This window comes from Pelagimonas sp. KU-00592-HH, from assembly GCF_040369695.1.
In the GTDB taxonomy this organism is placed as follows: Bacteria; Pseudomonadota; Alphaproteobacteria; order Rhodobacterales; family Rhodobacteraceae; genus Shimia.
In genome coordinates this window covers 610,966-723,484 of the sequence record NZ_BAABWM010000001.1, presented here as the reverse complement: position 1 = coordinate 723,484, position 112,519 = coordinate 610,966, and the positions used below count along the sequence as shown (strand labels likewise).

The 112,519-nt window shown below is 60.7% G+C and carries 105 protein-coding genes, 1 tRNA gene and 1 pseudogene (2 of these 107 running past the window's edge); 65 read left to right on the top strand and 42 right to left on the bottom strand.

All coding sequences use genetic code 11. The features are described 5' to 3' along the window. The 13 genes from ABWV42_RS03650 to ribD all read left to right on the top strand — a co-directional run. Positions 1-820, top strand: the 3' portion of a protein-coding gene (locus ABWV42_RS03650) for a Glu/Leu/Phe/Val family dehydrogenase (protein WP_255104779.1). The gene continues 611 nt to the left of window position 1, outside the view; only the last 820 of its 1,431 coding nucleotides appear in the window; its start codon lies beyond the left edge, outside the window; its stop codon occupies positions 818-820. 3 nt (positions 821-823) lie between these two features. Continuing rightward, on the top strand, positions 824-1,426 hold the full coding sequence (locus ABWV42_RS03645; protein WP_353338927.1) for a DUF6151 family protein: 603 nt from the start codon (positions 824-826) through the stop codon (positions 1,424-1,426). 123 nt (positions 1,427-1,549) lie between these two features. Next, complete coding sequence (locus ABWV42_RS03640; protein WP_353338926.1) at positions 1,550-2,806, top strand: sarcosine oxidase subunit beta family protein; 1,257 nt, start codon at positions 1,550-1,552, stop codon at positions 2,804-2,806. Between the two features lie 13 nt (positions 2,807-2,819). Continuing rightward, on the top strand, positions 2,820-3,092 hold the full coding sequence (locus tag ABWV42_RS03635) for a sarcosine oxidase subunit delta (RefSeq protein WP_353338925.1): 273 nt from the start codon (positions 2,820-2,822) through the stop codon (positions 3,090-3,092). Then, positions 3,089-6,022, top strand: coding sequence for a sarcosine oxidase subunit alpha family protein (locus ABWV42_RS03630; RefSeq protein WP_353338924.1), 2,934 nt, complete (start codon positions 3,089-3,091; stop codon positions 6,020-6,022). Before ABWV42_RS03635 ends, ABWV42_RS03630 begins: the two co-directional genes overlap by 4 nt. Then, positions 6,015-6,566 carry a sarcosine oxidase subunit gamma gene (locus ABWV42_RS03625; protein ID WP_353338923.1) on the top strand — a complete coding sequence of 184 codons (552 nt, stop codon included), beginning with the start codon at positions 6,015-6,017 and terminating at the stop codon, positions 6,564-6,566. Before ABWV42_RS03630 ends, ABWV42_RS03625 begins: the two co-directional genes overlap by 8 nt. A 44-nt stretch (positions 6,567-6,610) precedes the next feature. After that, positions 6,611-6,913: a hypothetical protein gene (locus ABWV42_RS03620; RefSeq protein WP_353338922.1), complete on the top strand. Its 303-nt coding sequence runs from the start codon at positions 6,611-6,613 to the stop codon at positions 6,911-6,913. 45 nt (positions 6,914-6,958) lie between these two features. Continuing rightward, positions 6,959-8,905, top strand: coding sequence for a DNA primase (gene dnaG / locus ABWV42_RS03615; protein ID WP_353338921.1), 1,947 nt, complete (start codon positions 6,959-6,961; stop codon positions 8,903-8,905). Between the two features lie 116 nt (positions 8,906-9,021). Then, on the top strand, positions 9,022-11,004 hold the full coding sequence (gene rpoD, locus ABWV42_RS03610) for an RNA polymerase sigma factor RpoD (protein ID WP_353338920.1): 1,983 nt from the start codon (positions 9,022-9,024) through the stop codon (positions 11,002-11,004). A 127-nt stretch (positions 11,005-11,131) separates the two neighbouring features. Beyond that, positions 11,132-11,554 (top strand): hypothetical protein, encoded by a 423-nt coding sequence (locus ABWV42_RS03605; protein WP_353338919.1) that lies wholly within the window; start codon positions 11,132-11,134, stop codon positions 11,552-11,554. Positions 11,555-11,596: 42 nt separating this feature from the next. Next, the gene (locus ABWV42_RS03600) at positions 11,597-12,016 is read left to right on the top strand and encodes a secondary thiamine-phosphate synthase enzyme YjbQ (RefSeq protein WP_353338918.1); all 420 of its coding nucleotides are present in this window, start codon (positions 11,597-11,599) and stop codon (positions 12,014-12,016) included. Between the two features lie 212 nt (positions 12,017-12,228). Beyond that, positions 12,229-12,699: a transcriptional regulator NrdR gene (gene nrdR / locus ABWV42_RS03595; RefSeq protein ID WP_255104797.1), complete on the top strand. Its 471-nt coding sequence runs from the start codon at positions 12,229-12,231 to the stop codon at positions 12,697-12,699. A 20-nt stretch (positions 12,700-12,719) separates the two neighbouring features. Then, entirely contained in the window at positions 12,720-13,790 is a 1,071-nt protein-coding gene (ribD, locus tag ABWV42_RS03590) for a bifunctional diaminohydroxyphosphoribosylaminopyrimidine deaminase/5-amino-6-(5-phosphoribosylamino)uracil reductase RibD (RefSeq protein WP_353338917.1), read from the top strand. Between the two features lie 3 nt (positions 13,791-13,793). Here ribD and ABWV42_RS03585 read toward each other — a convergent pair whose 3' ends face one another. The 3 genes from ABWV42_RS03585 to ABWV42_RS03575 form a co-directional block, all read right to left on the bottom strand. Continuing rightward, positions 13,794-15,794: a capsule polysaccharide biogenesis protein gene (locus tag ABWV42_RS03585; protein ID WP_353338916.1), complete on the bottom strand. Its 2,001-nt coding sequence runs from the start codon at positions 15,792-15,794 to the stop codon at positions 13,794-13,796. Continuing rightward, positions 15,794-16,924, bottom strand: a complete 1,131-nt coding sequence (locus ABWV42_RS03580; protein WP_255105591.1) for a polysaccharide biosynthesis/export family protein — start codon at positions 16,922-16,924, stop codon at positions 15,794-15,796. Before ABWV42_RS03580 ends, ABWV42_RS03585 begins: the two co-directional genes overlap by 1 nt. Before the next feature lie 104 nt (positions 16,925-17,028). Continuing rightward, positions 17,029-18,321: a capsule polysaccharide biogenesis protein gene (locus ABWV42_RS03575; protein ID WP_353338915.1), complete on the bottom strand. Its 1,293-nt coding sequence runs from the start codon at positions 18,319-18,321 to the stop codon at positions 17,029-17,031. A gap of 128 nt (positions 18,322-18,449) precedes the next feature. On the opposite strand from ABWV42_RS03575, the gene ABWV42_RS03570 reads away from it, so the two are divergent. From ABWV42_RS03570 to nusB, 7 genes are all read left to right on the top strand, one after another. Next, positions 18,450-19,037, top strand: coding sequence for a riboflavin synthase (locus tag ABWV42_RS03570; RefSeq protein WP_353338914.1), 588 nt, complete (start codon positions 18,450-18,452; stop codon positions 19,035-19,037). A gap of 140 nt (positions 19,038-19,177) precedes the next feature. Further along, positions 19,178-19,531 carry a hypothetical protein gene (locus ABWV42_RS03565; protein WP_353338913.1) on the top strand — a complete coding sequence of 118 codons (354 nt, stop codon included), beginning with the start codon at positions 19,178-19,180 and terminating at the stop codon, positions 19,529-19,531. Positions 19,532-19,588: 57 nt separating this feature from the next. Next, positions 19,589-20,317: a HupE/UreJ family protein gene (locus ABWV42_RS03560; RefSeq protein ID WP_353338912.1), complete on the top strand. Its 729-nt coding sequence runs from the start codon at positions 19,589-19,591 to the stop codon at positions 20,315-20,317. 16 nt (positions 20,318-20,333) lie between these two features. Continuing rightward, positions 20,334-20,921, top strand: coding sequence for a transmembrane anchor protein (locus tag ABWV42_RS03555; RefSeq protein WP_353338911.1), 588 nt, complete (start codon positions 20,334-20,336; stop codon positions 20,919-20,921). A 147-nt stretch (positions 20,922-21,068) separates the two neighbouring features. Continuing rightward, on the top strand, positions 21,069-22,190 hold the full coding sequence (ribB, locus tag ABWV42_RS03550; protein ID WP_353338910.1) for a 3,4-dihydroxy-2-butanone-4-phosphate synthase: 1,122 nt from the start codon (positions 21,069-21,071) through the stop codon (positions 22,188-22,190). A gap of 3 nt (positions 22,191-22,193) precedes the next feature. Next, positions 22,194-22,745, top strand: coding sequence for a 6,7-dimethyl-8-ribityllumazine synthase (locus ABWV42_RS03545; protein ID WP_353338909.1), 552 nt, complete (start codon positions 22,194-22,196; stop codon positions 22,743-22,745). After that, the gene (nusB, locus tag ABWV42_RS03540; protein ID WP_353338908.1) at positions 22,742-23,209 is read left to right on the top strand and encodes a transcription antitermination factor NusB; all 468 of its coding nucleotides are present in this window, start codon (positions 22,742-22,744) and stop codon (positions 23,207-23,209) included. The genes ABWV42_RS03545 and nusB overlap by 4 nt, the downstream gene beginning before the upstream one ends. A gap of 59 nt (positions 23,210-23,268) precedes the next feature. On the opposite strand, the gene ABWV42_RS03535 is transcribed toward nusB, so the two are convergent. After that, positions 23,269-24,840, bottom strand: a complete 1,572-nt coding sequence (locus ABWV42_RS03535; protein WP_353338907.1) for a zinc-binding metallopeptidase family protein — start codon at positions 24,838-24,840, stop codon at positions 23,269-23,271. Between the two features lie 136 nt (positions 24,841-24,976). Between ABWV42_RS03535 and ABWV42_RS03530 the strand changes: the two genes are divergently transcribed. Next, positions 24,977-25,285 carry a hypothetical protein gene (locus ABWV42_RS03530; protein ID WP_353338906.1) on the top strand — a complete coding sequence of 103 codons (309 nt, stop codon included), beginning with the start codon at positions 24,977-24,979 and terminating at the stop codon, positions 25,283-25,285. Positions 25,286-25,304: 19 nt separating this feature from the next. Here ABWV42_RS03530 and ABWV42_RS03525 read toward each other — a convergent pair whose 3' ends face one another. After that, on the bottom strand, positions 25,305-25,517 hold the full coding sequence (locus ABWV42_RS03525) for a DUF1059 domain-containing protein (RefSeq protein ID WP_353338905.1): 213 nt from the start codon (positions 25,515-25,517) through the stop codon (positions 25,305-25,307). Positions 25,518-25,567: 50 nt separating this feature from the next. Then, positions 25,568-26,260: a nitroreductase family protein gene (locus ABWV42_RS03520; protein WP_353338904.1), complete on the bottom strand. Its 693-nt coding sequence runs from the start codon at positions 26,258-26,260 to the stop codon at positions 25,568-25,570. Positions 26,261-26,594: 334 nt separating this feature from the next. On the opposite strand from ABWV42_RS03520, the gene ABWV42_RS03515 reads away from it, so the two are divergent. Continuing rightward, positions 26,595-27,047 carry an MmcB family DNA repair protein gene (locus tag ABWV42_RS03515; RefSeq protein ID WP_353338903.1) on the top strand — a complete coding sequence of 151 codons (453 nt, stop codon included), beginning with the start codon at positions 26,595-26,597 and terminating at the stop codon, positions 27,045-27,047. 61 nt (positions 27,048-27,108) lie between these two features. On the opposite strand, the gene ABWV42_RS03510 is transcribed toward ABWV42_RS03515, so the two are convergent. Together ABWV42_RS03510 and ABWV42_RS03505 are read right to left on the bottom strand one after the other, a co-directional pair. Beyond that, positions 27,109-27,300, bottom strand: a complete 192-nt coding sequence (locus ABWV42_RS03510) for a DUF6324 family protein (RefSeq protein ID WP_255104829.1) — start codon at positions 27,298-27,300, stop codon at positions 27,109-27,111. Position 27,301: 1 nt separating this feature from the next. After that, complete coding sequence (locus ABWV42_RS03505) at positions 27,302-28,066, bottom strand: hypothetical protein (protein ID WP_353338902.1); 765 nt, start codon at positions 28,064-28,066, stop codon at positions 27,302-27,304. A 167-nt stretch (positions 28,067-28,233) separates the two neighbouring features. Here ABWV42_RS03505 and ABWV42_RS03500 point away from each other — a divergent pair. The 4 genes from ABWV42_RS03500 (at position 28,234) to ABWV42_RS03485 (ending at position 37,470) form a co-directional block, all read left to right on the top strand. Continuing rightward, positions 28,234-28,310, top strand: a tRNA-His gene (locus ABWV42_RS03500). 308 nt (positions 28,311-28,618) lie between these two features. Then, positions 28,619-30,874 carry a FecR domain-containing protein gene (locus ABWV42_RS03495; protein WP_353338900.1) on the top strand — a complete coding sequence of 752 codons (2,256 nt, stop codon included), beginning with the start codon at positions 28,619-28,621 and terminating at the stop codon, positions 30,872-30,874. Next, the gene (locus ABWV42_RS03490; protein ID WP_353338899.1) at positions 30,874-35,739 is read left to right on the top strand and encodes a PKD domain-containing protein; all 4,866 of its coding nucleotides are present in this window, start codon (positions 30,874-30,876) and stop codon (positions 35,737-35,739) included. Before ABWV42_RS03495 ends, ABWV42_RS03490 begins: the two co-directional genes overlap by 1 nt. A 6-nt stretch (positions 35,740-35,745) precedes the next feature. After that, a complete protein-coding gene (locus ABWV42_RS03485; protein ID WP_353338898.1) occupies positions 35,746-37,470 on the top strand; it encodes an adenylate/guanylate cyclase domain-containing protein in 1,725 nt (574 codons plus the stop codon). Here the strand turns inward: ABWV42_RS03485 and ABWV42_RS03480 are convergent. Further along, positions 37,463-37,756 carry a DUF6476 family protein gene (locus tag ABWV42_RS03480; RefSeq protein WP_353338897.1) on the bottom strand — a complete coding sequence of 98 codons (294 nt, stop codon included), beginning with the start codon at positions 37,754-37,756 and terminating at the stop codon, positions 37,463-37,465. The two genes, ABWV42_RS03485 and ABWV42_RS03480, sit on opposite strands and share 8 nt — an antisense overlap. On the opposite strand from ABWV42_RS03480, the gene ABWV42_RS03475 reads away from it, so the two are divergent. The 4 genes from ABWV42_RS03475 to ABWV42_RS03460 all read left to right on the top strand — a co-directional run bounded on the left by ABWV42_RS03475 (position 37,755) and on the right by ABWV42_RS03460 (position 40,821). Further along, the gene (locus ABWV42_RS03475) at positions 37,755-38,786 is read left to right on the top strand and encodes an RluA family pseudouridine synthase (protein ID WP_353338896.1); all 1,032 of its coding nucleotides are present in this window, start codon (positions 37,755-37,757) and stop codon (positions 38,784-38,786) included. The genes ABWV42_RS03480 and ABWV42_RS03475 overlap by 2 nt on opposite strands. Before the next feature lie 157 nt (positions 38,787-38,943). Beyond that, positions 38,944-39,840, top strand: a complete 897-nt coding sequence (rpoH, locus tag ABWV42_RS03470) for an RNA polymerase sigma factor RpoH (protein WP_255104848.1) — start codon at positions 38,944-38,946, stop codon at positions 39,838-39,840. Between the two features lie 119 nt (positions 39,841-39,959). Beyond that, complete coding sequence (locus ABWV42_RS03465; RefSeq protein WP_255104851.1) at positions 39,960-40,229, top strand: DksA/TraR family C4-type zinc finger protein; 270 nt, start codon at positions 39,960-39,962, stop codon at positions 40,227-40,229. A gap of 40 nt (positions 40,230-40,269) precedes the next feature. Then, positions 40,270-40,821: a hypothetical protein gene (locus ABWV42_RS03460; RefSeq protein ID WP_353338895.1), complete on the top strand. Its 552-nt coding sequence runs from the start codon at positions 40,270-40,272 to the stop codon at positions 40,819-40,821. A 210-nt stretch (positions 40,822-41,031) separates the two neighbouring features. On the opposite strand, the gene ABWV42_RS03455 is transcribed toward ABWV42_RS03460, so the two are convergent. Further along, positions 41,032-42,852 (bottom strand): M3 family oligoendopeptidase, encoded by a 1,821-nt coding sequence (locus ABWV42_RS03455; protein ID WP_353339509.1) that lies wholly within the window; start codon positions 42,850-42,852, stop codon positions 41,032-41,034. A gap of 140 nt (positions 42,853-42,992) precedes the next feature. On the opposite strand from ABWV42_RS03455, the gene ABWV42_RS03450 reads away from it, so the two are divergent. Next, the gene (locus tag ABWV42_RS03450) at positions 42,993-43,823 is read left to right on the top strand and encodes a fumarylacetoacetate hydrolase family protein (protein ID WP_353338894.1); all 831 of its coding nucleotides are present in this window, start codon (positions 42,993-42,995) and stop codon (positions 43,821-43,823) included. Positions 43,824-43,841: 18 nt separating this feature from the next. Here ABWV42_RS03450 and ABWV42_RS03445 read toward each other — a convergent pair whose 3' ends face one another. Together ABWV42_RS03445 and ABWV42_RS03440 are read right to left on the bottom strand one after the other, a co-directional pair. After that, positions 43,842-44,813 (bottom strand): alpha/beta fold hydrolase, encoded by a 972-nt coding sequence (locus ABWV42_RS03445; RefSeq protein WP_353338893.1) that lies wholly within the window; start codon positions 44,811-44,813, stop codon positions 43,842-43,844. Beyond that, positions 44,813-45,103: an SCP2 sterol-binding domain-containing protein gene (locus ABWV42_RS03440; RefSeq protein ID WP_255104858.1), complete on the bottom strand. Its 291-nt coding sequence runs from the start codon at positions 45,101-45,103 to the stop codon at positions 44,813-44,815. Before ABWV42_RS03440 ends, ABWV42_RS03445 begins: the two co-directional genes overlap by 1 nt. Positions 45,104-45,240: 137 nt before the next feature. Between ABWV42_RS03440 and ABWV42_RS03435 the strand changes: the two genes are divergently transcribed. The 5 genes from ABWV42_RS03435 to ABWV42_RS03415 all read left to right on the top strand — a co-directional run bounded on the left by ABWV42_RS03435 (position 45,241) and on the right by ABWV42_RS03415 (position 50,154). Further along, entirely contained in the window at positions 45,241-45,729 is a 489-nt protein-coding gene (locus ABWV42_RS03435; RefSeq protein ID WP_353338892.1) for a tetratricopeptide repeat protein, read from the top strand. Between the two features lie 15 nt (positions 45,730-45,744). Next, positions 45,745-48,525, top strand: coding sequence for a helicase-related protein (locus tag ABWV42_RS03430; protein WP_353338891.1), 2,781 nt, complete (start codon positions 45,745-45,747; stop codon positions 48,523-48,525). A 70-nt stretch (positions 48,526-48,595) separates the two neighbouring features. Continuing rightward, on the top strand, positions 48,596-48,970 hold the full coding sequence (locus ABWV42_RS03425) for an RNA-binding S4 domain-containing protein (protein ID WP_255104861.1): 375 nt from the start codon (positions 48,596-48,598) through the stop codon (positions 48,968-48,970). A 54-nt stretch (positions 48,971-49,024) separates the two neighbouring features. Next, a complete protein-coding gene (gene fdxA, locus ABWV42_RS03420; protein ID WP_093318948.1) occupies positions 49,025-49,363 on the top strand; it encodes a ferredoxin FdxA in 339 nt (112 codons plus the stop codon). Between the two features lie 278 nt (positions 49,364-49,641). Further along, a complete protein-coding gene (locus tag ABWV42_RS03415) occupies positions 49,642-50,154 on the top strand; it encodes a CarD family transcriptional regulator (RefSeq protein ID WP_255104863.1) in 513 nt (170 codons plus the stop codon). A 56-nt stretch (positions 50,155-50,210) separates the two neighbouring features. Here ABWV42_RS03415 and cobS read toward each other — a convergent pair whose 3' ends face one another. Further along, entirely contained in the window at positions 50,211-50,960 is a 750-nt protein-coding gene (gene cobS, locus ABWV42_RS03410; RefSeq protein WP_353338890.1) for an adenosylcobinamide-GDP ribazoletransferase, read from the bottom strand. Between the two features lie 81 nt (positions 50,961-51,041). On the opposite strand from cobS, the gene cobT reads away from it, so the two are divergent. Further along, positions 51,042-52,052: a nicotinate-nucleotide--dimethylbenzimidazole phosphoribosyltransferase gene (gene cobT, locus ABWV42_RS03405; RefSeq protein WP_353338889.1), complete on the top strand. Its 1,011-nt coding sequence runs from the start codon at positions 51,042-51,044 to the stop codon at positions 52,050-52,052. Positions 52,053-52,100: 48 nt separating this feature from the next. Here the strand turns inward: cobT and ABWV42_RS03400 are convergent, their stop codons facing one another. Both ABWV42_RS03400 and ABWV42_RS03395 read right to left on the bottom strand, forming a co-directional pair. Further along, positions 52,101-53,975, bottom strand: a complete 1,875-nt coding sequence (locus tag ABWV42_RS03400) for a monovalent cation:proton antiporter-2 (CPA2) family protein (RefSeq protein WP_353338888.1) — start codon at positions 53,973-53,975, stop codon at positions 52,101-52,103. Positions 53,976-53,986: 11 nt separating this feature from the next. Continuing rightward, on the bottom strand, positions 53,987-54,442 hold the full coding sequence (locus ABWV42_RS03395; protein ID WP_353338887.1) for an Lrp/AsnC family transcriptional regulator: 456 nt from the start codon (positions 54,440-54,442) through the stop codon (positions 53,987-53,989). A 152-nt stretch (positions 54,443-54,594) separates the two neighbouring features. Here ABWV42_RS03395 and hppD point away from each other — a divergent pair, with 152 nt between their 5' ends. The 3 genes from hppD to ABWV42_RS03380 all read left to right on the top strand — a co-directional run bounded on the left by hppD (position 54,595) and on the right by ABWV42_RS03380 (position 58,431). Then, positions 54,595-55,692 (top strand): 4-hydroxyphenylpyruvate dioxygenase, encoded by a 1,098-nt coding sequence (gene hppD, locus ABWV42_RS03390; RefSeq protein WP_353338886.1) that lies wholly within the window; start codon positions 54,595-54,597, stop codon positions 55,690-55,692. 196 nt (positions 55,693-55,888) lie between these two features. Then, positions 55,889-56,764 (top strand): haloalkane dehalogenase, encoded by an 876-nt coding sequence (locus tag ABWV42_RS03385; protein ID WP_353338885.1) that lies wholly within the window; start codon positions 55,889-55,891, stop codon positions 56,762-56,764. Between the two features lie 59 nt (positions 56,765-56,823). Beyond that, positions 56,824-58,431, top strand: a complete 1,608-nt coding sequence (locus ABWV42_RS03380) for an arylsulfatase (protein WP_353338884.1) — start codon at positions 56,824-56,826, stop codon at positions 58,429-58,431. A gap of 1 nt (position 58,432) precedes the next feature. Here the strand turns inward: ABWV42_RS03380 and ABWV42_RS03375 are convergent, their stop codons facing one another. Further along, on the bottom strand, positions 58,433-60,778 hold the full coding sequence (locus tag ABWV42_RS03375; protein WP_353338883.1) for a hypothetical protein: 2,346 nt from the start codon (positions 60,776-60,778) through the stop codon (positions 58,433-58,435). A gap of 159 nt (positions 60,779-60,937) precedes the next feature. On the opposite strand from ABWV42_RS03375, the gene ABWV42_RS03370 reads away from it, so the two are divergent. Continuing rightward, a complete protein-coding gene (locus ABWV42_RS03370) occupies positions 60,938-61,636 on the top strand; it encodes an SIMPL domain-containing protein (protein ID WP_353338881.1) in 699 nt (232 codons plus the stop codon). Between the two features lie 66 nt (positions 61,637-61,702). On the opposite strand, the gene ABWV42_RS03365 is transcribed toward ABWV42_RS03370, so the two are convergent. After that, a complete protein-coding gene (locus ABWV42_RS03365) occupies positions 61,703-62,995 on the bottom strand; it encodes an O-acetylhomoserine aminocarboxypropyltransferase/cysteine synthase family protein (RefSeq protein WP_255104885.1) in 1,293 nt (430 codons plus the stop codon). A gap of 144 nt (positions 62,996-63,139) precedes the next feature. Next, the gene (locus tag ABWV42_RS03360; protein ID WP_353338880.1) at positions 63,140-64,144 is read right to left on the bottom strand and encodes a GT-B fold glycosyltransferase domain-containing protein; all 1,005 of its coding nucleotides are present in this window, start codon (positions 64,142-64,144) and stop codon (positions 63,140-63,142) included. Between the two features lie 119 nt (positions 64,145-64,263). Between ABWV42_RS03360 and ABWV42_RS03355 the strand changes: the two genes are divergently transcribed. Further along, on the top strand, positions 64,264-64,710 hold the full coding sequence (locus ABWV42_RS03355) for a hypothetical protein (protein ID WP_255104890.1): 447 nt from the start codon (positions 64,264-64,266) through the stop codon (positions 64,708-64,710). Positions 64,711-64,728: 18 nt separating this feature from the next. On the opposite strand, the gene ABWV42_RS03350 is transcribed toward ABWV42_RS03355, so the two are convergent. After that, complete coding sequence (locus ABWV42_RS03350; RefSeq protein ID WP_353338879.1) at positions 64,729-66,351, bottom strand: M10 family metallopeptidase C-terminal domain-containing protein; 1,623 nt, start codon at positions 66,349-66,351, stop codon at positions 64,729-64,731. A 290-nt stretch (positions 66,352-66,641) separates the two neighbouring features. Between ABWV42_RS03350 and ABWV42_RS03345 the strand changes: the two genes are divergently transcribed. Continuing rightward, complete coding sequence (locus tag ABWV42_RS03345) at positions 66,642-67,412, top strand: helix-turn-helix transcriptional regulator (protein ID WP_353338878.1); 771 nt, start codon at positions 66,642-66,644, stop codon at positions 67,410-67,412. A 3-nt stretch (positions 67,413-67,415) separates the two neighbouring features. On the opposite strand, the gene ubiV is transcribed toward ABWV42_RS03345, so the two are convergent. The 3 genes from ubiV to ubiT are packed head-to-tail and all read right to left on the bottom strand — an operon-like array spanning position 67,416 to position 69,776. Then, positions 67,416-68,315: a ubiquinone anaerobic biosynthesis protein UbiV gene (gene ubiV / locus ABWV42_RS03340; RefSeq protein ID WP_353338877.1), complete on the bottom strand. Its 900-nt coding sequence runs from the start codon at positions 68,313-68,315 to the stop codon at positions 67,416-67,418. A gap of 4 nt (positions 68,316-68,319) precedes the next feature. Then, positions 68,320-69,297 carry a ubiquinone anaerobic biosynthesis protein UbiU gene (gene ubiU / locus ABWV42_RS03335; protein WP_353339508.1) on the bottom strand — a complete coding sequence of 326 codons (978 nt, stop codon included), beginning with the start codon at positions 69,295-69,297 and terminating at the stop codon, positions 68,320-68,322. Continuing rightward, positions 69,297-69,776, bottom strand: coding sequence for a ubiquinone anaerobic biosynthesis accessory factor UbiT (gene ubiT / locus ABWV42_RS03330; protein WP_502930934.1), 480 nt, complete (start codon positions 69,774-69,776; stop codon positions 69,297-69,299). Before ubiT ends, ubiU begins: the two co-directional genes overlap by 1 nt. A 210-nt stretch (positions 69,777-69,986) precedes the next feature. Here ubiT and ABWV42_RS03325 point away from each other — a divergent pair, with 210 nt between their 5' ends. The 10 genes from ABWV42_RS03325 to ABWV42_RS03280 all read left to right on the top strand — a co-directional run bounded on the left by ABWV42_RS03325 (position 69,987) and on the right by ABWV42_RS03280 (position 81,186). After that, a complete protein-coding gene (locus ABWV42_RS03325; protein ID WP_353338875.1) occupies positions 69,987-71,495 on the top strand; it encodes a UbiD family decarboxylase in 1,509 nt (502 codons plus the stop codon). Next, a complete protein-coding gene (locus tag ABWV42_RS03320) occupies positions 71,492-72,058 on the top strand; it encodes a UbiX family flavin prenyltransferase (protein ID WP_353338874.1) in 567 nt (188 codons plus the stop codon). Before ABWV42_RS03325 ends, ABWV42_RS03320 begins: the two co-directional genes overlap by 4 nt. A gap of 201 nt (positions 72,059-72,259) precedes the next feature. Further along, the gene (locus ABWV42_RS03315) at positions 72,260-72,727 is read left to right on the top strand and encodes a DUF2946 family protein (protein ID WP_353338873.1); all 468 of its coding nucleotides are present in this window, start codon (positions 72,260-72,262) and stop codon (positions 72,725-72,727) included. Positions 72,728-72,777: 50 nt separating this feature from the next. Continuing rightward, positions 72,778-74,901 (top strand): 4Fe-4S binding protein, encoded by a 2,124-nt coding sequence (locus ABWV42_RS03310; RefSeq protein ID WP_502930946.1) that lies wholly within the window; start codon positions 72,778-72,780, stop codon positions 74,899-74,901. 20 nt (positions 74,902-74,921) lie between these two features. Beyond that, positions 74,922-76,832, top strand: a complete 1,911-nt coding sequence (gene nosZ / locus ABWV42_RS03305; RefSeq protein WP_255104910.1) for a TAT-dependent nitrous-oxide reductase — start codon at positions 74,922-74,924, stop codon at positions 76,830-76,832. 3 nt (positions 76,833-76,835) lie between these two features. Next, on the top strand, positions 76,836-78,092 hold the full coding sequence (locus ABWV42_RS03300; protein WP_353338871.1) for a nitrous oxide reductase family maturation protein NosD: 1,257 nt from the start codon (positions 76,836-76,838) through the stop codon (positions 78,090-78,092). Next, positions 78,082-78,975 (top strand): ABC transporter ATP-binding protein, encoded by an 894-nt coding sequence (locus ABWV42_RS03295; protein ID WP_255104915.1) that lies wholly within the window; start codon positions 78,082-78,084, stop codon positions 78,973-78,975. The genes ABWV42_RS03300 and ABWV42_RS03295 overlap by 11 nt, the downstream gene beginning before the upstream one ends. After that, positions 78,972-79,793 carry an ABC transporter permease gene (locus ABWV42_RS03290; RefSeq protein WP_353338870.1) on the top strand — a complete coding sequence of 274 codons (822 nt, stop codon included), beginning with the start codon at positions 78,972-78,974 and terminating at the stop codon, positions 79,791-79,793. Before ABWV42_RS03295 ends, ABWV42_RS03290 begins: the two co-directional genes overlap by 4 nt. Next, a complete protein-coding gene (locus ABWV42_RS03285) occupies positions 79,790-80,314 on the top strand; it encodes a nitrous oxide reductase accessory protein NosL (RefSeq protein WP_353338869.1) in 525 nt (174 codons plus the stop codon). The genes ABWV42_RS03290 and ABWV42_RS03285 overlap by 4 nt, the downstream gene beginning before the upstream one ends. Further along, positions 80,311-81,186 (top strand): FAD:protein FMN transferase, encoded by an 876-nt coding sequence (locus ABWV42_RS03280; protein WP_353338868.1) that lies wholly within the window; start codon positions 80,311-80,313, stop codon positions 81,184-81,186. The genes ABWV42_RS03285 and ABWV42_RS03280 overlap by 4 nt, the downstream gene beginning before the upstream one ends. A gap of 78 nt (positions 81,187-81,264) precedes the next feature. On the opposite strand, the gene ABWV42_RS03275 is transcribed toward ABWV42_RS03280, so the two are convergent. From ABWV42_RS03275 to ABWV42_RS03215, 13 genes are all read right to left on the bottom strand, one after another. After that, positions 81,265-81,522, bottom strand: a complete 258-nt coding sequence (locus ABWV42_RS03275; RefSeq protein ID WP_255104924.1) for a hypothetical protein — start codon at positions 81,520-81,522, stop codon at positions 81,265-81,267. Further along, entirely contained in the window at positions 81,519-82,262 is a 744-nt protein-coding gene (locus tag ABWV42_RS03270) for a sirohydrochlorin chelatase (protein ID WP_353338867.1), read from the bottom strand. The genes ABWV42_RS03275 and ABWV42_RS03270 overlap by 4 nt, the downstream gene beginning before the upstream one ends. Beyond that, entirely contained in the window at positions 82,219-83,727 is a 1,509-nt protein-coding gene (locus ABWV42_RS03265; protein WP_353339507.1) for a cytochrome D1 domain-containing protein, read from the bottom strand. The genes ABWV42_RS03270 and ABWV42_RS03265 overlap by 44 nt, the downstream gene beginning before the upstream one ends. Before the next feature lie 133 nt (positions 83,728-83,860). Next, positions 83,861-85,078 carry a heme d1 biosynthesis radical SAM protein NirJ gene (gene nirJ, locus ABWV42_RS03260; protein ID WP_353338866.1) on the bottom strand — a complete coding sequence of 406 codons (1,218 nt, stop codon included), beginning with the start codon at positions 85,076-85,078 and terminating at the stop codon, positions 83,861-83,863. 4 nt (positions 85,079-85,082) lie between these two features. Then, positions 85,083-85,568 (bottom strand): siroheme decarboxylase subunit beta, encoded by a 486-nt coding sequence (ahbB, locus tag ABWV42_RS03255; protein ID WP_353338865.1) that lies wholly within the window; start codon positions 85,566-85,568, stop codon positions 85,083-85,085. Beyond that, positions 85,565-86,017, bottom strand: a complete 453-nt coding sequence (locus ABWV42_RS03250) for an Lrp/AsnC family transcriptional regulator (protein ID WP_353338864.1) — start codon at positions 86,015-86,017, stop codon at positions 85,565-85,567. The genes ahbB (ABWV42_RS03255) and ABWV42_RS03250 overlap by 4 nt, the downstream gene beginning before the upstream one ends. Next, a complete protein-coding gene (gene ahbB, locus ABWV42_RS03245; protein ID WP_353338863.1) occupies positions 86,014-87,012 on the bottom strand; it encodes a siroheme decarboxylase subunit beta in 999 nt (332 codons plus the stop codon). Before ahbB (ABWV42_RS03245) ends, ABWV42_RS03250 begins: the two co-directional genes overlap by 4 nt. Before the next feature lie 2 nt (positions 87,013-87,014). Then, a complete protein-coding gene (locus ABWV42_RS03240) occupies positions 87,015-88,157 on the bottom strand; it encodes a cytochrome D1 domain-containing protein (protein ID WP_255104937.1) in 1,143 nt (380 codons plus the stop codon). Continuing rightward, a complete protein-coding gene (locus tag ABWV42_RS03235) occupies positions 88,154-88,522 on the bottom strand; it encodes a c-type cytochrome (RefSeq protein WP_353338862.1) in 369 nt (122 codons plus the stop codon). The genes ABWV42_RS03240 and ABWV42_RS03235 overlap by 4 nt, the downstream gene beginning before the upstream one ends. Further along, the gene (gene cobA / locus ABWV42_RS03230) at positions 88,515-89,279 is read right to left on the bottom strand and encodes a uroporphyrinogen-III C-methyltransferase (protein ID WP_353338861.1); all 765 of its coding nucleotides are present in this window, start codon (positions 89,277-89,279) and stop codon (positions 88,515-88,517) included. The genes ABWV42_RS03235 and cobA overlap by 8 nt, the downstream gene beginning before the upstream one ends. Before the next feature lie 207 nt (positions 89,280-89,486). Continuing rightward, positions 89,487-89,903 (bottom strand): cupredoxin domain-containing protein, encoded by a 417-nt coding sequence (locus tag ABWV42_RS03225; RefSeq protein WP_353338860.1) that lies wholly within the window; start codon positions 89,901-89,903, stop codon positions 89,487-89,489. 63 nt (positions 89,904-89,966) lie between these two features. Then, complete coding sequence (locus ABWV42_RS03220) at positions 89,967-91,757, bottom strand: NapC/NirT family cytochrome c (protein ID WP_255104945.1); 1,791 nt, start codon at positions 91,755-91,757, stop codon at positions 89,967-89,969. Between the two features lie 202 nt (positions 91,758-91,959). Continuing rightward, on the bottom strand, positions 91,960-93,636 hold the full coding sequence (locus ABWV42_RS03215) for a cytochrome D1 domain-containing protein (protein ID WP_255104948.1): 1,677 nt from the start codon (positions 93,634-93,636) through the stop codon (positions 91,960-91,962). A gap of 173 nt (positions 93,637-93,809) precedes the next feature. Between ABWV42_RS03215 and ABWV42_RS03210 the strand changes: the two genes are divergently transcribed. The 7 genes from ABWV42_RS03210 (at position 93,810) to ABWV42_RS03180 (ending at position 100,553) form a co-directional block, all read left to right on the top strand. Beyond that, a complete protein-coding gene (locus ABWV42_RS03210) occupies positions 93,810-95,000 on the top strand; it encodes an NnrS family protein (protein ID WP_353338859.1) in 1,191 nt (396 codons plus the stop codon). Positions 95,001-95,110: 110 nt separating this feature from the next. Continuing rightward, positions 95,111-95,563 (top strand): c-type cytochrome, encoded by a 453-nt coding sequence (locus tag ABWV42_RS03205; RefSeq protein WP_255104952.1) that lies wholly within the window; start codon positions 95,111-95,113, stop codon positions 95,561-95,563. 13 nt (positions 95,564-95,576) lie between these two features. After that, positions 95,577-96,944 (top strand): cbb3-type cytochrome c oxidase subunit I, encoded by a 1,368-nt coding sequence (locus ABWV42_RS03200; protein WP_353338858.1) that lies wholly within the window; start codon positions 95,577-95,579, stop codon positions 96,942-96,944. 18 nt (positions 96,945-96,962) lie between these two features. Continuing rightward, positions 96,963-97,772, top strand: coding sequence for a CbbQ/NirQ/NorQ/GpvN family protein (locus ABWV42_RS03195; protein ID WP_255104957.1), 810 nt, complete (start codon positions 96,963-96,965; stop codon positions 97,770-97,772). A 9-nt stretch (positions 97,773-97,781) separates the two neighbouring features. Continuing rightward, the gene (locus ABWV42_RS03190; protein ID WP_353338857.1) at positions 97,782-99,719 is read left to right on the top strand and encodes a nitric oxide reductase activation protein NorD; all 1,938 of its coding nucleotides are present in this window, start codon (positions 97,782-97,784) and stop codon (positions 99,717-99,719) included. Further along, complete coding sequence (locus ABWV42_RS03185; RefSeq protein ID WP_353338856.1) at positions 99,716-100,276, top strand: cytochrome c oxidase subunit 3; 561 nt, start codon at positions 99,716-99,718, stop codon at positions 100,274-100,276. Before ABWV42_RS03190 ends, ABWV42_RS03185 begins: the two co-directional genes overlap by 4 nt. A 4-nt stretch (positions 100,277-100,280) precedes the next feature. After that, complete coding sequence (locus ABWV42_RS03180) at positions 100,281-100,553, top strand: cytochrome C oxidase subunit IV family protein (RefSeq protein WP_353338855.1); 273 nt, start codon at positions 100,281-100,283, stop codon at positions 100,551-100,553. Here the strand turns inward: ABWV42_RS03180 and ABWV42_RS03175 are convergent. The 3 genes from ABWV42_RS03175 to ABWV42_RS03165 all read right to left on the bottom strand — a co-directional run bounded on the left by ABWV42_RS03175 (position 100,546) and on the right by ABWV42_RS03165 (position 102,593). Beyond that, on the bottom strand, positions 100,546-101,106 hold the full coding sequence (locus ABWV42_RS03175) for a DUF4202 domain-containing protein (RefSeq protein WP_353338854.1): 561 nt from the start codon (positions 101,104-101,106) through the stop codon (positions 100,546-100,548). The genes ABWV42_RS03180 and ABWV42_RS03175 overlap by 8 nt on opposite strands. Positions 101,107-101,108: 2 nt before the next feature. Continuing rightward, positions 101,109-101,780, bottom strand: coding sequence for a Crp/Fnr family transcriptional regulator (locus tag ABWV42_RS03170; protein ID WP_353338853.1), 672 nt, complete (start codon positions 101,778-101,780; stop codon positions 101,109-101,111). A gap of 210 nt (positions 101,781-101,990) precedes the next feature. Then, a complete protein-coding gene (locus ABWV42_RS03165; RefSeq protein WP_255104993.1) occupies positions 101,991-102,593 on the bottom strand; it encodes a TetR/AcrR family transcriptional regulator in 603 nt (200 codons plus the stop codon). 144 nt (positions 102,594-102,737) lie between these two features. Here ABWV42_RS03165 and ABWV42_RS03160 point away from each other — a divergent pair, with 144 nt between their 5' ends. Next, a complete protein-coding gene (locus ABWV42_RS03160) occupies positions 102,738-103,202 on the top strand; it encodes a (2Fe-2S)-binding protein (RefSeq protein WP_255104995.1) in 465 nt (154 codons plus the stop codon). Positions 103,203-103,205: 3 nt separating this feature from the next. After that, positions 103,206-105,389 carry a xanthine dehydrogenase family protein molybdopterin-binding subunit gene (locus ABWV42_RS03155; RefSeq protein ID WP_353338852.1) on the top strand — a complete coding sequence of 728 codons (2,184 nt, stop codon included), beginning with the start codon at positions 103,206-103,208 and terminating at the stop codon, positions 105,387-105,389. A gap of 61 nt (positions 105,390-105,450) precedes the next feature. Here ABWV42_RS03155 and ABWV42_RS03150 read toward each other — a convergent pair whose 3' ends face one another. After that, on the bottom strand, positions 105,451-106,065 hold the full coding sequence (locus ABWV42_RS03150; protein WP_353338851.1) for a response regulator: 615 nt from the start codon (positions 106,063-106,065) through the stop codon (positions 105,451-105,453). 463 nt (positions 106,066-106,528) lie between these two features. Between ABWV42_RS03150 and ABWV42_RS03145 the strand changes: the two genes are divergently transcribed. The 3 genes and pseudogenes from ABWV42_RS03145 to ABWV42_RS19685 all read left to right on the top strand — a co-directional run bounded on the left by ABWV42_RS03145 (position 106,529) and on the right by ABWV42_RS19685 (position 109,680). Then, positions 106,529-107,053: a putative pterin-binding protein gene (locus ABWV42_RS03145; protein WP_353338850.1), complete on the top strand. Its 525-nt coding sequence runs from the start codon at positions 106,529-106,531 to the stop codon at positions 107,051-107,053. A gap of 245 nt (positions 107,054-107,298) precedes the next feature. Then, positions 107,299-108,876, top strand: a pseudogene (locus ABWV42_RS19690) (sensor histidine kinase); the annotation flags it as partial. 6 nt (positions 108,877-108,882) lie between these two features. Then, complete coding sequence (locus ABWV42_RS19685; RefSeq protein WP_502930945.1) at positions 108,883-109,680, top strand: response regulator; 798 nt, start codon at positions 108,883-108,885, stop codon at positions 109,678-109,680. A 50-nt stretch (positions 109,681-109,730) separates the two neighbouring features. Here the strand turns inward: ABWV42_RS19685 and ABWV42_RS03135 are convergent, their stop codons facing one another. The 3 genes in view from ABWV42_RS03135 to ABWV42_RS03125 are tightly spaced (at most 2 nt apart) and all read right to left on the bottom strand, a layout consistent with a single transcriptional unit that may run on beyond the window. After that, positions 109,731-111,707, bottom strand: coding sequence for an oxidoreductase (locus ABWV42_RS03135; RefSeq protein ID WP_353338849.1), 1,977 nt, complete (start codon positions 111,705-111,707; stop codon positions 109,731-109,733). A 2-nt stretch (positions 111,708-111,709) separates the two neighbouring features. Next, positions 111,710-112,447, bottom strand: a complete 738-nt coding sequence (locus tag ABWV42_RS03130) for an NAD(P)-binding domain-containing protein (protein WP_353338848.1) — start codon at positions 112,445-112,447, stop codon at positions 111,710-111,712. Next, positions 112,440-112,519: the final stretch of an FAD-dependent oxidoreductase gene (locus ABWV42_RS03125; protein WP_353338847.1), read on the bottom strand. 1,966 nt of this gene lie beyond the right edge of the window; 80 of the gene's 2,046 nt are visible here — the last part of the coding sequence; its start codon lies off the right edge, out of view; the stop codon is at positions 112,440-112,442. Before ABWV42_RS03125 ends, ABWV42_RS03130 begins: the two co-directional genes overlap by 8 nt.

Below are 112,519 nucleotides of genomic sequence, written 5' to 3'. Positions count from 1 at the left end.
AGAGTTCTTTCGCGATCCCCGCGATATGGAAAAGGCCAAGCTGACCGGTTCGCTGGATGGTAAACGGATCATCGTGCAGGGGCTTGGCAACGTGGGTTACCATGCTGCGAAGTTTCTGAGTGAAGAGGATGGGGCTCTGATCACCGGGATTATTGAGTGGGACGGGGCACTCTTCAATGAAAACGGGCTGGACGTGGATGCCGTGCGCGCATGGATTTCCAAGCACGGCGGTGTGAGTGGTTTCCCTGACGCGTTGCATACCGCCGAAGGATCGGCCGTCTTGGAAGAGGATTGCGATATCCTTATTCCTGCCGCCTTGGAAGGAGTCATCAACCTTACCAACGCTGACCGGATCAAGGCTTCGCTTATCATCGAAGCAGCGAACGGGCCGGTAACCGCCGGGGCCGACGATATCCTCCGCGAGAAGGGGGTGGTGATCATTCCCGATATGTACGCCAATGCGGGCGGTGTGACGGTGTCCTACTTTGAGTGGGTAAAGAACCTATCACACATCCGGTTTGGTCGCATGCAGCGACGCCAGGAGGAAGCGCGCCACCAGTTGGTCGTTGATGAATTGCAGAAAATTTCTGATGCGATGGGCAGCACTTACACGATGTCGGACAGTTTCAAGCAAAAGTACCTTCGCGGTGCGGACGAACTTGAACTGGTTCGGTCGGGTCTCGATGACACGATGCGCATTGCCTATCAGTCGATGCGGGACGTCTGGCACGAACGCGGTGATGTCGATGACCTCAGGACAGCAGCGTATATCGTATCAATCGACAAGGTTGCGGCGAGCTATCGTGCCAAAGGGCTATAGATAATGACCGAAGTCGCGCTGTCTTGCAAATGCGGCACCCTGAAAGGGGTGCTGCACGATGCCTCGCCTTCAACGGGGACCCGCGTCGTATGCTACTGCAAGGACTGTCAGGCTTTCGCGCGCCACTTGGGGGCGCATGCCGTGCTTGATGCGCAGGGTGGCACCGATATTTATCAGACATTGCCACGAAACCTCGAGATCACGTCGGGGGCGGAAAACCTTGCGTGTCTGCGACTGTCGCCAAAGGGGTTGCTGCGATGGTACGCCAAGTGTTGCAACACGCCGCTTTGCAATACCTTGGCCAACCACAAGTTCTACATGGTCGGCGTTCTGACCAGCACCGCAGAGGCCGGAAAAGACGCACTTGGACCGATAAGAGCGCAGGTCAACGTAAACGGCGCGATTGGTGGCGGGGTGAAATCCAAGGGCCAACTCAAGGCCGTGGTGGAAATTCTATCGCGTCAACTGGGCGCTATGATCTGGAAACGGACCGAGACCCCGTTGTTTGATGACGGCGGTACCCCGGTCGTCGTGCCAGTGACTCTGAGTCTCGAAGAGCGGCGACGCGCCAGCGAAACTCCCAAACTTCCGCCTGATTTGCTCTAATCCGACAATAAGTGTCGCTCAGAGGAAAACTCGGGTCGAAAACTGCGCGGATTGTATTCGTGTGGCGTTGCAATGTTGTCGTCGGACACGTTCGGACGTGCCCAGGAATTGGTGGAGAGAGACATGCGGTTTTCCGGCCTCAAAGTCCTGAAGGAAGGGCTTACGGGTAACAAAGGGTGGCAGGCGCACTGGCGCGATGCGCAGCCCAAGTCAGAATATGATGCGATCATCATCGGGGGCGGGGGCCACGGTTTGGCAACCGCATACTATCTGGCCAAGAACCACGGCATGACCAATATTGCAGTTGTGGAAAAGGGTTATCTCGGTGGCGGCAATGTCGGCCGGAACACCACGATTGTCCGCGCGAACTATGGTCTTCCCGGGAACTCGGAATTCTATTCCCACTCCCTCAAGCTCTGGGAAGGGATGGAGCAGGACCTGAACTACAACGTGATGCATTCACAGCGTGGGATCATCAACCTGTTCCACAGTGACGGCCAGCGCGATGCCTATGCCCGCCGGGGTAATTCGATGATCAACCAGGGCGACGATGCGGTGCTGCTGGACCGCGAAGGCGTTCGCAAAATGCTGCCGTATCTCGATTTCGACAATGCGCGCTTCCCGATCTACGGCGGTCTTTATCACGCACGTGGCGGTACGGCGCGGCACGATGCGGTGGCCTGGGGCTATGCGCGTGGTGCAGATCAACGGGGCGTGGACCTGATCCAGAACTGTGAAGTCACCGGGATCGATATCGAAGGCGGTGTCGTCAAAGGGGTCCAGACCACGCGCGGGCCGATCAAGGCCAAGAAGGTCGGTATCGTTGTCGCCGGTCGGTCGAGCCAGGTGGCGGCGATGGCAGGTCGACGCTTGCCGATTGAAAGCCACGTTTTGCAAGCCTTCGTGACCGAAGGCCTGAAGCCGGTGATCGACCACGTCGTGACCTTTGGCATGGGGCACTTCTATATCAGCCAGTCCGACAAAGGCGGCCTTGTGTTTGGCGGCGACCTTGATTTCTACAGCTCCTATGCGGCGCGGGGCAACCTGCCCATGGTTGAGCATGTCATGGAAGCAGGCATGACGCTGATGCCGATGATCGGCAAGGCCAAGCTCTTGCGCAGCTGGGGCGGCATCATGGACATGTCGCCGGATGGCAGCCCGATCATCGACAAAATGGATGGGATCGACGGCCTCTTCATCAACACCGGCTGGTGCTACGGCGGCTTTAAGGCCGTGCCTGCGTCTGGGTGGTGCATGGCGCACCTGATGGCGACGGAAACCCCGCATGAATACGCAAAGCACCACCGTCTTGACCGTTTCCGCACCGGACAGGGCCTCATGGACGAAGAGGGCACCGGCTCTCAGCACAACCTGCACTGAGGAGGGAAGAACAATGAGAATTACATGCCCCCTGTGCGGGGAACGCGATCGTCGGGAATTCTACTATCAGGGGGATGCTGAAATGCTGAACCGTCCTGATCCAGAGGCCGGAGATGTCGTCTGGGATGACTACCTGCACAACCGTGACAACCCTGCGGGCGTGACCCGTGATCTCTGGTACCACGAGGCCGGATGCGCCTCTTGGATCGTTGTCACACGTAACACCATCACGCACGAAGTGATTTCCACGGAACTGGCCTCGAAAGTGAAGGAGGCGTCGAAATGAGGATCAATGGAAAAGGTCTCGTTGATCGCAACACGCCCCTGAGCTTTTCGTTTGACGGCAACACATATGAGGGGTTCGCTGGGGACACTCTCGCCTCGGCGCTTCTGGCCAATGACGTCAAGATGGTCGCGCGCTCGTTCAAATACCACCGTCCGCGTGGCATCATGGGTGCCGGCAGCGAAGAGGCGGGCGCCTTGGTCACAGTCGGGACCGGCGCGTCGCAGGATCCTAACGTGCGTGCCACGATGCAGGAGCTGTACCCCGGTCTTGCGGCCAGATCGCAGAACCGCTGGCCCTCGTTGAATGTGGACCTTCTGAGCCTGAACGATCTTGCCGCGCCGTTCCTTGGGGCGGGGTTCTACTACAAGACATTCATGTGGCCCAAGGCGTTCTGGGAAAAGCTGTATGAACCCGTGATCCGCCGGTCAGCTGGTATTGGTGGTCTTAGCGGGCAGGACAACGAGGATCACTACGAGAAGGCCTTTGCCTTCTGCGATCTCCTTGTGATCGGGTCCGGACCTTCGGGCCTGATGGCGGCGCTGACAGCGGCGCGCGCAGGGGCTGACGTGATCCTTTGTGAGGAAGACAGCGTCATGGGCGGCCGCCTTAACGGCGAAGCCCTTGAGGTTGGCGGCATGGCTTCGCAGGCGTGGGCGGTTCAGGCTCTGGCTGAACTGGCTGGCATGGACAACGTCCGTCTGATGAGCCGCACCACGGTGACGGGCGCATACGATCAGGGCACCTATGGTGCGCTGGAGCGTGTGTCGCATCACGTCGACACCCGCGGTGCCCGCCCGATTGAATGCTTCTGGCGGATCGCTGCGAAGCGGGCAATCCTTGGGGCAGGGGCCATTGAACGCCCCGTCGCCTTCCGCAACAACGACCGCCCCGGCATCATGACGGCCTCTGCCGTCCGTACCTATCTGCACCGCTATGGCGTTGCGCCGGGCCGGAGTGTTGCTGTTTTTGCCAACAATGACGATGCCCATCGCACAGCGCGTGATCTTGTCGATGCGGGTGTTCACGTGGCCGCCGTGATCGACAGCCGTCATGACGCTCCGGACGGGGAGGGTTATGAGGTCATCAAGGGCGCGATGGTCTGTGATAGCGAAGGGCGCAAGGGTCTTGAGGCGGTCACTTACCGCCTGCACGACGGGCGCGAGGAAAAGCTTCAGGCCGACTGTCTGGCGATGTCCGGTGGCTGGAACCCGACTGTTCACATGACCTGTCACATGAATGGCCGTCCCGCGTGGGACGAAAAAATCCAGTCGTTTGTGCCAGTTGCCGGTATGGTGCCCGGTCTTGAAGCGGTTGGCGCCTGTAACGGAGCTTTCTCGACGCATGCAGCGCTTGAGCAAGGCGCGCAGGCTGCCATGGCGGCGCTGGATGACATTGGCATCAAGGGTGGGGCCGTCGATTTGCCAGAGGCAGAAGACGCGCCCTATCGGGTCAAGGCGCTCTGGGCCGTGGATGGCAAGGGCCGCGCCTGGCTGGATTTCCAGAATGACGTCACCGTCAAGGATGTGAAGCAGGCCGCGCAGGAAAACTTCCGGTCTGTTGAACACATGAAACGCTATACCACGCAGGGTATGGCACCCGATCAGGGCAAGAACTCGAACGTTGCCTCTCTGGCGATCCTTGCGGATGCCACCGGTCGTGGCATTCCGGAGACCGGCACCACCACCTTCCGACCGCCCTTTGTTCCGGTCGCGATTGCGGCGATGGGCGCAGGGGCGCAGGGCAAAGGGTTTGCGCCAGAGCGGTTCACCACCAGCCACAAGGCCACGGTCGAGCGCGGAGCACCGATGATTGAGGCGGGGCTCTGGTATCGCCCGAGTTATTACCCGGCGCCCGGTGAAAAGACCTGGCGGCAATCCTGTGACCGCGAGGTCAACATGGTGCGCAACGCGGTTGGTATCTGTGATGTGTCGACACTCGGCAAGATTGACCTTCAGGGGCCGGATGTGGGTGAATTCCTCGATTTTGTCTACACCAACATGTTCTCGACGCTGAAGGTTGGCCGCACGCGGTATGGTCTGATGCTGCGTGAAGACGGAACGGTCATGGACGATGGCACCACCGCGCGCCTTGGGGAAAACCACTATGTGATGACCACCACCACGGCTGCGGCTGGCGTGGTCATGCGGCATCTTGAGTATGTGCACCAGTGTCTGCGGCCTGATCTGGATGTGTCGTTCATTTCGGTCACCGAGCAATGGGCGCAATTTGCAGTTGCCGGTCCCAAATCGCGGGAGCTGCTGGACGGCCTTGTTGATGAAACCGTTGATAATGAAAACTGGCCCTTCATGGCATGCGGCGAGATTTCGGTTCAGGGTGTCAAAGGGCGTTTGTTCCGCATCTCGTTTAGTGGTGAACACGCCTACGAGATTGCGGTGCCTTCGCGCTATGGCGATAGCCTCTACCGTCTTCTCATGGCGCGGGCCGAAGCCATGGGGGGCGGTGCCTATGGTATGGAAGCCCTGAACGTGCTGCGGATCGAAAAGGGCTTTATCACCCACTCGGAAATCCATGGCCGGACCAATGCCTTTGACATCGGTATGGAGAAGATGATCAGCCAGAAGAAGGACTGTATCGGCAAGACCATGGCCGAACGTCCGGGCCTGATTGATCCGGACAGGGAACAGCTCGTCGGGATAAAGCCGATTGGTCCGGTCAAGCAGCTTACGGCGGGTGCGCACCTGTTCAAGGCCGGTGACGAAGCGACCCGTGTGAACGATCAGGGATATCTGACGTCCGTAGGCTTCTCGCCGACGCTTGATGGCTTCCTTGGTCTTGGCTTTCTGCGCAATGGGCGCGCCCGTCATGGCGAGGAAATGCAAATGGTCGATCACCTGCGCGGTGTAACGGCGCGTGTGCAAATTTGCGATCCGGTATTCTTTGATCCTGAAGGAGGACGAGTCCGTGGCTGAATTGCTGGCTAAATCACCCTGCGACAGGCTGCTTCCGCTTTCCATTGGAGACGCGCGACTGAGCGAAGTCGACATGACCGTGTTGACATCGCTCGCGCCCTACAACGGCAAGGAAGAGGGCCTGTCAGACGCACTCAAGGCTGCACATGGCATGGAATTACCTGCCGTGAACCGCGCAACAGGCAAAGAGGGCGCGCGCGCGATCTGGTTCGGGCGCGGCCATACTTTGCTGGTTGGTCCCGCGCCGGATGCGTCGCTTGCCGAACATGCGGCGCTGACAGATCAATCGGATGCTTGGTCGATCGTGCGCCTTGAAGGGGACGATGCGGAAGACGTTCTGGCTCGGCTTGTGCCTGTGGATCTGCGTCAGGCCCAGTTCAAACGTGGGCACACATCGCGCACCCAATTGCAGCATATGACGATCTCGATCACGCGTGTCAGCGACACGGCATTCCTGATCATCGCGTTCCGTTCGATGGCCAAGACACTGGTTCACGATCTCGAGACGGCGATGAAAGGGGTTGCAGCGCGACGTGCGGGCTGACATCAAGGAGGACGACTTTGTTGTCCTCCTTGAAAGGTTCGATCATGCGCGTTCTTTCCGCTTTGTCTGTTGTCGCAACTCTGGTTGTCGCCTCGCCTGGTCTTGCAGATCAGCAGGCCGAGTGTGAACTACAGGCGGCTATCGTGGATCGGGCGACCGAACTTCGTCTTGAGCGTACGAGCGAGAAAAAGGCCCTTGCGATCATGACGTCTGGGGAAGATGAGGCCGTCGCCGAGAAATATATCGGCGCGGTCCCGCATATTGTTGAGTGGATTTACTCGCTCAAACGCAAGGAACTAAAGCTGGAGCCGGGCAAGGCCTATCTTGCCAAGTGCGCCGCGCAGTAACAACGGCTGCTGGACGCCCTTGGCACCAGTTCCTATATTTCAATAATGAGCCTACCACCCGGATTCCTGGATGAACTTCGGAGCCGCACCAGCATGTCGCAGGTGGCGGGTCGCAAGGTTGTTTGGGATCAGAGGAAATCCAATCAGGGCAAGGGCGACATGTGGTCTCCGTGTCCCTTTCACCATGAAAAAACGGCGTCTTTCCATGTCGACGACCAGAAGGGCTATTACTACTGCTTTGGCTGTCACGCCAAAGGGGATGCGATTTCCTTTGTGCGCGAAACTGAGAATGTCGGGTTCATGGAAGCAGTGGAAATCCTCGCGCGTGAGGCCGGCATGCCAATGCCACAACGTGATCCACAGGCGCAGCAAAAGGCCGATCGGCGCAGCCAGCTCGCCGATGTGATGGAGCAGGCCGTTCAGTTCTTCCGCCTGCAACTAAAGACGAACGCAGGCCATGACGCGCTAGCATATCTTGAGAAGCGTGGCCTTGGTCCCGAGGCGCTGGAGCGGTGGGAAATCGGGTTCGCTCCGGATGGCTGGCAGAACCTTTGGGACCACCTGACGGGCAAGAATGTTGAACCCGATCTGATCTTTGGCTGTGGTCTGGCCAAACCTTCGACCAAGGGGGGGCGGCCCTACGATACCTTCCGCAATCGCATCATGTTCCCGATCCGCGATGCGCGGGGGCGGTGTATCGCCTTTGGTGGTCGGGCGATGGACCCAAATGACAATGCCAAATACCTGAACAGCCCGGAAACCGAACTGTTCGACAAGGGGCGCAGTCTTTACAACCACGGTCCCGCGCGAGAAGCGGCGGGCAAAGGGAAGACGCTGTTGGTGGCCGAGGGCTACATGGACGTTATCGCGCTCGCCGAAGCGGGCTTTGGGGCATCGGTGGCGCCGTTGGGCACGGCGGTAACCGAAAATCAGCTGGAACTGCTGTGGCGGATTTCGCCTGAGCCGGTAATTGCCTTGGACGGGGACAAGGCGGGTTTGCGGGCGGCGATGCGTCTGATTGATTTGTCATTGCCGCTTCTGGAAGCAGGCAAGAGCCTGCGCTTTGCTCTGATGCCCGAGGGCCAAGACCCGGATGACCTCATCCGCGCCAAGGGGGCGGGGGCGGTTCAGGCGGTTCTGGATCAGGCCATTCCCATGGTTGATCTGCTGTGGAGGCGAGAGACCGAAGACAAGGTTTTCGACAGCCCCGAGCGTCGAGCGGCACTCGACAAGGCACTGAAAGAAAAGATCAAGTTGATCGCGGATCCTTCAATTCGCCAGCACTATGGAGAAGCCATCAAGGAGTTGCGATGGCAGTTGTTCCGTCCGCAACGCGGCAGTGGGGGCAAGCGGTTCACAAAGTGGAATGCCGCGCCTGCCGTGCAATCGCATACCAAGGCATCGATGCTGGCTGTGGCGGATACGTCCGTTGAGTTTCGCGTTCGCGAGGCCGTGGTTCTGGCGATTGTTTTGACCACGCCCGAACTGCTTGATGACTTCGAATACGAGATCGAAACGTTGGAATGTGCGGATGAAGACAACGCCCGCCTGCGTGATGTTCTGTTGCGGTGTGCCAACACTCCTGACCCGCGTGCCGAAGTCGAGATGGCTTTGGGGCACGAAGCCGTTGAAAACTTGCTGCGGCATCCCCATGTCGCGATCACGCCTGCCGTGCGCCACCCAGGCGATATGGAAATGGCACGCCTTACCCTGAGCGAAGAACTGGCCAAAATGAAGACCGTGCGCGGGTTGCGCGCCGAGATCGCGGAGGCCGAGGAAGATATGTTCGGGTTAGCCGACGAGGCCGTCACCTGGCGCTTGGGACAGGCAGCGGAAGCCCGAAACCGCGCTGTGCAAGTGCGGCAGGAAGATGCTGCCGAATATGTGAAAGCCCCCAATGGGGTGGCTGTCGACAAGGAAGAACGCGAGAGGCTGGATGCCCTCAGGAATGCAATCGATTTCACCAGGGGCGGGCGCGGAGGGCGCCGGTAATTCACTTTGGTGAGGAACAGGTAAAGAAAAAGGGGTAAACGGGTGTGCGAATCATCAGATCGCGCTATTGATTCGGTCTAACGAATCACCGACGCCCTTCTCTGCAGGAGTACCGCATGGCCGCAAAAGATACCGACGACCGTAAGCCCGCCGATCAGGAGCCGGAAATCTCGCTCGACATGAGCCAGGCAGCCGTCAAGAAGATGATCGCCGAGGCCCGGGAGAAGGGCTACATCACCTACGATCAGCTGAACCAGGTGCTGCCGCCGGATCAGGTTAGCTCGGAGCAGATCGAAGACGTGATGTCGATGCTGTCGGAAATGGGCATCAATATCATCGAAGATGAAGACGCCGAAGAAGAAGAGCAGAAATCGACCGCGCTGGTTGATACCTCTTCGTCCAATCGCGAAGTTGCGCTTGGTTCGGGTACGACCGAAAAGCTGGATCGCACTGACGACCCAGTGCGCATGTACCTTCGCGAAATGGGGTCGGTCGAACTGCTGAGCCGTGAAGGCGAGATCGCGATTGCGAAACGGATCGAAGCCGGTCGCAACACCATGATTGCCGGTCTTTGCGAAAGTCCGCTGACCTTCCAGGCGATTACCATCTGGCGCGACGAGCTTTTGTCCGAAGAGATTCTTCTGCGTGACGTGATCGATCTCGAAACCACCTTCGGCAACCAGATGGATGACGACGAGGAGGAGGAAGAGCCCGTCGTCGATACCTCAAACGTCAATGCGGCGCCCAAGAAAGATGAGGGCCCGGAACTCGACGCCGACGGCAACCCGATTGCCAAGGACGATGATGATGACGAGGACGAGCAGGCCAACATGTCGCTTGCGGCAATGGAAGCGGCCCTCAAGCCCAAGGTTCTTGAAACCCTAGATCTGATTGCCCGCGACTACGCGCTTCTGTCGGACATGCAGGATGTACGTATTTCGGCAACGCTGAACGAAGATGACACCTTCTCGGACAAGGAAGAGAAGCAGTATCAGAAACTTCGTTCGGAAATCGTTGAGCTGGTGAATGAACTCCACCTGCACAACAACCGTATCGAAGCCCTGATCGACCAGCTTTACGGCATCAACCGCCGTGTCATGCAGATCGACTCGTCGATGGTGAAGCTGGCGGACCAGGCGCGTATCAACCGCCGTGAGTTCATCGAAGCCTACCGTGGTCGTGAACTTGATCCGACCTGGCTTGACGATATGAGCCAGAAGCCTGGGCGTGGCTGGCAGATGTTCATGGAGCGCTCCACGGAAAAGGTCGAAGAGCTTCGCGCGGACATGGCGCAAGTCGGGACCTATGTGGGGCTGGATATCTCGGAATTCCGCCGCATCGTGCAGCAGGTTCAAAAGGGGGAGAAAGAAGCGCGTCAGGCCAAGAAGGAAATGGTCGAAGCCAATCTTCGCCTCGTGATCTCGATTGCCAAGAAATACACCAATCGCGGCCTTCAGTTCCTCGACCTGATCCAGGAAGGGAACATCGGTCTGATGAAGGCGGTCGACAAGTTTGAATATCGTCGCGGCTACAAGTTCTCGACCTATGCGACCTGGTGGATCCGTCAGGCCATCACGCGCTCGATTGCCGATCAGGCGCGCACCATCCGTATTCCGGTGCACATGATCGAAACGATCAACAAGTTGGTTCGAACCGGTCGTCAGATGCTGCATGAAATCGGCCGCGAGCCGACACCGGAAGAGTTGGCTGAAAAGCTGCAAATGCCGCTTGAGAAGGTTCGCAAGGTGATGAAGATCGCCAAGGAGCCGATCTCGCTTGAAACGCCTATCGGTGATGAAGAAGACTCGCAACTGGGGGATTTCATCGAGGACAAGAATGCCGTGCTGCCGCTGGACAGCGCCATTCAGGAAAACCTCAAAGAAACCACGACCCGCGTGCTTGCTTCGCTCACCCCGCGTGAAGAGCGCGTCCTGCGGATGCGCTTTGGCATCGGTATGAACACCGACCACACGCTGGAGGAAGTTGGCCAGCAATTCAGCGTGACCCGCGAACGTATTCGCCAGATCGAGGCAAAGGCGCTACGAAAGCTGAAACATCCCAGCCGGTCGCGCAAGCTGCGCAGCTTCTTGGATCAGTAAAGTTCCTTCTCAGTCTGCTATTGAGAGGCGGTCGGTTCTCCGACCGCCTCATGTTTTTTTGAACATCGGAACATTTTTTCTGTTGATGAAAGTCATATATGGGTTGCAGGACAAGGAGACCTCACCAATGCGGCACGTTCTGATCATCGCTCTTTCGGCAGCTATTTCGTTATTGCCGGGCGTCGCGGTTTCTCAGTTTGGCAATGTGCCTTGGAGAGTGGCTGAATTGCCTGAGCCTAGAAGTTTTGAGATTGCCGAGGGCTTTAGTGCAATGACGTCACGTTTCTGGTGCGAGGCGGGACGGTACGCGGTTAAAAAATACGGGGCGACCGGTTCGGAGCGCATTTACGTTCTGAATCCTTATGGAGCGTCTGTTGCTGGGCTTAGGGGGCGTGCGGTCGGTTTTACCTTATCGCCGGATCAGGCCCTCTTGGAAAAGGCTGCCAATGCTGGCGGGAATTCGTTGTCCGTTAAGATGGTAGGTTACAATATCAGTGTAGGCCACGCCCGTGGATACTGTGGGCTTGACGCAAATGTCTTTAGGATGTGAACAGGATTGCCTGGTTCACTTCCCCAGGCTATTTCAAGCTGCATGCAACGCGAATTCGAAATCTCAACATGCGGCCAAGGTCTCTATGAATTCACATGCGATGTGACGTCTTGGGTAGAAGCGTTAAATCTAGGCTCCGGTTTGCTCACGCTGTTCGTCAGGCACACCTCGTGTAGCCTTCTCATCCAGGAAAATGCTGATCCCGAAGTTCAGACGGACCTTCGCAATTTCTTTCATCGGCTTGTGCCGCCGACGACAGACCCTTCGATGTCATATTTGACCCACACTTATGAAGGTCCGGATGATATGCCTGCGCATATCAAAGCGGCGATGATGCCGGTGTCGCTTTCTATCCCGATCAGTGCAGGACGACCTGTGTTGGGAACTTGGCAGGGCATCTACCTGTTCGAACATAGAAAAGCGCCGCACACGCGAAGCGTGGCGGCGCATATAGTTGCATGAATTGGGAAACCGAGGTCACTCGTTACTTACAATACCGAGATAGGTACGATTGCGTGTCCGCAACAGGGGAATGCTTCGAAAGTTTTCCCGCTGGACTTCATCTAGCGGGTGTATTTCCCCTCTACCCAAACTCTAGCGGCTCCCCTATAGTGAATGTGGATAACTTGGGTGCACGCCCAATTTGGTGAGGCCGAAGACGAAGGGGAGAGGCCATGCGCTGCCCGTTTTGCGGAAATATTGACACCCAGGTGAAAGATTCACGCCCTGCCGAGGATCATGTATCGATCCGGCGCAGGCGGTTTTGTCCGGCATGTGGCGGGCGTTTTACCACCTATGAACGGGTTCAGCTGCGTGACCTGATCGTCGTCAAATCGAACGGTCGCCGTGAAGACTTTGATCGCGACAAGCTTGAGCGTTCGATCCGCATCTCCATGCAGAAACGCCCGGTTGAGCCCGAGCGGATTGACCAGATGATTTCAGGCATCGTGCGACGCCTCGAAAGCATGGGGGAAACCGATATCCAGTCGAAGACGATTGGCGAAATTGTTATGGAAGCTTTGGCGCGGATCGACACTGTCGCCTATGTGCGATTTGCGAGTGTTTACAAAAACTTCCAGGCGGCCGACGATTTCGACAAATTCGTTTCCGAGCTTCGCCCGGACGAAGCACCTTCGGAAGACTGATCCTGTCTGACAATCGGTATATGGCGCTTGCCCTCTCGTTGGGGCGGCGCGGTCAGGGACGGACCTGGCCAAACCCCGCAGTGGGCTGTGTGATAGTACGCGAAGGCCGTATCGTCGGACGTGGCTGGACGCAGCCGGGCGGTCGCCCGCATGCAGAGGTCGTGGCGCTTGAACAAGCCGGCGAACAAGCGCGCGGTGCGACGGCTTATGTGACGCTTGAGCCCTGCGCGCATTTCGGCAAGACCCCGCCTTGTGCATCGGCGCTGATCGAATCTGGTGTTGCGCGGGTGGTGGCAGCCATCGAAGACAGTGACCATCGCGTGTCCGGCCGCGGCTTTGCCATGCTGCGCGAGGCTGGCATCGAGGTGACAACAGGCGTCTGCGCCGAAGAGGCGGCACGTGACCTACAGGGCTTCTTCCTCAGGACCGAACAGGGGCGGCCTTTCCTGACACTCAAGCTCGCGTCGTCGCTGGACGGCCGCATTGCAACGGCAACTGGCGAAAGCCAGTGGATCACCGGCCCAGAGGCGCGGCGTGAGGTTCATTCCATGCGGGCGCGGCATGATGCGGTCATGGTCGGCGGCGGCACTGCGCGCGCCGATGATCCTTCGCTGACGGTGCGCGATATGGGGATTGCAGATCAGCCGGTACGCGTTGTGGTGTCGCGTCGCTTGGATATCCCGCTGATGAGCACCCTAGCCAAAACTGCGCGGGACATTCCTGTCTGGATTGCCCACGGGCGGGATGCTGATCCGACGCTGATACGCACCTGGGAAGACCTTGGGGCCGAACTAATGCCCTGTGATCTTGAGGGCCCCCATCTCGCGCCATCTTCGATCCTTCAAGCGCTAGGTGAACGGGGGCTGACCCGTGTGTTCTGTGAAGGCGGTGGCGCTTTGGCGGCGTCCTTGCTGATGTCGGACCTCGTGGACGAGTTGATTACCTTCACGGCCGGCAAAGCGCTTGGGGCAGAGGGCTATCCCTCAATCGGGGCAATGGGCGTGGAGCGTCTTCCAGAGGCGCCTTTGCTTAGGCTTGCCGGGCATAGGGTGTGCGGAGCCGACACCATGTCGGTTTGGCGACGTGCCTAGCGACTAGCGCCACAAAGAGGCATAGGTCGCAAAGGCCCCCTGCAATTTCGATAGCGTGCGGTTGATAAGGCCGGGATGCGGTATGCGCCCCGAAGACAGCCTGTCGATTGCGACTTCCACCGAACAGGGTTGACGGGACACCGGATCATAGTATCGGGGATAGTCGATCAGGGCCGCGTGCACGAGGCCGTTCAGTGGCACCTCTGCTGTGCGCCTGTCGGGAATATCACCACGGTCGTCCGTCAGCCCCCAGCCTGCATAGAAGGGGGCACCGAAGGTCACCACCTTGACGCCACGCAGCAGGGCTTCGAAGCCGGTGCCCGAGGTCATGGTCCAGACTTCGGCAACGCGCTCAAGCAGTTGCGCCATGTCGCCGTCAACGATCTGGTCGGCCCAGATCAGCGGATCAGGCACATGCCCACTGCGCAATCCGGCGGTCACGTCGGGGTGCGGTTTGTAGAGGATGATCGCGTCTGGGTTTGCCTCGCGTGTCGCCTTCAGAAGGTTGGCATTGGTCCGGATGTCCGAAGTTCCCAAGAGGATTGACGCATCGTCTTCGACCTGACCGGGGACGAGGATCAACCGGCCCTCCGGAAGCTGGATCGGGGCGCTGTCGAGGTTGTATTTGCTAATGCCCAGCTTGCGGACCCGTTCGACCAGCTTGTCGGCGCGAAGTGCCTGATCAGGTCTGAGTTCGGCCCGCTCCTGGATCAGTGTTTCCAGGCGGCTGGCCTGACTGGGGTCATAGTAAATCCCTAAGTCATCGCAGACCAGTGATAGCGGCGGGACCAGTTCTGCCCCAAGGCCGCGTGATCTGAGGAAGCCGTCTTCCACGCGCACCGCGTCTTTCGGCCCGTCTTTCATGCCCCAAACCATTTCGAGGCGTGTGTCGTCGGTCTTGTCGAACTGGACCCCGCGATGCTGGCCAAAGAACTTCTGGATGTGGTTGCGCTTCCAGAACCGCATTCCAAATGCCGACCAGCCGTGCCGGTCTTCCCGCCAGCTGCGCGTTTGCGCCTCAAGAAGGTCCATGGCTGTTTCAAGATCGCACAACCTGTCGCGGCAGGGGTCGTACCATTTCGGATAGAGGATCATAGCCGCTGCGAAGACCTGCGCTCTGGTCAGTTTCCTCTGGCGTCGGGGTACTGGACGTTCGTCAGATGTCAGGCCCCAGCCCGCATAGAACGGCTGTCCAAACACCCGTGGCTTGTGGCCAGCAAAGATCGCCTCAAACCCCATTTGCGACGACACCGTGTAGACGCCGACCGCCCCTTCGAACAAAATCCAGGGAGAGTAGGGGGCAGTGCACAGTTTCACCCGGTCGGTTTCATGTTCCGGGCCAAAGTAGCCCTGTCTGAACCCCTGCGCCGTTTCCGGGTGTGTCTTGATCAGAACGGAACAGCCGGGATGCTCTTCCTGCGCAAAGACCAGCATCTCCTGAAAGGCGGCATCGTCGGCCTTGCTGGCCGTTACAGACGCATCCCCGCGGGTCTGGTCAATCACAAGCACATACCCCGGTTTGGGCGGGGCGAGCGAGGGGTCGACGCCCGTGTACTTGGTAAGGTGCGCCTCTTGAAGCCGGGCCATAGCACCGCGTGCACGGTTGAGAAGCGCCGCATCGTCAAGGGGATGGGTGGCAAGAAGGGTTTCGAGGTCAGAAGGCACCGATGGGTCAAAGTGGGGGCAGGAACCGTCAAGGAACAAGCCGATTGGTGGCTGTTTCCCGGCGCGTCCGGGCAAGACTGAGCGCAGGAAAGCGTCCTCGACGAAGAGTTTGCCTGCGCCGCTGCGTTCGGCCATGTGGTGGCCCCGCCATGCGGTCGGGCTTTGTCCCCAAATGGCGACGAGGTCTTCTTCCGAACTCTTGCCTAGCCGGAGATCGTATCCGGCAAGGTCAAGAATGCGACGCAGGCGTTTCTGGAAGAAGAAGCCGCCATTATACGCATAAAGACGCCGGCGCGTTGCGGCGCCGGCGTCAGACTGCCCGTCGGGCAGGAAAGTCATCAGTTGAAACCGCCAAGAGAGCCGATGGTATCCGCCGAGGTAAGCGTACCGGTAAAGGCTGCAATTGTTTTGTTCCAGGAGGTGATCGGCGCTTCGGTCACGTAGAGCGTGTCGCCGTCGCGGACCACGAAATCACGCGCCATGAACATGCCGTTGGGTTCGGTAAGGTTCAGCACGTAGACCATGCGCTGGGCGCCGACGAGGTCGGAGCGGCCGAGAACCTGGTTCGAGATTTCGGGCGCTTCGTTGCGGAACACGAACACACCGGTGGGATCGCCTGATTGCGGAAGAATGCCGCCGACCTGTGCGATCGCTTCAATCGCCGAGAGGTTCTTGGTTTCGAAGTTGACGCGGCTTTGCGCACCTGTCGCGCCAAGCGCGGTGAAGGCGCGGGTGTCGGCCTCGACCAAGATGCGATCCCCGCCTCGCAGGGCGATGTCGAGCTTCGGGTTATCATAGAGATCCTGCAGCCAGATCTGGCCACGCTGGCCACCGCGCAGGACGGTGACCTGAGCGATTTCAGGCGTGATCGTTACGCCGCCTGCCTGGGCAAGCATGGTCGAAAGGGTACGGGTCGGGCGTTCGATCGGATAAACACCCTGGCCGCCAATGGCCCCAACCAGCGAGACGGTCGCGCCATCACCTGCCACGCGGCGGACTTCGACCTGCGGATCGGGGGTTTGCTCTTCGAGCTTGCCGCTGATCACGCGGCGGATGGATTCCGGTGTATTCCCGGCAGCGCGGATACGGCCGGCGTAGGGCACGAAGATGAAACCTGCACCATCCACCTGCACCTCTTCAAGAACAGCGGCGACCTGTCCTTCGGGGCCAAGCAGGGGTTGGTCGACGTTCTCCCAGATTGTCAGCGACAGGACATCGCCGGGGCGAATGGTGTCCGAGCCGAGTTGGCTTGCGTTCTGGAACTTGTTCGAAAACCCAAGAGCGGGCACCACGGCGGTGGCGCGGGTCACGCGGTCATTCACGGCGACGATAAAGGCATCACCTTCGCGTTGTACGGAACCAGCGAAGATTTCGCGTTTGTTCGGACCAGAGCGGGGGACAAGACCACAAGACGATACGGCGGCCATACAGGCCACGACCACGGCGCACTTCGCCCATCGATTTTGCATGAGTTTCACTGCTCGGTCTCCTCGACCTATGTTTTTCTGCCTCAGGTTTTTCAAGTAACCTATCTGAATTCGAACTAAAAATCCAGCGCTAGACCTTGTGTCTCTCAGTTCACCAGACGCAACTGTTGCCGTGGTGCTGCTGTCCCGGACTTGAGCGCGTCATAGGGATCTTCGGGTGAAAGCATCATGTCGACGACGTGCCTCATCAGTTGGCGGCGTCCTCGGGCGCTGTAGAACCCACCGGCAACCTGGCTCGTTTCCAGTAGGAAGCGACGATAGGTTTTGTAGGCGCGATTGTCCGGGCGTGTTGCGCCGCTGAAGAACTCGCTCAGGGGTTGGTCGCTGATGAACTCGGGTTGCGAATAGACGGCCTTGCCAAATATTTTCAACGGGATGCCGCGCCAAAGAACCTGTTGGGCGGCGGTCGAGTTCACTGTGACGGCAGATCGCGTTTCGGCCAGCAGACGGGCCAGTTTACCGCCGCGCACATAGTGAACACGGTCACGGATGCCGTGGGCCTTTGCAAGGCGATCAAGTTCGAGACGAACCGGAACGCGGCCATCTTCCAAAGGATGCGCCTTGAAGACAAGGTGGTGATGGCCCGGGGCGTGTTGGGCGAAGTTGGTGATGACGAGGTCCAGAAACTCGGTCATCGTGTTGAAGGGCGAGTGTTGCTGGAAGCTGCTGTCATGTTCGAGTTGCAGCAGCACAAGGTGGTAGGGGAAACCGCCGTTCTTGATGCGTCTGGTGGCAATGCGGCGCTCGATTGCATGTGCCGGCATCAGCAGGAGGCGCCGCAAGTACAGGCGGAATTCCTTGGCGACGCTGAGATCACGGTGCGAGCGGAAGTTTCGGTAGGTGCGGTTCGCGAACATGACGAACCAATGATAGAGTGCGCCATAGAAAACGTGCTGGCGCATATCGCCCCAGTGGCCCGGCGGCAAAGGCGTGTCGGCATCGCTGCCTTCGAGTGCCTTCTTCATCTCGGGGATGGTCATATCCATCAACCGCGAGTTGCCGTTTGATCCGTTGCGTTCATAGGTCACCCAGTAGGGGCGCAGGTAACCTTCTTCGAAAACATGGATGCGGATGTTCTTTTTCTTCGCGATTTCAATCGCCTGGGCGTGGATCGCCCGCACGTCTCCGTAAAGGACGACGTCGGTCGCCTGCTTTTCATCGACCAGGGAAGTGAAGCGATCCGGCCAGTTTTCGCGGGCGTCGGTATAGGGAATGTAGCTGTTGCAATCCGGCCAGAAGACGCGGTCGCCGGCGTTGAAGCCGACGCGCCAGACCTTCGCGCCGGAACGGCGCAGCATTTTTGCGAGGCCGTTGAAAAACGGCCCATGTGGTCCCTGTAGGAACAGGAACACCCGGTTCTGTCCACTCGATACTGCCATCTTATTTGTCTCATATGTTCGAGATCTTGCGGCCAGGTTACCTTAGCTTATTGGCGAAAGTAAGGCGTCTTGCGAAAGGTCGCAGGGCGGGCTAGTGCTTGGTCTCACAGTTCAGGCGGGAGTGAGCGATGTTTACTGGTATCATCACCGATATTGGCGTTGTACGCGAGTTGGAAAAGCGCGGAGATCTGCGGGCGCGGATCGGCACGTCTTATGACACCGCAGGCATCGACATGGGGGCGTCTATCGCCAGCGATGGTGTCTGCCTGACAGTTATCGAACTGGGTGATGACTGGTATGATGTTGAAATCAGTGCAGAAACCGTATCGAAAACCAATCTTGGTGATTGGGAAGTCGGCAAGCGGCTCAACCTTGAACGCGCCCTCAAGGTAGGTGACGAACTGGGCGGGCACATCGTTTCGGGCCATGTTGACGGTGTTGCCGAAATCATTGCCATGCAAGACGAGGGCGACTCGACCCGTGTGACGCTGAAGGCACCTGAGGCGCTGGCCAAGTTCATTGCACCCAAGGGATCGGTGGCCTTGAACGGTACGTCTTTGACGGTCAACGAGGTGGAGGGATGTGATTTTGGAATCAACTTCATTCCGCACACCAAGGAGGCCACCACCTGGGGCGATGCCAAGGTCGGAGACCGGATCAACCTCGAGATCGACACGCTGGCCCGCTACGTCGCGCGGCTGGCTGAAATGAGCTGAAAATCAACGTCGGTATTGCGTCGGTATTACGACTGTATCGCGGAGGTGCGGATTTGCAGCCACGCGATAACAGTTAACAAAACCTTGCCGCACTTTGTTGGGCTTCCTATCTGCTTGTGCAAGGAACAAGAAGGTCGAACATGAAGCAGGCCATCAAACCCAAGGGGCAGATACGAGCGCTGTTTGCGGCGCTCCTGTGTCTATGCCTTGTGGTCTGGGGTTCGGCGCCTTCGTTTTCTCATGATCTGGCTGTTGGTGTGATCGCCGCCGAAATGGAAAGTGATCACGGTCACTCACATGGTGATGCACTCGACGCCTACTGGGCGTTTCACGGACATGGCCATGACGTGGTCGATCATGACCACAGCTCGGCAGTCCTAGTCATGGCACGGGCAGAGATGGATACCCAGAGACCCTCACGCCATGATCTCGTGCCGAGCGGCGAGAGCCCCCCGGCACCGGTTTTTCTTCTAGAACGTCCTCCGCGTGTTTGATCCTGCCCGCACCTGCGGGTCCTGAGATCAATTTCAACACACAGCGGAGTTCAATCCATGAACACAGTCCAATCGGGCTGGAAGCGGTCGGCCTGGTGCCGAGGCGTTTTCCTGCCCATCCTCTCGCTTGTTGCGCTATGGCTGAGTGCCAGCGTGGCAGCGGCACATAACGTGACGGCCGGTGATGCCGGCTATATCCAGCAGATCTGGGGGATCAAGATTATCCCCTTCATGTACCTCGGGGCCAAACACATGGTCACCGGATACGACCACATCCTGTTCCTCTTCGGGGTGGTGTTTTTCCTCTACAAGGCAAAGCACGTTGCCACATACGTCAGCCTGTTTGCCATCGGGCATTCCACAACGATGCTGGCAGGGGTCTATTTCGGCTGGAACGTAAATGCCTACCTGATCGACGCAATCATCGGGTTGTCGGTTGTCTACAAGGCGCTTGATAATCTTGGTGCCTACCAGCGATGGTTCGGCATCCAGCCCAACGCCAAGATGGCCACGCTTGTCTTTGGCTTTTTCCATGGTCTGGGTCTGGCGACCAAGATTCTCGATTATGACCTGCCCGAAGACGGGCTTTTGCCCAACCTGATTGCCTTCAATGTCGGGGTGGAAATCGGTCAGATGATGGCTCTCGCAATCATTCTTATCGCCATGGGGTACTGGCGCCGGAGCCAGAGTTTCTGGCGGCACGCCTATACCGCGAACGTCGTCATGATGTGCGCCGGTTTCATTCTTATCGGCTATCAACTCACCGGCCTCGTGGTCGCCTCCTGAACAGGGAAACAGAAAAATGTACAACGCAAACAAACCAAACCCCGAAGAGCTGCCGAGCAGCGAGAAACTTTTGCGCTCGACCTTTATCGCGGCCGGTGCGGCGGCGGCCATCCTTGTGACGGTTGTCCTGCCCGCGGAATACGGCATTGATCCGACGCGGATCGGCGGTCTGCTGGGGCTGACCGAGATGGGCGAGATCAAGCAGGAGCTGGCCGAAGAAGCCGCGGCGGACGAGCAGGCCGCGGTTGGCGGGTTCCTGTTCGGGGCGGCGATGGCGCAGGAGGCCGACGTCTGGAAGGACGAGATTTCCTTTACCCTCGCGCCGGGACAGGGGATCGAGTGGAAGCTGGCGATGGACGAAGGCGCCGTTGCGGAATACCGCTGGTTCACGGACGGCGCGCGGATCAACTTTGATCTGCATGGCGACGGTAGTGGCAAGTCCGTCACCTATGAAAGGGGACGCGGCAAGACTGCGGACGAGGGCGAGATCACGGCGGCCTTTGACGGCCAGCACGGGTGGTTCTGGCGCAATCGCGACAAGACCGAAACCACGGTGATCGTCCAGTTGCGTGGCGACTATACCGGCCTCAAACAGACCTACTGATAACATGTGCCCCGGCCCGAGAGAGGGTCGGGGCCTTCTTTACCGGGGTCTGTCGTCGCGTCCGAACCGAAATTCGCCGCCCCTGCTCTGGCCAATGGGGTGTGGTTGCGATATGCGCTTTGCCAAGCAAAAGGCGAGAGAGAGCCCATGAGTTTCGAAAAGCCCGGTCCGGTGGAACAGTCGCTGCGTGACGCAATCAGCCCGATCGAAGACATCATCGAAGCCGCCCGCAAGGGTGAGATGTATATTCTGGTCGATCACGAAGACCGCGAGAACGAAGGCGACCTGGTGATTGCCGCAGAATTTGCCGATGCGGCAGCGGTCAATTTCATGGCGACGCATGGTCGTGGCCTGATCTGTCTGCCGATGACGGCGGACCGCATCGACCTGTTGGGCCTGCCGATGATGGCGGTCAACAACTCGTCGCGCCACGAGACCGCCTTTACGGTGTCGATCGAAGCGCGCGAGGGCGTGTCGACGGGGATTTCGGCGGGCGACCGTGCGCTGACTATCGCGACGGCGATCAACGAGCAGAACACCATGGCCGCGATTGCCACGCCGGGCCACGTGTTCCCGCTGCGCGCGCGTCGTGGGGGCGTTCTGGTGCGTGCCGGCCATACCGAAGCTGCCGTGGACATTTCGCGCCTTGCCGGGCTGCATCCGTCGGGTGTGATCTGCGAGATCATGAAGGAAGACGGCACCATGGCGCGTCTGCCCGATCTGGTGGAGTTCGCAAAGACCCACGATATGAAGATCGGCACCATCTCGGACCTGATCGCCTATCGTTCCAAGCACGACAACCTGATCCAGGAAACCCGCCGCGATACCGTCACCGCGGAAGTGGGCGGCGACTGGGAGATGCGGGTTTACACCGATGTGATTCACGGTGTGGAGCACATGGCGCTGATCAAGGGTGACATCACCACCGACGAGCCGGTGCTGGTGCGGACCCACGCGCTGAACGAGCTGACCGACGTTCTGGGCCTTGGACCCAAGCCGCGTGACGAGTTCTCGGATGCGATGCGTATCGTGGCCGAGGAAGGCCGTGGCGCGGTTCTTCTGTTCCGCGAGCCGCATCCCAAGTTCGACTTTGGCGATGACGAGGACCGCCCGCGTATCGTGAAAGACACCGGCCTTGGCTCGCAGATCCTGTCGAGCATGGGGCTGAGCGAACTTATCCTGCTGACCGACTCGCCCCAGACCCAGTATCTCGGCATTGATGCCTATGGGTTGTCGATTGTCGGAACCCGTCCGATTGCCAAGGAGTAAGACATGGCTGGCGCAGAAAAACACTACATCATGCCGCGTGCGGAGTTCGACAAGCCTGTCAAACTCGCCATCGTGATGTCGCCTTACTACAAGGATATTGCCGACAACATGCTGGCCGGTGCCGTGGCCGAGATCGAGGCTGTTGGTGGGACTTACGAGGTGGTCGAAGTGCCCGGCGCGCTTGAAATCCCGACCGCGATCGGCATTGCCGAGCGGATGAGCAATTTCGACGGCTATGTGGCGCTGGGCTGCGTGATCCGTGGCGAGACCACGCATTACGAGACCGTCTGTAACGACTCGAGCCGCGCGATCCAGTTGCTGGGCCTTCAGGGGCTTTGCATCGGCAACGGTATCCTGACCGTGGAGAACCGCAAGCAGGCGGAAGTGCGCGCGGATCCGGAAGATCAGAACAAGGGTGGCGGCGCGGCCGCAGCGGCCTTGCATCTTATCGCGCTCACGCGTAAGTGGGGCGCCCAGCGCAAGGGCGTGGGATTCGTGCCCGACGCCGAGGAATACAAGCTCGCTGGCGAACTCAAGGACAATCCGAAAGCATGACCCTTTCCGGCAACCAGAAACGCAAGATGAAATCCGCGTCCCGGCTTTTTGCCGTGCAGGCGCTCTACCAGATGGAGCAGACCGGCCAGACCGTGGACAAGGTGCGGGTCGAGTTTCTGGACTTCCGGTTTGGCGAGACCTTCGAAGAGTATGACATGCTCGAGGGGGACACGGCGCTGTTCTCCAAGACCCTCGAAGACGCGGTGAACTACCAGGCCCCGATCGACCAGATGACCGACCGGGCGCTGGTTGCGAAATGGCCCCTTGGCCGTATCGATTCGACCCTGCGTGGCCTGTTCCGTGCGGCCGGCGCCGAGCTGCTGCAGTCGGGCACCCCTGCCAAGGTGGTGATCTCGGAATATGTGGCCGTGGCCGATGCCTTCTTTCCGGGCGGCAAAGAACGCCAGTTCGTGAACGCGGTTCTCGATCACATGGCGCGGGAAGCAAAGCCCGAGGATTTCTGAGCGGCAAACTCTTCTGGAAGAGTTTGCCAGCCAGATGATTTTCTAGAAAATCATGCGTTTCAGGGCGAGGTGGGGAGAACCCAGTCCTCGCCGCGCGCGGTTGTGACGTATTCCGGCCAGCGGAAGTGCAGCGGTGGTTCGTAGTCGCAGAGCGGGGCCAGCCATTTGTCGCCACCAATCCCGCCGCCGGTGCGTTCGCGGAATTCGGCCTGTGCGGCCTCTAGCATTTCCCCGTCGGTCAGACAGTCGAGCGCGGTCATGGCAATGACCTGCGCGGCGGTTTCGACCATCGGGTCGATGCAGGCAGGATGTCCGCCCATCGCGTTCATCGCCCATGCCGGATAGGCAAAGCCTTCGGGGGCTGTCAGGGCGGGGCGGCCGATATAGAGCCGGACTGTGGGCGCGTGCCAGCAGAACTCGGTGTAGTCGTCCGAGGTGAAATGGCGCTGGGTGGGCGGGAGCATCTGGCGCAGCGCGGCTTCGGCCTGTTCCGGGGGCGTGAGTTCGGAGATCATCGGCAGGAAAGGGTCTTCCATCGGCGCAAGGCCGAGTTCCGACTGTATGGCGCGGGCGAAGGTCTTGGCGTCGTCGCCCCAGATGGGCGCGCCGACGGTTTCGAGGTTGGCATAGGTGGCCGCCGAGAGGGCGTGATTGGCAAGGCCGGGGCGGGATTTGGCCACCCAGTGGCGGCGCCATGTGCAATGGCACAGTTTGGCGGCCGCTTCGGCAAAGTGGTCGAGGCCGCGAATGATGTGTTCGGCCTCGGAGACTTCGGAGATGCGGATGAAATACTGGATCTGGGCAATCTGTGCGGGGATGTTGTCGGCGGTGGCCTGTCCGTGGCTGATGATGGTTTCGTTCATTGACCAGCTTTGGCCCGGTGCCATGACGTGTTCGCGCAGCGCCTTGGCAGACTGGTACATCTGGATCATGGCGTCCGTCGCGCCGGGGGCGCGGGCGGCGGCGTGGCTGGCGGGGATGGGCGAGGCATCGTCGCCTGCCATCCATGTTTCCGGGTCTTCGCAGGAGAATTCATAGATCACCCCGTAGCCGACACCGCAGTGGGTATCCCAGCGGACGGTGTTGCAGAGGGGCGGCATGTAGAAGGGGTGGAACGAGATCGCGGCATCGAGATCGTCATAGTAGCCGGCTGCGGCGTGGATCGGTTTTGAGCCACGCACCTTTTCCGCCGGTTCGCCGAAGAATTTGAGGCGGCCGGGGATGTTGTGTTCCTGCATGGCGGCCTTGGTGGCAAGGAAGCCACCCAGTGATCCGATACCCAGAGCCGAGTGGGGATCGGTGTGGCCGCCCGCATGGGCCGAGAGGCCGGGGCGCGGCGCCTTGCGGGGTTCTGCCGCCTGGCAGTTGCCGGGGATGCCGTCATATTCCGCATAGCCGCCAATGGTCGGGCCGTCGCCATTGTCCCAGGTTGCGCAGAATGCGGTGGGCATGCCGCCCGATCCCTCTTCGACGGTAAAGCCTTCGCGGCGTAGAAGGTCGACATAGAAGGCCGCGCTTTTGTATTCGCGCCATGCGGTTTCGCCAAAATCCCAGACTGTGCGTGTCCATTGCGACAGGTCGGATTTTCGGGCCGCAACCGTGGCACGGGCGGTGGACTTTGGATTGGTCATGAACTGCTCCCTCAAACAATGGGCGCAGCCTAGGGGCGATATGCAGGAAGTGGCAAGCGGGGTTGCGTGAATTTCGTCGATTGCCCTTGCCACATGCCAAGGTTGGCATATCATAAGGGCAGAAGGGAACCGAACCATGCCCAAGCTCATTCGTCTCTATATTCTTCAGGTTCTGGCCGGATTTGGCCTGTCCGCCCTGTTTGTCGCCCTGCTTTTGTATTTCAACGTGGGCAACCTCTGGCATCTTGTTAATGCGACCAGCGGAGGATACGTGGCGGTTGTCATGCTGTTCATGTTCAACGGCATCGTCTTTGCCGGTGTGCAGTTCTCGATCACGATCATGCGCATGGCGCGCGACGATGGCCCCGGTGGCGGCAAGAAAGATGCGCTTCCGGTGTTGGAGCCTGCGTTGATTCCGGTGCCTGTGGAACGGCGCAAGCCTTAGTGGTAACTCTTATGCTTCGTTATCCGACGGCCGCGACAGTGACCGGCCTGATCAGCGTATCAAGGTAGGTACGTGTTTCGGTGTCCCACTTGCCCGGATCTTCATCGTGGGCGACGCGGGCGTGGGTTTCCATGAGCGTCCAGACTTCCTCGCGGGTCTCGGCAACGACGCTGGCGGGACAGGCTTCCATCCCTTCGCAGTCGCGACAGGCGTAAGAATATGCGTTTGACATGATGCATCCTCCCGCAGGCAGGATAGCACAAAACGCGTTTCGATGCCGGATCAGTCGCAGACTGTCAGGATTTCCTCGAGCGGTTTCTTGATCTTGGCCACGGTGGGAATGGTGGCGTCCTCGGCCGGATGGCCCACGGCGAGGATCATGATCGGCTTTTCCGACTCGGGGCGGTTGAGGGCCGCGTTGAGGAATTTCATCGGGTTCGGGGTGTGGGTCAGGATCGACAGGCCCGCGTTGTGCAGGGCCGCGATGAGAAAGCCACAGGCGATGCCGGTGCTTTCGGGCACATAGTAGTTCTTGTAGCGGGTGCCGTCATCGAACAGGCCGTACCGCTGGGCAAAGACCACGATCAGCCAGGGTGCGTCCTCGAGGTGGGGTTTGTGGGCGTTTGTGCCAATCGGTTCGAGCTCCTTGATCCATTCGTCGCCCGCGCCGCCCGCATAGAAGCGGCGTTCCTCTTCCTCGGCCTCGGCGCGGATTTGCGCCTTGAGGGCGGGGTTGGCAATGGCCACGAAGTGCCAGGGTTGATGGTTGGCACCGGACGGGGCGCGGCCGGCGGTCTTGATGCAGATCTCGATCACGTCGCGGGCCACGGGGCGGGGCGAGAAGTCGCGCACGGTATGGCGGCGTTGCATGAGATCGAAGAAGGCGTCTGCGGCGGCCTGCATCTCCGGGTCGGTGATCTCGGTCCGGTCGGGCAGGGGGATCGGTTCGAAGGTGAGATGATCGCGGGCGAACATGCGGTGCTCCTTGGTGGCTTTGAACGCGACCCTAGACGAGCAGGTTGAAGGTGAAAAGTGGCGGGCCCGCAAACGCAGCCGTGGGGTTATCTCATTCCCGAGGACCTGTTTATACAGGTGGGCGCCAGGTAACCAGGCCAGGACCAGGACAGAGCCAGCTCCCTCGGAATTGCTTAAGGCCACCGGAATGCAACCGTATCACGAGAAGGGCAGCACCCGCCGAAGGCTTAGGTAATGCGTGGCGCCTGTTTCGGCAAGGGGGCAGCTGCGGATTTTGGCGGGGGGTGGCGGGATGTGACTTGATTTTTGTTCACTAATTGTTCACGTTTTGCCTATGGATGAGAATCTGCAACCCGGACAGCTTTTGGCGCGTGGCGTCAGCCGTCATCTGCGCTCGCACGGTTTCGTGTCGGTCGAGGAGTTCGTTCCCATTCGGGGCCTGCGCGTTGACGTGATGGCACTGGGGCCGAAGGGAGAGCTGTGGATTGTCGAATGCAAATCCAGCCGCGCCGATTTTCAGAGTGATGCCAAGTGGCAGGGATACCTTGAGTGGTGCGACAGGTATTTCTGGGCGGTGGATCTCGAGTTTCCCACGGAACTCCTGCCGGAGGACACCGGGTTGATCATGGCAGATGCCTATGACGCCGAGATCGTGCGGATGGGGCCGGAAGACAAATTGGCGGCGGCGCGGCGAAAGAAGCTGATCCAGAAGTTCGCGATGGACGCCGCCCGGCGATTGCACCGCTTCCGCGATCCGAAGTTGTCGGCATTGCCAGACGAAGAGTAGACCGGAAACGCAAAAGCGCGACGGGGGCCGTCGCGCTTGATGCCAGTTTGATGTCCCAGCGTTACTTGCTGGCGATATTGCGGGCCGTCGCGGCCGCTGCACGCATTTCTTCCGCGATCTCCTCGGCTTCCTCGGGGGAGAAGTCCATCGGGATTTCCATGCCGTCAGCTTCGACGAAAAGGCGGACGAACCCCTGATCGGTCGGGCCGATTTGCAGGTTGGCTTCGATGTCGCGTTCGGTGTTGATGCCCATTTCAAGCTCCTTCGGCGGGTTCGATGACAAGCCATTCCCCGATGATCTTGCGGCCATCCGACAAGACAAGGGAGCGGTCGAGGTCATGCATTCTTTCAAGTTCCTCGATGCCGTTGAAAGTGTTGGATTCGGCCTTGAGGACACGTGCGCGGTTGCCGCCGGGGATACGCGCGATCAGCGCCTCGCGCAAGGCCAAGCCTGCGGGCATGTTGCGGTCATGCAGTTCGACAATGATACGCGCGTTCTTGAGCGCTGCGAGCAGTTCCTTGGTCAGGACATCAAACTCGGCACCTTCGATGTCGCAGAGGATGACGGATTTGGAGAGGTCCGCACCGATTTCGTCAAGCTGGGCACCGAGGGTTTCGTCGGCAATGCCGCGAATGACCACTTTGTCGGCAACACCGTTCATTTCCGCGTTGGCCTGTACGGCGTTGCGGCCTTCTTCGGTCATCTCGAAACAGATCGAACGGTCGCAAAGGCCCGCGAACAGGGGGCCAAGCGACATATAGCCGTCGGCGGCACCCAGGTTGATCAGGTCCGTGAAGGGGGCGGATGCGGTGATTTCGTTCACCACCTGCGTCTCGTACAGGCCGAAGATCTTGAGGCCGAGGGGGCCGCGGGAGACGTTTGAATCGCCTTGGAGCTTGAGCCCCTTGTAGGCGCCGAGCTGAACCTCGCCGTTGTGGCGGGAGAAAATCTCGTTCGACAGGCTTTTGCGGCGCTGTTTCGCAATCGCTTTGGAGGCGGCGTTGAGTAGCTTCTTCAAGTGGGCACCTTCACGTTTTTTCAGGGATATATCGTGTGGAGACCATTGAGAAAAGGATTTCCTCCCGCTGCAATTTGTCTCGAACAAAAGTTTCTCACGCTCGGCGAAAGTAATTGTCAAAATTGGCTTGCATTCATCTGACGCTAGGGATAAATCGCCCGAACAGTGCCGCCTTAGCTCAGTTGGTTAGAGCGCTGGATTGTGGATCCAGAGGTCCCCCGTTCGAGCCGGGGAGGCGGTACCATCTCCTAAAAGTGATGACCAAAACACCCCGGCCACGGGTTGTTTTGTTGCGCGTTGCACTGGAATTGCCTGTTTCCAGTCGGATTGTTGACGCGAGGGCGGTAGAATCCACGAAAATCAGGGTTTTTCTTGCCAGATTAGCTTTTTTACCCAACGATAAAGCCATCGAATAATTCATTTTGACGCGCAACGTTTTCTTGGAGATACGCCATGTGGCGTCCTGCGGGCGAGGACAGAAAAGGTCTCGTCAGTGTGGTACGAGTTTTCTGTTTCTTGCCGTTATTTTTCGCCGGTGGAGTTGCGCCGGCATTGGCAGACAGCGATCCGATCAATGCCCCTTACGAAGTGGTGCGTTTTTCGGGAGAAACGACTCTACGCGATTTCGTGGCCGAGCATCTGGATGATCCCGACCTATGGCCGATGGTTCTTCGGCTTAATGAGATGGCCTCGGTGGCAGACCTCGCGCCCGGAACCTCTCTGCAATTGCCGGTACAGCAGGTGGCCTACTCAGATCAGGCTTTGCTGGCGTCATTGCAGGCGATCCAGAAGGCGACGGCAGAGGGCGCTCGGCTTTTTGCGCCTGACGAGATTGGCAATGCGATTTCCGATCGGGACACGGCAATTGCCCGGCGTGGCGAAGGCGCGTGGCGCGAGGTTGTAAGCTATGCGCGGTCGGCCTCTGCACATGCGGAAGACGCCTATGAGATTTCGGTGCAACTGCGCGATCAGGCGGCCGAGGCGCTGATCACGGATGTGCATGGTCGCATCGAGGGGCGAGACCCTGCAGAGCCCGCGTGGAGTTCGCGGGCGTTGAATGACATTCTGGTCGAGTTCGAGCGACTGCGTACGCTGTCGAATTCGACGACGCAGGTGACTTTCCGTGATCTCAGCCGGTTGCGCCTTAACCCCAATTCGAATGCGACGATCCAGAGAATGCGGTCTGATCCGCTGACGGGCCGCGAAGTGACCAAGGTCAGCCTGTCGAACGGCGATTTCTATGCGCTGTTGAACCAGCTTTCGGATCGGGATTCCTTTGAGATCGAAGTGCCGGGTATTCGCACCACGACCGACTCGGATGATTTCTGGATCAAGAACGACGAGAGCGGGGCGCGGTTCGTGAATTACGATACGGCGTCTCTGGATATCGAGTCGGCGGGCGCAGCGGTCAGCCTTGAGGAAAATCAGGGCGTGGTGATTTCCCGCGGCAAGGCGCAGCGGGCCGAGATTTTGAAACAGCCCTTACTTGCCGAGCCCCTTGGCGGGGCGCTGGTCTACGGGAATGCCGTGACCCTTGCGTGGCAACCCTATCCGGAGGCCTCGGCCTATTGGTTCGAAGTGGCAGGTGATCCGGGGTTTAACCGGATGATCGCGACGGAATGGGCCGTGCCGGAAAGTGGGTTCAGGGTCGAAGGATTGAGTCCTGGCACGCATTTCTGGCGGGTGGCGGCATTGGATGCGCTTGGATTGCCGGGCAAGTGGAGCGAGGTGCGCAGTTTCGACCTGTTGCAGGATGATGCGCCACCGTTCCTGACCCTGTTTGCGCCACTCCCTGGGATTGTGCTGGAAACGGATTACGTGGACGTTCTGGGCGCCTCGGAAAAAGGGGTTGAGCTGACCTTGAACGGCGAGGTGGTCGTGGTTGGCGGCGATGGCAGCTTTCTGGCCCGTGTTGCGCTTCGGGCTGGAGAGAACGAACTGCGGGTTGTGGCAACCGATCCAGCCGGGAACAAGAGCGAAAAGATCAGCGGGGTGATCTATCGCCCCCTCGCATCGGTTGAGATCCTGCCGGATGCGGGATTGCCGCGCGTGGGTGAGGTGTTCGTGACCCGGACGGGGGAGCTGAGCTTTTTCGCGAGCACCTCGGCGGCGTCGGGTGCGGATGTTCGCGTGCTTGATGACGGGGGCGCGGAGATCGCGCGGGCGCGTGTTGGGGACGCGGGCGCGCTGGGGGTGACCTTGCCCGCGTCGGACATGGTGCGTGGCTATGCCATCGAAGTTCTGGCGCCGACCGGGGCGGTTGAGGGGCGGTTTGATCTGTCGGTCGTGCAGGACAGCGAGGCCCCGATGATCGTTCTGGATCAGCCGCCACCGCGCGCGGTGTCTGATGATCGCCTGCCGATTTCGGGGGCCGTGGGGGATGCGGTCTCGCTGACGGTCGGTGCCGAGGATATTCCGGTTCTGGACGGTGGTTTCGCAACCGAAGTGCAGCTGGCACCCGGTGTGAACACGCTTGATATTCGTGCGACGGATGCGGCGGGCAATGTTGGTATTCTATCGGTTCAGACGAATTATGATGTTGATCCACCAAACATTCTGAGCGCCACGGCCAGCCGGCCACATGGCGCGAATGGCCCCATCGAAATCGTGGTCGAGGCGCGGGATGCCTCGGGGCTGCGACAGGCGGCGCCTTTCCTTCTCGAGGTTGGGGCAGAGGAGCGGGAGGGCTTTCTGCGCTGTGACAGTGTCAGCGGCCTCTGCCGCGCGACCCTGCCTGCCGAGGCCGGAGACCTGGCGCTGATCGAGGTGGTGGTGATGGACTATGCAGGAAACGAGGCGTTCCAGTGATGAAGACACTCCTGAAAACCTATAGCTACGTCGTGCTTTGCCTTGTCATGGGGATTGCGCCTCAAGGGGTCACGGCACAGACGGTTGCCCCGCCCTCCGAGGAAGGGCTGCTCGTGGTTTACGGCACCCTCGCGCATACGCGGGAAGGGGATATTGATCACCGCGAGACCGTGTTTTTCAGCGTACCGGCCGGATTGAAAGACCGGCTGTATGTCCGCCTGTTCGATCCCGAGATGTCGGGGCAGCATGACTTTGTCTATGGGCGGCGGAGCCATTCGGAAACGGTGTTTCGCCTTTCGGGCGGAGAGGGGGCCTTTTCCGGTATCGCGCGACCGCAGAAGGTTGCGGACGGGGCGCGGCCAATTCAGCCCAAGCGGGGCGATCTTTTGAAGGCGTCGCCGGGCAAGGTGCTGCGCGAGGCGACCTTTACCACGGATTTGAAGACCAACGGCCAGTGGGTCACTTTGGGCAGCCTTCGGGCACGTCAGGGCGAGGTGATCGACGGGCGGTCGTATTTCCGGCTGGATGTGCTGGGTACGGATGGAGATGACGGCAACGGGTTTTCGCTGGATGTCAGCCTGTCGCGGGATCGCCATCGCCCGCCGGAAGGCCTTGAGATGTTTGCCTACCAGCCGACCATTCGCTGGCCCGGAGGGGCCATGGCGACGCGGGTGGAGTTCCTGCATGAAGGTGGCCCCGTTGAGGTGCAGAACTTTGACGGGGCGGCGGGGGATCTGCGGCTGAACCTGATGTATCGCGACGTGCGGTTGCGGGCTTCTGGGCAGAACACATGGGCCGTTTCCGAGGTCGAGACGGATGAGGCCCTGCTGGCGCTGACCCTGAAAGGCGGCTTTGAGACGCCAAACGACGTGACGCTTTCGGTGTTTGACAAGGAAGGCGCGGCCTTGCCCCTGATCATGCCGCCACGCAAGGCACCTGACCCCGAGCGTCCCTCGGCCCGGCCGCGTGCGCGTCCGCTGGCGGATTGTACCTCTGTCGCGTTTGATGGCAGCCTTGCCGACGCCCATCCGCTTCTGGCCTATGAGTGGGATTTTGGAGACGGCCAGACCTCGGACGAGCCGGTGATCGTCTACAGTTACGGTGCGCCGGGGCGGTATCAGGCGAGGTTGCGCGTTCTGTCTCCGGGAACGGCGGCGGCGCGCGGAAACGAGGCGGTTGTGCCCGTGCATGTGCGCCCCGCCCCGAAGGCCGTGGCCGGGGATGAAATCACGGTAGCACCGGGCGAGCCCGTCGGGTTTGACGCCTCAGCCTCGGTCGCCTCGGACAGTCCGATCACCCGTTATCTTTGGACCTATGGCGATGGAACGGTGGGGCAGGATCCCGTTGCGCGAAAGGTTTATGAGAAGGCGGGCCGCTATCAGGCGGTTTTGCGGGTCTCGGACAACAGCAACCACCCCTGTAATTTCGGCCTGGCGACCCGCGTAGTAAACGTGAACTTTGCCCCTGTGGCCGAGGCCGGCACGGATGTGTCGACCATTGTTGGCCAGCCGGTGCGCCTGAATGGCGGGGCGAGCTATGACGTGGACGGGAGCATTGTGGCCCATGTCTGGGACCTTGGCGATGGCACCCAGATGGAGGGCGCAGAGGTGAGCCATGCCTTTGATACGGCAGGCGTTTATCGCGTTGCCTTGTCTGTGACGGATGACAGCGGCGTGTCGAACCGCACCAGCACCGACCATGTGACTGTGCGGGTGAATGCACCGCCCGAGCCGAAAATCTCGGGACCAAGCGAGGCGCTTGCCGTGGGTGAGGCCTTTGTTCTGGACGGTCGCGGGTCGGTGGATGCGGATGGCACCATCCTCAGCTATCGCTGGGATTTCGGAGACGGGGCCATGGCCGAGGGGGAGAGCGCGGAATATGCCTGGGCGATCCCCGGGGTCTATGATGTGACACTTACCGTGATTGATGACAGCGGCACAGCCTCGGCCATGCAGAGCACGGTCGCACAGGTGATCGTGAACACGCGCCCCGTTGCCGAGGCAGGGGTGGATCAGTTCGTGACCGCCAGCGAAGTGCAGTTTGACGGCAGCGGATCGTTGGACATTGACGGCCGGATCACATCCTACAGCTGGGATTTCGGAGATGGTACGGTTGGGCGTGGTGTGCGCCCCAAACACGCCTATGCGCGTCCGGGCCGGTACGAAGTGGCATTGACGGTGCAGGATGACAGCGGCGCGCCACAAAGCCATGCGCGCGATACGATGTGGGTGGTGGTGAATGCCAGCCCGATCGCGGATGCAGGGCCTTCGTTGACCGTGGCACCGGGCGAGGGGTTCGTGTTGGACGCGGGGGCGTCGGTTGATCCTGACGGGGCGATTGCCGCCTATCTCTGGACCTTGCCGGATGGCACCACCAAGGACGGCGAGCGGGTGTCGGTGCGCGAAAGCACGCCCGGTCTCTATCGCTATGGCCTGTCGGTCATGGACGATTTCCGCGGTGGCGGGGCGACGGATGACAGCGAGGTTCTGATGGTCGTCAATGCCGCGCCCGTGGCGGTGGCGGGGCCGGATATCCTTGTTGCGCCGGATGAGGAAATCCTATTCGACGCGCGGGGCTCTTACGATCCCGACGGGCGGATCGCGGTTTACGCGTGGGAGTTCGATGATCTTCAGGTGCCGCTGGAGGGCGCGCAGATCGAGCGGGCCTATCCCGCGCCGGGGGTCTGGAGCGCGCAGCTGGTGGTGCGTGATGACAGTGGCGTTTCGAACGGCACAGATGTCGATACGGTTACGATCCGCGTCAATCATGCGCCGATCGCCGAGGCTGGCCCCGTGATCAATACAGACCGTCTGATGGTGAGGCTGGACGCAGGGGGATCAAGCGATGCGGACGGCGACGCGCTGATCTATTCCTGGGATTTCGGAGACGGGTCCGCGATGCGCTATGGCCAGCAGGTCAGCCATGTTTTCGCCAAGGCAGGCAGCTATCCTGTGACACTTTGGGTGGATGACGGCACCGGGCTTTCGAACGCGCGGGACGTGGATGCAACGACCGTCACCATCAACGCGCCGCCGGTGGCGATGGCGGGGGGCAACCGGGATGTGTGTTCGGGCGATGCGATCCTGTTTGACGCCTCGGCCAGCAGCGATGCGGATGGCGATCTGTTGCAGTATCTCTGGGAGTTCGGGGATGGCAGCCAATCGGAGATCGTGAACCCCACCAAGACCTACGAACAGCCGGGAACCTATCCGGTGACCCTGACCGTTCAGGACGAGAGCGGTTCGGCTTTGGGGCGTGATCAGGATCGTGTTGCGGTGATCGTACGCGAAGGGCCGATTGCCAATGCGGGGCCGGACATGAGCGTCTGCGTCAATCAGGAGATCAGGCTGGACGGGACGGCATCGAGCGATGCGGATGGATCGGTGAACAGCTATGAGTGGACCTTTGGGGATGGCACGCGGGGCAGTGGTGCGCGGCCTGTGCATACATTCGAGCGTGTCGGCCTGCATACGGTGACCCTGACGATTGTCGGCGATGCGCTGGGGGCCTGTAATCCCATTGATACGGACACGGTGAATATCTCGGTGCGGCCTGCAAAATCGCAGAGCATTGCCGCACCGGAGCGAGTGGCCAGCGGACTGGAGGTGGCTTTCCGGGCGGTTCTTGGGGATGAACCCGGAACGGGCGAGGCGATTTCGCATTCATGGGATTTCGGCGACGGGGCTACTGCGGAAGGTATGGAGCCGCGTCACAGTTTTGCCGAGCCGGGGGTCTACACTGTTGTTCTGACCAGCGAGATGCAGGGCGGGCAACAGAATTGCGGGCAGCTGGTCTCGCGGCACCGGATCGTTGTGAACGGCGCACCGGTGGCCAAGGCGGATGCCCCGCGCGAGGTGAGCGTGGGAGAGACGGTGATCTTTGACGGTGGCGGGTCGCACGACCCAGATGGCGTGATCACCGGCTTTGCCTGGGACTTTGGCGACGGCGTGGTGTCAGAAGGTGTTCTGGGTGTTCATCGCTACACTGAGCCCGGCACCTATACCGTGCTTCTGGAAGTGCAGGATGATGCCGGGGTCGAAAACAGTTATTCGGTGGCGATTGGACGGATCAAGGTGAACCCCGATCCGGTAGCGGGCCTGCAAACGCCGGCACAGCTTTGCCCGGGTGTGCCTTTCGAGTGGCAAGCGGATGTGGCCGAGGGGACCGAGGTTTCGTGGACGCTGGGAGACGCCAAGCGCGAGGGCGTGCGTGTGTCTCATGCCTTTGAGCGCCCCGGCGTCTATCCGGTGCGGGCGGACATGGATGACGGCAAGGGGTTGTCGAACAGCAAGCGGCTGGAAGAAATCTATGTGCGGGTGAATGCTTCTCCCGAGGCCTATGCCGGGCCGGACCGCGTTGTTTGCCCCGGTGACGAGGTCACGTTCAGCGCCAAGGGCAGTGACATTGATGGGGATGTCACGGGCTGGCAGTGGGTGTTCTCGGACGGGGTTGTTCTGGATGGTCCGAAGGTGACGCGGCGCTTTGACGAGGTCGGGCCTGCCGACGTGCGCCTTGTGATCCAGGACGATAGCGGATCGGCCTGTGCCATTGGCGAAGATCATGCCCGCATTCTTGTGAATGCTCCGCCCGTCGTGGACGCGGGCGCGGATATCGAGGCCTTTGTTGGAGCGGCGCATGACGTTGTCGTTTTCGACGCAGCAGGCGCGCGTGATCCTGACGGTCAGGGTGTGCGGCTGGAGTGGGCTTTTGGCGACGGGACTGAGGCCACAGGCGCGGTGGCGCGTCATCGATATGCCCAGCCGGGCGACTATGAGGCGATTGTGACGGCGCGGGACAGCACTGGCCTGACCTGTGGTGTTGCAACGGATCGGGTGCAGGTGCGTGCCCGGGCGCGGGGCCAGTAACCGACAATGCGATTTCCCCTTCCTCTCAAATTCTTTGTCTTCGCAGCCTGCGTTGCGGTGGCCCCCTTGGCGCTTGTCGGGGAAAACCTCGTGCGCATCACGCGGGACGAGTTGAAAAGTGCCGCCAACGAAGACCTGACGGGCGTTGCTGCCCAGTTGCGGGGCGAGTTCGACAGCATCTATCAGGGCAAGTGGCTTGCGCCGCTTTCGGTGATCCGCAACGGGGTGGATAACCACGAGCTGGATGTTGCCCAGAAGGTATCGCTTTTGACGCTGGGCATGGAGGAGCTGGCCAACGTGGTGGCCCTGCAGCTGAGCCTCGAAGGCGCGGACTTGCCGATGCTGGTGTCAGATCAGGCCTATGCCGAGCGTCTGGCGGGTGCGGGTCTTGATCCGGTCGAGACCCTGTCGACGCCTTCGGCCGTGGTGGACAACGTCGTGGCAACCGGACAGTTCGGCCGGCCGCTTGTGGCGCAGCTTGCCGAAACCGGGGATTGGATCGCGACCGTGGCGCTGCCGATGGAGTCGCGCATTGCCGGGAGGCGGTTGACGCTGGTGGCCAAGCTGGACCTGGGTGAGTTGCGCAGAAGCGTTGAACGTCACCCGTTCCATCAGCGGGGCGAGATTACGATTGTGGACCACGCGGGGCGCACGGTGCTGGTGGATGCGCCCGAGGTGATCGCTAGCCGCGCCATCGTGGGGTCGGCGATGCCCCTGATCGTGGCGGGGGCGCGGGCGGATGCGCTTGAGGGTTATGTGCGGCCTGACGGGACGTCGATGTTGGGCGCCTATGCCTTTCCCGACTGGTTCCCCTGGGCGGTGATCACCGAGTTGAGCGAGGCCAATGCCTATGCGGTGATCCACGAGATGATGCGGCGGATTATCGTGGTGGGCAGCCTCGGTTTTGCGGCAGCCTCGCTTGCGGCGCTGCTGTTTTCACGCGGGCTGACAGCGCCTATCCTGAGGATCGGCCGTGCGGCCGAACGTGTCGGGGAAGGGGACTTTGCGGCGCGGGTCGAAAACGTGCGGTCACGCGACGAGATCGGGGATCTGGCAAAGCGGTTCAACGTGATGGCGGCGCAGTTGGGGGAACGGCTGGAACTTATGAAGTTTGTCAGTCAGGAAACCATGACGGCCATTCAGGCGCGGGGCGAAGAAGGGATGTCGCGTGGCGGTGAGCGGCGCGAGGTCACGATGCTGTTCTCGGATATTCGCGGCTATACCGCCTTTTCGGAAACCGTGACGCCAGAGGAAGTGATCGAGGTTTTGAACCGATATTTCGAAGTTCAGGCCGAGATCGTGGAACGCTATGACGGAGACATCGACAAGTTCGTGGGGGACGAGCTGATGGCGATGTTCGTGGGTGAGAACAAGGAACAGCGGGCGGTGCAATGCGCGCTTGAGATCAAGACGGCGCTTGCGGCCCTTTTGGGCGGGCATGAAGGCTATTCTCTGGAGGTGGGTCTTGGGCTGGCGTCGGGCGATGTGGTGCTTGGGGCGATGGGGGCGCGGGACCGGATGGATTATACCGTGCTGGGTTCAACCGTGAACCTTGCCGCGCGTCTCTGTAGCAAGGCTGGGCCGGGAGAAGTCCTGGTGGAACGGGCCACGCGTGAGGCTGCCGAAGGGGCCGAAGGGGTGCGGTTCGCAGAGCAGGCTCCGGTCGCGCTCAAGGGGTACGCAGAGCCGGTTCCGATCTTTGCTGTTGAAAGTCGTGAGATCGTTACTTGATCTCGATCTCCTGACGCAATGCGCCTGTCATCTGGTCGTAGATCAGGATGCGGTTGTCATCGGTCACAACCGCCCACCATCCCTCGCCGATGGTGAGGGCCGAAGCCGACACACCCTCGGGCAGGGTGATCTGATCGGGCATTGTGGGACCATCGTCATTCAGGCGGATGACAATCAGTGCGACAACCACTACAAGCCCGACAATCATGATGCCTGTGAGGCCAGTCACCAGCAGGCGCAGAAACCGAAGATTGGCCGGTTCCACCGGTTCAGGAGTCTCATCCATGGCAACGTCCCTTGTCTCGTTCCAGATCAACGCTGATCCGCCTGCACGCCTTGATAAGGCGCTTTCGCGGGATGTGCCAGTGGAAGCATCCCTGTCGCGCACGCGACTTGCGCGGTTGCTGGAAGAGGGCTGTGTGCGGGTGAATGGCGCGGTTGTGACCAACGCCAAGGCCAAGGTTGCCGAGGAGGATCAGGTCGAGATCGCGGTGCCCGTTGCGGACGAGAGCCACATCGGCCCCGAAGACATCCCACTGGACGTGGTGTTCGAGGATGACGATCTCATCGTGATCAACAAGCCCGCGGGGATGGTGGTGCATCCCGCGCCGGGCACGCCGAATGGCACCTTGGTGAATGCTCTGCTGCATCATTGCGGAGACAGCCTGTCTGGGGTTGGTGGGGTGCAGCGTCCGGGGATCGTGCATCGGATCGACAAGGACACCAGCGGTCTCTTGGTGGTGGCCAAGAGCGACCGCGCACATCAGGGGCTGGCGGCGCAGTTCGAGAAGCACACGGTCGAGCGGTATTACAATGCTGTGGTCTATGGCGTTCCTGATGCCAATGACCCGCGTCTGCGGGGGGTGAAGGGCGTGAACTTTGAGCCCGGCAACATCATGCGGATCACCACGCATCTTGCCCGCCACAAGACCGACCGACAGCGGCAGGCGGTGCTGTTCCAGGGCGGACGGCACGCGGTGACGCGGGCGCGGATCGTGGAAGGCTTTGGCAATCCGGCGGTTGCGGCGCTGGTGGAATGCTGGCTCGAGACCGGGCGCACCCACCAGATCCGCGTGCATATGGCCCATGCGGGGCACGGGTTGGTTGGTGATCCGGTGTATGGCGGGCGGCGCAAGCTGTCTGAAAAGGCAATCGGGGTGAAGGGGATTGAAGCGACCCGCGGCTTTCCGCGACAAGCGCTGCACGCAGCGGTGCTTGGGTTCGAGCACCCCGTGAGCGGCGAAAACATGCGTTTCGAGGCGCCTATTCCGCAGGATATGGCCGATCTGATTGCCGTTTTGCGCAAAGGCCCGTAACCCTTCACACATATGCGTGAAACCCGTGACACATAGGTGGAAATGCGCGGGGGCCATGTTCATTTTCGACTAAGATTTTCGAGAGAGGGTTCTTGAAAACCCGTTAGCGCCAACCTATCTCGATGTTAAGCCCTTAAACATTGGAGGGGGAGACAGAATGAGCAACTATAAAAACCTGCCCGCACCGACACCGGAAGGTGGTCTGAACCGTTACATGCAGGAAATCCGCAAGTTCCCGCTCTTGGAGCCGGAAGAGGAATACATGCTGGCCAAAGCCTGGGTCGAGCAGGAAGACACGCAAGCCGCGCACAAGATGGTGACATCTCACCTGCGTCTGGCGGCAAAGATTGCCATGGGCTATCGCGGCTATGGTCTACCGCAGGCCGAGGTGATTTCCGAGGCGAACGTGGGCCTGATGCAGGCGGTGAAGCGATTTGACCCTGAAAAGGGCTTCCGTCTGGCGACCTACGCCATGTGGTGGATCCGGGCGAGCATTCAGGAATACATCCTGCGCTCGTGGAGCCTTGTGAAGCTGGGGACGACCTCGGCGCAGAAGAAGCTGTTCTTCAACCTGCGCAAGGCCAAGGCCCGTATCGGTGCCCTTGAAGAGGGGGACCTGCGTCCCGAGAACGTTGCCCGTATCGCAAACGACCTTGGTGTGACCGAGGACGAGGTGATCTCGATGAACCGCCGCCTGAGCGGTGGGGATGCGTCGCTGAATGCCCAGATCGGCTCTGAAGGCGAAGGCACGATGGAGTGGCAGGACTGGCTCGAGGACGAGGATGCCGACCAGGCTGCGGACTATGAGGCCAAGGATGAGCTTGACGCGCGTCGCGAGCTTCTGGCCGAGGCGATGGACGTGCTGAATGACCGCGAAAAGGACATTCTGACCCAGCGCCGCCTGATGGAAAGCGCCGTGACCCTTGAGGACCTGAGCGGCCAGTACAGCGTGAGCCGTGAACGTATTCGCCAGATCGAAGTACGTGCCTTCGAGAAGCTGCAAAAGCGGATGCGGACACTGGCAGCGGAAAAGGGGATGCTGGCAAGCGCCTGATCCGGTTGACAAGAACGAGCGGAGCGCCCCGGAGACAGTCCGGGGCGTTTTGCGTTTTCCAGGGGCGTTGCCAGCGGGCGTCTGTGTGACTAGGCTGGAGGTCTTTCGAAGGAGGGCCCATGGCCGGTGGTTGGGCGCGCGATGGCGCGGTAAGTGAACAGATCGAAGCCTCGATCAGCGACGAGTTGGCGCGGATGCAGGCACAGAAGAAGCCCGTGGGCGAAAGCCTGAAGTTCTGCGCCGAATGCGAGGAGGAAATCCCTGAGAAACGCCGCGCGGCCATTCCGGGGGTGAAGCTGTGTATCGACTGTCAGCAGGACCGCGACGGCGCTTTCAAGGCGCGCGGCGGCATCAACCGGCGTGGGTCAAAGGACAGTCAGTTGAAGTAGTCAGCGCAACCTCAGTGAATGCATCATTTTGGAGAGTTTTTTGATTACGCTGAAGTTGGATTGGAATTGCATCATCGCGCTCGAAAATGGGGAAGTTGATGGGAAGTATGTGGCGCGGCTAATTGATGCCTTCGAAGGAGGGCTGCTGGATGTTGCCGTAACGTCTGTATCCGCCGCGGAAAACATGCCTAGAGAGGTTTGGGAGACGAAGAGGTATGAGACGTTTGAAAAACGTTTGGCAAAAGTTGGCCTCTCTGCAAGGAAAGCCGTAGCGGCTCCCGCGGTAATTGGCCGTTCCTTTATTGGCAGCTCGGTCATTCAAAGTGTCGAAGACGTAGAGCTCTACGAAAAAATTCGAAAAATTGTTGCTCCACAATTGGACCGCTCAGGAGCACTGATGTCTGAGAAGAAAAGGACCAACCTTTTTTGCGATGCAAGTACTCTACATGCCCACATGCTTAGTGGTCGCGATGTTTTTGTGACCAATAATGTGAGGGATTTTCAAAGAAAAATCGGAGAGTTGAAGGCGCTTGGGGTGAAAGAAATCCTCACACCAAAAGAGGCGGTCGAGAAATACTTATCTGAAAACTGAAGAGCATGGTCTCGCAGTCAAATTGAGCTGCGCTCAATTTCGTCTACATCGCCATTTGGCCCGGCATCGTCGGGCCACGCCCGACCCTCCCCACGGGAGGGCGTTTTGCGGCGTTTCGAACATCAACAGGTTGTGGGTGGGGCACTGTGTCGTGCCGCACCAGTGTTTTGGTCGCCCTCCCAGGGACGGGCGTGGCCCTCTGTCTGGGCCTTAGCCTTCCATCGCCTCCAATTCGTCGATCATCGACGAGATCATGCTGAGGCCCTTGTCCCAGAATTTCGGATCGGAGGCGTCGAGGCCGAAGGGGGCAAGCAGTTCCTTGTGGTGCTTGGAGCCGCCTGCGCGCAGCATGTCGAAATACTTGTCCTCGAAGCCCGCGTCGCCTTCTGCATAGACCGCGTAGAGCGCGTTCACGAGGCCGTCTCCGAAGGCATAGGCGTAGACGTAGAAGGGCGAGTGGACGAAATGCGGGATGTAGGCCCAGAAGGTCTCGTAGCCTTCCATGAAGTCGAAGGCCGGGCCGAGGGATTCTGCCTGAACCGACATCCAGAGCGCGTTGATGTCATCTGGTGTCAGTTCCCCTTCACGCCGCGCCGCATGCAGTTTGCATTCGAAATCGTAAAAGGCGATCTGACGCACGACGGTGTTGATCATGTCCTCGACCTTGCCCGCGAGCAGGATCTTGCGCTGTTCCTGGGTTTCGGCCGCATCAAGCATCTTGCGGAAGGTCAGCATTTCACCAAAGACGCTGGCTGTTTCGGCGAGCGTCAGCGGGGTGGAGGAGAGCATTTCGCCCTGTTCGGCGGCCAGAACCTGGTGCACGCCGTGGCCGAGTTCGTGGGCCAGGGTCATCACGTCGCGCGGTTTGCCGAGATAGTTCAGCATCACGTAGGGGTGGACGTTGGTGACGGTCGGATGGGCAAAGGCACCCGGGGCCTTGCCCGGTTTCACGGCGGCGTCGATCCAGCCCTTGGTAAAGAACGGCTCGGCAATCTCGCCCATGCGGGGATCAAATGCGTTGTAGGCGTCCATGACCGTCTTTTGCGCGTCTTCCCATGACACGGTCTTGGTGTCTTCCATCGGCAGGGGCGCGTTGCGGTCCCAGACCTGCATGCGGTCAAGGCTCAGCCATTTGCGTTTGAGTTCGTAGTAGCGGTGCGACAGTTTCGGATAGGCTGCGACAACGGCATCGCGCAGGGCCTCGACAACCTCGGGTTCGACATCGTTCGAAAGGTGACGTCCGGTCTGGGCGGTGGGCATCTTGCGCCAGCGGTCGATCACCTCTTTTTCCTTGGCCGCAGTGTTGTGCACACGGCTGAAAATCTTGATGTTCTCGGCAAAGACGCGTGCCAGTTCACGCGCAGCGGCCTCGCGTTTGCTGCGGTCCTGTTCGGTCAGGAAGTTGAGGGTGGCTTCGATGTTGAGCTCTTCGCCTTCCATGTCGAAGGTCAGGCCCGCGATGGTTTCGTCAAACAGACGCTCCCATGCGTCGCCGACAACGCCGAGATCGTGCAAGAACTTTTCGAGCTCGTCCGACAGCTGATAGGGCTTCATGGCGCGGATGCGATCGAAAACCGGTTTGTAGCGGGCGAGATCGGCATTGGCAGCAAAGAGCGCGTCGAGGTGATCGTCTTCGAGGCGGTTCAGTTCCAGCGTGAAGAACACCAGCGGAGTCGAGAAGTTGGTGAGGGCTTCCTGGCAGTTCGACATGAACTGGGCGCGCTCGGCGTCGGTGGTGAGCTGGTAGTAGCGCAGACCTGCATAGGACATGATGCGGCCGGAAATCTGGCTGATCTTCTCGTTGCGCAGAACACAATTCAGAAGGCCAGCGGCGTCGAGATCGGCGAGTTTGCCTTCGTAGTCGGCGGCAAAGGCGCTGCATTCTTTTTCAAGGAAAGCGAGATCGGCCTCGAGTTCGGGCGCTTCCTCGCCGGTGTAGAGATCGCTCAGGTCCCATTCGGGCAGGTTGCCGAGGTTGTCGGTGCCGTGGCTGGTGTTTGCGTCTCGAACGGGGAAGGGCAGGTCGCGCATCTTGGGCCTCTGTCTCATGTCTATGGTTGAGGAACAGATAGGCAGAGGGGGGCAGGGGGTGCAAGGGGGCAAGGCCGTCACATTGCCTTTTGGCCGGGGTGGGCCTAGGCATGTATCAAGCAAAGTTGAGGGAGAGTGAGATGAAGTTTCTGCGTTACGGTGAGATCGGGGCGGAAAAGCCGGGGGTTCTGGATGCGCAAGGCAACATCCGGGATCTGTCGGGTGTTGTTCCGGATATTGCCGGGTCGGTTCTGGCGGATTTGCCGAATGTCGACCCGGAGAGCCTGCCGCTGGTTGAAGGGACGCCGCGGATCGGGGCACCTGTCGGGCAGGTGGGCAAGTTCATGTGCATTGGCCTGAACTATTCCGATCACGCGGCAGAAGCGGGAATGGACCTGCCGAAAGAGCCGATCCTGTTCATGAAGGCCACGAGCGCGATTGTCGGACCGAACGATCCGGTGGTCCTGCCCCGTGGTTCGGTGAAAACCGATTGGGAGGTCGAACTGGGCGTGGTGATCGGCAAGACCGCGAAATATGTGGATGTCGAGAATGCGCTGGATCACGTGGCGGGCTATTGCACGGCCAATGACGTGTCCGAGCGGGCGTATCAGACCGAGCGGGGCGGCCAGTGGACCAAGGGCAAGAGCTGTGACACGTTCGGCCCGATCGGCCCCTGGCTGGTTACGCCGGATGAAGTGGCTGACCCGCAGAACCTTGACTTGTCGCTGGATGTGAACGGCACGCGGATGCAGACCGGAAACAGCAAGGCGATGGTCTTCTCGGTGGCCGAGATCATTTCCTACCTGAGCCAAATGATGACGCTGCATCCGGGGGACGTGATCGCCACCGGAACGCCGCCGGGTGTTGGTATGGGGATGAAACCTGCGGTCTACCTGAAGGCCGGGGACATCATGGAACTTGAGGTTGCAGGGCTTGGCCGTCAGCGCAGCCACGTGATGCAGGACGCCTGATTTCAGGGGAGCAGCGGATCACGCGCTTTCGCGGTGCGTGGTCCCGTTGCTGAGGTGCTGATCGAAGAAGGCGGCGCTTTGGTCGTAGATGGCGTCGCGGATTTCCGGAAGCTCCATCATGACTTCGTGTTCGGCACCTTCGACCATTACCAGTTCCCCGTTGGGCCAGGTTTCCATGCGTTGATGGATGCGGGCGGGGTCGACGATCTTTTCGTCGGTGCCCAGGAAGGTGATGGCAGGCAATTCAGGTGCGGCCCGTGCAGCAAGGTCGCGGGTTTCCACCAATGCCTCGTGAAGCCAGTGCATCGAGGGGCCACCCAGCGCCATTTCGGGCACCTGTTCCATCTGTACCTGCATGTAGCGATACATGTCAGGGTCATGGGTCAGCGTGTTGCCTTCAAACGGCTCTGCCAGAACGTAGGTCTTGGCCTTGGTGCCAGGGGTGAGTTTCGCGCTGCTACCCACCTGTTTGCTGGCCCAGCTAACGGCCCATGCGGTCGGGCGCATGAGGGCCGACAATTGGATGCCCCACATCGGGGCACTGAACATGGCGGCATTGATCGGCAGGCCAGACATGGCCGCCCGCAGCCCGATACAGCCCCCCATCGAATGGGCGATCATGAAATAGGGCTTGGGCAGATCAAGTGCTTCTGCGGCTTCAAGGACAGCGGCAATGTCGACCTGGTAGTCCGAGAATTTCTCGACATAGCCCGCGTCGCGATCAGGGATCAGGCGATCCGCCAGCCCTTGTCCGCGCCAGTCAATGGCGACCATCGCGTAGCCGCGTTTGCCGTAGGCCGTAGCGGCACGGCCGTATTTCTCGGCATATTCGGTACGACCCGGAAACATCAGGATCGTGCCTTTTTCCTGTTCTGCTCGCCAATGGGCGATGCGAATGCGCACCCCGTCCGCACATGTCAGCCAATGCGCAGCCCCGCCTTCGGGACCGTCGGCAACCTCCGGAAAAAAGGGGGCGGGGTGCAATGTCATCAGCTGAGAACAGAGCCGAGTTTCATGGCAAGGCCCATATCGCCGTCAACCGAGAGTTTGCCGGACATGAAAGCGGCGGTCGGGTTGGTGTCACCCTCGAGGATCGACTGGAAGGTGTCGGCATCGGCGGTGAGGGTCACGTCGGCTTCGTCGTCGGAGGCACGAACACCGTCCGAATCAATGATCAGTGCGCCTTCGTCTTCGATGACGAATTTGGCCGAGCCGTCAAAGCTGTCGCCACCCAGTTTTTCAGTCAGGGCAGCCACTGCTGCGTTTACGATATCGCTCATGAGACAGATCCTTTGTGTTCGCGCATCTTTTAATTTCGTCTGCGCACTCTAATATCACTAAAGTTATGAGTTGCTTTAACCGTTTTCTCAAACCTATCGTCGCGGCAACCGCTGTTGCAACAGTATTGTTGCAACCAATGGTTGCGAGTGCCTCCCAGCTGGATGACTTGTTGTTACAGTTGCGTGATGCGGATCCGACTGCCGCGCAAATCATCGCCAAGGAAATCGAGTTGGAGTGGAGCAAGTCCGGATCGGCTTCGGCAGATTTCCTGCTTAAGCGCGGACGCAATGCGATGGAACGCAATGAATTCGACGTGGCAATCGAACATTTCACGGCTCTGGTGGATCACGCGCCGGAGTTTGCCGAGGGCTGGGTTTCGCGGGCAGGGGCCTATTTCCAGACCGGTCTGCTTGGGCCGGCGGTGCATGATCTGGAACAGGCGCTGGCGCTCAATCCGCAACACTATGAAGCCATCCTTGGTTTGGCGGCCATTTTCGAGATGCTGGATCAGCCGAAAGATGCCTGGGATGCCTACTCCCAAGTCAAGGCTATACATCCGACCCATCCGGACGTAACAGAAGCCCTGCAAAGACTCGAGCCGCAGGTCAAGGGACAGGCGCTCTAACGACAGGCGAAAGACATGTCTTCACAGGCGCGGATCACGGCGGTTCTGGGGCCGACGAATACCGGCAAAACCCACTATGCCATCGAACGTATGCTGGGCCACCGCACCGGGGTTATCGGCTTGCCGCTGCGTCTTTTGGCGCGCGAGGTCTATGATCGGATCGTGGCGGCACGTGGACCGTCTGTTGTTGCACTGGTGACGGGTGAAGAACGGATTGTTCCGCCGCGCACGCAATATTGGGTGTGTACCGTCGAGGCGATGCCCGAGGGGCTGGGCGCGGATTTTGTCGCGATTGACGAGATCCAGCTTTGTGCCGATCCCGAGCGCGGGCACGTGTTCACCGATCGCCTGTTGCGGGCGCGCGGGCAGAACGAGACGATGTTCCTTGGGTCCGACACCATGAAAGGCACGATGGTGACTCTGGTGCCGGGGGTGGAATTCCTGCGTCGTGAGCGGATGTCGACGCTGTCTTACTCCGGATCGCGCAAGATTTCGCGCATGCAGCCGCGCTCGGCAATTGTCGGGTTCTCGGTTGATAACGTCTATGCCATCGCCGAGCTGATCCGCCGCCAGAAAGGTGGTGCGGCCGTGGTCATGGGGGCGCTTTCGCCGCGCACCCGCAATGCGCAGGTTGAACTCTATCAGAACGGCGATGTGGATTATCTGGTGGCGACCGATGCCATCGGCATGGGGCTCAACCTTGATATCGACCATGTGGCGTTTTCGGCGACGACCAAGTTTGACGGACGGCGGATGCGTCCGCTTGCGCCGAATGAGCTTGCCCAGATTGCGGGGCGGGCCGGGCGCGGGATGAGCCACGGCACTTTTGGCGTTACTGGCGAAGCACCGCCGCTGCATCCCGAAGTGGCCGAAGCGATCATGGATCATCGCTTTACCCCAATAAAAAAGCTTAATTGGCGCAATGCGCGGCTTGAGTTCGGGACGGTTGCCGCGCTGATCCGGTCATTGGAAGAAAACCCGCGTGACGAAATGCTGGTCAAGGCGCGGGAAGCCGACGACCTGATGGCATTGAAGTCGATGGAGCGGTCGGCCGAGGTGATGGCACGGGCCAGCAGCGCGCCGTCGGTTCGGCTCTTGTGGGATGTCTGCCGCATCCCGGATTTTCGGGGAATCAGCCACGCCGAGCACGCCAGCTTGATCGAGGGGATTTTCGGCTATCTTCATGAAAGCGGGCGTGTGCCCGACGACTGGATGGCCAGACAGGTCAAACGGCTGGACCGGACGGACGGGGACATCGACACTTTGTCCAAACGGCTGGCATATATTCGCACGTGGACATATGTCGCGCAGCGAAACGGCTGGGTTGATGACGAAAACCATTGGCGCGGCGAGACGCGCGCTGTAGAAGACCGCTTGTCGGACGCGCTGCACGAGCGTTTGACGCAGAGATTTGTGGACCGGCGCACATCCGTGCTCTTGCGCCGGCTCAAACAGAAGGAGGCCCTTTTGGCCGATGTGAATGACAAGGGTGAAGTGACCGTCGAAGGAGAATTCGTCGGTCGCCTCGAAGGGTTCCGCTTTATCGCGGACAAGGAAGCAACCGGGCAGGAAGCCAAGACGCTCAAGCAGGCGAGCCTGCAGGCGCTGGCGCCGCAATTCCATCTGCGGGCGGATCGGTTCTACAACGCACCCGATACCGAGATTGATTTTACCGAGCAGGGTGGCCTCATGTGGGGCGAACACGCGGTTGGCAAACTGGTTGCCGGCGCGGATGCTCTCAAGCCGGGCGTCGAGGTCTTCGTTGACGACGAAGCCGGTGCAGAAGTCGTGCAGAAAGTGCAGCGTCGCCTGCAACACTTTATCGACCGTAAGATCGCGGCCCTGTTCGAACCGCTGCTGAACCTGTCGAAAGACGAGGAACTGTCCGGTCTGGCACGTGGCTTTGCCTTCCGCATGGTCGAGAACCTTGGCGTGATCACTCGTGGCGACGTGGCCACCGAGGTCAAGGAACTGGATCAGGATGCCCGTGGCGCGCTGCGCAAACACGGCATTCGCTTTGGCCAGTTCACCATCTTCATGCCGCTGCTTCTTAAGCCCGCGCCGACCCGCCTGCGTCTTGTGCTGTGGTCGCTGGCCAATGGCCTTCAGGAATTCCCCGAAGCGCCGCCTCCGGGTCTGGTGACCGTGCCTGCCGGGCAGGGGCTGCCGCAGGGCTATCACACCATGGCGGGCTATCGCGCCGCCGGTGAGCGTGCGATCCGTATCGACATGCTTGAGCGTCTGGCGGACATGCTGCGCGTCGAAGACAGCCGCGGTGGTTTCGAGGCCAAGGCCGACATGCTGTCGATCACTGGCATGACGCTGGAGCAGTTCGCCGACCTGATGCAGGGTCTTGGTTACAAGGCAGAGAAGGGCGAACGCGAAAAAGTGAAGCCGGTGGAAGAGGCCGCTCCGGCAGAGGCTCCGAAAGAGGATGCCGCGACCGAGGAAGCGCCCGCGGTTGAAGCGGAAGCACCTGTCGAAGCCCAGACGGAAGCACCCGCCGAGGCGGCTGCCGATGCCGCGCCGGAAACCGAGGTGTTCTTTACCTTCACCTGGGGTGGTAACCGTCAGAACAATCGCGGCCCGCGCCGGGAGCGTGGCCAGCAGCAGGGCGGCCGTCGTGACCAGCAGGGCGACAAGCCGCGTGGCAAGGGCAAGCCGAAAGGCAAAGGTGGTCCGCGTCGTGACAACTCGGCCAAGTCCTTCCAGGCACGTCCGCCCAAGAAGGAAAAAGCGATTGATCCGGATAACCCCTTTGCAGCCGCGCTTATGGGGCTGAAAGAAAAGGGATAATTCCCGTGGTCCGGGCCTCTTGGGGCCCGGGCGTTGCCTGTCCTTGGGCAGGCTGACAGAGGACACCCTCTTGAGCGACCCCTCTCCAAAGCAGCGTCTGGACAAGTGGCTGTGGCATGCGCGGTTTTTCAAAACGCGTACGCTGGCGGCCAAGGTCGTGACAGGTGGCCATGTGCGGGTGAATTCCAGCAAGGTGTCCAAGGCCAGCCATGGCGTTGCGGTGGGCGACGTGCTGACCTTTCCGCAGGCGCGCAGTATCCGTGTTGTGAAAATCGAAGGCTTTGCCGACAAGCGTGGACCTGCCCCCGAGGCCCAGAAGCTGTACCTGGACTTGAGCCAAGTCAAAGACAGCGTTCCGCCTGCGCCTAAATACGAGGGAAATGGACGCCCGACCAAGCGAGATCGACGCAAACTCGATCTTAAACGCGGGCAGGAACTTGAATGACCGGCCCGGCTGATTTAGCTAAGTGCCCAAATAACGTGTAGACGAGACTCATCAATGACCTATGTCGTGACCGAAAACTGCGTAGCCTGCAAATACACCGACTGCGTCGAGGTCTGCCCCGTGGATTGTTTCTACGAGGGTGAGAACTTCCTCGTGATTCATCCGGACGAGTGTATCGATTGCGGTGTCTGCGAGCCGGAATGCCCTGCTGATGCCATCCGCCCGGATACCGAGCCGGATATGGAGAAATGGGTCGAGTTCAACCGCAAGTACTCGGAAGTCTGGCCGGTGATCATCACCAAGAAAGATCCGCTGCCCGAGGCAGAGGAGCGTGACGGTGAAGAAGGCAAGATGGAAAAGTATTTCTCGGAAGCGCCGGGCGAAGGTGGTTAACACGTGATTCGCGTGCTGGACCCGCAAAATCGGCGGTGCAGAGGGCGTTAAGAGCCTAAAAACAAACGGGAAACCCTGTGTTTCCCGTGCTCCTGCTTTGAAAGGGGCATTTTCTATGTTATATTGTCGTTACAAAATATACCGCCTCACAGCCATCCGCGCGTAAGTACCGCATTGGATGGCTTTTTGCGCCCGAGAAAATCCCTGCACGGGGAACATCGTTTCCCGTGAGTGTGCTTTTGTCTGGCGTTATCCAGGCTCACGCTAGGAAGGACTACATGAGCAAGACCAAGAAGAACGAATTCCGCCCGAACGACTATGTTGTTTATCCGGCTCACGGTGTGGGTCAGATCCTGTCGATCGAAGAGCAGGAAATCGCCGGCATGCAGCTGGAACTGTTTGTGATCTCTTTCGAAAAAGACAAGATGACCCTGCGGGTACCGACCAACAAGGCCGTGGAAATCGGCATGCGCGGTCTGAGCTCGCCCGACGTGGTTGACCAAGCTATGACGACCCTGAAGGGCAAGGCCAAGGTCAAACGCGCGATGTGGTCGCGCCGCGCCCAGGAGTATGAACAGAAGATCAACTCGGGCGACCTGATCGCGATTGCCGAAGTTGTTCGCGACCTGCACCGCACCGATGACCAGCGCGAGCAAAGCTATTCCGAGCGTCAGCTGTATGAAGCCGCGCTTGAGCGCCTGACCCGCGAAGTTGCAGCCGTTTCCGGCGGTGACGAAGCGGCGGCGGCGAAGAAAGTGGACGACGTCCTGATCTCGCGCGCTGCTGCGTAAGGATCACGCCCTACCAAGAATTGAGCCGCTCCGGTTTGGGGCGGCTTTTTCTTTGGTCAGAGGGTCAGTGCCATCAAGAGCGCGATTTCAGTGAGTTGCTGACCCGCGCCAAGAATGTCACCCGTCTGACCGCCAATCTTTGCCCTGGCGATTGCATAGACAGAGAGGCCGATGGCGAATGCCGTAGCTCCAAGGGGCACCATGCCAAGGCCCGTACAGACCAGCGAAAGCGCCAGCGCAAGCGCGGCAGCAATGGCGGCGGTTTCCCGCGACGGGCGGCCCTGGGAATGGCTGAGGCCGGTGTCGCGCGCGTGGGGCAGGGCGGCCATGAGGGCGGGCATGACGGCCCGTGACAGGACACCAACGGCGATCAGGCCCCAGAGCCAATCCTCGCTTTGCAGGATGATCCCGACGGCGGCCCAACGAGCCGCGAGCGACAGGCACAGCGTGATCACGCCATAGCTGCCGATGTGGCTGTCTTTCATAATCTCGAGTCGGCGCTGTCTTTCCCATCCACCCCACAGGCCGTCCGCGCTGTCGGCAAGCCCGTCTTCGTGCATGGCGCCGGTCATGATGACATGGCAGGCAACCCAGACCAGCGCCGCCAGAAGCGGGGAGAGCCCGACCCAAAGCGCGAGCGCCGTGGGAATCGCCGCAAGCAACGCCAGAGCCGCACCGGCCAGCGGATAGGCCCAAGCCGCCAAGGCCCCGCGCTCGAAGGCGGCGCGAACGGGCAGGCGGGTCAGCAGCGCAAGGGCGGTGGCAATATCACCGGCCTTGATCAGCGATCTGTCGTGCTTTGTCATGGCTGCGTCTCTTTCCTGACTTGTGAGCGCCGTGGGATGCGATAAACAATCCTTCAGCACAAGTTTCAACAGGAGTGCCTGATGTCTGCCACTTTTTCAAACCTTGATGATTTTCGCGCGGCCTTGGCTGCGGCACCGGTCGTGGATGCCAAGGCAATGGGCGAAGCGGAGGAGCGTAACGGTCAACTGACCAAGCCGCCGGGTGCATTGGGCCGTTTGGAGGACATGGCGATCTGGTACGCCGGCTGGCGGGGCAATCCGCGCCCCAGCATCGAGGCACCGCAGGTCATCGTGTTTGCCGGCAACCACGGTGTGACCGCGCAGGGCGTGTCGGCCTTTCCGGCGGAAGTGACCGAGCAGATGGTTCTGAACTTCCAGCATGGTGGCGCGGCGATCAACCAGCTGTCCAAATCGGCCGGGGCGTCGCTTGACGTGATTGCGCTGTCGCTCGAGACGCCGACCGCTGATTTCACGCAGGAGGCGGCGATGGATGAGGCCGGTTTCCTTGCTGCCGTTCAAACCGGATGGGACGCCGTGAACCCCGAGTCGGACCTGTTGGTTGTGGGCGAAATGGGGATCGGCAACACGACGTCGGCTGCGGCGATTGCCAACGCGCTGTTTGGTGGCGAGGCCGAGGACTGGGTTGGTCGCGGCACCGGTGTTGATGATGCCGGTCTGGTCAACAAGGCGCGTGTGGTACGCGAAGGTGTGGCCCTGCATGGCGCAGGCGACGGTGTCGACATTCTGCAACGTCTCGGCGGGCGCGAGCTGGCCGCGATGGCGGGGGCAATTGCACGCGCGCGTTCGCTGCGTATTCCGGTGATCATGGATGGGTTCATCTGCACGGCCGCCGCCGCGACTCTGGCAAAGGCGCAGGACGGTGCGCTGGATCACGTGATTGCAGGCCATGTCAGCGCGGAAGCGGCACATGGGGCTGTGCTGGCACAGCTGGGCAAAGAGCCGATGCTGAGCCTTGGTATGCGTCTGGGCGAAGGCTCGGGCGGGGCGCTGGCGATCAATATCCTGAAGTCGGCCGTGGCCTGCCACTCGGGCATGGCGACCTTTGCCGAGGCAGGCGTGTCGGAAGGCTAAGCCTTCTTGTCAGAGTAAAAGTGAAAGGCGCCCCGCGGGGCGCCTTTTTCATGCGGCATCTGTGTCGTCGCTTTCAAGCCGCGCCAGAAGGTTCAACTCGAGTTCCTTCTGAAGCTCCTTGGCACGTTCGATATAGGCGCTGTTTTCTGTCACCGGCACTTCGGGGTCCCAGAGGGCGGCCAGTTCGCGCACCGTGTAGCGGTCGTGGTGGTAGAATTCCTGCTCGACCTGCGCGGCTTCGTATTCGCTGAGACCGATGTTCTCGAGGACGTAGCGGCCTGCCCGCAGGGATGAGTCGAACATTTCGCGGACGATGTCATTTGCCCCGGCATTGTAGAGTTCGAACACGTGATGTCTGTCATGCGCTCGGGCCACGATGTGAAGGTCAGGGCGTTCGCGGCGGGCATGGGCGACCAGCTTGGTGGTGGCTTTCGGGTTGTCGAGCGCGGCCACGAGAATACGGGCCCGACCCAATCCGGCCGCATGCAGCAGTTCGGGGCGCGTGGGATCACCGAAGAAGCCTTTGACCCCGAAGCGACGCATCAGTTCGATGGTCCGCATGTCGTGATCCAGAACCACCGATTTGAACCCGGCCGAGCGCACAAGGCGGTTCACGATCTGACCAAAGCGCCCGATGCCAGCAATGATGACCGGGCCCTGTTCGTCAATCTCGTCATGTGGCTGGTCCGGTTCGTCTTCCTTGATCAGGCGGGAGGCGAAATCGAAGACGATGAACAGGAGTGGCGTTATCAGCATCGAGAGCGCGACGATCAGCAAGAGCGTGTCGGCAATGCCTGCGGGCAGGACATGCTGTTGCACCGAAAAGGAAATCAGAACGAAACCAAATTCGCCCGCCTGAGCCAGCCCAAGCGTAAAGAGCATCTGGTCACGTCCACGCAGTCCGAAGGCACGGCCCAGAATGAACAGGATCAGGGCCTTGATCGCCATGATGCCAAGCGTGGCACCGAGGATCGGAGCGGGGTTGGCAAAGAAGCCGGGGAAGTTGATCTGCGCGCCCACGGTGATGAAGAACAGGCCAAGCAGGAGGCCCTTGAAGGGCTGGATGTCACTTTCGAGTTCGTGGCGGAATTCGCTGTTGGCGAGAAGGACGCCCGCAAGGAAGGTGCCAAGCGCTGGCGAGAGGCCGACGAGCATCATCAGGAAGGCGATGCCCACCACGATCAACAGGGCCAACGCCGTGTACATCTCGCGAAGATGTGCAGCGTGGATGAAACGGAACAGGGGGCGTACAAGGTACATGCCGCCCAGGATAATGGCGGCCACGACGCCGATGGTGACAAGGGTTACGCCCCAGCCAGGAAGGCCTTCGACCAGAGACAGACCGGCCCCGTGCCCGGCACCGTGATCGTCGGCCTTGTGGATGGAGCCATCGGACGCGATTTCCATCACAGGCTTCATGGCAAGAAGTGGCAGAAGGGCCAGCATCGGGATCACGGCGATATCTTGCGACAGCAGAACTGAGAAGGTTGAGCGCCCGCCTTTCGTCTGCATCAGGTTCTTTTCCGAGAGCGTTTGCAGAACGATTGCCGTGGACGAGAGCGCAAAGACCAGGCCGACGGCGATCGAGATGTTCATCGAGTAGCCGAGCATCAGGGAACCGGTCATCACCGAGGCCGCCGTCAGGGCGATTTGCAACCCGCCAAGGCCGATCAGGCGGTGGCGCATGGCCCAGAGGGCCCTTGGATCCAGTTCGAGACCAATCAGGAACAGCATCATCACCACGCCGAATTCGGCAAAGTGCAGAATGTCCTCGGGGCGGTCAACAAGGCCAAGAACCGGCCCGATGAACACCCCGGCTAGAAGGTAGCCAAGCACCGAGCCCATCCCCATGCGCGCGGCGATCGGTACGGCGATCACGGCAGCGAGCAGAAAGATCGAAGCCTGGAAAAGAAATCCGTCCATTTACGTGCTCCTCAGGTCGGCAGTGGCGCATCGCGCTTGAATTGGTCCATGACGATCTGGCTTTGCACACGGCTTACGGCCGGGTGGGGCAGCAGGATTTCGTGGATCAATGTGTTCAGCGCGCCTAGGTCTTCACAATAGACGCGCAAAAGGTAATCCGCATCCCCTGTTAGCGTCCATGCGCTGATCACTTCGGGGCGGGTGCCGACAAGCGACAGGAAGGCGCGGCCGTATTCGGGGCCGTGAACACCCAGCGTGATCTGGATGAAGGCCTGAACGTTGAGGCCGAGTTTGCCGGGGTCCAGTTTGGCGGTGTAGGACTGAATGTAGCCGTCCGCTTCCAATCGCTGTCGGCGACGGCCAGCCTGGCTCGGCGAGAGGTGGAGAATCTCTCCCAACTCCTGTGCCGTCAGGTGGGCGTTCTTCTGAAGTGCGTCCAGTAAGCGTTTGTCCAGATCGTCGAGCATTGCGCAGATTCCGCGTTGAATTCTGATTTAATGCGAAGATAGCGCGAAATTTGTAACGAATGCACGTCACTTTACGCAAAATTCGCGTGATATGCGGCGTAGAGTCAACTTAGCGAGCACTTAACATCTTCACCAACGCAAGGAGACGCGAGATGGGTCCTTTCCCGCATGATGCCCCCCGAGCCGAAATTTCCGATTTCAACCCTGCCGGCACCGACGGTTTCGAGTTTGTCGAATTTGCCCATCCCGAGCCGCAGGAACTGCGTGATCTGTTCACCCGCATGGGGTTTGCCCATGTCGCCAATCACAAGACCAAGGCCATCGAGCTGTGGCAGCAGGGCGATGTGACCTACATCCTGAACAACGAGCCAGGCAGCTTTGGCCTGCGCTTTGTCGAGGAACACGGGCCTTGCGCCCCGTCGATGGGGTGGCGCGTGGTTGACGCGCAGAAAGCCTATGAGCACGCTGTTGCGCAGGGTGCCGAGCCTTACGACGCCGAGGACAAGACGCTGAACTGGCCGGCGATCAAGGGGATTGGCGGCTCGCTCCTGTATTTCACCGATCAGTACTATGACACCTCGCCGTATAACGAGGAGTTCGACTGGACCACAACGTCGAAGCCGGAAGGCGACGGATTCTACTATCTCGACCACCTGACCCACAATGTGTTCAAGGGCAACATGGACAAGTGGTTCAAGTTCTACGGTGATCTGTTCAACTTCCGTGAAATCCGCTTCTTCGACATCGAAGGCAAGTTCACCGGCCTGTTCAGCCGTGCGCTGACATCGCCCTGTGGCAAGATCCGTATCCCGATCAACGAGGATCGCGGCGAAACCGGCCAAATCGTCAGCTACCTCAAAAAGTACAATGGCGAAGGCATCCAGCACATCGCTGTCGGGACCGATGATATTTACAGCGCCACCGATGCGATTGCTGAAAAAGGCCTGAAGTTCATGCCCGGTCCGAACGAGACCTACTATGATCTCAGCTACGAGCGGGTGGCAGGCCATGATGAGCCCAAGGACCGGATGATGAAACACGGCATCCTGATCGACGGCGAAGGCGTCGTGAACGGAGGCGAGACCAAGATCCTGTTGCAGATTTTCTCGAAAACCGTGATCGGACCGATCTTTTTTGAGTTCATCCAGCGCAAGGGCGATGACGGCTTTGGCGAAGGCAACTTCAAGGCGCTGTTTGAATCCATCGAGCGCGAGCAGATCGAAAGCGGCGAAATCCAGGCTGCCGAGTGATCCGCGGGATACCCTGAAAACACCCCGTTCGTCCTTCCCGGGGTTGCGCCGTTCCGAGCTTTCGGAGCGGCGCTTTTTGTTGCGAGACGCGATTTCGAAATCGCGTCTAAAGCCCTTTGCAAAGGGCTTTGCGCCGTAACGTCCGTGTTGATCGGTATCGGGTCTTGGGCAAGGCTTGTCGCAAGGGGAGGACACCATGACTGACACACCATTGAACAAGACCTTCATCACGGTGAAGGGCAAGCGCATGGCCTATGCCGAGATGGGCGAGGGGGACCCGATCCTGTTCCTGCATGGCAACCCGACATCCTCGTACCTGTGGCGTAATGTGGTGCCGCATGTCACGGATCTGGGGCGGGTGATCGTGCCGGACCTGATCGGGATGGGGGACAGCGAGAAGCTTGATAACGTCGGCCCGGAAAGCTATCGGTTCGTGGAGCACCGCGCCTATCTGGATGCCTTGCTGGAGCAGGTGTTGGGCGATGCGGGCAACGTGACGCTTGTGATCCACGACTGGGGCTCGGCGCTTGGGTTCGATTGGGCCAATCGGCACCGCGACCGCGTCAAGGGTATCTGTTACATGGAGGGCATCGTGCAGCCGGTGCCCTGGTCCGAATGGCCGGATGCCGCCAAGCCGATCTTCGAGGCTTTCCGGTCTCCTGCGGGAGAAGAGATGATCCTGGAAAAGAACCTTTTCATCGAGGCGGTCCTACCGGGGTCCATCCTGCGCAAGCTGAGCGATGCGGAGATGGCGGAGTATCGCAAGCCCTTTGCTAATGCCGGAGAGGATCGCCGCCCAACCCTGACCTGGCCCCGCCAGATTCCGATTGACGGCACCCCAGAGGACGTAACGGCGATTGTTGCCGATTATGCGGAGTGGATGGCGGCGAACGACCTGCCCAAGCTGTTCGTGAATGCCGAACCGGGCGCGATCCTGATCGGGGCACAGCGGGAGTTCTGCCGCAGCTGGAAGAACCAGACCGAGGTCACGGTGAAGGGCAGCCATTTCATTCAGGAGGACAGCCCCGACGAGATCGGCGCGGCGCTGCGGGCGTGGATGGCGTCTGGCTAGGCGTTTTTCATTGATTGAGCCCGCCGTTTGCTGGACGCTCCGAGAAGGGAGGTCAGCACATGGCGGAACAACCGAATATTATCCTGATCCTTGCGGATGACATGGGGTTTGCCGATCTGGGCTGCACCGGGTCCGAGATCAGTACACCCCACATCGACAGTCTGGCGGCGAACGGGGCCTTGCTGACCTCGATGTACAACTGTGCGCGCTGTTGCCCGACGCGCGCCTCTCTCTTGACCGGGCTCTATCCGCATAGTGCAGGCGTGGGCCACATGGGGGCTGATCTTGGGACACCGGCCTACCAGGGGTTCCTGCGCAGTGACAGCGCGACGATTGCAGAACATCTGCGGCCAGCCGGCTATCGCACGCTGATGAGCGGGAAGTGGCATGTGGCCGGGGACTTCGAGCCGCGCAACGTTGACAGTTGGCGGGTGGGAGACGTGGATCATCCAACACCCCGGCAACGCGGGTTCGATCGGTTCTATGGCATTCTGGACGGGGCGACGCATTTCTTCAGCCCGCACTATATGCTGGAGGATGACAGCCGGGTGCAGGTCTTTCCCGATGATTTCTATTTCACCGATGCGATCACCGACAAGGCCATCGGCATGATCGAAGAGAGCGTGGCAGATGACGCGCCTTTCTTTCTGTACCTGGCCCACACGGCCCCGCACTGGCCGTTGCATGCCCATCCCGAGGATATCGCCCGCTATGACGGGGTTTACAGTGCCGGTTGGGATGCGATCCGGACGGCGAGACACGAGACGATGAACGACATGGGGCTGTTTGCGTCGAATTGGGAGATTTCGCGCCGCGACGAAGATGTTCACCCGTGGTCAGCCGAGAAGAACACCGATTGGGAGGCGCGCAAGATGGCGACCTATGCGGCGATGGTGGATCGCATGGATCAATCCATCGGGAGGCTGGTGGCCGCGCTGAAGCGGCTCGGGCAGTTCGACAACACGCTGATCCTGTTCCTGAGTGACAACGGCGGCTGTGCCGAGTTCATGGCCGAGGATGGCTGGGCCAAGTTCTTTCCGGACAAGACCCACGACGGGCGGCAGATCGTGATGGGCAACCGGCCGGATGTGATGCCGGGGGATGCGCTGACCTACCAGAGCTATGACAAGCCGTGGGCGAACGTCTCGAACGCGCCCTTCCGCCTGTTCAAGCACTATGTCCACGAAGGCGGGATTTCCACGCCGCTGGTGGCGCACTGGCCGAAAGGCATTCGGCCAGATGGCGCACGTCACGCGCCCTGCCATGTTGCCGATGTGCTGCCGACCATCCTGGAGGCGGCGGGCGTGCCGTATCAGAAAGAAGTGGGGGGACATGCGATCCAGCCGTGCGAAGGTGAGAGTTTCCTGCCCCTGCTGAAGGGCGGCGACTGGGCGCGCAGCCAGCCGATTTTCTTTGAGCATGAAGGAAATGCAGCGGTGCGGGCCGGGCGCTTTAAGCTGGTGCGCCAGCATAGTGCTGACTGGGAGCTCTATGACATGGAGGTTGATCGCACCGAATTGCACGATCTTGCCGGGCGTGGTGGGCGGCAAGAGCGCGATCTTGTGGCCCAGTATCAGGATTGGGCGCAGAAGGTTGGGGTTGAGGACTGGGACCGTCAATTGCCGAAGCTTCTGAAAGCCTGGGGGCTGCAAAGCGTGGACGGGTGAGTTAGCCCTTGGGCATTTTCAAGACGACGTTGCGCCCGGATTTCACATAACGCAGCTCGGTTTCGCCGATGGCGGAGACCTTGCCACCATCAATCCGGTCGCCCACTTGCACCTTCTTGTAACGGCCGTTGGACAGGCGCACGAGGGCGCGGCGGTCGGAAGAGGTGCCATAGACGCCGATCAGGTTGATCTTGTTGAGCTTTATGGCGTTCTGAATGGTCGCCTGTCGTGCGACCGACGCGGTGGTCGGAATTTTCGGTGTAACGGTGGCTGCCACAGGCACAGCCGCGACCGGCTCTGACGGGGTGGCCCGAGCGACGATCTGGCTGAAGTTCGAGGGGCGGACACGCGGCTTCACCGATGTCAGCACGGCCATCTTGTTGGGGGTGGTGTCTTTCTCTTCGGCGAACTTGGCCGACTCCGGACGCAAACGAGGGCGTATTTTGCCCAGTTCGGCAATCGTGCGCCCGCCGTTGTTGGCGCGCTCGTTCTGCTCGATCAGATCGGATGGGCGCAGACGCGGGCGAATTTTCGAAATCCGGGCCTCGTCTTCCGGTGTCAGGGTTTCCCCCGGGGCGGGCTGGCGTTTGGGATAGGCAGCAGGCAGGACAACCGGTTTTCCAAGGAACACGCGAATGCCATCCGGTGACATCGCGCCATTGCGTGTTGCGACTACGAGGCCGTTTTCGTCGAGATCAAAGGTCTGGTCCGCCGGGAGAGGCGACATGACCCGCGGGGCGGGGCGATCGGTTTGCAGGGCGGTCAGCGCGGGCAGGGCAATGGCGTCCTGTGCGGTTTGTACCGGGTCGATGGAGGTCGGATAGAGGGAATCCGTGCTGTCACCCAGCGCCGGTACAGCCTGCTCTGGCGCACGTTCCCAGATGCCGGTGACAGCGTAACGCGCTTCGGCTTCCTGTTGGGTGGGCGCAGTCGGATGCACGTCGTCGGTCATCGCCTCGATTTCGGCGCTGTCGGTAATGCTGCCGGTCCCAACGGGCTCGAGAAGAGCGGTTTCCATATCGCTGTCCGCGAGGTCCGGAACCTCTACGGTTTCAGCTTCCGGGGCGACGATTTCAAGACCCGGGGTCGGTTGGCTTTCCGGGGCCGTATCGGCGATCTGCGCGGGGGGATCACGGCGGAAAAGTCCTGCGACACCGCCTTCGAGGAACAGCGAGGCCCAAACGGCGACGGCCGCCAGGAAGACAATAAGCAGAACGGTCAGCAGCAGGCCGAGAAAACGCGGTTTGCCCCCGATCATGCCGTCGCGCGCGCCGAAGATGGCCATCCTTTTGTGCTCGGGATCCGCCGGGGTCACTGTTTCCCGCCGGATGCGCGGGGCGCGTGGGCCTTCGTTGTCCCGGCTGCGTGTAAAGGTTGCAGGGGTTTCCGCTTCTGTCTCTTCGGACCCCGCGGGGGCCGGCGGCAGATCGTCCTTTGCGGTGGCGCGAAGACCGGCAGCAATGCGCGCCGGGTCAAACCGCAGTTCGGCATCTTCCTTGCTGGGCGCAAGGCTTGCAGCAGGCACAGTTCCGTCGTTGACAGAGGGGCCTTCTACGGCCGGGGCCGGCTGTGGCGCTGAACGGCGCGAGCCAAAAGCGATGGGGGCCGCTTCCGGCTCTTCTGGCTTTGCCGGTTCGGCCGGATATTCATCTTCGACAACCGGTTCTGGGTCACTTTCGACGGACTCGGCCAGAGGCAATTCGGGTTGAGCAGCGACAGGTGGTGTTCCGCGGTGGGCATCCTCAAACGCGGCTGTGTCGATTTCCTCGACCGGCGCTTCTTCCGGAGCAGGGTCTGGGGCTCCGGTGCCGATGATGCGAATGGGTTCGACCTCGGCCTCGGGTGTTGCCCGGCCAAGAAGCTCGCCCGCGATTTCGGTCGGGCCGAAGAACGGTTCGCGCGGGAAGTCTTCGTCATCCGGGATTGCAACGAAGCATACCGGATTGAAGGCATGCTCCTTGGCGAAAGTTTCCGCCTCGACAAGTGTTTCACGGGCAACGGCGGCGACATGTGTCAGGCGCCGTTCGGGGGCGATCACGAAGGAGAGTTCATCCGCCTGATAAGGCGTTGTCGCCTCGAGTTCTTCCCTGGCCTGGGCACGCCGTTGCTTTGGCGGCACCTTGCCGGTCTCGATGGTCAGATACTTGATCTGATCATTGGGCAGGACAAGTTTCGTCCTGAAATCCGGCCCAGCAATGGCTTCGGCCATCTGGCGCAAGCCTTCGAGCTCGACCCCGAGATCTTCGGAGGTGAGCGAGGCTTCGCCCAAAAGGTTCCAGCCCCCTTCGACGCGGCAAAGAAGGCTAATCCCTTCAAAAGAAAGGCAAAGGGCAAAATCCGGTTTCATGCTGTGGCCTTAGCACCCAAACTTGGCTGTCGGTAGTCCTTATTCAATTTCAGCATTTTATAGCAGGGTTTCGCCGAAAGGAAGGAAAAGAGATGGCAGCGTTTTGACAGCAACCTTGAGGGGTGGTCTGAGTGGTGCGAAAGCATAAGGAGGTACGTTATGCGTGTGATGAGTATGATTTTGGGTCTCGTTGTGGTTCTTGCTTCGGTGGCCAGTTCGCCTGCTTTGGCAGAGGGGCGGCAGATCACCGTTCAGGGGCAGGGCAGTGTCGAGGCCGTGCCGGACATGGCGGTGTTGACGATGGGGGTATCGCATCAGGCGGATACTGCTGGCGATGCCATGGCACTCGTGGCCGGGGCGGCGCAAGAGATGTTGGCGCGGCTTGAGGCGATGGGTGTTGAAGCCCGTGACATGCAGACAAGCGAATTGTCTCTGCATCCTGTCTGGGAGCGGGATCGGTACGAGAACCGCGCGCCCAAGGTGATTGGTTTCAACGCGTCGACCCAAGTAACAGTGAAACTGCGTGATCTTGCGCGGGTTGGGCAGGTATTGGACGCGGTGGTGCAGGATGGCGCGAACCAGTTCAATGGCCTGCGCTTTTCGCTGCAAGACCCCGAGCCGCAGATGAATGACGCGCGTGTGGCGGCCGTAGCGGATGCACGTGCGCGGGCCGAGCTTTATGCAAAGGCGGCGGGGGTGACCCTTGGGCCGGTTCTGAGCATCCAGGAACATGGAGGTGCTGCCCCTGCGCCGGTGTTCATGGCGCGGGCCGCCATGGCCGAGGCGGCGATGCCGATTGCCGAAGGCGAGGTGTCGGTGCAGGCTGGCGTGACGATGGTCTTCGCGATCGCGGATTGATCGACCCCCTGACAAAGCAAAAGGCCGCGCGGGGTGCGCGGCCTTTTCTTTTTGGGTCAGCCCCGTTTAGCCGTGGGCTTTGTTCAGCGCCTGATCCAGATCGCGGATCAGGTCTTCGGCGTTCTCGATGCCGATCGAGATGCGCACCACGTTCGGGCCAGCGCCTGCGGCTTCCTGCTGTTCCGGGGTCAGCTGGCGGTGGGTGGTCGAGGCCGAGTGGATCACCAGCGAACGGGCATCGCCGAGGTTGGCGACGTGGCTGAAGATTTCGAGGCTGTCGACGAACTTGACGCAGGCGTCATAGCCGCCCTTCAGGGCCACGGTGAACAGGCCGCCCGCACCTTTCGGACAGACGGTGGCAACGCGGTTGTTGTAGGGCGAGGATTCGAGGCCTGCATAGGTCACGTAGTCCACGTGGTCGTGACCTTCGAGCCAGCTCGAGATGGTCTTGGCGTTTTCAACGTGGCGCTCCATGCGCAGGCTCAGGGTTTCGATGCCCATCAGCGTGTAGTGCGCCGCCTGCGGGTTCATGGTCATGCCGAGGTCGCGCAGGCCGATGGCGATGCCGTGGAAGGTGAAGGCCAGCGGGCCAAAGGTCTCGTGGAACTTCAGGCCGTGGTAGGCTTGTTCCGGTGCCGAGAGCGAGGGGAACTTGTCGCTTGCCGACCAGTCGAACTTGCCCGAGTCGACGACACAGCCGCCGGTGACCGTGCCGTTGCCGGTCAGGTACTTGGTGGTCGAGTGGACAACCAGCGTCGCACCAAGGGAAATCGGGTTGCAGAGGTAGGGCGTCGCCGAGGTGTTGTCGACGATCAGCGGCACGCCGGCCTTGTCTGCGATGGCCGCGATGGCCGGGATGTCGGTGATGTAGCCGCCCGGGTTGGCGATGGATTCGCAGAACACCGCGCGGGTGTTTTCGTCGATGGCTTCTGCCACGGCGGCCTCGTCATCGAAATCAACGAACTTGGCCGACCAGCCAAAACGTTTGATGGTCTGGCTGAACTGGGTGATGGTGCCGCCGTAAAGACGGGTGGAGGCAACCACATTGGTGCCGGGGCCCATCAGCGGGAACAGCGCCATGATCTGGGCCGCGTGACCGGACGAGCAGCAGACCGCGCCAACACCGCCCTCAAGCGTCGCGATGCGTTCTTGCAGAACGGCGACGGTGGGATTGGTCAGGCGCGAATAGATGTAGCCCACTTCCTGAAGGTTGAAGAGTGCCGCTGCATGTTCGGCGTCGCGGAAGACATAGGCCGTCGACTGGTAGATCGGCGTCTGGCGCGCGCCAGTGGCCGGATCGGGACGGGCGCCCGCGTGGATCTGCAAAGTATCAAAACCGTAGGTGGCCCCTTCGGACATGATGTTTCCTCCTATAAAAATCCTTGGGCAAATGTTTAGGGGCTGGCCGGACAGGGTGCAACGCGTTTGGTCGCGAAAGGATGGCGTTCCGATTTCGCGTGCCTTTCGGGGAAAATGCTCTGGATTTCAGGTGGCAGGGTTCGCTTAGCGCATCCAAAAGCCGTTGCGTTTGATCGTATTGCGGATGGCCTGTTCCTTGCGGGGCAGGTGATCGCGGTCAAACAGCGCGCGGACCTTTTCGCCACGCCCCTGATAGATCATGCGTTTCATGGGCTCGTATTGCTTGAGAACCTTCTTGATCTTGTTGGGGCTGGCGACTTCTTCCAGAACCTCGACAACGCGGTCGCTTTCACGTGCATAAAGCAGCGGGAACAGGCGATAGTGACAGGTTACATCGCCATCTAGGTACCCTTCCGGCAGGGCGTCGCGCCCCCCGCCGAGGGAATGGATCACTAGGGGCAGGGCCACTTGATCAAGCCAGGGATCAAGGCTCTGGCAGACAAGTTCACTGGGCATGTCCCACTTGATGTCATGGGCGTATTTCAGAAAGCGCTCACCAAAGAGTTTGGGGCACTTGTAGTAGAAGAAACCCGCGTTGAAATAGAGATAGCGGCGCCAGTATTCATCTGGTTGCGACAGGTCGAGCGAGCTTTCGAAATCCAGCTCGAACTTGTTGTAGAGGGATTTCCAGATTTCGGTGTAGCCGGGGCCATAGAGTTCCAGTGTTGGCCATGTGCCTTCCACCCGGCGCGAGGCGCTGGGGCGGTCGAAATCGAACGGCACGGACATCAGGTCACCCGTGACCAGCGTGTCGGTGTCGAAGAACACGAAGGGTTCGCCCTCGGGCAGGGCGGCCAGACCTTCGATCTTGTTGGCGTAGGGGTAATGCTGGCCGAAATAGGGGCTTTCGAAGGGGATGATTTCGGCACCGAGGCTTTCGAGCGTTGCGCGGACGTCATCCTGTTTGATGCGCGGATCATCCCACCAGTTTTTGCCCGGTTGCGGCTCGGCCACGATCAGGCGGCCCTTGAAATCAGGCGAGTTGGCCCGCAACGAGGCAGCAAAAAGGATCGCCTCGTACTGAAGGCGCCCCTTGTGGCCGACGATCATGATATTGAAATTGGCCTGCTTCGACGCTTTTCTTGCCATTTACTCTAATGCCCTGCACCATACCTGTGGCGCGAGTATAGCGGCGAAATCCTCTCTTAAAAGCAAGGATTTGAATTATCTCATCGCCAAAGCGCGGCATTTTGAAATGGGAGGTTAAAATGAAAGCAACACGATGGATGGCACTGGCGCTGGGCCTTGTCGCAGCACCCGCCCTCGCGACAAGCGAGCGCGCGGTGGAGGATCAGACACCCACCGGTAAGTTCCTTACGGCAACCGAAGTGCGCCCCATTCTCGAGGCGACGAAGGGCAACTGGATCGCGGTGCGCGAGTTCAACGGGCAGGACCTGCTGTACTTTACACACCTGATTTCTTGGCGCTGTGGGCTGTATGAAATCCATTTCCGCGTGAATGGCGGGCCGACCAAACAGTTCCCCATCAACAACTGCGATCCGGAAACTCACATGGTCGGCAGCGTGCCGGAGAACGCCCTGATCTATCTGGAGTATCCCCTGGGTTCGATTGAGACGATCGAGGTGGACCTGCTTTATGACGACCTCGGGACGGCCACCGAGACGTTCGAGCGCAAGAACGTGATGACGCCCTGAGCGGGCGGCAAATCCCGTCTAAAGAATGAAGTCGTCGGCTGTCAGGCCGATGACATTTCGCAGATACAGCATGCCTTCGAACTTGCCGTCACCGTTGATGTCCCAAAAGACCTTGGTCCAGTTTTCAGTCGGGTTCGCCTTGATGCGCAGCTCTGCCTGACCGTTGCCGGTCAGGGCGACGCCCTTGATGAAGTTGAACTCGCCTTCGACCATCGCCGAGACGTCGATCAGGTCTTCGCCGCGCGTGAAGTCATGAATGGTGTCGGCGTTGGCCAAGGTGCGGCCGGAGTCGAATTTGTTCGTGAAAACAAAGGTGTCGAGGCCCTCATCGCCCGTCAGGTTGTCACGTCCGCGCCCGCCCGTCAGCACGTCATTGCCCGCGCCGCCATAGAGATCGTCGTCACCAAATCCGCCCTTTAGAAGATCATCGTCTTCCTCGCCCCGCAGGATATCGCGCCCGGTGCCGCCCTTCAGCACGTCGTCGCCGTACCCACCAAGCAACTGGTCGAGGTCCGCGCCGCCCTTGAGCGTGTCGTTGCCTGCACCGCCCTTGATCTGGTCCGCGCCCTTGTTGCCGACAAGGCGGTTGTCTCCGGCATTTCCGTCAATGATGTCGTTGCTCTGGCTGCCCCAGACCCTCGTATCCCCGACGCCGAGAAGGGCTGCCCGTTCGATGGAGTTGACCATCGTGATGTTGCCGGTCGAGGAGACCGTGTCAAAGCCGTTGCCCCCTTCGATGATGGGGGTTCCGCCCCAGACAAAGAACTGGTCATTGCCGTCGCCGCCATTGATCTCTCCCGAGAAGCCTGCGTGAAACTCCGCCAAGTCGTTTCCATCGCCGAGGTTGATCGGGCCGAGGACAGTTCCGCTGTTGATGAAGGTATCGTTGCCGTCTGTCATGGTGACGTAACCGTCGATCAGCCCGGTGTTTTCAACGCGTGCGTTGGCCCCTTCGAGCAGAACGTTGCCGATCAAGCTGCCCGTGTTGATGACGGTGGAGGTGTCTGTTGCGAGCATGGCATGGACTGCAAACAGGCTGCCTTGCACGGTGCCGGTGTTGACGACCTGCAGGATACCATTTCTTGCCAGAATGCCGGTGGAGGCCGCGCCGGTTGCCAGAATGTCTCCGGAATTGTTGATCGCAAGATCGGACCTTCCGACAATGGCATCGTCATGGCCTACGATACGGCCTGTGTTGGCGATGGAGGATGCGAAGGCACCTGAGATCTGGCCGGCGATGTCGATCGCTGCCCTGTTGGATGAGATTGTCCCGTTGTTGATGATCTCGTGGTGCTGGATCAGCGATGAAAGCTTGATCGCCTCGTAGTCAGACGAAATCTCGCCATTGTTGGTGATGTGGTTGAGGCCACCCTGAAGGAAAAGCGCGTTGCTGTTCGCACTCCAGAGCTTGCCGCCTTCGCCGATTGTGATTTGGGCGTTGAGGGTGGCGTCGCGGTCCACCTCGAGGTCAATTGCTCGCCCGTTGCTCAGGATTTCGCCGGACACAAAGATCGACTGACCGCTTTCGTCGGTCATGTTTTCGATGCCAGCCTCGGCTAGGGTTGCGTTCTCGGTGATGATGAGTGTTTCGTTGTCGGCCAGTACGATGTCTGTGGTCGAAAAGGTATTGAGAATTGTCATCTGGCTGCTCCGAAATCATGAACACTATGTCGGGGGCACGGCGGGTGGACGAGTGGGATCCGGTCGACGCGTCGGGACTTGCATCTGTATGCCATGCCCCCGGTCCGGGTGGACGCGGGCAACTTAGGGCGTGTCTTAGCAAAGACATATCCCCGTAAATTAGGGGGGTATGTGGGGTGTGTCTGGCCAAGTGGTTGTGCCGATATAGGTTTTTTGCCTAGGGTGGAGTATCGAAAACCGAGGCATACTGAGTGCTTGGCACCCGAAGAATTGGGTGAGAGAGGCGTATTTTGAGTGGGATTGTGAAGTGGGACGAAATTGATCGTCTCGAGCATTGTTGTGACGTTGAGGATTTGTGGGCGCAGGCGCTGGGCCTGTTGTCAGGCATCGGTTTCGAGTTCGTGATCTACCTGACGGTGGACGAAGCCTTTGGCGCGCCGCAATTGTTCACTAATGCGCCTGCCGTCCATGCGGGCACCCCGGCGGCCAACGACCCGTTCCTTGCCCATTGTTGCAGCTCCTATGCGGCGACGTTCACGGGGGCAGAGTTTGTCGAGGACTATGCCTATCTTGGCGAGCAGGAGCGGGCGTTCATCCGTGCCGCCAGCGAAAAGACCGGGTTTCACGCCGGGATTGCCCTGCCTATGCGCCTGCAGGGGTCGGCGCGGTTCGGGGGCTTCAACCTTGGCACGGGCAAGACGCGCGCCGAGTTCCAAGCAATGGTCGAGGGGCGCATCGAAGAGCTGCGGTTTCTGTGCCTTGTCGTGCACCGCAAAATGGAAGAACTGACGGCCGGTGGCGCGGGAGAGGCCGCGTTCCGGCAGCGGCTTTTGGCGCCGTTTCCCAAAGCCCGCGCTGCCCTTAGCCCGCGCGAGCAGGAGGTTATGTACCTGTTCAGCCAGGGCCTCAGCACCAAGCAGGCCGCCGAAGCCTGCCAGATTTCGACACATACCGTGTCTGATTATGCCAAGAGCGCCTATCGTAAACTGGGCGTGCGCAACCGGGTCGCGGCGGTGCGTCAGTACGAGGCGCTATTGGCGTCGGCCGAGGCTGCGGAGTAGGGCTCAGGCGGCTTTGCCGGACCAATCCACGCCCCGATCCCCATCAAGGAACCCGTCGGAGAGGGAACATCCCGGTGCGGCTGCGCGGATCGCGTCCGTGAGGCCGTCCGCGGTGAGCGTACCGTCGAGACGGGCGCGATAGGCGTCGATGATCTGCGTGAACCCCACGGATTGCGGCGAAAGGCGCAGGGCGCCTACTCCGGCTTCGCGCAGGGCCTCGAGCTGATAGGCGGCGCTGGCGTGGGTCTGGGAGAGGGTCTGCACGCCATTCATGGTCAGAAATGGCTGGCCGTCGGTCGTGTTGACCTGCAGACCATCCGGATCGTCTTCGCAGGCAAACTGGCAGTTGTCCTTGGTGCGTCCGTGCATGCGTGCGTGGTAACAGCGCCCCGAGATCGCCAGCGGCAGGCGGCCGTGTCCCCAGACTTCGATGGTGAGATCTTTGTCTTTGGCCGCATCACACAATGCCTTGACGGACTCCAGGGGAAGTTCGGGCGGCAGGCAGATGCGCGTTGCTCCGCGATCCGCGAGCCATTTCAGCGTGCCTTCGTTATAGACATTCACGAGGGGGCCAACGGAGAAGGGCATGTCTGCGGGGATATGCGCCAGTGCGGTCAGGTCATTCACCTCGACTTCGACACCCATCTCGGCCAGCGCGTGCGTGGCAACGCGTTCGCGTTTCAGCGTGACCAGAGCCAGCGAGGTGATGGCGACGGATTTTCCCGCGTTTGCAAGGGTTTCAAGGGCGGCGGGGATACGATCCTGATAGAAGGGCATGCGTTTGGAGCACACCAACTCGCCTAGCGACACGCGATCAACCGGTGCCGCGGCTAGTTCGTCGTAAAAGGCGGTCCAGTCCTCGGCTTTCCAGAAAAACTGGTTGGGACCAACGGTCAGTTCCATGCGGTTATCTCCAGGTTTTCTTATAAGCGCCGGTGGTGCCGGCCTGTCCTTCCGACAGGCGGGCCAGCATCCCTTCGGGCAGCGGGCGACCAGCGGCTTCGGCTTCGACAGCAGCACGGAAGTTCTTGACCACCTGCGCCACATAGGAGCGCGAGCGTTGGCGGCCTTCGATCTTGAGGGCGGTGACGCCAGCCTTGGACAGGGCAGGGATCAGTTTTTCGGCATTCAGGCTGACCGGATCTTCGAAGAGGTGCGCGGTTTTCTCGCCTGCCGTGAAACAGCCCTTGCACAGTGTCGGGTAGGGGGCGGGTTCGTCCTTGCCGACCTTGTGAATGGTATAGCCGCCAAGGCGGGCCGCCAGATCGGTGCCTTCTTCCTTGTATTCAACATGCGAGGCAGGTGAACAGACTCCATTCATGTTGGGCGAACGTCCGGTGGCATAGGAGGACAGGGAACAGCGCCCTTCGGCCATCACGCAAAGCCCGCCGAAGACGAAGACCTCGGTTTCCACCTCGGTGCCCTTGTTGATTTCAGCGATTTCCGGAACCGACAGGACGCGGGGCAGGACAACTCGTTTTACCCCGAACTCTGCGGCGTAAAAGTTGATGATGTCGGCATTTGCGGCGGCGGCCTGAACCGACAGGTGACGGCGCAGGTTCGGATGGGTCTTGGCCGCATGGGCAAGGAGGCCAAGGTCAGCGAGGATAACGGCATCCGCACCGGCGGTTTCGGCGTCGGCCACGGCGCGGTGCCAGATGTCCTCGGCACCTGCGCGGGGATAGGTGTTGATCGCGACAAGAACCTTGGATCCGTGGGAATGGGCAAAGCGCACGCCTTCCATCATCTCTTCGCGGCTGAAGTTCAGGCCGGGAAAATTGCGGGCGTTGGTTTCATCGGCGAATCCGCAGTAAATCGTGTGGGCACCGGCCTTGACGGCGGCGCGCAATGCGGCGGGGGTGCCTGCGGGGCAGACAATTTCCATCACCATGCCAGATCCTCTTCCTGACGGGTCAAAGCTACGCCGGTGCGGCGTTCGGCAAGCGCCACGAGGCGCTGGAGCGGGCGGGCAAGGGGGCCGCTCAGGGCTCCGATCTCCTCGCCAAGATCAAGTTCCGCGTCGTCAATGGCATTTCGAAGGGCCAGAGCCGCCGAAGTGTCACCTTCGATCACCAGATCGCGGGAAAAGAACAGCGCATCGCCGTCATAGGCCCCATGCACAAGGCCCAGCAGGGCAGCCAGCGGTCCGGCGATCCGGGCATCACCCTCGAGATCGCGCCGTGACAACAAGATGCGCGGTGCACCGCCCCTCGGTTCAAGGCACATCGTTACGGGGAGGTCAGCCGGATCAAGAATGAACCGGCTTTCCCCGTATTCGCCCAGTCGGCGGAACATGGAGGAGTGGCGCTTGGCAACGCTACGGGACACCTGCGTCAGTGCGAGCGCCAAGGGGCGGAGCGGCATGAAACGCAAGGCACGGGCCAGCGGGGTCGGGAATATCGGGATGCTCAGGGCAGGCTCTTCTTGCAAACCTCTGGTCTTTCTTCTTGGCGACGTCGCGCGGTCTCCGAAAGAGTTGATAGACCCATGTCGCCGGGGCGCACTTGATGAAGGTCAAGTAGCGCGGATTTGGGCTCTGGTATCGGCTTGCGGAAACAAGACCACGAGAGTGCCATGCGCGCCTTGCCGCCCCATCCCGACCTGCGCAGTTTCCTGGCCTGGGCCAGTGCCACGGATCAGTTTGCGTGTCTGGCCGAGCCGGTGGAGGTCGCGCATCGGATGACTGCGATCCACAAGGCGGTGCTTGAGCGTGGTGGTCCTGTTCTGCAATTTGACCGACCGGTTCTGGCGGACGGGTCGGTGGCCGGGATGCCCGTCGTGGCGAACCTGTTCGGAACTCCCGAACGGGTCGCGGCGGGGCTGGGAGTAGGCGAAGCACAGCTGGATGATCTGGGGGCATTCCTTGCTGCGCTGCGCTCTCCCACCCCGCCGTCGGGGGCGCGTGATGCCCTGTCGCGCTGGCCGATGTTGAAGGCAGCGCTAGCGACGCGGGCCAAAACGGTGAAGCGAGCGAAGGTGCAAGAGATTGTTCTTGAAGGGGAAAACGTTGATTTGGCGCGTATCCCCGTGCAGACGCATTGGCCCGGTGATGCAGGGCCGCTGATCACATGGCCGGTTGTCCTGACGCGGTCGGCGCAAAGTGGTGTGGAAGATGTGAATGCCTATAACGCTGGGGTGTATCGGGCGCAGGTGATTGGGCGGGAACGGATCATCATGCGTTGGCTTGAGCATCGGGGTGGCGCGAAACACATGCGCAGCTGGATGGCGGCAGGGGAAAGGATGCCGGTGGCCATCGTGCTGGGGGCGGATGCGGCAACCCTGTTGTCGGCGGCACTGCCTTTGCCCGAGACGGTATCGGAACTGACCTTTGCCGGCGCGCTGGGTGGGGTGCGCCCCAGGGTGGTGGCTGCCAAGAGCGTGCCGATGATGGTGCCTGCTGACGCGGAGATCGTGATAGAGGGCTGGATCAGCGCAGGCGACACCGCGCCGGAGGGGCCGTTCGGGGATCACACCGGATATTACAACGCGGCGGAACCTTTTCCTGTGATGCATGTGACGGCGATCACCCATCGCGAAAATCCCCTTTACCTGTCGACATTTACGGGGCGACCACCGGATGAGCCTGCGATCATCGGCGAGGTGTTCAACCGCCTGTCACTACCGGTCATCCGCGATCAGATTCCAGAGATCAGGGATGTCTGGCTGCCACCGGCCGCCTGTTCCTATCGGATGGCGGTGATCGCCATCGACAAGCGTTACCCCGGGCAGGCGCAGAGGGTGATGATGGGGCTGTGGGGGATGTTGCCGCAGTTCAGTTATACCAAGATGATTGTCGTGGTGGATGATGACCTGGATGTGCGCAGTTGGGACGACATCGCCTGGGCGCTGGCGACGCGGATGGATCCGGCGCGGGATGTGACGATTCTGGAGCGTACGCCGATGGACTATCTGGATTTTGCTTCACCCGAACCGGGGCTGGCGGGGAAGATCGGGATTGATGCCACCCGGAAGATCGGGGCCGAGACCTCGCGGGAGTGGGGGGAAGTGATGGCGGTGCGTCCGCAAGATGCTGATTTCGCGGAAGATTTCATTGCCCGTTGCCTGCCGGAGTTGCGGGCATGACGGCGCGGGTGGTTCTGGGGGTAAGTGGAGCTTCTGGGGCGGCGCTGGGCGTGGCGGTGGCGCGGAAATTGCACGCGGTTCAGGCCGAAATTGACCTTGTTGTCAGCTCTGCGGCAGAGCGGACGCTGAGCGAGGAGTGCGGTGATAACACTCTGGAAGGGTTGAAGAAAATCGCGTCTTCCTCACATGATGTGCGCGACGTGGGGGCGCGGATTGCCTCGGGGTCGGCTCCGGTGGCGGGGATGATCGTGGCCCCCTGTTCCATGCGCAGCCTTGCATCCATTGCCAACGGGTTGGATGACAACCTGTTGACGCGGGCCGCGGGGGTGCAGTTGAAAGAGCGCAAGCCCTTGATTTTGCTTACAAGAGAAGCGCCCCTTACGCTGGCGCACCTGCGCAATATGACAGCAGTGACCGAGATGGGAGGGATCATCCTGCCACCGGTGCCTGCCTTCTATCTGCATCCCAAAACCCTTGATGACGTGGTTGCGCAGATCGCCGCGCGGGCGGTTGATTTGCTGCGGATCGCGGCGCCGGTCGCGCAGGCCTGGACGCCGGAATAAGGGCCGAAAACCGGCGTATGTATTACGTCGGTATTGCGTCGGTATTGCGGAGGTGCGGGTTTCGCACTGCGTGAATGGGTCACTTTCCGCAGATTTGACCATCCATTCAAAAAAATCCGATCCGTGCCTAACCAAAGTCAAGTCGGCGACTCGGAACGAGGCGTACCTCTGGTTGCATCAAGTCAGTCAGTGGAGTCGCGCATGCTTGCGCAGAACTTTTACAGAGCAAGATCTCGCCGGGGTGCCCAAGCGCGCCTCCGGCGTCTTTTTGTTCCGGTTCTGGGGATGCTTGCGCTGGTTTTGCAGATGATCTTGCCTGTGGTGTCGCAGGCGTCGGAAGGTGAGTGGATCGAAATCTGCGCCGAGTATGGCCCGGTGATGATGCAGATCGACTTTGAGGATGAAGAGGGCGAAGCCCCGTGTCCCGATTGTGGTGATTGCGTGATGTGCGCCGTTTCCACTCCAGGCCTTCACGACGCTGATCCGGTGATTGTATCGGTGGTGGCTTCGCTTTCGGAGGAGGCCCCGCTTGTCGGGGGGATTGCACCTGAGGGCGTGCGCTGGTTGCGCCCCATTACGCGCGGCCCTCCAGCCGCGCCCCAAGTTAGAACGGACCGCGCCCCGTGCGCGTTCATGGCGTATTCTCTAAGTGAAGGAGGTGCGCTGTGAGTGCAAAGCGCGCAATCTTTTCCTGGCTGAGTGCCGTGATCTTCATTCTCGTGTCGATCGTCGCGGCCGAGGTGAAAGCAGACAGCCTCGCCAGTTTTCTCCCTGATATTGCTCCTGAAGAGCTGGTGCCCGGAGCCGATGGTTTCGGTCAGGTGCGTGACGATGTCAAAGTTGCCCCGATCCTGAAGGGCGGCGAAACCGTTGCATGGGCCTTCCTGACCTCGGATTTCGTGGGCACCACCGGGTATTCCGGCAAACCCATTCACGTGGTTGCAGCCATTGATGATGACGCGGTGCTGACCGGTGTGAAGCTGGTCAAACACTCGGAACCCATTGTTCTGATCGGTATCCCGGAATCTAAGATGGTGGCCCTGACCGAGGGCTATGCCGGGCTGGACCTCAAGATCGAGGCGGCCACCGGTGGTGAAGGTCACGAACTCGATATCATTTCCGGTGCGACCGTGACCGTGATGGTGATCGATGACAGCGTTGTGCGTGCCGGGATCAAGGTGTCGCGGGCTTTGGGCCTTGGGGGGCTTTCGCAGGTCGAAACCGGACCCAAACGCGAAATCGATATGGCCCGCGAGGGCACCGAAGACTGGTCGACCCTGTCGGGTGACGGGTCGGTGCGTCGCATGACGCTGGATGTCGGACAGATCAACAAGGCCTTTGAAGACACCGGAGATGCCCGTGTTCTCAAACGCCCCGAACCGGGCGAGCCGGACGACACCTATATCGACATGCACGTGGCGCTGGCCTCGGTGCCGTCGATCGGCAAGTCGCTGTTGGGCGAGGCGGAATACAAGAACCTTGTCGAGTGGCTGGAACCCGGTGAGCACGCGATCCTGATGCTGGGCCGTGGGATCTACAGCTTCAAGGGCTCGGGATATGTGCGGGGCGGTATCTTTGACCGTATCCAGCTGATCCAGGGCGACAACAACGTCCGTTTCTTTGACAAGCAGCAGCGCCGTCTTGGCGAGTTGGCCACGGATGACAGCCCGAGTTTCGTGGAACTGGACCTGTTCAAGATCCCGGCCGATGTCGAGTTTGACCCGGCGCAGCCCTTCCGCATCCAGCTTTTGGCGCAACGCGCCGTTGGCCCGATTGAAAAGACCTTTCTGACCTATGACCTCGGCTACAAGCTGCCCGAGCAATACCTGCTGCCGATGGCTGCGCCGAAGGTGATCGAGGATGCCACCAGCGAAGCGGCGGCCAAATCGGCCTTGTGGAAACGCATCTGGAAAGACAAGACGTTTGAGATCGGTGTGCTGGGCGCAATGCTCCTGGTGCTGACGGGCGTGTTCTTCTTCCAGTTCCAGGCAACCGCGAATGCGCGTGTCTTCTACTGGTTCCGGATCGGCTATCTGACGGTCACGCTGTTCTTCCTTGGCTGGTACGCCAATGCGCAGCTGAGCGTGGTGAACCTGATGGCGCTTGCCGGTAGCCTGCGCAGCGGTTTCACCTGGGATGCTTTCCTGATGGATCCGCTGGTGTTCATCCAGTGGTTTGCCATCGCGGCCGCGCTGCTGTTCTGGGGCCGTGGGGCCTATTGCGGATGGCTGTGCCCCTTTGGTGCCCTTCAGGAGTTGCTGAACAAGATCGCACGCGCCTTCAAGGTGCCGCAGATCACCCTGCCGTGGGGCCTGCATGAACGCCTGTGGCCTGCGAAATACATGATCTTTCTTGGTCTGTTCGGCCTGAGCATGGTGTCGATCCCGATGGCCGAGACCTATGCCGAGGTCGAGCCGTTCAAGACCGCGATCATCCTCAAGTTCGTGCGGGAATGGCCGTTCGTAGTCTTCGCCGTGGCCCTTCTGGTGGCCGGCCTGTTCATCGAACGCTTCTACTGCCGCTATCTCTGCCCGCTGGGCGGGGCGCTGGCGATCCCGGCCCGCATCCGCATGTTCGACTGGCTGCGCCGTTACAAGGATTGCGGCAGCCCGTGCCAGACCTGTGCCAACGAATGTCCGGTACAGGCGATCCACCCGACCGGTGAGATCAATCCAAACGAATGCGTCGACTGTCTGCACTGTCAGGTGCTGTACCAGTCCGACACGAAATGTCCGGTGGTCATCCGTCAAATCAAGCGACGGGCGAAAACCGGCACGGCGGACATCAAGATCCCTGTTCAGGGGAAACCGCCGGCAAATCACCCAAACGCCAAAACGACTTAGGATTCTTGAAGGAGGAAACCATGTCTGAAGAAACCAAGAAAGGCCTGTCCATGACCCGTCGGGGCATGTTGGGGGCAACCGCAACGGGGGCCGTTCTGGCCGGTACCGGTGTGGGCAGCTCGCTCCTGACAGCCACCCCGGCACAGGCGGCAAACAATGCGCACCTCGCACCGGGTGACCTTGACGAGTACTATGGCTTCTGGTCGTCGGGCCAGACCGGTGAGCTGCGTATCCTCGGCGTGCCGTCGATGCGCGAGCTGATGCGTGTTCCGGTGTTCAACCGTTGCTCGGCAACCGGCTGGGGCCAGACCAACGAGTCGCTGAAGATTCTGACCGAGGGCCTGCTGCCGGAAACCAAAGAGTTCCTGCATGCCAACGGCAAGGTCACCTATGACAACGGCGACCTGCACCACCCGCACATGTCGTTCACCGACGGCACCTATGATGGCCGCTTCCTGTTCATGAACGACAAGGCCAACACCCGTGTGGCCCGTGTGCGTTGTGACGTGATGAAGTGTGACAAGATCATCGAGATCCCGAACGCGCTTGATATTCACGGCCTGCGTCCGCAGAAATATCCGCGCACCGGGTATGTCTTTGCCAACGGCGAGCACGAAGCACCGCTGGTCAACGACGGTTCGGTCCTCGACGACAAGTCGCAATACGTCAACATCTTCACCGCCGTTGACGGCGACGAGATGAAAGTTGCTTGGCAGGTGATCGTGTCGGGCAACCTCGACAACACCGATTGTGACTATCAGGGCAAATATGCCTTCTCGACCTCGTACAACTCGGAAATGGGTGTGAACCTCGCCGAGATGACCGAGAGCGAGCTGGACCACGTTGTTGTCTTCAACATCAAGGCCATCGAAGCCGCGATCGAAGCGGGCAACTATCAGGAACTGAACGGTGCCAAGGTCGTGGACGGCCGCAAGGGCGCGCCGGGCAACCTGACCGCCTATATCCCGATCCCGAACTCGCCGCACGGTGTGAACGCATGCCCCGACAAGCGCCACATCATGATCAACGGCAAGCTGTCGCCGACCGTTTCGGTGATCGACGTTCAGAAAGTGGACGAGATCTTTGCAAACGGCGCCGATCCGCGTTCGGCCGTTGTTGCGGAACCGCAGCTGGGTCTTGGCCCGCTCCACACCGCGTTCGACAACCGTGGCAACGCCTACACCACGCTGTTCCTCGACAGCCAGGTCGTGAAGTGGGACATCCAGAAAGCCATCGACGCCTATGCAGGCAAGGATGTTGATCCGATCCTCGACAAAGTCGACGTTCACTATCAGCCGGGCCACAACTCGACCTCGATGGGTGAAACCGCCGAGGCAGACGGCAAGTGGCTGATTTCGATGAACAAGTTCTCGAAAGACCGCTTCCTGAACGTGGGTCCGCTGAAGCCGGAAAACGAGCAGCTGATCGACATTTCGGGCGACAAGATGAAGGTGGTCCACGACGGCCCGACCTTCGCCGAGCCGCACGACTCGATCATTGTTCACCGCTCGAAAGTGAACCCGGTCAACACCTGGGACCGCAATGACCCGATGTGGGCTGATGCGCGTGCACAGGCAGAGGCAGACGGCGTTGATCTCGACGACTGGCAGGACACTGTCATCCGCGACGGCAACAAGGTCCGCGTCTACATGACCAGCCAAGCGCCGAACTTTGCGCTGGAAACCTTCACCGTGAAGCAGGGCGACGAGGTCACCGTGATTGTCACCAACCTGGATGACATCGATGACCTGACCCACGGCTTCTGCATGGCGAACTTTGGTGTTGCCATGGAGATCGGGCCGCAGGCGACCGCGTCGGTCACCTTTGTTGCCGAGCGTCCCGGTGTTCACTGGTACTACTGCCAGTGGTTCTGCCACGCGCTGCACATGGAAATGCGCGGCCGCATGTTCGTAGAACCGCGCGGAGCGTAAACCATGCGTTGGTTCCTGCTCATAGCATCACTGATGGCGACCCCTCTGGGGGCCGCCGACTGGGACGTGCCGAACCGGGCAGGGGCCATTGCCGAAATACTGGCGCAGGCGGCGGATGGAGACACCCTCCGCCTGAGCCCCGGCACCTATGCCGAAAACGTCCTTCTGGATCGGCCGATGATCCTTGATGGGCAAGGCCATGCCACCCTTGACGGACAGGGCGAAGGTTCGGTCGTCACGGTGGACGGGCCAGACGTGATTGTTCGCGGCCTGACCGTTCTGGGATCGGGTTCAAGCCACGAGACCATCGACAGCGGTATCAAGCTGACCAAGAAGGCGACGCGGGCGCAGGTGCTCGACAACGTCGTTCTGGGCAATCTCTATGGTATCGACATTCACGGCGCCAAGAAGTCGCTGGTCGCCCGCAACCGGATCGAAGGACGTCTTGATCGTCGCATGAACTCGCGCGGGAACGGCATCTATGTCTGGAACGCGCCGGGCGCGGTTGTTGAAGGCAACGACGTGCGCTTTGGACGTGACGGGATTTTCGTGAACTCGAGCCGTCGCAACATCTTTCGCGACAACCTGTTCCGCGATCTGCGCTTTGCGGTTCACTACATGTATGCCGATGACAGCGAGGTCACGGGCAATGTCTCGATCGGCAATGATCTGGGCTATGCGGTGATGTTTTCCACCCGCGTGAAAGTGGCCGACAACGTATCGATCGGAGACCGGGAACACGGTGTCATGCTGAACTATGCCAACCGGGGCGAGATCAGCGGCAACTATGTTGTGAACGCGCAGGAGAAGTGCACGTTCCTTTACAATTCACACAAGAATATGTTCCGCGACAACTGGTTCGAGGGATGTGGGATTGGCATTCATTTCACCGCCGGAAGCCAGGACAATCGTATCCTTGGCAATGCCTTCATCGGCAACCGTACGCAGGTGAAATATGTCTCGACCAAATGGGTCGAGTGGTCCGAAGAGGGCCGGGGCAACTACTGGAGCGATTTTGCCGCCTTTGATGTGGATGGCAACGGTATCGCCGATGCGCCCTATCGCCCGAATGACAGCATGGATCACGTGCTGTGGACCCAACCCTCGGCGAAGCTGCTTCTTGGCTCGCCCGCAGTGCAATTGGTGCGCTGGTCGCAATCCGCTTTTCCGGCCCTGCTGCCGGGCGGCGTGATCGACAGCCACCCGATGATGAAACCCGTCAGACCCGACGTCAGCGAAAAGGTGCCTCATGACGGATAAGGCTTTGGAAATTTCAAGCGTCAGCAAGGATCGCGGCAAGGTGCGCGTTCTGGATGACGTGACTTTGACCGTGCAGCCGGGAGAGCGTGTGGCGCTCTTGGGCCATAATGGCGCGGGCAAGTCGACCCTGATCAAATCAGTGCTGGGGCTGACCCCGATCCACGGCGGCGCAATCCGCGTGGCGGGGGCAAAACCGGGCAGCGGCAAGGCGCGGACGGCCACGGCCTATCTGCCCGAGGCGGTGAGCTTTCACCCGGCACTGACCGGTCGCGAGCAGTTGACCCTGTTTGCGCGCCTGTCTGGCGAAAAGGCCGATGTGCCGGGGTTGCTGGCCCGTGTGGGATTGGGCGAGGCGATGGATCGCCGGATTGGCGCCTATTCCAAGGGGATGCGCCAGCGTCTGGGCTTGGCGCAGGTTTTGCTGGGCCATCCAAAGGTGGCCCTGTTGGACGAGCCGACCAGCGGTCTGGACCCGATTTCGCGGCAGGACCTTTATGCCATTATCGACGAGTTGGCGGCGCAGGGGACGGCAGTGCTGATCGCCAGCCACGCCCTGACCGAAGTCGAAGCCCGGACCGACCGGATTGCCATCATGCGCAAGGGTGTGCTGGTGGCGGATGACACGCTTGAGGGCCTGAGCGCGCGGGCCGGTCTGAAGACCAAGCTGCGCATTCGCGCGACCCAGAATGCCGATGCGGTGGCCGCCGAGATTGGCGGCACGCGGATCAACGGGGCCTCGGTGGAGATCCTTTGCGGGCCGGATCAGAAAATGGCCGAGTTGCGCCGGATCACCCAGTTGGGCGAGGCCGTGGCCGATGTCGAGATCACGCCGCCACGCCTTGAAGACCTTTATCGCCACTATGCACAGGAGGCAGGCCAATGATGCGTTTTCTTGCCATTGCATCTTCTGAGATGCGCATCCTGCGGCGGAACCGGTGGCTGTTCACCGCGACGCTGATCATGGTGCTGTTTGCGCTGGCGCTGACCTTTGCCGGCAGCGCGCCGACCGGATCGCTGGGGGTTGATATGCTGACGGTGTCCGTGGCCTCGATGACCACGCTGTCGGTCTACCTTGCGCCGCTTCTAGCGCTGATGATTTCCTTTGATGCCATCGCGGGCGATGCCGACCGTGGCAGCCTTGCGCTGTTGCTGAGCTATCCTGCCGGGCGGGGCGAGGTGCTGTTGGGCAAGTTTGCCGCGCATCTTGCGGCGCTGGGCTTTGCCATGCTGATCGGGTTTGGCACCGCAGGGGCGGTGGCGGCCTGGTACGGCGGCGCAGGGCCAGAGAGCCTTATGGCGCTGGCACGGCTGATCGCGACGTCGATCCTGTTGGGCGGTGTGTTCCTGACCCTTGGCTATCTGATGAGTGCCCTGAGCAAGACCGCGACGGCGGCGGCGGGCATGTCGGCCGGGCTGTGGCTGGTGTTCGTGGTTCTGTTCGATCTTGGCCTTCTGGGGGCTGTAGTGATGGATGAAGGCGGCGTGTTTACCCGCCAGGTTTTCCCCTGGGTGATGGTGGCCAATCCGGCGGATGCCTTCCGTGTCTGGAACGTGGCGGCCTCGGAAGGGGTGGCCCTGACCAGCGGCATGGCGGGTGCGGCGAATGCGCTGCCGAACTGGGCGGCGCCGGTGTCGCTGTTGCTGTGGCCGTTCCTCGGCTTTGCTGCCGCGCGTCTTGTGTTCCGGAGGATCGAACCATGAGGATCATTCCCGCCCTTTTGATGGCCGCGCTTGCGGTGGCCGGGTGCAAGGAGGAAGAGGCCAAGGCCCCGCCTGCGCCGGTTGAACTGACCGAAGAGGCGCTAAGCTTTTTTTGCCAGATGAACATCGCCGAACACGGTGGCCCCAAGGGGCAGATCCATCTTGAGGGATACCCTGTGCCGCTGTTCTTTGCGCAGGTGCGCGACATGGTGGCCTATCTGAAAAGCCCGGAACGTGATGCCGAAATCCTTGCCGTCTATGTCAGCGACATGAGCGTCGCGGCGAGTTGGGAACAGCCGGGTTCGGACAATTGGATTGCCGCAGATGGCGCAAGTTTTGTGGTGGGCGCACCGGTGGCCGGTGGCATGGGCGCGCCCGAGATCGTGCCCTTTGCCTCGCCAGAAGGCGCTGCGCAGTTCCTGAGCACCTACGGCGGCGAGGTGCTGCCGCTAAGCGAGATACCCGATGAGGCCGTTCTCGGCCCTGTCGACTTTCAAATTGCCCTGGAGACCCCGTCATGACCCAATTGAACCGACGTCGCTTTCTCGCCATTTCCGCCGCGATGGGCGCGGTCCCGGCCCTGGCACAGGCCGAGGTTGCCCGCTGGCAGGGACGTGCCCTTGGAGGGCAGGTTTCGATGCAGCTTGTCGGCGTGCCCGAGAGTGAGGCCCAGTCGGTGTTTGCCGCTGTCGAGGCCGAGCTGGCGCGTCTTGAGGGTATTTTCAGCCTCTACCGCAGTGACTCGGAAGTCAGCCGCCTGAACCGTGACGGGGTGCTTGAGGCGCCGTCGCCAGAGTTGTTGCAGGTTCTGAGCGTTGCCGGAGCGGTTCACACGGCGAGCGGCGGTCACTTTGATCCGACCGTACAGCCGCTGTGGCAGGCGTTGGCCGAAGGGCGCGACCCTCAAAGGGCGCAGGAAAAGGTTGGCTGGCAGCGCCTGCGCTTCGATATCGACCGTGTCGTGCTGGACGGGGCGCTGACCCTGAACGGGATTGCCCAAGGGGCGATCACCGACCGGATTTCCGACCTTCTGAAGGCGCGGGGCCTGCGCGACGTGCTGGTCGACATGGGCGAGATTGCCGCCATTGGTGGCCGTGCGGACGGCACGCCCTGGGCGGTTGGCGTGGCCCGGCCAGAGGGCGACGTGGTTGCGCGCCTGAAGATGACCGATCGTGCCCTTGCGACCTCTGCGCCGCTTGCGATGTCGCTTGGCAATGGGGGGCATATCCTTGGCCCCAATGGCGAGGCAGCCAAGTCCACGCTGGTTTCGGTGTCGGCCTCAAAGGCCGTGCTTGCGGATGCGCTTTCGACGGCGCTGTGTCTTGTCGAGCCGAGCATGGCGGTGGAACTGGTGTCCCACTTCAAGGGCGCAAGGATCGAAGTTCTGGTCTGAGGATCAGGGGATTGCGGAAACAGAGAAGGCGCGGGATCTCTCCTGCGCCTTTTTGATTTTGAGCGATGTTTTGAAAACCTATTCGGACGAGGGCATGACCGGGCGGTCGGCTTCGTCCATCAGGCCGCGAATCCATTTTGCAATCAGCCAAGTCGCAGGTACGCCAAGTGGGACAGATACAATCAACGACACCACTGGCGTGATCGCCGGAATGCCGATGGCCTGCCACATCAGACCGATGAAGTAGACGTTGATGGCCACGGCGGCGGCCGAGAAGGGATAAAACAGCACGGCGAGTTTGCGTGTCGACCAGCGGTCGGGATCTTCGGATGTCATGCGGCGGCCCTTTCACGGGTTTCCTGGCGTAGTGCATTGGCGATGAGTTGCGGGATACCGGGACAGAGGCCCAGGGCGGGCAGCAGCGGCCCGGCAAAGCCAAGTCCCCGCAGGGTGCCGTTCACATCGTCGCGCACGTGTTCGCCTTCCTGCGCAAAGAAGGGCAGGCACAGGGCGGGGCCGGGCAGGCTCTGGGCGGTCTCGGCGATATAGGGGGCCTGTTCCACGAAGGTCGGGGCGATGCGGGCCACCGGCAGGATTTGCGCGAGGTGGTTGGCAAAGATGCGGGCGGATTCCGCGGCCTTCTGTCCGCGTGCCGAGCCGTGGGCGGCGAGAAGGACAGAGGTGTCGTGCAGGTCATAGCCGCGCAGGGCCGCGGCCTCGCGAATGGCGATGGCGGCGACGGCGGGAAGGGCCGGATCAAGGCCCATGGGGGGCAGAACCTGTACGTTGTGGCCGTCAAGCCGTTTGCGCAGTGCGGTGCGCACGAACCAGCCATCCGCCATGAACAGCGGGTAAATCAGGGTATCGTCTCCGGCCCGTGCAAGGGCGTTCTCAAGCGCGTCCGGCGCGGCCATGGTGGCCGAGGTCACGCGGTGGTCGGGCAGGTGAGATTGCACGCGTGCGGCCAGTTCCGCGAGCCGCGCTTCGGCGGGCTCGGGATCGGAAGGCTGGCCGTGAGCGACGATCAGTGCTTCAGTGGCTGGTGCCTTCGGAGAAGGTGATCTTGTTCCAGACATTGTACTTTCCTGATGGCTTGCGCATGGGCAGGCGGCCCACTTGCTCAAGGGTTTTGGCGTCATAGATCAGCACCGCGCCGTCATCTTCCCAGACCGACACGAGTGCGTGGCTGCCATCCTTGGTGAACTCCACGTGGGCGACGGTGGCCCCCGGCACGGGGCGCAGGGTTTTCACGATCTCGAGGCTTTGTTTGTCGATCACGTGCATCGCATCCTTGTTGGGACCAAAGAAGACATCTGCCCACACGTAGGGCGAATTCTCGTGACTTCTCATAAAAAAGCCGGGTCCTTCGGTTTTTATGCGTTTGATGGTCTTCCAGGTGGTCATGTCGATGACCGAAACGACCCCGTCTTTTAGATGCGGCGTGGCCATGACGGTGGTGTCGCCATAGGCCCAGGTGATGCCAGACCCGAGGTGCGGCATGCCGGGCAGATCAAGATCGGCGGTTTTCTGGCCGATCACGAGGTCGATCACGAGGCCGTTCTGGCCCCCGCGCGAGGCGCCCATGACGTATTCATAGGACTGGTCAAAGAAGAAATCATCGAGGTAGTCCGGCGTGGTGATCCGGCGGATCGGGAAGGGGGTGTCCTGCGGCACGGGGCCTTCGATCTTCCAGTCATGGGCCAGCCCGCCGGCAAAGAGGTTCAGGTCGGGGTACTTGGCATAGGACACTTCCCAGATTTCGGGAACGTCCTTGAGGGCCAGAACAAAGCTGTCGCGGGGCGGGGCCTGATAGACAGCCGAGACACGGCTGGGCGTGCCATCCTTGCCGGTGATGTCGTGGACCTCGGCGACGGAGAGGTCGCTTGTGGACAGGATGGTCAGCGTGTTGGGCAGGTAGTTGGCCACCGCCAGCCATTTGCCATCCGAGCTCATCGCGATGTTGCGGCTGTTGACGCCGGCGCGGACGCGGCCGACCTCTTGCAGCGAGTAGATGTCGTATTTCTGGACCCAGCCATCGCGCGACATGATGAAGACATAGCGGCCGGTGGGGGCGAATTTCGGGCCACCGTGGACGGCGAAGGGCGTGGCGAAACGGTCGAGCACTTCGAAGGTGTCACCGTCCAGCACGCTCACGTGGTGATCGCCGGTTTCCACCGCCAGGGTGATGTTCATCGGGTCCGAGGACCAGATGGGTGTGTCGGCGGGGGTATAGTCGTCGCGCAATTCGCGGCTGGCCATGATCTCGGCTTCGCCCCAGACCGGGGTTTCGGCAAGGGGAGACTTGAGGTAGGCGGCGATGGCGTCGACTTCTTCCGTCGACAGGGTTTCGGCGAAGGCGGGCATCTGGGTTGCGGGGCGACCGTCGAGGATCACGCCGGCCACCTTGGGGCCGCGCATACGCTTGAGAGTTTCAGGGATCAGCGCCGGGCCGGTGCCGCCAAGACGGCTTTCTTCGTGACAGGAGGCGCAGTGCTCTTGATAGAGCGCTTCGGCGTCGATGGCCTCGGTCGCACCAGCCATGCCTGCAAAGGCGATGACGGCGCTGGCGAGGCCGAATTTTAGGCCAGCGTGGAGAGAAGGTCGCTGGCCAGAGGCGCGGGCCGAGACTGCATCACCGATCCGTCCAACAGGGGAGTTTGGGAAGGTAGGATGTTTAGAAGAACCGGTGTTGCGGGTCATGGCTTTTGCCTCGGAAAGGGGTGACGTTCAGGCGTTCACCTTCGTCGGTGACGCCGATTTCGGCGTTGCTGAGATAGCAGGCGGGATCTTCGGCCCAGGGGTCGCCGGTCAGTTGCAGGGCGCGGATGCGGGTGTTGCCGCCGCAGACGTCCTTGAGCTGGCAGGCGCCGCAGCGGCCCTTGAGTGGGCGCGGGCGGGTGCGCAGGGTGGCAAGCATCGGGTCATCGCCGGCCCAGAGCTCCGAGAACTTCTGTGTCTTGACGTTGCCGATGGTGTAATCCGACCAGTAGGTATCGGGGTGGACCTTGCCCAGAAAGTCGATGTTGGCGACACCAAGACCGGAAGAGTTGCCGCCCCAGGCCGCGAGATGTTCGCGCAGGTGGGCTTCTTTTTCGGCGTCAAAGTTGGCACGCACCCATTGCAGGAAATAGCCTGCGTCGGCGTCATTGTTGCCGGTGACGATATCGAGCGGACGGCCACCGGAGGCGGATTCCCATGCCCGTTCCAGAAGCAGGTCGAGGCCGGCGCGGGTCATCAGGTGGTGGGCGTCTTCGCCCCGGTTCTTGTCGCCGCGACCGGCATAGACGAGGTGCGAGAGATAGAACTTGTCGACGCCTTCGTCGTCGCAAAGCTTGATCAGGTCGGGCAGGTTGTGCTGGGTGCCTTCGGTAAGGCAGAAGCGCAGGCCAACCTTGACGCCACGCTTTTTCAGCTCGCGCACGCCACGCACGGCGTTGTCAAAGGCGCCTTCGACACCACGGAACCAATCATTGGTGTCTCCGATGCCGTCGATCGAGATGCCGACATAGTCAAAGCCGATCTCGGCGACGCGGTCGGCGGTTTCGCCGAAGATCTTGGTGCCATTGGTCGAGAGGGCCAGAACGCGGGTCTGTTTGCGGGCCTTTTCGGCAAGTTGGAAGAGATAGGGGCTGTCGAGGGGTTCACCGCCAGACAGGATCAGCGCAGGCACCTTGAAATCCCCAAGGTCGGCCAGCGTTGCCATGGCCTGTTCCTCGCTGAGTTCACCGGGAAAGTTCACGTCGGCAGAAACGGTATAGCAGTGGCGGCACTTGAGATTGCAGCGGCGGGTCAGGTTCCAGATGACAACGGGTTTCACAGGCCCCGAACCGCGGCGTTGGCGCACGGGTGTCGGGTTGACCAGCTGGTGCATGTATTCGGTGAGGCGGAACATGGGACTACCCCTTCTTGCGGAGCCGCAGCCCCGTCTTTTTCAGGATACGGGTCGAATAGAGGATGTCCGCGCCGCGCAGCGCATCGCCAAGGATGGCGGTGATCTGGCTGCGTTTCTCTTCGACCTCGTCGCGCGAGGCTCCGTGGACCATGGCAAACAGGTTGTAGGGCCATTCCGGCAGGGCGCGCGGGCGTTCGTAACAGTGGGTGACAAAGGGCAGGGCACCGATCTGGGGGCCAAGTTCGTCAAGGCGGTCATCGGCGACGTCCCAGACGGTCATGCCATTGGCTGTCATGCCCAGCTTGTAGTGATTGGTGGCGGCGGCGATGCGGCGGATGACACCGGTGTCCTTCATGTCCTGAAGGCGCGCAATCAGGGCCTCTTCGGGGAGGTCCAGCGTCTGCGCGGCCTCGGCATAAGGCGTGGGCACAAGCGGCAGGCCTCCTTGCAGGGCTTCGATGATGGCGCGATCTGTGGCGTCGAGTGTCATGCTGCGACCTTGAACCCTATGAAGAACTCTTTCAGTTTCGGGAAACAGTGTACCTTGATGCCTGTTTCCGCTTCGATTTTCCCGGCGACGTCGGCAATTCCCTCGGGGGTTTCCGTTGCCAGGACAAACCACATGTTCAGGTGGTGTGTGCGTTCATAATTATGCGCCACCTCGGGATGCGCATTGACTTTGGTCAGGATGGTTTCGAATTCCGCCGCGGGCACCGCCATGGCGCAGAGACAGAAGGCACCTCCCATCGGCGCGACATCGAAGAACGGGCCGAAGCGGGTCAGAAAACCGTCTTCTTTCAAATGCTTGATGCGGGCGATGAGGTCGTCTTCGCTGATCCCCAGTTGCGCGGCAAGCGGGGCAAAGGGGCGATGCGCCAGCGGCATGTCTTCCTGAAGCAGGTTGATCAGGTCGCGATCGGATTGGGTCAGGTCACTCATGCCGCGCGCTCCGGCCTTGCGGCGATCATTGCACCGGTCTGCTTGAAGCAGCGCAGCGAGAACAGGGCCTTGTACTGGACGCCCGCCAGTTCGGGAATGGCGGCGGCGTTGCTGAGGTGCTTGAGCGCTTCAAGGCGGCTTTGGGCATGGATCATCGAATAAAGACGATAGGGCCAGACACCTTCGACCGGGGTGCGTTCATAGCAGAGCGTCACACCCGGTTGCAGGGCGAGGCGCGGGCCGGCGATGGCCACCTGATCGGCGGGCACGTTCCAGACAACCATGGCATTGGCGCTCCAGCCAAGGGCGCGGTGGCGGACGATTACGCCAAGGCGCGAGATGATGTTGGCCTCGGCCAGAACCGCGACGCGGTCGAGGATGTCGTCTTCGCTGCGGCCCAGATCAAAGCCAAGCGCGGCATAGGGCGCGCTGGTGAGGGGGAGGCCGACCGAGAGGGCCTGAAGAATGTCGCGGTCGTCTTCGCGCAGGACGCTGAGGTCGGTGGCGCGGTGGGTGCGCGGAATTTTTCCGGCCTCGGGCTGGTTCATGCGGAAGCCGAGGTCGACGTTGAAGGGGCGGACAAGGCGTAGGTCGAGAACCCGCAGGCCGCTGCGCTGTTCCAGGCGGGCGAGGGTGGCATCGACATAGGCGCGGTCGGGGCCGGTGGCGACGAACCAGAGGTTCCACGTATCTTCGCGCAGGTAGGAATGGTTGATGCCCGGTTCGTCCTGAATTAGCGCGGCCACTTCCTCGATGCGCTCGGGCGGTGCGGCGATGGCGGCGAGGGTGCTTGCCGAAATGGTGTTGGGTGCGCAGGTTGCGCCGACGCGGGCGATGCGGCCACAGGCGACCATGCGTTGCAGGCGGGCCAGAAGATCGTCCTCGGCGATGTTGAGGACATTGGCCATGCGCAGGAACGGGCGGGCGGTGATCGGGAAGCCGCGCTGCCAGTCGTCAAGCAGCGCGCGGTCGATGGGATCGGCAACGTTTTTCATGATCAAAGCCCCGTGCGGTGGGCGCGGGCGGTAAAGAAGATGCCCGAGGGGCTGTCTGCTTCGATCTCGCGCAGTTTTTCAAAGGTGTGGGTGTCGTAGACCATGACCTTTCCGGCATCGCGGACGCTGATCCAGATTTCGTGGCCGCGTGGTGTGAATTCCATGTGCAGCACGGCCGGGCCGGGCTTGAATTCGTGGATGATGGTCTTGGTCTTGCTGTCGATCACCTGAATGGTGTCGTTCAGCGGGTGGGCAAAATTCACCCAGACCTGGCGGCCGTCCGGACGTGCCATGGCGAACACGGGCTGGCCATAGGTCTGGGTGCGTCCGGTCTCCGTGAGTGTGTCGGCATCGACCCAGAGCACTTCGTGGTGGCCGACGGCAGGCAGGACGAATTCGCGGCCCGTCAGCGCCCAGCCTTCGAGGTGGGGCATCTTGTAGACGGGCATTTCCTTTTTGCCACGGCCATAGCCGGGCAGGACGCGGATCGGTTTGGGATCGTCTTCCCAGAGATCCAGCGCGGTGAGGCCGTCTTCGCCGAAGAGGCCGGTGATATAGGTGCGGCCATTGCCGGTGATCAGCGCGTCATAGGGGTTTTCGCCCATGTCGGTGATCTTGGTGATCTCCATCTCGTCGCCTGAGAGGTCGGCGATCCAGGTCTCGCCGGAATCCCACATGGTAAAGACAAAGCGGCGGCCGGGGGCATCGACAAGGCCGATGGTTTTGCTGTCGGTGGGGATGTCGGCAACCATCTCGAGGGTCTCGGCATCGAAGATGCGGACGCCGCCGGGTTCGTAGTTGGACACCGCGACCAGTTTGCCGTCGTCCGAAATCGCGCCGCCGATGGCGTTGCCGGCCTGAACCACGCGGCCCGCGATTTCACGGGTGACGATGTCGACCTTGGTCAGCCCGCCGTCGCGGCCAAAGACATAGGCAAAGCGTTCGTCGGGCGAATAGACCAGCGAGGCGTGCGAGAGATCGCCAAGGCCTTCGATCCGGGCCAGGGCGGCGCGGTCGGATTGATCAACCAGAAGGACAGAACCCTTGGCACGTTCGATCACCAGACCCAGATCGCCGGTGGCGGTGGGTTCGGCAGAGACCGAGGTGGCGAGGATCAGGGCAAGCGCGGTGGTGAGGCGTTTCATTCGTAGTCTCCCTTGAGGAGGTAATCGGCGATCCATGCGGCTTCGGTTTCGCTCATCAGCGGACGCCATGGCGGCATGGCAGTGCCCTCGATCCCGTCGAGGATCACCATTTGCAGGATGTCGGCTTCGTAGTGTTCGATCGCCTCGCGGCGCAGATCGGGGCCAAGACCGCCCTTGAGGCGCAGGCCGTGGCAGGAGCCGCAATCCTGGTGGACAAGGCGTTGCAGTGCTTCGGGATTGACCTGATCCTCGGCCCTTGCGGCGCCCGGATGCGTCAGGGCACAGGCCAGGACGATCAGGGCGCCAAGGAGAGCCGCACGCTGGTTTGCATTGCGGCGGGGGAGGATGCGGGCAAAACTAGGCATGGGCGCTAACCGGCTCGAACAGCTCGGCGGCGTTTTCTCCGTAGAGGGACACCACCTTGCCGATGATGAAAAGGGTGGGGTTGATGACGTCGGCCTCGCGTACGTCGCGGGCGGCATTGCCAAGGGTCGAGACCAGACGGCGCTCTTCCCTGGTGGTGGCCTTGGTGATGGCGAGGACCGGTGTCTGTTCGGAGAGGCCCTCGGTCATCAGACCGACGGCGATCTGGCCGATGTTGGAAACGCCCATATAGATCACGAGGGTGGTGTCGGGATCGGCGAGGCGCTTCCAGTCGAGATCGAGCACCTTGCCCGCCTGACGGTGACCGGTCACGTATTGCACGCTGGTGGCAAGGCCGCGGTGTGTGAGCGGCACGCCGGTCGAACAGGACGCGCCCTGCGCGGCGGTGATGCCGGGGGCATATTCGATCTCGACGCCGTTTTCGATGAGGTAGGCGGCTTCTTCCGAGCCACGGCCAAAGATCATCGGATCGCCCCCCTTGAGGCGGGCCACGGCTTTGCCGGCCTGCGCCTGTTCAAGCAGGATCTCGTTGATCCGGTCCTGCGGCACGGGGTGGTGACGCGGGCATTTGCCCACGGCGATGGTTTCGGCGTCCTTGGGCATCAGGGCGAGGATTTCGTCTGACACCAGTCGGTCGTAGACGACGACTTCGGCAGATTCGAGCATCCGCAGGGCACGCAGGGTCATCAGTTCGGGGTCGCCCGGGCCTGCGCCGATGAGGAAAACTTTGCCGGTCATGGGGTATCTCGCTCGTCCTAAAGATTACTTTGAACCGGGGTACCGTTGCGCCTTTGCCCAGGGTCGGGTGGGGCAATGAGGGCTTGGGAATCCTGGCATCTCATGGGGGCAAGATGGCAAGTCAGCGGTTTGGCTTCCTTGACAAAAGTTAAGGCCCGCAAAAATCATGCGGGCCTCTGGGGTATTTTAGGGATTCTCGGGGCGCGGTCAGGGCGACACGGTCACCATGCCGATCATGTCGTGGCTTTCCCAGTGCGGGCCGCAGAGGTAATCGACGGGCCCCGGCTCCAGGAAGGTGAATTCGATGACTTCCTCGGGAAAGGCGCGATCGGATTCGGGCATGCCCGCGTCGGGCGACAGGACGCTGTGGCTGGTGCGTTTTTCGACGTTAACCCAGCGCACGGTTGTGCCTGCGGGAACGGTGATGTCTGCCGGGCAGAATTTGTATTTGTACATGGTGACAACCGTCACGCCCTCCGCTGCGGAGGATGGTTCACCGAAGATGTCGACGTAACGCTGTTCGGCCTCGGCGCAGAGCGCGGCCGCGTCGTCATCGCCGGCAAGAACGGGGAAAGCTGTCGCGAGGGACAGCAGGGTGGCGGTCAGAAAAGAGGTGTGGCGCATCTCGAAAACTCCTCGCCTTGAAAAGAAAGAAGCGGCCGGGAGGGCCCGGCCGCTTGGGTTCGCTTATTGCTTGACCACGTTGATTGTGGCGTTTGCGTCGTCCAGTGCTAGGCTCGTGTTGAGCGTCACGTGGTGGAAGCGCGCAGCGGCATAGTCATCGTGGATGGCAAAGCCGACGGTGTAGGTCTTGCCCGCTTCGAGCGGAACATCACCTGCGGCACCGGTGTCGAGGGCGCGGGAGAAGACCACGGTCCACATGCCAGCCGAGAGTTTGGCCGATGCGGCGATCTCGCCTTCGTTCTGGACCCGGCTTTCCAGCAGGTAGCCGTTGGTGGCGCTGCCGTCGGCATAGACGCGCATCAGGTCCATGAAGGTGCCGTCGGCGAGATACTGGTCGATCTCTTCGGCTGCCTTCAGCTTGTCCCAGCCGCCCTGAGCCTTGCCGCGACGCCCCTTGATCTCGATCTTGGTGCGCGACTCGGCGAGGTACTTGCTGACGCTGGTTTCGGCATTCAGGCGTGCGGCGATGTCACCTGCGGCGGCAAGACCTTCTGCACCCGGATCAAAGGGCATGTAGGTGTTGTCCGCGTGGCAGGTTGCCCAGCAGCCGACCTGTTCCCCCAGTTCGATACCGGTGCCGGTGATCATCATTGCCACCTTGACCTGGTTTTCCGGGTCCATCTTGCCACCGTCCACGAAGGGGGCAGGGGCGTGCGGCGTGTCCGGCCATTGCAGGCGGAAGTAGACGTTTTCGCCATCGTGGGCCGCTTGCAGGGTGGCTGGGATCGTGCCGCGTTTGCCCGGGATCGGGGTGGGTTCAAGCTCGTCTTCCTTGCCGCCAGCGCCAGCCACGATCTTGTTGCCGATGGCTTCAAGTTCCTTGGCGTGGCAGGTGGTGCATTGGTCGCCACCCTTGGTGAGGGGACGTGCGCCGCCGTGCTGTTTGCCGTTCTGGACCCATTCGAACGACGCCTGACCCGGGTAGAAGAGGGTCATGTCCGCCGGGGTGATGGCGTTCCAGTCGATGTTGCCACCAACCGAAGCGCCTGCATCGGCCGAGGTTTCACCGGCTGCCAGGGCACGTTCCGCGGCCACGGCTTCTTCGACCGCAGCTGCGATCTGGGCCTGAACCTGTTCACGCGCTGCCGCGTCTGCCGCTTTCTTGGCGTCAGCTTCGGCCGCTTCCTTGGCTTCGACGCGGGCAAGGCTGTCGAGGTATTCCTGCGGGATCTCGCGGATGAAGTCCGGGTTCGGAGCCTCGATCATCTCGAGGAATTCATCGGAGGCGCGGTCACGCGGGCTGGTGTGGGCGATCCCCTTGTGGCAGTCGATACAGGTCTGGCCGGTGGTCATCGCGTTGAGGTGCTGCTGACGGGCGCGGGGTTTCTGGAACTCGGGCATCATCGACTCGAAGTCGTGACAGTTCCGGCACTCGCGCGAGTCGGTGGCCTTCATCCGCTTCCATTCGTTCTTGGCCAGATGCAGGCGCTTGGCTTCGAATTTCTCCTCGGTGTTGATGGTGCCCATCACCTTGCCGTAGAGCTCTTTCGAGGCCTTGATCTTGCGGATCATCTTGTGGGTCCAGTCCTTGGGCACGTGGCAGTCGGAACAGACTGCGCCCACACCCGAGCGGTTCACGTCGTGAATGGTGCCCTTGTACTCCTGGTAGACGAAATCATTCATCTCGTGGCAGGAGATACAGAAATCCTTGGTGTTGGTGGCTTCCATGGCGGTGTTGAAACCACCCCAGAAGACGATACCGGCGATAAACGCCGCAGCGATCCCGGCAAGTGGCATTCCGTAGATGAAATACCGCCGCCAGATCGGCTTTTTGGTTTCCGTTTCGTTGGTCATGTCCAAGCTCCGTCTTGGCTTTTTTGCTAACGGCCCCATGGGGGAAGGGCGCTTGATTGGATTGCGAGGAGCGGAAGGCATTTGCCGGGTTCTTGGCGGGTGCTACCGGACTGTCCTGCCGGTCGCCGCAATCCCGATACCGCTTTGTAAAGAGGAAGGGCGGGCGCTGGGCCCGCCCTTCCGGAGACGATGAAACGTCGGTTTAGGTGACGTGGTTCGAACGGTTGTAGACGTTGAACTTGCCGGTCGGGGCGTAGAGCCCCTTCACGCGGCCGATTTCTTCCAGCGTCTTGGCATCGTAGATGACCATTTCGCCGTTCGGCTCTTTCGAGGTTGCACGGTTCCACTTGGAAACCCAGACCTCGGTACCGTCCTTGTTGAATTCGAAGTGAACAGCAACGTTACCTTCGTCTTCAGTGATCTGGATGGTCTTCACGATCTCGCCGGTCTCTTTCGAGATGACCTGCACCGATTGCTGAACTTCCAGCTCGGGGTGCTTGGTCTGGTCAGCCCAGTAGTAGTCCGAATTCGGGTGAGTCCGGATGAACAGGCCCGCACCGTCGGTTTCCACTTCGTAGCAGGTTTTCCAGGCTTGGTCCGGGTGACCTTCGGGGTCGTTGCCCCAGACAGTCACAGTACCTTCGCCGAGGTGAGTCGTACCAGCAACCGGACCGCAGTTCGGGTCGTTCCAGTTGGCACCGGGGCCGGGGTGCGGCAGCGGTGCGGTGTCGATCATTGCCTCAAGCTTGCGCTCTTTGGTGTCGACAACAACCATCTTGTTCGACGCGTTTGCGGCGATCTGGAAGTAACGACCGGTCGGATCAAAGAAGCCGTCGTGCAGGAACTTGGCCGAGTTGATCTTGTCGATGCGCAGGTTGTCGAGGTCCGAGTAGTCGACCTGCCACAGCTGGCCGAGTTCTTTCACGGCAACGATCCAGGTCGGCTCGTTCGGGGTGGTGTAGATGGCAGCCACGCGGCTTTCTTCCACATAGTCACCGTCAACGTTGGTACCGCGGGTCGAAACCACTTTCAGCGGCTCCATGGTCATCGCGTCAACAATTGCGAAGTGCGGAGGCCAGTAGGCACCGCCGATGACGTATTTACCGTCGCCGGAAACAGCCACGTCGCGGGCGTCATAACCGATGGAAACTTCCGAAACCAGCATCTTGTCCGGCGTCTGCCAGAGGTCGATCTTGGTCATCTTGCCGTCGCGGCCCATGGTGTACCAGAAGCGGCCCGGGTTTTCCGGCTCTTCCAGCTTGTGGTGCTCGGACGCTTTCAGAACGTGCACAGCGTAACCCGTTGGGATGTGTGCCAGAACTTCTTTGGTGTCGCCGTCGATCACGGCCACTTTACCCACGTCACGCTCGATGACGACGAAGAAGTTTTCCCAGTTGCGGCCGTGCAGCGGCTCGGTCGGGTAGTCGGCTTCTTCTACATAGACCTTGCGGGTCTGTTTCATCTGCTCAAGCGACATTTCCGGCGGCTTGGGCGGATCCATCATGATGTAGGTCGCCATGTCTTTGATTTCTTGCTCGGTCATGATGTCCGAGAAGTTGTTCATACCGCCTTCGGTACCCCAGGAGATAATCTTTTCAAGACGTTCCTGGCCGAGCTTGAGCGTGCCGGATTCGGTCACGGTGCCGTCGGCATTCTTTTTCTTCACGATCGGCTCGAGGCTTTTGCCGGTCGCGCCTTTGCGCAGTACGCCGTGGCAACCGGCGCAGCGTTCAAAGTAGAGCTGCTTGGAAGCTTCGAAGGCTTCTTCGCTTAGGGTGGGTTGTTCAGCGATTGCAGGCACGGCAGTGGAGCCAAGCAGAAGCGCGAAGCCAATCCCTAGTGCCCGTTTGGATTTTTTGTAGGTGATTCCAAGTGACATGATCACTCTCCGGTTTGCTGGTGAGGCAGGCTCATGTCTGGCGGAATCCGGGATTCGTATCCTTGACTTTCGTTAAGGAGTCACAGGTTTGCCCCGACTACTCCTTAGTACAAGGGACGCGCAGTCCTGTTTCCAGCGTGAAACAGGGTAAAATCAAAAAGCAGGGCAAGCCGATGTTTGCAACGATCGGGCGGATTTATTCCGAAGGTTTCAGGGTCTTTTTCCTGTCAGCGGCAGTTTATGGAATGTTCACCGGGGGGATCTGGCTGATCTGGCTGATCTCGGGGGGCGGGTTCGAGTTCGCCGGACCATCCATGATCGAGACCGAGTGGCATTCGCACGAAATGATCTTTGGCTATGCCACGGCGGCGGTGGGCGGTTTCTTCCTGACCGCCGTGCCGAACTGGACCAATGCGCCGGCTGCGCGGGGCGCGTTCATTGCCGTTGTCTCGGGGGCCTGGTTGATCGGTCGCGTCGCGATCTGGTTTTATGCGGCATTGCCTGTCTGGCTCGTGATCGCGGCTGACCTTCTCTTCGTGCCGATCCTGGCCGCGAAGGTGCTGTCGCAGCTGTTGAAGCGGCCAAAGCCGCAGAACATGGTGTTTCTCTTCATCCTGAGCAGTCTCTGGGTTGCCAACGGGCTTGTGCACCTTGAATGGGCCGGGATCGCCAGCGGCACGCTGGATGTCGGGATGCGCATGGGACTTTTGTCGCTGTGTTCGATGATCGCGATTCTCGGGGGGCGGGTGACACCGGCATTCACGCGCAACGCCATGAAGCGGGCAGGGGTGCCCGAGGCCGATTGGCCCGTGTCGCGCCCGCCGCTTGAAAAGGCAACGATGATCCTTGCGCTGGGTCTGCCGTGGGTGGTCACCTTGCCGTTAGATGACCGCTTTGTCGGGACGCTGGCGGTGCTGTTCGGGGTGGTTCAGATCCTGCGTGTCGGACTTTGGCGTGGGGCGTGGACGCGAGCTCAGCCAATCCTCTGGTCGCTGCACCTTGGAATGGGCTTTCTGGGGCTCGGTTTCATACTTTGGGGCGCTGCGCTCTGGGGCTTGGGAAGCGAGATCGGTGCCCTGCATGTTCTCGGAATCGGCTGTGTTGGCGTGATGACCGTTGCGGTGATGAGCCGGGCCTCTCTCGGGCACACGGGACGGCCACTCAAAGCGCCGAAACCGGTGGCCTGGGCCTATGGTTTGATGGCGGTGGCGGCTGCGTTGCGCTGGGGCGGGACAAGTTTGCCGGTAGAACTCTACATGCCTGCGATGATGGTCTCGGCGGCTTTGTGGTCCTTGTCTTTTGCCTTGTTTTTCATGGCCTTGGCGCCCGTTCTCGGGGCGCCACGCATGGGCCGCGCCAGCTGATCGGCGCGGTTTTGCCTGCGGAATTTCACCCCCCTTGACTTTCGTTAAGGATAACCCACGCGCCGGACGGCATTTTCACTACATCATCAACTAGGGCAAAGGAGAGCCCAATGCGTGAAGTCATGACTAAAAGCATGGCCCGTAACATCTTCTACGGCGGGTCACTGTTTTTCATCATTATCTTCTTGGGACTATCGTTCCATTCGCATCGCTATATCGTCACCACCTCGACAAACGTCGAGACCCTTACCGAGAGCGTCGCTGCCGGTAAGAAAGTGTGGGAAGATAAAGCATGCATCAACTGCCACACGCTGATGGGGGAAGGCGCCTACTTTGCTCCTGAACTTGTCAACGTAATGACACGCTGGGGTGTAGAAGATGACCCCGAAGGTGCATTCGACGTTCTGAAAGGCTGGATGGACTCTCAGCCCACCGGAATCGAAGGCCGTCGTCAGATGCCTCAGTTCAACCTGAGTGACGAAGAAGTTCGTCAATTGGCTGACTTTTTCCTGTGGATCAACACGATCGACGCACAGGACTGGCCACCGAACGAAGCGGGTTAAGGAGGTCTGAACTATGAAATACAAAACTCAGAGAATTGCCCTTGTCTACTTCGCGGTAGCGATGGCCCTCTTCGCGATCCAGGTGCTGGGCGGTCTGCTCGCCGGCTGGATCTATGTTTCCCCCAACACACTGTCGGAACTCCTGCCGTTCAACATCGTGCGCATGCTGCACACCAACTCGTTGATCGTCTGGCTGATCCTCGGCTTCTTTGGCGCGGCCTACTTCCTGATCCCGGAAGAGACCGAGCGTGAGATCCACAGCGAAAAACTTGCCTATATCCAACTGGCGATCCTCGTGGTCGGCACCCTGGGTGTGGTCGTGACTTATGTCTTCAACCTGTTCGAGGGCCACTGGCTCCTGGGCAAGGAAGGCCGTGAGTTCATCGAACAGCCCAAGTGGGTCAAGGCAGGGATCGTGGTTGCGGCTCTGATGTTCCTCTACAACATCACGATGACCGTGCTTAAGGGTAAGAAAACCGCTATCTCGAACATCCTGCTTCTGGGTCTTTGGGGTCTGGCGCTGCTCTTCCTCTTCAGCTTCTACAACCCGCACAACCTGGCACTGGACAAGCAATACTGGTGGTACATCGTTCACCTGTGGGTGGAAGGCGTCTGGGAACTCATCATGGCCTCTATCCTGGCCTACCTGATGCTGAAACTGACCGGTGTTGACCGCGAGGTTGTCGAAAAGTGGCTCTACGTGATCGTTGCCGCCGCCCTGTTCTCGGGCATCCTCGGCACTGGCCACCACTACTACTGGATCGGTACCCCCGGTTACTGGCAGTGGATCGGCTCGGTCTTCTCGTCGCTGGAAGTCATCCCGTTCTTCGCCATGATGGCATTCGCCTTCGTGATGGTGTGGAAAGGGCGTCGTGACCACCCGAACAAAGCAGCTCTGCTGTGGTCGCTCGGCTGTGCCACTCTGGCCTTCTTCGGCGCGGGCGTCTGGGGCTTCCTGCACACGCTGCACGGTGTGAACTACTACACCCACGGCACGCAGATCACCGCCGCTCACGGTCACCTGGCCTTCTACGGTGCCTATGTCTGCCTCAACATCGCTATCTTCAGCTACGCATTGCCGATCCTGCGCAATCGCGACCCCTACAACCAGGTGCTGAACATGGCCTCGTTCTGGCTGATGACCTCTGGCATGGTCTTCATGACCTTCGTGCTGACCTTTGCCGGTACGATCCAGACCCACCTGCAACGCGTCCTTGGCGAATACTACATGGACGTTCAGGACCAGGTCGAAATCTTCTACTGGATGCGTTTCGGTTCGGGTGTGGTCGTGGTTCTTGGTGCGCTCCTGTTCATCTACTCGATCTGGGTGCCGCGCAAAGAAATCATCGAACCCGGTGCTGCTGAAACTCCTGCGGAGTAAGGAAAAATGGACGGTTCCATGAACCATAACCCTCAAAACGGAATGGGGGCGGCTGACGCCCCCTTCTACCTCGCACAGGGCGACGAACGCGAAGTCTTCTCCGCCGCTGCGCAAAACAACCTGCCGGTCCTTCTCAAGGGGCCGACCGGATGCGGCAAGACCCGCTTTGTGGCCCACATGGCCGCGAAACTGGGCCGCCCGCTCTACACCGTTGCCTGTCACGATGATCTGGCCGCCGCCGACCTGATCGGTCGCTATCTCCTGAAGGGGGGCGAGACAGTCTGGGTGGACGGACCTTTGACCCGTGCCGTGCGTGAAGGCGCGATCTGCTATCTCGACGAGGTCGTCGAGGCACGCAAGGACGTGACCGTGGTTCTGCACCCGCTGACCGATGACAGGCGTATCCTGCCGATCGACCGGACCGGCGAAGAATTGGAAGCCGCACCCGGCTTCATGCTCGTGGCCTCTTACAACCCGGGCTATCAAAATATCCTCAAGACGCTGAAACCCTCTACACGTCAGCGTTTTATCTCAGTCGAGTTCGACTTTCCCAAACCCGAGGTGGAAGCCAAGGTTGTTGCCGAGGAAAGCGGTCTGGACATCGAGCGCGTCAAGCCGCTGGTGCGGTTGGCGAACAAGCTGCGCGATCTCAAGGGGCAGGACCTGGAGGAAGGGGTTTCGACCCGCCTCGTGGTTTATGCCGCGACCCTCATCGCGCAGGGCATGAACGTTGACCGTGCAATCCGCGCGGCAATGGTCGAGCCGCTCACCGATGATGAGGACATCAAACGGGGGCTCCTCGATCTTGTCACGGCTGTCTTTGGGTGAGGCCGGCCGATGGTCAAGATCGACTTTGAGCCATGGGAACCCGAAGAGACCGTCGGGAAACTGTGGCACTCCTTTGCCAGCCGCCTGGATGCGCCGGAGGCGCATGATGGAGCCGCTGTCGACCTTTCCGAGGTCGGAGGGCGGCTGGCAGTCCTATTCAGGGGATTGGGGGGCAGTTCAAGCGTTGAACTGCGCCCCGTCTCTGACGAAGTTTCACGCCACCGTCTGAGCTGGAAGCGCCGCCTCGGTACCGAAGCCGAGTTGATGCCGCGCACCAGTTTCGATGGTGAAATATTGCGTCTGCCGTCGCGCCTTGCGGTGCTGCCGACGCGCGAAGCCAATGCCGCCATGTATGTCTGGCTGGCGGCGGCCGCTGCCCATGCGCCGGACCGGATTGCCGAAGAGGATGCGCTGCGGGCCGATCTGCGGGCCTTGAAAGCGGCGCGCGAGATGGTCGAGGCAACGCTTGAGGATGCGCCGGGGCTGCGCGATCTCTATGCCGCCCTGTGCGAGGGCATCCTGCACTACCGTCCACGTCCCGACCTGCCGGCAGACGAAGCGGCAGTCGAGGCCATCATTCGCCACCTTCTGGGGGATGAGCTCAAGGCCCATGCCCAGCCGATGTGGCAGGCGCTTGAGACCGGCGCGATGGACAACATCCAAGCCCCGCTGCGCTATCAGCCGTTCCGCCCCGTGCCGCTTTGGCCCGAGCTGCGGCCAGTGCAGTTCTCGGAAGGTCACGAGGTGGAAAGCCGCGAGACCGAGGGACCGCCGGAAGAGGCGGGCGAGAATGACAAGACCCACCGCGCGCGCCGCCGCAAATCGGATCAGGCCGAGCGCAATGACAGCTTCATCCTGCACAAGTTCGAAGCGATCCTGAGCTGGGCGGAATTCCTGAACCTCAACCGTCGGGTGGACGACGATGATCCCGACAACGCCAAGAAGGCGGCGGATGATCAGGACGAGATCGGGCTGGGACAGATTTCCAAGGCGCCGCCGACCAAGCTCAAGCTGCATCTCGATCTCGCGCCTGAAGACGTGGATCGCGAACGCCTGTCCGGCAAGATCATGTATCCGGAATGGGATGTGCGCACGGGTCAGTACCTGCCCGATCACTGCTGTGTCCTGACCAGCGTGGCCGAGGCCAAGGAAGAGTTTGCCGATTTCGCCCGCGATCCCGAAGCGGCGCGGCGCATCCGCATGGTGAAACGCCAGTTCGAGGCCCTGCGTCCGGGGCGGGTCACGACACGCGGGCACCTTGATGGCGACAACCTCGACATGGACGCCGCCGTGCGGTCGCAGGTGGACCGAATTGCCGATGGCGAAGGGTCTGAGCGGATTTGGTTGCAGAACCGTCCCGAAGCCCGCGATCTGGCGGTGTCGATCCTGTTGGATGTCAGCCGCTCGACCGAAAGCGCGGTCTCTGGCCGCGCCGTGATCGACGTGGAGCGCGAGGCGCTGGATGCGTTGGCCTGGGGGCTGAATGCCTGTGGCGATGACTTTGCAATTCATGCCTTCTCTTCCCTGAAACGGGATCGGGTCTACGTGCAGAAATGCAAAGGCTTCGACGAGCCGATGAGCGGTCTTGTCGAACAGCGGATCGGCAGCCTGCGGCCGGGGTTCTATACCCGTCTGGGCGCGGCCATCCGCCATGTGTCGGCGGACCTGAGCGAACAGACCCGCAAGCGGCGGCTCTTGTTGGTGATCACGGATGGCAAGCCCAACGACCTTGATCACTATGAAGGTCGTCACGGGATCGAGGATACCGCGATGGCGGTGCGCGAGGCGCGTCGGGCGGGGCATTCCGTCTATGGCGTGACCGTGGATCGCGAGGCCAAGAGCTGGTTTGCCCGCATGTTCGGGCAGGGCAGTTTCGCGGTGATCCCGGAGCCGGACAAGCTGATCTACGCGCTGCCGCAGATCTATCGGCAACTGGTGACCGGATGAGCGACACCACAGGGCAGGGATCGTTGCTGGACGAGTTGCCCGGAGACCTGATGATGTGGGTTCTCATCATCAGCGAGTTGCTGGTGTTCGGGGCCGGTCTTGCGGCCTTCCTCGCCGTGCGCCTGACCGACCCCGTGGGCTTTGCCGAGGCGCAGGACCATCTGCATCGCACCGGTGCGGCGCTCAACACGGTTGTTCTTGTGACCAGCGGGTTTCTGGCGGCGAAGGCGTTTCAGTGGCGCGGGTTGGGCGCCCGGCTCAAGGCGCGGCTGGCGCTTGTCGTGGCTGCGCTTCTGGGCGTTGTGTTCCTGATCATCAAGGGGGCGGAGTATGCGGACAAGGCCGCAAAGGGCATAGATTTCGAAACCCACCCGTTCTTCCTGTTCTACTACATGTTGACCGGGTTCCATGCGGCGCATGTCGTGGCCGGGGTGGCGATCCTGTACCTGATTGCCTGGAAAGACAGCCTGCGCAATATCGAGGTGGGGGCTGCCTTTTGGCACATGGTTGATCTGGTCTGGGTGCTGCTGTTTCCCGTGATCTACCTGTTGGCGTGACGATATGCTGAGTGATCCCCTGAACAAAGCCTGGTTCGCGCTTTTCGCCCTCAGCGGGGCATCTGCCGTGGTGGCGGAGCTGGCGATTGGCGGGCTGGACCGGCGGGTTGTCGGGGCCGTGGTCCTGCTGCTGGCCCTGATGAAGGCGCGGGTGATCCTGTCGCGCTATCTTGGGTTGGCCGAAGCCCCGTCATGGCGACGCGGCTTCAATCTTGTTCTGACGCTGTTCTGTCTGCTGTTGCTGGGGCTCTACCTGATCCCCGCGCTGATCAGCTGAAGGCCGCGGCGAGGTTTTCCGGCAGGTCGAATTCCACCAGCACCTTGGCGCGGGCCGCATCCGACATCTTGCGGGCGGTTTTCTCGACGATGTCCTGCACCTTTTCGGGCGTGTGCTTGGCCGCGAAAGGGGCAAAGTACCAGGTGATGAAGGTGAAACAGATCACGTCTTCCAGCGCCTGCACCAGCGGGTCGCGCTTGATGCCCTGCTTGCGCACCATCCGGCCCATTTGGTCAATGGTTTCCGTGTCATAGCCGTTTTCCGCCATGATCTCACCAATCCGGTTGGCATGGTGGTCGGCCAGATCGCGACGCCATTTGAGATAGCCCGCGCGGCCTTCGGGATAGTCGGCACGTTTCAGGATCCAGCGTTCGATGTGCTGGCCACGGGCGGCGATTTGCAGAACGTCCTGTGCCTCGGGAAACAAGCGCTCACACTGTTCGCTCATGCGCTGGCCATAGAGCAGGGCTTCGGGCTGGCCGTCATCCATGCGCGGATCGGCGGCATTGGCGGCGTCGATGGCGGCGAGTGTGCGGGAGAGCTGGTCAGTCATGGTCAGTTCAGATCCTCGACATAGTCTTGCAGTTTCTCGACGTCGCCGATCAGGGCGTGGTTCTTCTCGATCTTGACGCCAATTGTCTTGAGGCGGGCAAAGGCGCGCGACAGGCTTTCGGGTTTCATGCCCAGTTTGCCCGCGATCAGCACCTTGTCATAGGGCATCGTGACTTCGCAGGCACCTTCCTCCGCGTCGCACAGATCCAGCAGGAATTCGGCGACACGTTGGGCACCGGTCTGCGCCTTGAGCTGTTCCAGCTGAGCCACCAGGGAATGCAGGTGGTTGAAGCTGGAAGACAGGATGGTCAGCGCAACTTCGGTGTCGCGCTTCATCAGGTCCACGATGACATTGGTGGGGATGTGCATCACGTTGCTTCGGGTCGCGGCTTCAGCAGAGACAGGGTAGGGCATGTTGCGCAGGGCGACGGCCTCTCCGAAACTCTGGCCACGGGTGAAGACACTCACCACGGCTTCGGTGCCGCTTGGTGTGACGCGGAAGAGCTTGACCCAGCCGTCCAGCACGATGTGGATGGCATTCGCGGTCTCTTCCTGAATGAACAGGGTTTCGCCCCTGTCGTAAGTTTTCCAGATCGCCTTGGACAGGATGGCATCCACGTGGACGTCCGGAAGCGCTTTGATGAGAAGCGAATTGCGCGCAATCGCTTTGTGCATCTCGTGTGGCATTGAGTGCCCTTTGATCCGTTTGGTTCCCCAGTCGCACTTCGAGGTGCAACATATTTTTCCTATTGGTAACTTTTTATGGCCCCAAGGTCCATCACTGCTATGCAACAGCCGTGTGACTACGGCCGTTGACGCCGCGAGAAAGCACGCTTTTGGAGAGTTGGATTAAGAGTGTTCAGTCAGGGGTTGAGGGCTGAGGCTTCACACACCATAGCGGCACATGATCATCTCAACGCAGGCTTCGACGATCACCGCCATTTCATCTTCACTCACGATGGCACCGCCGAAAATGAAGGGCCAGAACGCTTTGGCCTTGATCAGGGCAAGGAATTCGTCAGCCGCCGAATCCGGATCTTCAATCCTGAGTTGCCCATCTTCGGCCGCAGCGCGAAGCAGGCTGGAAATCACCGGTTTCTTGTCGATCTTGCCCTGCGCCGCTTCGGCCAATTCGGGATGTCGCAAGGTTTCGCTTACGATCATCCGGGCCATCGACATCACATCGCAGGAGATCAAAAGCCGGCCTTCAGCCCAGGCGAGATCGACCAATTGCTCACGGATCGGACGGCCGGGAACATAGCGGATTTCCTTGAGATCGGCGAAGCGGGATGACAGCTCTTCCACGATCGAACGGAAGAGATTTTCCTTGCTTTCAAAGTACTTGTAGACCGTCCGCTTGGAGACCTGCGCGCGCGAAGAGACCCGGTCCATGCTGGCCGAGGCAAAGCCCTTTTCCTGGAACTCCTGAACCGCCGCTTCGATGATCTGGGCGTATTTGGTCGTATTCGGTGCGCTGCATTCGTTCATATGCCCACCTATAGAACCAATTGCCTTTGCCGGTCAAATCTGCGTCTATGAAACTTGTCAGTTTACACCTTGGAAATTCCAATCTACTGTAAACGCGCCAGTTTACCAGAATCTGGAAACAAGCGTGAACAGGAGATTTCCAACATGGCTCTGACTTTGAAGCTGAACGGCGCCACGCATACCGTGGATGCCGAACCGGGGACGCCCTTGCTGTGGGTGATCCGCGATGAACTGAAGATGACGGGAACGAAATTCGGCTGCGGTGTTGCCTCGTGCGGGGCCTGCACCGTGCATCTGGATGGCGAGCCGGTGCGCTCGTGCCAGACCTTCATCGAAGACGTTGAGGGTGCCGAGATCACCACGATTGAAGCCATTGGCGAAGACAAGATCGGCGCGGCGGTTCAGCAGGCCTGGGCCGAGCTGGACGTGGTGCAATGCGGCTATTGTCAGTCGGGGCAGGTGATGTCCGCGGTTGGTCTCCTGGCCGAGAACCCCAAGCCGAGCGCGGACGAGATCGATGCCTATATGGAAGGCAACGCCTGTCGCTGTGCAACCTATCAACGTATCCGCAAGGGCGTTCAGCGCGCTTCGGAAATTCTGGAGGCCTGATCCATGACCATCAACACCTCCCGCCGCGGGTTTCTGAAAGGGGCGGCCGCGACCGCCGCTGTTCTTCTGGTTGGCGCACGTCCGGACGGGGCGATTGCCGCAGCCGGTGCCGAAACGACCCAGCTGAACCCCTTCGTGAAGATTGACGCCAATGGCACCGTGACGGCCATTGTGAAGCACTTTGAAAAGGGGCAAGGACCGGCCACCGGCCTGCCGACGCTGATCGCCGAGGAAATCGGCTTGCGTATGGACCAGATCGAGTACGAATTCGCGCCTTCCAACCCGCAGGTCTATAACAACCTGTTCTTTGGTCCGTTCCAGGGTACGGGTGGATCAACCGCGATGGCGAACTCGTGGCAGCAGTATCGCACCGCAGGCGCAGCCGCCCGCGAGATGCTGATTTCCGCCGCAGCCAAGGACTGGGGCGTTGCCGCTTCGGAGCTGACCATCGAAGAAGGTATGGTCAAGGGCGCAGGGAAATCCGCACCGATTGGCGATTTCGTGGCCATTGCCGCGACGATGGACGCCCCGGAAGCACCGCGCCTGAAAGATCCGTCGGAATTCAAACTGATCGGCAATGGTGACGTGCGCCGCAAGGACACGGTGATCAAATCGAACGGTCAGGCGATGTTTGCGATGGATGTCCACCTTCCCAACCAGATGGTGGCGATGATTGCCCGTCCCGAAGCCCGTGGCGGTGTGGCGCTTGGGTTCGATGACAGTGCCGCGAAAGAGGTGAAGGGGTACATCCGCGCCGCCGTATTGCCGACAAAGGCCGGGGTTGTGGTCTATGCCGAGAACACCTGGGCAGCGATCCAGGCGCGCGAGGCGCTTGAGGTCGATTGGGACATGTCCGGTGCGGAAACCCGCAACTCGGATGAAATCCGTAACGAGATCATGGCCGCGCTGGATGCGGCGCCGGAATATAACGTCAACAAGGCCGATATGACGGCGGTGACATCTGCCGTGGACGGGGCGGCGCAGGTGGTTGAAAAGACCTTCTATTTCCCGCTTCTGGCCCATGCGCCGATGGAGCCGTTGAACTGTACCATCGAGCAGACGGCAGAGGGCAAGATCGTGCTGCATGACGGTGCGCAGATGCCGACCGGGCCGCATATGGCGTTCCAGCAGATCTTCCAGCTGCCGCCGGAAATGATCGAGATCCGCACCATGCTGGCCGGTGGGTCCTTCGGGCGTCGGGCGACGCCGGATGCGGATTATCAGGTCGAGGCGGGGCTGGCCTTTGTCATGACCGACAGGTCGCGTCCGGTTAAGCTTGTCTGGACCCGTGAGGACGACATACGCGGTGGTTACTATCGCCCGGCGTTTGGTCATAAGGTGCGCGTTGGTCTTGACGAGGCGGGCAACATCGCCGGTTGGGAACACCGTGTTGCGGGCCAGTCGATCATGAAGGGCACCGCGTTCGAATCCTTCTCGGTGCATGACGGCGTGGACCACAGCTCGATCGAGGGTATCGCCGACAGCCCCTATTCGATCCCGACCCAGTCACTGGGTCTGACGGACACGAAGAAAGCGACCTCGGTTCTTTGGTGGCGGTCCGTGGGGCACACCCACACGGCCTATGCGATGGAGGTCATGATGGACCTGGCGGCGAAGGCGGCTGGGCGCGATCCGGTCGAGTTCCGTCTGGCCTATCTTGACGAAAGCAATCCGGAAGCCGCGCGCAAGGCGGGTGTTCTGAAGCTGGCGGCAGAGAAAGCCGGGTGGGGCAAGGCAGGTGCCGGTCGCACTCAAGGCGTTGCGGTTCACAAGTCCTTTGGTTCCTACGTGGCCGAGGTTGTCGAAGTGTCGGGTACGCCAGAGGACGGCATCGTGATCGAGAACGTCACCTGCGCGGTGGATTGCGGTATTGCCGTGAACCCGGACGTGGTGCGCGCGCAGATGGAGGGCGGTATCGGCTATGGTATCGGCCATGCGATGCGCGACCAGATTACGCTGAGCGACGGGGCGGTTGATCAGACCAACTTCCCCGATTACGAGCCCCTGCGGATTGGCGATATCAAGGCGATTGACGTGCACATCGTGCCCTCTGCCGAAGCCCCGACCGGGGTGGGTGAGCCGGGAACGCCCCCGTCGGCCCCGGCGCTGGCCAACGCGATTGCCGCGATCAGCGACGTACAGGTGGCCGAGCTGCCAATGGCGGAAAACGGCGTGAGCTTTGCCTGATCCCAAAAACAAAAGCGAGCGGTCCGGCCGCTCGCTTTTTTCGTTTCTCTGAGAGGCCGGTTCAGAACAACCCGGCCTCGCGCGCAATCAGCGCCGCCTGTGTGCGGTTCTTGGCGTCTACCTTCTTGTAGAGCGTCTTGACGTGCAGCTTGATCGTCGGTTCCGACAGGTCAAGGTCACGCGCGATTTCCTTGTTCGACTTGCCTTCGGTCAACCCACGCAACACCTGCATCTCGCGTTCGGTCAGCTTGCTGGCAAGAGGGTGGGTGTTTTCCTCGGGTTCGGCGGTCATGAAATCGATGGGGGCGTATTGTTCGCCCATGGCCATGAAACGGATCGCGTTGATCAGAGACTTGGCCGGCAGGGTCTTTGGGACAAAACCCGCAGCGCCCGCTTCGAGGGCTTTTTCGGCAACGTCCTTGGAAGCCTCTCCGGAAATCAGGGCAACGCGCGATGCCCCTTCGAGCGCCAGGGCGCGGTTCAGGCCGTCAAGCCCATTCATGCCCGGCATGTTGAAATCGAGCAGAACAAGATCAAATGGGCCTTGCGCGGAAACCATCGCGCTTGCCTCGTCAAAATCAGCAGCGGTCCGGGCTTCGATGTCGCCGCTGGTTTCGACGTAGGCCACCAGCGTATCCCTAACCAGACTGTGATCATCAGCTATAAGAATTTTCACGGCACTATCCTAACTATTCACACTCTACCCTAACACGTACGTCGGCGGGGAGAACCACCAATTCTTGTGTCTTACGGACATAGAGTCATATCCGCTTGGGACAAATGTGTTTACGAAACACGCTTGCGTTGAGGTGTTTTGAAAATTTCTCCAAAAACCTATGCGAAAGGGGGCTTTGTGCGTTGGGTGCAGTATCATTTCGTGCGCTTACGCACCCTTTCTGAACTTTGTTAGTAAGTTAAGGTGTTGAAAAGTATGAGAGAACCTTAAGAAAAAAGTAGGCGTTTTCCCGTTTTGGGTGAGTGGCACAGTTCGGTCAGCCCGAGTTTTTCGTTGGTTTTGATCCCTCGTTCCAAGATGACAAAATGCGAAAACTATCCTTTCGGATAGGTCGTTATCCTGAAGGTTTCGTGTGTTGCGTCCCGGTTCGTGCGATAAATTCGGCACAACCTAAGGGGCAATCATGAAACGCAGGGTAACAAGTTTTATTGCGGCTGGCTTTTTCGGGCTGATGCTACCACTCACGACCGAAGCACAAGCCGCAGATGCTCTTCCGAAACCCACTGGGGTTCCGCTTCTGGAAGTTTCGGGAGACATCAAGGTCAAAAACGGTGTTAGGGGCGCCGTTTTTGACCTGCAAATGCTGCGCGATCTGGCCGAGCACGAGTACGTCACCACGACGATTTGGACAGAAGGCGTGCAAACCTTCACGGGCGTGCCGCTGGCTGTGCTACTTGATCGGCTGGACGTGGAAGACGGAACCTTGATGGCAAAGGCGATCAACGACTATGCCATTGAAATCCCCGTCGCGGACATTGATCCGAATGCCCCGATGGTTGCCTACATGATGAACGGCAAGGAAATGTCGCGCCGGGACAAGGGGCCTCTTTGGATCGTGTTCCCGTATGACAGCGATGCCAAGTATCGCGCGGAAATCGCATACGCGAGAAGCATTTGGCAACTCGACAGGATCGCCGTCGTCCAATAGCGTACTGGTGAAGGGGCCGGCCGTATTTCAGAGCCGGCGAAGGTGTCGTTCTGATTTCGGGCAGGCCACATAGCAATGGCAAGAGCACGCTGTTGGCGACCGTGCTGGGCGGTGGGCTTGCTGTTCTGCTGGCAGTCACGCTTGTGTTCAGCCGAGATGTCATCACCGATCTTGAAAGTCTGAACTCTGCCAACTCGGACAATGTCCAGTGGACACTGACGCAGGTCGAAGTTGAATACCTGCGGATGGCGCAGGAAATTTCGAGCACTGTCGCGACAGGGTCTGTGGAAGCCGAAAACGCGGTGCTTCTTGCCGATCTGCGCCGGTCTTTCGATGTTTTCTATAGCCGCGTCGGCATTCTTCAGAATTCACCGATTTTTGCAGACCTCAGACGGGATGAGGCGTTTTTTGCGCCGTTGGGCCAGGTGGCGGCCTTTCTTGAAACGCAGGTTGCAACAATCGACGCACCTGACGAGGTGCTTGTCAGCCGGATCAACAGCCTGCACGAGGCAGCGCGGGGGATCGAGGGCGACGTCCGTGAAGTTTCGGTGGCCGGTCTGTCCTATTTCGCCTTGCAGTCCGACCTTGGGCGCGAGGAAATCGCGCTAACGCTGGAACATCTCGCAATCCTTGTGGGCATTCTCCTATTGGCCCTTACCGGGGTGAGCCTGTTCCTTTTGTCGATCAACCGTCAGATGCGGTTTCGGGAGGCCGAACTGACCGAAGCCAATGATCGCATGAACACGATCCTGTCCACGTCGTTGGACGGGGTTGTGGTGACGGATGCCGAAGGGCGGGTTCTGGAATTCAACCGGGCAGCCGAGCAGATTTTCCAACGGGACGCGCAATCCGTGCGTGGTTTGCGGATCGGGGATGTTGTTGTGCCCCCGCATCTGCGTGAATTGCACGATGCGGGCATGAAGCGCATGATTGACAAGGGAGAACGCCGCGTTGTCGGCAAGGGGCGTGTCCAACTTGAGGGAATGCGCGCAAACGGCGAGGTGTTCCCTGTCGAACTTGCTCTGCAATCGGCAATGCACGAGGACAGCGAGATCTTTATCGCCTTCCTGCGGGATATTTCGCAGCGCGTGGCTGACGAGCAGGAACTGATCGAGGCCCGCGACAAGGCGTTGTTGGGCGAGAAGGCCAAGGCCGACATCCTGACACTGATGAGCCATGAAATCCGGACACCGTTGAACGGTATTCTGGGCAACCTGTCGCTGTTGGAAGATACGCGGCTCAGTGGCCGTCAATCGGTCTATCTGCATAACATGCAGATTTCCGGAAAAATCCTGATGCAGCATGTGGATGCGGTTCTCGATATCGAAAGCTTCGAGGCAGGCAAGTTGCAGATTGTCGAGGCGCCGGTGGACCTTGGCGCGCTCATGCAGGACATCGTGGACGGCCAGAGCGGCAGTGCGGCCTCGCGGGGTAATGACGTTTCGTGGCGCTGGGTGGGGCCGCCGGCGACCTGGGTTCTGATCGATGGCCCCCGTTTGCAGCAGGTTCTGCTGAACCTCGTTGGGAACGCGATCAAGTTTACCGAGAATGGCCGGGTCATTGTTGAGGCCGAGGTTCAGCCCGAGGTGGACAAGCAGAAGCGGCCGCTGGTCGAGTTCCGGGTATCGGACTCGGGCATCGGCATCCCCGAGGCTGATCTTCAGCGCATTTTTGATGATTTCCACACCTCGGACGCTTCATTTGGCCGTCGTGCAGGTGGCACGGGGCTTGGGCTGGGCATTGCCCGGCGGCTTGTCAAAGCGATGGGCGGCGAGATCGGCGTGGAGAGCGTGGAAGGACATGGCTGTACCTTCTGGTTCCGTCTTCCGATGGCCACGACGACCGAGCCGGAAGCGGTGCTGGATGACGTGCGCCAGCCCGATCACAAGCGCAACCAGCGTATTCTCGTGGTGGAAGACAACCAGATCAACCAGCAGGTCATCCGCAACATGCTGGAACGGGAAGGGCATGAGGCGGTTTGCGTCGACAATGGCCGCGACGGTGTCGAGATGGCGTCCGAGCACCGGTTTGACATGATTTTCATGGATATCAGCATGCCTGTGTTGGATGGCATTTCCGCCACCCGCGAAATTCGCAATGGATCGGGCGTGTCGTCGGACGTGCCGATCATCGCGGTTTCGGCCAACGTATTGCCGAAGGATCAGAAGCGTTTCTTTGAGGTGGGGATGAACGGTTTTGTCGGCAAACCCCTGACCCTTGAGCAGCTGCGCTCGGTGCTGGGGGCGGCGAGCCCATCCGAGCATCCCGAAGAGATTGCCCCGGTATCGTCCCTTGTGGACCCCGCCCAGATTGAAGAAATGCGTGAAAATGTCGGCCCAGAGGTATTTGCAACCTTCCTGACCCGCTTTATCGGCGAGACCGATGCGCTTTTGGATCTTTGGGACACCATTGGCGAGACGGGCAATCTGCCGGAGGACATGGCGGGAGAGGCGCATAAGATTGCGGGCAGCGCGGCGGTGTTCGGGGCGGTGGCCTTGCGCGGGGCGCTCTTGTCCATCGAGGAGATGGCCAAGGACAGCGAGACCGCCTCTGTGCGAGAGGCCTTGCCCGAACTGCAGCGCACCTGGTCTGAGACCCGCGAAAGGCTCGAGGCGTCGCGCAGCTGAGGCGTGGGAAGGGGCGGTTTCCCCAAGCGTCGCCGACCAGCCGGCAGACCCTAAACGCCCAGCCCCAGCTTGCGACCGTCGTGAAAGGCCAGCGCGGCATTGCGCGGGGCGTGTGCATCACCCAAGAGCGGCGCCCTGATCCCTTTCCCGGCAAGGTCGCGCCATAGCTCTGTGTCGGCGCGGTTGACTGTGGCCAGCACCAGCGAGTCCGCCTCGATCAATTGCGACGTGCCGGTGAGGAAGGACAGCACCGTGGCGCCTTCGGGCGACCATTGCGTGATTGCGCTTTCCGTCAGGAAGGTCACGCCAAGCTGGGCGAGGGTCCGGCGCAGGGGGAAATCTGCGGCCGAGCGCAGAAGTTCCTTGCCGACAAGACCATCGGGCGTGACGATGGTCACGTCGTGACCTGCTTCGGCCAGTGCCCAAGCGGTGCCGCAGCCCTTCCAGTGACCGCCTTCATCCAGTACCACAACGCCTTTGCCAAGCCGCGCGGCACGGCCCATGACGTCGGCGGCAGACCAGACGTTGCCGTCAAGGCCGGGCAGGCTGACAAGGTGGGGCAGGGCCTTTTGAAAGCCCTCTTCGTCGGGCAGGGACCCCGTGGCCATCAGCACGGTGTTCGCCCCGATCGCGGCAATGTCGTCGGCATCCAGATAGGTGTTGAGGCGCAGGTCGACGCCCAGCTTGGCAAGCTGGCGTTCGTACCAGTCAAGAAGGTCGATGATCTGGGCGCGGCGGGGTTGCAGACCTGCCAGACGGAACTGGCCGCCAATCTGCGGCCCTGCTTCGGCGAGGATGACGTTGTGGCCGCGTTCTGCGGCGACGCGAGCGGCCTCGAGACCGGCCGGGCCGGCCCCGACGACAAGAACGGATTTCGGGGTGTCCGTGCGTTCAAATCGGTCACCGCCCCATTCATGCTCAAAGCCGACGGAGGGGTTGATGAGGCAGGAAATCCAGTAGTCGCGGCCTCGGCGGCCCCAGCATTGCTGGTTGCAGGACAGGCAGCCCCGAATGTCGTCTGGCCGGTCTTCCAGGGCTTTGGTCACAAGGTGCGGATCGGCGATCTGGCCGCGCACGATCGAGACCAGATCGGCCTCGCCCGCGCCAAGAACGGTGTTGGCATTCTCTGGTGTGCGGATGTGGCTTTCGGCGGTGACCACGGCGTGCTGCACCACGCTTTTGAGGCGCGTTGCCAGATCGACGCCTAGCTTCTCGCCATATTGGAAGGTCGGGATGATGCCGTAGAAATCAAGGTAGCTGCCCGAGCCGACGGTGACGTAATCCATCAGGTGCTCGGCGTCATGCAAGGCGACGATATCTGCCATGTCCTCGCGCCCCAAGGAGGCTTCGACGCCGGGTTCGTCGTTGACCGACAGGCCAATGATGAAGTTCTCGCCGCAAGCCTCTCGAATCCGGCGCAGAATCTCGCGCGAGAGGCGGGTTCTGTTTTCAAGGCTGCCGCCCCATTGATCGTCACGCTGGTTCGAGAATGGGGTCCAGAACTGATCCAGCAGACAGTGGTAGGCAGCCCAGACCTCGACCCCGTCGAACCCGGCTTTCTGACAGCGTATGGCGGCATCGACAAAGCCCTGGATCGTTTCTTCGATCTCGTCTGCGCTCATTTCGTGGCTGCCGTCGCTGTCGTGGTAGCTCGGTCCACCAGAGGGCGACCACGACGCGTGGAAGGAATTGTCCTGATCGCCGTGGGCGCCAACATGGTACAGCTGCTGGATCATCACGGTGCCATGGGCGTGGCAAGCATCGGTGAGACGCTGGAAGGCGGGGATGACATCGTCCGAAGAATGGCGAAAGTTGCCGCGGGTCAATACGGCGGCGGCATGCACGGGGACGGGTTCGACCACGATCATCGCCGCCCCGCCGATGGCGCGTTCGCGGTAGTAGGCAAGATGCTGGTCACCGGGCAGGCCATCCACGGCCATGTTGGTGGTATGCGCCCCAAAGACCACGCGGTTCTTCAGGGTTTTATGGCGCAATGTCAAAGGTTTGGCGATATGAGAGAACCCCATGGCTACCCTTCCAGTTTGTTCAGCCCCTCGGCGAGATCGCGGCCCATTCCGGCCGCTTCCATGTGTTGACGCAGGCGTTGGTTATAGCCTCCGGGCGTGTTCAGTGCGTCGATCAGCGGGCCGGTGGCCTGATTTGCGAGGCTTGAGGCGACAAGCGTGCGCAGGAAGGCTTCGCCCTGCACGGGATCATCCACTCGCTGAGCCAGCCAGTCGGCGGCATCGGCCACCATGCGGGCGGCAGGCGACAGCACGGCCTGCGCACAAAGATAGGCCTGCATTTCGGCCGCGTCCTTGAGGGCGAACACCGTGTTTCTTGGTGCGAACAGGCTTTGGACAAAGGCCACGTCGCCCTGCATCATGATGGGTGAACCACCGCGTGCAATGCCCGGAAAAGGCATCATAATCGCGGCTGCGCGGGCCGGGGCGACCATGTCCGCAACCTCTGCCAGCGACGCGCCGGCCATGACGGTGATGATGGCCTGATCTGCGCGAAAGGTAAGCTCTTGCAGGATGGCAGGGGCCGCCTCGGCCATGAGGCCAAGGAAGACAATGTCGCTTTGATCCAGAACGCGCTGATTATCGGCGACGGTCACGTTTTCGAACATCTCGGCAAGGCGCGCGGCCTTGTCGGCTGACCGTTCCGAGACGGTGATCCTGTGGCCGTCACCGGCGATGCCTTCGACAACGGCCGAAGTGATCACGCCGGTGCCGATCACGCCTATCCGTTTGATATCAGACATCTTTCATCAGCCTCAAGGCGTCGTAGATGGCCGCGTGCGTGTTGCGGGCGCTGACTGCATCGCCGATCCGGA

Coding starts and splice junctions, on each gene's coding strand:
- ABWV42_RS03160 (WP_255104995.1), top strand. CDS start 102,738: ATGGCTCTGACTTTGAAGCTGAACGGCGCCACGCATACCGTGGATGCC.
- rpoD (WP_353338920.1), top strand. CDS start 9,022: ATGGCCGCAAAAGATACCGACGACCGTAAGCCCGCCGATCAGGAGCCG.
- ABWV42_RS03640 (WP_353338926.1), top strand. CDS start 1,550: ATGCGGTTTTCCGGCCTCAAAGTCCTGAAGGAAGGGCTTACGGGTAAC.
- ABWV42_RS03300 (WP_353338871.1), top strand. CDS start 76,836: ATGCGTTGGTTCCTGCTCATAGCATCACTGATGGCGACCCCTCTGGGG.
- ribD (WP_353338917.1), top strand. CDS start 12,720: ATGGCGCTTGCCCTCTCGTTGGGGCGGCGCGGTCAGGGACGGACCTGG.
- ABWV42_RS03295 (WP_255104915.1), top strand. CDS start 78,082: ATGACGGATAAGGCTTTGGAAATTTCAAGCGTCAGCAAGGATCGCGGC.
- ABWV42_RS03175 (WP_353338854.1), bottom strand. CDS start 101,106: ATGACTGACCAGCTCTCCCGCACACTCGCCGCCATCGACGCCGCCAAT.
- ABWV42_RS03580 (WP_255105591.1), bottom strand. CDS start 16,924: ATGCAAAATCGATGGGCGAAGTGCGCCGTGGTCGTGGCCTGTATGGCC.
- ABWV42_RS03445 (WP_353338893.1), bottom strand. CDS start 44,813: ATGACATTGCACCCCGCCCCCTTTTTTCCGGAGGTTGCCGACGGTCCC.
- ABWV42_RS03555 (WP_353338911.1), top strand. CDS start 20,334: ATGTACAACGCAAACAAACCAAACCCCGAAGAGCTGCCGAGCAGCGAG.
- ABWV42_RS03275 (WP_255104924.1), bottom strand. CDS start 81,522: ATGACATCCGAAGATCCCGACCGCTGGTCGACACGCAAACTCGCCGTG.
- ABWV42_RS03400 (WP_353338888.1), bottom strand. CDS start 53,975: ATGGACGGATTTCTTTTCCAGGCTTCGATCTTTCTGCTCGCTGCCGTG.
- ABWV42_RS03510 (WP_255104829.1), bottom strand. CDS start 27,300: ATGGGCATCAACACCGAACGCGACATCGAAGCCAACCTGCAAATCGGC.
- ABWV42_RS03145 (WP_353338850.1), top strand. CDS start 106,529: ATGAAACGCAGGGTAACAAGTTTTATTGCGGCTGGCTTTTTCGGGCTG.
- ABWV42_RS03220 (WP_255104945.1), bottom strand. CDS start 91,757: ATGACCAACGAAACGGAAACCAAAAAGCCGATCTGGCGGCGGTATTTC.
- ABWV42_RS03250 (WP_353338864.1), bottom strand. CDS start 86,017: ATGAGTGACCTGACCCAATCCGATCGCGACCTGATCAACCTGCTTCAG.
- ABWV42_RS03635 (WP_353338925.1), top strand. CDS start 2,820: ATGAGAATTACATGCCCCCTGTGCGGGGAACGCGATCGTCGGGAATTC.
- ABWV42_RS03545 (WP_353338909.1), top strand. CDS start 22,194: ATGGCTGGCGCAGAAAAACACTACATCATGCCGCGTGCGGAGTTCGAC.
- ABWV42_RS03285 (WP_353338869.1), top strand. CDS start 79,790: ATGAGGATCATTCCCGCCCTTTTGATGGCCGCGCTTGCGGTGGCCGGG.
- ABWV42_RS03290 (WP_353338870.1), top strand. CDS start 78,972: ATGATGCGTTTTCTTGCCATTGCATCTTCTGAGATGCGCATCCTGCGG.
- ABWV42_RS03270 (WP_353338867.1), bottom strand. CDS start 82,262: ATGTCTGGAACAAGATCACCTTCTCCGAAGGCACCAGCCACTGAAGCA.
- ABWV42_RS03435 (WP_353338892.1), top strand. CDS start 45,241: ATGGTTGCGAGTGCCTCCCAGCTGGATGACTTGTTGTTACAGTTGCGT.
- ABWV42_RS03645 (WP_353338927.1), top strand. CDS start 824: ATGACCGAAGTCGCGCTGTCTTGCAAATGCGGCACCCTGAAAGGGGTG.
- ubiV (WP_353338877.1), bottom strand. CDS start 68,315: ATGGAACTGACCGTTGGTCCCAACCAGTTTTTCTGGAAAGCCGAGGAC.
- ABWV42_RS03375 (WP_353338883.1), bottom strand. CDS start 60,778: ATGAAACCGGATTTTGCCCTTTGCCTTTCTTTTGAAGGGATTAGCCTT.
- cobA (WP_353338861.1), bottom strand. CDS start 89,279: ATGACCGGCAAAGTTTTCCTCATCGGCGCAGGCCCGGGCGACCCCGAA.
- ABWV42_RS03240 (WP_255104937.1), bottom strand. CDS start 88,157: ATGAAACGCCTCACCACCGCGCTTGCCCTGATCCTCGCCACCTCGGTC.
- ABWV42_RS03620 (WP_353338922.1), top strand. CDS start 6,611: ATGCGCGTTCTTTCCGCTTTGTCTGTTGTCGCAACTCTGGTTGTCGCC.
- ABWV42_RS03155 (WP_353338852.1), top strand. CDS start 103,206: ATGACCATCAACACCTCCCGCCGCGGGTTTCTGAAAGGGGCGGCCGCG.
- ABWV42_RS03520 (WP_353338904.1), bottom strand. CDS start 26,260: ATGTTCGCCCGCGATCATCTCACCTTCGAACCGATCCCCCTGCCCGAC.
- ABWV42_RS03570 (WP_353338914.1), top strand. CDS start 18,450: ATGTTTACTGGTATCATCACCGATATTGGCGTTGTACGCGAGTTGGAA.
- ABWV42_RS03170 (WP_353338853.1), bottom strand. CDS start 101,780: ATGCACAAAGCGATTGCGCGCAATTCGCTTCTCATCAAAGCGCTTCCG.
- ABWV42_RS03365 (WP_255104885.1), bottom strand. CDS start 62,995: ATGTCCGAAGGGGCCACCTACGGTTTTGATACTTTGCAGATCCACGCG.
- ahbB (WP_353338863.1), bottom strand. CDS start 87,012: ATGAAAAACGTTGCCGATCCCATCGACCGCGCGCTGCTTGACGACTGG.
- cobS (WP_353338890.1), bottom strand. CDS start 50,960: ATGACAAAGCACGACAGATCGCTGATCAAGGCCGGTGATATTGCCACC.
- ABWV42_RS03585 (WP_353338916.1), bottom strand. CDS start 15,794: ATGACTTTCCTGCCCGACGGGCAGTCTGACGCCGGCGCCGCAACGCGC.
- ABWV42_RS03190 (WP_353338857.1), top strand. CDS start 97,782: ATGGTCAAGATCGACTTTGAGCCATGGGAACCCGAAGAGACCGTCGGG.
- ahbB (WP_353338865.1), bottom strand. CDS start 85,568: ATGACACTCGACGCCACAGATCGCGCCATCATCGAAGCCCTGCAAGGA.
- dnaG (WP_353338921.1), top strand. CDS start 6,959: ATGAGCCTACCACCCGGATTCCTGGATGAACTTCGGAGCCGCACCAGC.
- ABWV42_RS03205 (WP_255104952.1), top strand. CDS start 95,111: ATGCGTGAAGTCATGACTAAAAGCATGGCCCGTAACATCTTCTACGGC.
- ABWV42_RS03480 (WP_353338897.1), bottom strand. CDS start 37,756: ATGGATGAGACTCCTGAACCGGTGGAACCGGCCAATCTTCGGTTTCTG.
- ABWV42_RS03280 (WP_353338868.1), top strand. CDS start 80,311: ATGACCCAATTGAACCGACGTCGCTTTCTCGCCATTTCCGCCGCGATG.
- ABWV42_RS19685 (WP_502930945.1), top strand. CDS start 108,883: ATGGCCACGACGACCGAGCCGGAAGCGGTGCTGGATGACGTGCGCCAG.
- ABWV42_RS03415 (WP_255104863.1), top strand. CDS start 49,642: ATGAGCAAGACCAAGAAGAACGAATTCCGCCCGAACGACTATGTTGTT.
- ABWV42_RS03355 (WP_255104890.1), top strand. CDS start 64,264: ATGAAAGCAACACGATGGATGGCACTGGCGCTGGGCCTTGTCGCAGCA.
- ABWV42_RS03265 (WP_353339507.1), bottom strand. CDS start 83,727: ATGGCTGGTGCGACCGAGGCCATCGACGCCGAAGCGCTCTATCAAGAG.
- ABWV42_RS03395 (WP_353338887.1), bottom strand. CDS start 54,442: ATGCTCGACGATCTGGACAAACGCTTACTGGACGCACTTCAGAAGAAC.
- ABWV42_RS03430 (WP_353338891.1), top strand. CDS start 45,745: ATGTCTTCACAGGCGCGGATCACGGCGGTTCTGGGGCCGACGAATACC.
- ABWV42_RS03315 (WP_353338873.1), top strand. CDS start 72,260: ATGCTTGCGCAGAACTTTTACAGAGCAAGATCTCGCCGGGGTGCCCAA.
- ABWV42_RS03320 (WP_353338874.1), top strand. CDS start 71,492: ATGACGGCGCGGGTGGTTCTGGGGGTAAGTGGAGCTTCTGGGGCGGCG.
- ABWV42_RS03370 (WP_353338881.1), top strand. CDS start 60,938: ATGCGTGTGATGAGTATGATTTTGGGTCTCGTTGTGGTTCTTGCTTCG.
- ABWV42_RS03465 (WP_255104851.1), top strand. CDS start 39,960: ATGGCCGGTGGTTGGGCGCGCGATGGCGCGGTAAGTGAACAGATCGAA.
- ABWV42_RS03325 (WP_353338875.1), top strand. CDS start 69,987: ATGCGCGCCTTGCCGCCCCATCCCGACCTGCGCAGTTTCCTGGCCTGG.
- ABWV42_RS03200 (WP_353338858.1), top strand. CDS start 95,577: ATGAAATACAAAACTCAGAGAATTGCCCTTGTCTACTTCGCGGTAGCG.
- ABWV42_RS03360 (WP_353338880.1), bottom strand. CDS start 64,144: ATGGCAAGAAAAGCGTCGAAGCAGGCCAATTTCAATATCATGATCGTC.
- ABWV42_RS03515 (WP_353338903.1), top strand. CDS start 26,595: ATGGATGAGAATCTGCAACCCGGACAGCTTTTGGCGCGTGGCGTCAGC.
- ABWV42_RS03350 (WP_353338879.1), bottom strand. CDS start 66,351: ATGACAATTCTCAATACCTTTTCGACCACAGACATCGTACTGGCCGAC.
- ABWV42_RS03195 (WP_255104957.1), top strand. CDS start 96,963: ATGAACCATAACCCTCAAAACGGAATGGGGGCGGCTGACGCCCCCTTC.
- ABWV42_RS03380 (WP_353338884.1), top strand. CDS start 56,824: ATGGCGGAACAACCGAATATTATCCTGATCCTTGCGGATGACATGGGG.
- ubiT (WP_502930934.1), bottom strand. CDS start 69,776: ATGCCGCTCCGCCCCTTGGCGCTCGCACTGACGCAGGTGTCCCGTAGC.
- fdxA (WP_093318948.1), top strand. CDS start 49,025: ATGACCTATGTCGTGACCGAAAACTGCGTAGCCTGCAAATACACCGAC.
- ABWV42_RS03600 (WP_353338918.1), top strand. CDS start 11,597: ATGCAACGCGAATTCGAAATCTCAACATGCGGCCAAGGTCTCTATGAA.
- ABWV42_RS03440 (WP_255104858.1), bottom strand. CDS start 45,103: ATGAGCGATATCGTAAACGCAGCAGTGGCTGCCCTGACTGAAAAACTG.
- nusB (WP_353338908.1), top strand. CDS start 22,742: ATGACCCTTTCCGGCAACCAGAAACGCAAGATGAAATCCGCGTCCCGG.
- ABWV42_RS03535 (WP_353338907.1), bottom strand. CDS start 24,840: ATGACCAATCCAAAGTCCACCGCCCGTGCCACGGTTGCGGCCCGAAAA.
- ABWV42_RS03560 (WP_353338912.1), top strand. CDS start 19,589: ATGAACACAGTCCAATCGGGCTGGAAGCGGTCGGCCTGGTGCCGAGGC.
- ABWV42_RS03180 (WP_353338855.1), top strand. CDS start 100,281: ATGCTGAGTGATCCCCTGAACAAAGCCTGGTTCGCGCTTTTCGCCCTC.
- ABWV42_RS03450 (WP_353338894.1), top strand. CDS start 42,993: ATGAAGTTTCTGCGTTACGGTGAGATCGGGGCGGAAAAGCCGGGGGTT.
- ABWV42_RS03165 (WP_255104993.1), bottom strand. CDS start 102,593: ATGAACGAATGCAGCGCACCGAATACGACCAAATACGCCCAGATCATC.
- nirJ (WP_353338866.1), bottom strand. CDS start 85,078: ATGTTCCGCCTCACCGAATACATGCACCAGCTGGTCAACCCGACACCC.
- ABWV42_RS03630 (WP_353338924.1), top strand. CDS start 3,089: ATGAGGATCAATGGAAAAGGTCTCGTTGATCGCAACACGCCCCTGAGC.
- ABWV42_RS03485 (WP_353338898.1), top strand. CDS start 35,746: ATGCGATTTCCCCTTCCTCTCAAATTCTTTGTCTTCGCAGCCTGCGTT.
- nrdR (WP_255104797.1), top strand. CDS start 12,229: ATGCGCTGCCCGTTTTGCGGAAATATTGACACCCAGGTGAAAGATTCA.
- cobT (WP_353338889.1), top strand. CDS start 51,042: ATGTCTGCCACTTTTTCAAACCTTGATGATTTTCGCGCGGCCTTGGCT.
- ABWV42_RS03135 (WP_353338849.1), bottom strand. CDS start 111,707: ATGGGGTTCTCTCATATCGCCAAACCTTTGACATTGCGCCATAAAACC.
- ABWV42_RS03225 (WP_353338860.1), bottom strand. CDS start 89,903: ATGCGCCACACCTCTTTTCTGACCGCCACCCTGCTGTCCCTCGCGACA.
- ABWV42_RS03530 (WP_353338906.1), top strand. CDS start 24,977: ATGCCCAAGCTCATTCGTCTCTATATTCTTCAGGTTCTGGCCGGATTT.
- ABWV42_RS03210 (WP_353338859.1), top strand. CDS start 93,810: ATGTTTGCAACGATCGGGCGGATTTATTCCGAAGGTTTCAGGGTCTTT.
- ABWV42_RS03605 (WP_353338919.1), top strand. CDS start 11,132: ATGCGGCACGTTCTGATCATCGCTCTTTCGGCAGCTATTTCGTTATTG.
- ABWV42_RS03455 (WP_353339509.1), bottom strand. CDS start 42,852: ATGCGCGACCTGCCCTTCCCCGTTCGAGACGCAAACACCAGCCACGGC.
- ABWV42_RS03525 (WP_353338905.1), bottom strand. CDS start 25,517: ATGTCAAACGCATATTCTTACGCCTGTCGCGACTGCGAAGGGATGGAA.
- ABWV42_RS03490 (WP_353338899.1), top strand. CDS start 30,874: ATGAAGACACTCCTGAAAACCTATAGCTACGTCGTGCTTTGCCTTGTC.
- ABWV42_RS03215 (WP_255104948.1), bottom strand. CDS start 93,636: ATGTCACTTGGAATCACCTACAAAAAATCCAAACGGGCACTAGGGATT.
- ABWV42_RS03235 (WP_353338862.1), bottom strand. CDS start 88,522: ATGCCTAGTTTTGCCCGCATCCTCCCCCGCCGCAATGCAAACCAGCGT.
- nosZ (WP_255104910.1), top strand. CDS start 74,922: ATGTCTGAAGAAACCAAGAAAGGCCTGTCCATGACCCGTCGGGGCATG.
- ribB (WP_353338910.1), top strand. CDS start 21,069: ATGAGTTTCGAAAAGCCCGGTCCGGTGGAACAGTCGCTGCGTGACGCA.
- ABWV42_RS03575 (WP_353338915.1), bottom strand. CDS start 18,321: ATGGCAGTATCGAGTGGACAGAACCGGGTGTTCCTGTTCCTACAGGGA.
- rpoH (WP_255104848.1), top strand. CDS start 38,944: ATGAGCAACTATAAAAACCTGCCCGCACCGACACCGGAAGGTGGTCTG.
- ABWV42_RS03565 (WP_353338913.1), top strand. CDS start 19,178: ATGAAGCAGGCCATCAAACCCAAGGGGCAGATACGAGCGCTGTTTGCG.
- ABWV42_RS03130 (WP_353338848.1), bottom strand. CDS start 112,447: ATGTCTGATATCAAACGGATAGGCGTGATCGGCACCGGCGTGATCACT.
- ubiU (WP_353339508.1), bottom strand. CDS start 69,297: ATGGAAATTGTCTGCCCCGCAGGCACCCCCGCCGCATTGCGCGCCGCC.
- ABWV42_RS03185 (WP_353338856.1), top strand. CDS start 99,716: ATGAGCGACACCACAGGGCAGGGATCGTTGCTGGACGAGTTGCCCGGA.
- ABWV42_RS03385 (WP_353338885.1), top strand. CDS start 55,889: ATGACTGACACACCATTGAACAAGACCTTCATCACGGTGAAGGGCAAG.
- hppD (WP_353338886.1), top strand. CDS start 54,595: ATGGGTCCTTTCCCGCATGATGCCCCCCGAGCCGAAATTTCCGATTTC.
- ABWV42_RS03475 (WP_353338896.1), top strand. CDS start 37,755: ATGGCAACGTCCCTTGTCTCGTTCCAGATCAACGCTGATCCGCCTGCA.